Origin of the sequence: Aquimarina discodermiae (assembly GCF_040786235.1) — a bacterium.
Taxonomy (GTDB): Bacteria; Bacteroidota; Bacteroidia; order Flavobacteriales; family Flavobacteriaceae; genus Aquimarina.
The window spans coordinates 1-115,343 of sequence record NZ_JBFMKP010000017.1 but is presented as its reverse complement, the minus strand read 5'-3'; the positions used below and the strand labels follow the sequence as shown (position 1 = coordinate 115,343).

Genomic DNA, 115,343 nt, shown 5'->3' with positions numbered 1-115,343 from the left:
TACGATTAAAACTTTTGATATCATGCATTGTTTTTGTTGGTATGGCAAAACTAGTAGCACAAGAAATAGTACCGCTTTCATCACGCCAAACAAAGAACAATATTCATGGTAATTTAATCATGACAGGTAACTCGATTGTAGGGTTAGTTGATTCTGATGAAGATAATATTGACTACAATCCCAATGCGGCTTATAATGGTAATTTAAGTAATGGCGCTAGTGTTACAGCATATATCGATATTGATAATGACGATAATACGTTTAGTTCTAGTAGTGCCGATGTTAATGTACCAAGCCCAGATCATTCAAAAATTGTATATGCAGGTTTGTATTGGGGAGCCACCTATTACATAGAACGGATTAGTAAAGAGACCCCTTCTCTAAAGATAAATAACACATCTCTTGCGGGGGATTATGAAGTTAATAACAATATTTTTACACAAGGTAGTATTGCAATACCAGATGGACCTGGTATAACGACAAATTTGGTTTTAGTAAATGATGGATTAGACACTACAGAAGATGGTTGTACAGCTGTTACAAATACTACAGAACTTGATGGAAATATAGCGGTAATTCGTAGAGGATCTTGTTCATTTACTGACAAAGTAATCAACGCTCAGAATGCTGGAGCAATCGCTGTAATAGTTGTAAATACTTCTGATGATACTTTAACTATGAGTGGTGAAGATGTAAGCATTACAATTCCAGCAGTATCCATAAATAAAACAAATGGAGATGCTATTATTGCTCAGATGGAAACAGCCATGGTAAGTGTTACATTAATGACTAAAAGTGGCTCAGATGGCGATGAACAACTTTCTGATTTACCACTATTAGACGCAAGAAAAGTTGGAGATGCAGATTTTAGAAAGATAAAATTTAAAGTACCAGGAGGTTCATATAATCAGGTTACTGCACAAAATATTATTTATGATGGGTATCGAGATACGCCTACGAACCCTTCAAATGTGGCATCAGATGATGTACCGTATGTATGTTATGCAGAGGTAACAAATTTAATAGATCAAAATAATATTAATGGCACCTATACAGTAGCTAATATGAATGCTACCATAGGCAGAACTTCTGGAGCATCGGGAGCTGCAGGAGGATGGACACTGGTGGTGATTTATGAAAACCCCCTAGAAAGTGCCAAGTTTATTAGTACCAGTGATGGGTTTGTACAGATCCAAAATAGTGATCCCGATGTTAATTTTACGTATTCAGGCTTTATGACACCGCCCGCTCCATTACCCGTAAATGCCAGATATGGTATAGCGGCCTTAGAAGGAGATCGAGGACTAGGAGCCACAACTACTAGGCCTAAAGGGGATCAAGTTTTAATACAAAACACAGCAACTCCACCGGCTTTTATCCCGTTAGGTGAAAATAATTTTAATACGCCAGATAATTTTGATATCAATCCAACGGTTAATTTTTTTAATAGTTCGATTACGTTTAATAACCAATATGTTACCACTCGTAATCCAGCTTCAGAAAATACGTTAGGATTAGATATTGATCTATTTGACTTACCCAATACGGGTAATACTTTGGTAGCAAATAACCAAGATAATGCTTCATTTAGACTTTCTACAGATGCAGATACCTATAGAGTATTTTTAAATGCCTTTGCGATAGAAGTAGCAACACCAGTAAAGGCAGAATTAAAAGTAACAAAGCAAGTATATGCAGAAGACGGCGTTACGGATGTTGCCAATGAGAATATAGAATTGGGAGATGAGCTCTTTTATGATTTAAAGATTGAAAATGTAGGTACAGAAAACCTCGTAGATGGATCGATTACAATTACAGAACAAATATCAGATAACCTGAATATTATAAGTGTGGTAGATACTACCTTACCATCAGGAGTTACCTATAGTATAACACTACCAAATGCATTGGTCTTTAATATTCCTGCAACGATTGTTGAGACTACAGATGCACCTATTGCTATACGCTATAGGGTAGCAACAGTAAGTAGCTGTGAGGGATTAAGAGATGCTTGTTCAAGCGAAATTAAAGGCATAGGCACAATTGCTTATACTGGTGCTGTTTCTAATATTGCAAGAAATAATACGTTTGGGGCAGAGATCACTAATTTTTTAGTAAATATTCCTGCTTGTAGTAGTGCTATTTCTTTTTGTAGTAATGATTTGCAACTGAACGCACAAACAGGATATGATCAATATACTTGGTTGGGCCCTGGTATTGCTACTCCTATTATAACTACCACCAATGTTTTTGATGTACCCAATCCACAAAGCGGTACATATACTGTAGTAAAAGAAAATACTGCGGTAGATGGTTGTATGTCTTTAACAGAAGAATTTGTGGTAGATGGGATTAGTAATATCAACAACCCTATTCTTAATTATGTAAATGGTAACAATGTGATTTCTACCAATTGCAACGGCTTAGAAATACCACAAATTTTATTGTGCGGTAATCAGGACTTTTATTTAGAAACCAATTTCGATCCAGCAAGTTTAACAAGTATTTCATGGCAACGATTAGTACCAAGTGATGCTTGTATATTGGATAACACAGATTCTTGTTCTTTCTTATCAGAGGATTGTGCCAACACAAATTGGGTAGAAGAACCTTTAGGAAATGGTTCTGATTTTAGTGTTTTTAATGGAGGTGATTATAGAATTGTGGCCGAGTTTACAGGAGGTTGTACAATACCCTTTTATTTTAGTGTCTTTAAAAATGATTATCAACCTACATTATCTGCAACAGATATTGAGTGTGGTAATGACGGTAGTGTAACGGTTATTAATGCACCAGTTGGATATGAATTTAGTTTAACACAAGGCGGACCTTACAGCCCTACAACTACTTTTCCTATACCTGCTGGATCAGGAGGAGATGTAACGGTATATAGTATTGATACAACATTACCTACTTGCGAGTATACGGCTACAATCAATGTATTAGAGAGAAATACTTTTATAAATGTGACTACCACAGACCCTACCTGCATCAATGATGATACAGGAACTGGAACCGGTAGTATTCATATAGAAGTAACCGATGGATCACCTATTTATAGCTACACTATTTCTAGCACCACGTTAGTTCCTCCAGTAAATATTACAGTACCTAATAGTAACGATCCTAATTTTACGTTCGATAATTTAGTACCTGATACCTATGAGGTAGAAGTAATGTCAAATACTCCTAACTCAGCTCCAGGGTGCATTCATCTTGAACAAGTAACCATAAAGCCAGAAGCCGATTTTAGAGCAGAAGCAGTATTAATTGCTCCTGCAACATGTGATTCTGGACCATTAGTGCAAATTAATGTGTTAAGTGGTGCAGGTAATTATCTATATGATGATGGTTCGGGTAATTATCAGACAAATAATATTTTTGAAGTTATTGAACCAGATCCTACCAGAACCTATACGTTTTTTATAAGAGATAACAGTTTACCTGTAGATGTATCTGCTTGTATAATTAGCACAGATATAACAGGCCTCTCTTATTATGAACCTACGGTATTGGATAATGTAAGTAGTATACAACCTAGCTGTTTTGGCAATAGAGGACAAGTAGAAGTGCAGGTTTCACCAATAGTTGCAGGTAGAGTATATACCTATCAATTATTAAACACTACCGATCTAGATCCAATAAACCCGTTGTATACTGTAGTAGATGAAATCGTTACTACAGAAACAATAGCTACTTTTGTTAATGTTGCAGATTTAACTTCTTATAGAGTTCGTGTTTTACATAATGATACTTCGGTGTCAGAGGGCGATCCAATTTGCGGGGTAGAAGGGTCAGATTTTTCAATGACTTCTCCCAGCTCAATAACTGCCGATATAAATGTAGAACGAGCATTAAGCTGCACACCAGGATCAGAAAATGCCATTATTAGTATTTCTGCTATCATGGGAGGTTCTGGTGTCTATGAATGGAGTTTTGAAGATACCCAGGGGTATGCAAATATCACAACAGTACCTTTTAACATAGAAATTCCTACCGCAGGTGATTACAACATATATATTCGTAATCAAGAAACCGGAGATTGTATTTCATCATTTCTGATAACAATCGATCCATCGGGTACTATAGAAGATATTAATTTTACCCTAAGTGATTCTAATTGCGATGAGCAAACTGTATTAGTAACACCTACAGTAATTCCAGTAGGTATAGATTATACATTTGGGGTAACTCCAACACCAATTTCTGGAGATGCAGTATCTGGATTTCAGTTATCAAATGGTATTAATTATACTTTTACTGCAACACACCCTTCTAGTGGATGTATCTATAGTAAGGAGTTTACGCCTACGGTTCTTCCAGAAATAGCGGTTGCGGTTACACAAATAGATCCTGTTATTTGCTTTGGGGACGTTAATGGATCTTTTTCTTTTACTGTAGAGAATAGTACTTCTTTTGATTATGTGATATCTAATATTTCTAACACTGTAATTAGAACAGGTACCGCTACAACAGGTTCAATATTTATAGGGGATTTAATTGCAGGAACATATACTGTTGAGGTAACTGACACTAGTTTGGCAAGTGGTAATTGTACTGCTATTTCTAATGTCGTAGAAGTTACTGAACCAGATTCTCTGTTAATTTCAACTGTTACTACTATCGATGCTACAGATTGTGGAAGTAATTCAGGAGTTATAATTATAGATACGTTCGGAGGTAATGGGAATTATGAATATGAATTAAGAGATGGACTAGGAACTTTGGTTATTATTCCTTATCAAACGAGTAATATATTTACAGACCTTGCTTCTGGGGTATATACGGTTGTAACCCGTGATGGTAATTCGATTGAAGCATGTGAACATTTCGAACAAGTTATTATTAACGATACCCAAGGACCAACAATTGCTTTGACAACAGGAGGTAATGCGTGTTATGATGTGGTAAATAAAGCGTCACAATGGATTACAATTACACCAAATGCAGCGGATCTTATAAATAACACATTTATTTATAATCTTGATGATAATCCACCAGTTGTAGTAGATTTTTTGAATGGAACAGCATCTGCCAATACTTTTGAAATTTCAGAATTAACACCCGGACTACATACGGTAACTGTTATGAATTCTGAGAGTACCTGTATTTCAAATATCGTTAATTTTACAATAAGCTCTGAGATAATGGTCGATGCTCAGTTGGCAAAAGGTTTAGATTGCACAGAAGCTTCAATTATTTTTACTGCAGAAGGAGGAGAAAACTTTATTTATGATTTAGTTTTTTCTGGTACAAACACTGTGGTAAGTTCTATTATTACATCCCCTGTTACTATTGTTAATCCAGGAACCTATTCGATACGTGCTACTGATATCACCACAAATTGTTCTGCATTTTCTAACACAGTAACGGTAAATGAATATATAGAAACAGTAGCAACTACAACGACTACCGATGTAAGTTGTTCTGGAAATGACGGAACCATCGTCGTACATATTGATGGAGCTACCGATGGTAACCCACCATATAGCTACGAAATTGTAGAGGGACCTGTGACAAGGACCGCTCAGGATAATCCCGTATTTACAGGATTAGTCCCAGGTGTATATAACCTCGTCGTGATTGCAGGTAATGGTTGTCCTAGTTTTCTTGATCCAGTAAGTATTAATGGATCAAATAATATTGCTGTAGAGTATTCTCAAAAAATACATGGTTGTAATACAATTGATGAAGAAGCATTATCAGAAATCACGCTTTCTATTATAGGAGGGGTAGGCCCTTATAATGTGAGCTATGATGGTGCAGGTTCTAATGAAGAAAATAATGTCATAGATATTGATAAAGAAAAAGAAGGAGTTCAGTATAGTTTTTATGCCTTAGTGCCTGGAACATATGTTGTCTCTGTTACTGATGCCAATGGTTGTGCATCTGCACCTTTTGAAATAGAAGTGCCAGTATTTTGGATGTACGAACCTTTTATAGAAACTACACAAAATATTTCATGCCACAACCCAGAGAGTATAGATCTTTATATTCATGCAGGGATAGGGCCTTTTGATGTAGAAGAGATAAATGGAGCTGTAGCACCTCAAACAGGAATAGTTGCTAGCATACCGTACTCTTCTGCAAATTTCGAATTGTCGAGTGAAGGATCCTATACATTTAGAATAACAGATACTGCTACAGGCTGTACCAGAGACATCACGCATGAAGTTGCGCCTTTTGATACTATGGATATGGCTCTGAGAACGGTTTCTAATGTTGTAGGGTGTCATGGAGATAGAACAGGAGTGGTAGAACTAACCATTACAGGTTATGCAGGAGAATATGCATATCATTTTTCTAATAGTGATAATCCGGATTTTGTAGGAGGAATAGGAAATACATCTACAAACCCAGTTTCTATAGATGGTTTTTCAGCGGGGTCTTATACTGTGATTATTGATGCCTTAGAGGCTCCTTTCTGTCCTATACAAGGCAGTATTACAATAACAGAACCATCATTACTTAATCCTGTATTTACAGCAACAAATATAACCTGTCATGGAGATAATGATGGTACTATTCTAATTACAGTAGATCCAAATGATCTTGAAAGTATTGGTACACCACCATATTCGTATGCTATTAGTTCTATGCCAGGAATGTTTTTTAATGATGCTGCAGACGGAGTTGAGAATCAACATCTTTTTGAGGATTTAGAACCAGGAGTTTATACGGTGTTAATACAAGATGCTAATGGTTGTGATGTGACGTTTGATTATACCATGTTAGAACCACAAGCTTTACAAGTATCGGTAACAGAAATAACTCCAGAAAGCTGCCATAGTGATAACCTGGGTGCTGTAACGATTGCTATTGATGGAGGCACACCACCTTATGAAACGAACATTACAAATAACGATGCCGATTTTGTTGTCGATAAGCTTACCTATAATAACCTTCCTAGTGGTACTTCTGTAATCTATGTAAGGGATGCCAATGGTTGTAGAATAGAAATGGGAGTAAACATTCCTTACGGAATCGATTTGGATGCTTCCTTAATTTCCCGAACAGAGTGTGCTACTATTGATCCCGTAACAGGAGAGATTATAAAAGATACGCTATACTATGTTGATTTTATTGCAAATAATCAAAATCCACTGACTGGGTTAATTTATACATTACAAGGAATTAATGGAACACCAAATCCAGATGTAAATCAAAATCTAACAGGTACATTTATCGTACAACCAGGAGAATATAAAGGAAGTATCGAGTCTGGGAATTGTGAGAAATCTATAGGAGAAATTACCATACAAGAACATACTACTCCTCTAGCCGTTTCTATAACAGGTATTAACCCAACCAATCCAGGTGATACGGGTGAAATTATCGTAAAAATCGATCAGGGAGAAGGACCTTATATGCTTACTCTGGATGATGAGATAACAGTAGATAACATTGCCGGGTCATATGTATTTAATGATGTAGTTATAGGAAATCACGAGGTAAAAGTATATGATATGGCTGGTTGTGCTTCAGAGACATTAACAGTAGAGATACAAGTGGTAGATAAAAATCCAATTATACAATACGCAGATGAAATTCTACTTTGTACACTTACCAATCAAAGTTATCCGGTAATTGAAATTCAGGACAGAAATGGAGAAGAATTAAATATCCCTTTCTCGAATATTGCATCTGTTGTTTGGCAAAAACTAGATGAGATTGATTGTGACATAGAGTTACTATACAATTGCCCTACTACAAGCTCTAATTGTAGTTCTGATTGGTTTGATGTTTCTACCGATAAAAATTTTACAGTAGTTGATGATGGAAGGTATCGTGTGATTGTAACTTTTGCCAATAAGAATGAAAACAATACAAAAGTCTATTACTACAGAGTTATTAATAACTTAGAAGCGATCAATGATGAGTTGGTTGTATTTCCTAATCCAGGAAGAGAGATCGTAACGATCAATGATGAGGTAAAAAATATAAAGCTATTTAATACGATTGGTAAGTTGGTTCTTGAAACCAATAAAAACAAGTTTAATATCATAGAACTCGAAGCTGGTGTATATTTTGCACGAGTGGTAACGGCTAATGATGAAGAGAAGGTTGTTAAACTGGTAAAAAAATAAAGCAAACGTTTAATTATATAAAACACCGTAAATGTAGATCATTTTTACGGTGTTTTTATTTTTAAAAAAGCTGTAACAAAAAAGAATTCCTTGTTCTAAATAATTTAGAGAATATGAAGCCACTCTTGATAAAAGAATGGTTTTTTTATTGGTATTAAAATTACCTTAAGTTATACATTTCATAAAGTAGGTTATAGATTAAAACAAAATTTGCACTGTATCTATAGATCTGGTACATAGTACTTATCATAAATTCTAATATTTCACAAGATCTTTAGATAAGTATAAGCACGAATATATAATCTATAGCATCCATTTAATGTTCAATAACAATCGGTATTAGAGTGTTTTTTGTGAGATATCCATTTTTAAAATGATGCGAATACACGAAATTCGCGAATTAAGACTATAAAGTCGCGAATATCATATATAAACAGTTGTAATTTAGGTACTTATTGAAGTATGTTTGCACTCCTACGATCTACTAATTAGTAGAATTTTAGATAACCAATATCATACTTAATAAATTAATTTTTAAAACCTTAAATCTTAAAACCGTGAAAAAACAATTACAACTTTTAATGTTGTGCTTAACTTTTGTTGGCATGGCAAATTTGATAGCACAGGAAATAGTACCATTTTCGTCCCGAGAAACAAAGAACAATATTCATGGTAATTTAATCATGACTGGAAATGCTATTGTAGGATTAGTGGATAGCGATGAGGATAATAGTAGCTATAACCCTAATGCCTCATATGATGGAATGCTAAATAATGGAAATAGCATATCAGCGTATATAGATATAGATGGTGACCCAAGTACCTTTAGCTCTAGCAGTGCCAATATTAGCGTACCAAGCCCTTATTGTTCTACTATTGTTTATGCAGGTTTATATTGGGGAGCCACTTATTATCTCGAACGAGTATGCCATGATGGAGATGAGCAAGTATCAGATTTACCACTTGTGGATGCTAGAAAAATAGGAGATGCAGATTTTAGAAAAATTAAGTTAAGAGTGCCTGGTGGTCAATATAGTGAAGTAACTGCTCAGAATATTATTTATGATGGGTATCGCAACACGCCGACTAATCCGTCTAATGTTGCATCAGACGATGTACCATATGTATGTTATGCAGATGTAACAGGCCTAATCGATCAAAATAATATTGATGGTACTTATACTGTAGCAAATATGAACGCTACAATAGGAAGAACATCCAGTGTATCTGGCGCTGGTGGAGGTTGGACGTTGGTGGTGATTTATGAAGACCCTCTAGAAAGTGTAAAGTTTATTAGTACCAGTGATGGATTCGTTCAGGCAAATAATAGTGGACCTGATATTGATTTTACCTTTTCTGGATTTACAACGGTTTCTGCTCCATCTCCTGTAAATGTAAAATATGGCGTGGCAGCATTAGAAGGAGATCGAGGAATAGGAGCTACAGATTTAGGGCCTAACGGAGATCAATTGCTTCTGCAAAATACAGCCAACCCTCCTGCTTTCATTGCACTAGGAGAAGATAATTTAACTCCCGCAGAAAATAATGATATAAATCCGACAATTAACTTTTTTAATAGCTCTATTACACTTAATCATCAATATATAACCAATCGTTACCCAGCTTCAGAAAATACACTGGGATTAGATATTGATTTGTTTGATATTTCGAATCCTAATAACAGTCTAATTGATAATGATCAGACCAGTGCTACCTTTAGGTTTTCGACAGATGCAGATTCATATAGAGTATTTCTAAATGCTTTTGTGACAGAAATTGTAAAACCAGAATTAAGAATTGTACAAAAGGTATTAGACGCAGATGGGATTACCGATATTAATGGCGCCAATGTTTCAGCAGGAGCCACATTATGGTATAAAATAGAAATAGAAAATATTGGGAATGAGGATCTAGTGGATGGTATGATCAATGTGTCTGCAGTATTGCCGGCAAATACCAATCTTGTTGCCGTAGATGATGCAACATTACCAGCAGGGATTATCTATACTATGGTTTCAGAAAACATAATCAATTTCAATATTCCGGCTAATATTGTAGAGGTAAACGATACTTCAATATCTATTCGCTATAATGTTATGGTAGCAAGTAATTGTGAAGAGTTGACAGATACTTGTTCCAATATATTGAAAAGCAATGCAATAGCGAATTATGTGGGAGGCACTACAGGAAAAACAAGGGTAAGTTATAGTAGTACAGGTATAGGTGCCTGCGGAAATGATATCGGTGAAAGTACTACCAATATTTTAACAAACATACCCGTTTGTAGTAGTGATGTTACTTTATGTGGTGATAGTTTAACGCTTGTAGCAGGTACAGGGTTTGATATGTATACCTGGTCGGGACCTGGTATTGTTGATCCTATTGTCACTACTACTAATTTTATGAATGTGCTTAATCCACAACAGGGTACATACGTTGTGGTAAAAGAAAGTACCGATGGAAGTTGTATGTCATTGACAGAAGAGTTTGAGGTGTCTTCAAATACTTCTTCTACGTTAAACGTTGATATTACAACTATTAATCCTATAAACTCTGAAGATGATGGAACGATAATAGTAAAAATACTAGAGGATAACGGATCCTATACGATAGTACTAGACAATGACATAACGATAGAAAATGCTCACTCTACTCATGAGTTTAATAATGTAAGTATAGGAAACCATGAATTAAAGGTGTATGATATAGCTAATTGTACTTTAGAAGAAATATCGGTTGATATCGAGGGAGCAATCGAAAACCCACTTATAGAATACGCAGATGAAATTTTACTTTGTACAAATACCAATCAAAGTTATCCTGTAATTGAAATTCGAGGTAGAGAAGGAGAAGAATTAAATATTCCTTTTGCTAATATCGAGTCTGTTGTTTGGCAAAAACTAAATGAAGTCGATTGCGATATAGAATTACAATACAATTGCCCAACCACTGGTTCTAATTGTAGTTCTGATTGGTTTGATGTTTCTACCGATAAAAACTTCACTGTAGTTGATGACGGAAGGTATCGTGTTATCGTAACTTTTGCTAGTAAGAGCCAAAACAGTAGTGCCAACATCTATTATTATAAGGTTATTAATAATCTACCAGCTTCTAATGATGAGGGAGTATTATTTCCTAATCCAGGAAGAGAGGTAATTACGATCAATGATGAGGTGAAAAGTGTGAAAATATTCAATGCAGTTGGTAAATTGGTGCTTGAAACCACAAAAAATAAGTTTACAATCATAGAACTTGAATCAGGTGTTTATTTTGCACGAGTGGTCACTGGCACTAATGAAGAGAGAGTTGTTAAACTAATTAAAAACTAATAGATAACATCATAAAGAATGTAGCAAACCCCAAAGGTTTTATAAAACTTTTGGGGTTTGCTTATTTTAAAATAAATTTACATCAGAGGCCCATTTATAAATGGGCTTAAATCAGTCAATACAATTCATTCAAATCAAAAAACAGTATGAAAAAACTAGTTAGTTTACTATTGGTTGCAGGATTTTTACAATCTTGTAATACAAGTACAAAATCAAAGCCCGAAATCGTAAAAGAAGACCCTGTAAAAAAGGTTGAAGCTAGCCTGATACCAAGGGTTTATTTTGAAAGTGATTCTACCTGGACGATAGAAGAACGTATGAAACATTACGGAGTTCCGGGAGTTAGTATTGCAGTAATAAATGATTACAAAGTAGATTGGGTAAAAAGTTATGGCGTTGTAGATAAAGAAACTCAGTTACCGGTAACCCTACAAACTCTGTTTCAGGCAGGGTCTATTAGTAAGCCAGTTGCTGCCTATGGCGGGCTTAAGATGGTAGAGCAACAAAAAATAGATCTAAACGAAAATGTGAATACCTATTTACAGTCATGGACTTTGCCCGATAACGAATTTACCAAAGACAAGAAAGTTACTATAAAACATTTGATGAACCATAGCGGTGGATTAACGATTCATGGGTTTTGGGGGTATAGCCCAGATCTTCCCGTTCCTTCTTTGGTACAGGTTTTAAACGGAGAAACTCCGGCAAATTCTGAAGCTATTGTTGTGGATAAAGCCCCCGAAGAGAGCTTTCGATATTCTGGAGGAGGATATACTGTTATGCAACAGCTCATGATGGATGTAGAAAAGAAAACATTTCCTTCCTTAATGAAAGAGTTAGTGCTTCAACCTTTAGAAATGAATAATAGTACCTATGATCAGCCTCTTCAGGAAGAACAATTAAAATTTGCTGCTACCGGATATCTGCCGGACGGAACTATGACCAAAGGAAAAAGACATACCTACCCAGAAATGGCCGCAGCTGGATTATGGACAACAGCAGAAGATCTTGCTAAGTTTGCAGTTAATATACAGCAAACCTTAAAAGGAGAAAGTACTAAAGTTTTATCAAAAGAGATGACCACAACCATGCTTACTCCTTTTGTAGAAGATTTCGTTGGGTTAGGACTCTTTTTTAAAAAAATGGGTGATGATATCTATTTTGAACATGGTGGATGGGATGAAGGATTTTCGAGTGCTTTAATGGCACATAAGGATAAGGGTTATGGTGTTGTTGTTTTAATCAACTCTAACCACCCTGCATTTATCGATGAATTGATCAGAGCAGTTGCGTTGACCTACCATTGGGATAAGTATGTACCCGTGCATAAAAAACTAGAAATTAGCGCGGGGGATCGATCAAAAGTAACAGGGCGTTACCGAAAAGGAAAAGGACTGGTAGCTTATATAACTTCATCAGACAATAGGTTGTTTAAAAAATTACCAGGAAAAGAAGCTGTAGAGCTCTTTAAAATTTCTGAGGATACATACATAAGTAAAGATGATAACAGGCCTTTACAGTTTAAAACAGATGCTAATAACAAAGTTATAATAGATATTCTTAAACCAGATGATGATAGTATAGCATTTTCTTTTGAAAAAATGCAACCTACAGAAAAAGTTCCTTTCGAAATTTTAAAAGAGCAAGGGTATGAAAAAGGGCTTATAGCTTATCAGGAATTAGCAAAAACTGATCCCGAAGACTATGCTATTATAGAAAATACGCTTAATCAACTTGGGTACGATTTAATGAACATTGAAAAACTAAAATTGGCAAAAGATATTTTTAAGGTCAATATAAACCTGTACCCAGAAAGTTTTAATGTTTATGACAGTTATGCAGAAGCATGTATGAATCTGGAGGAATGGGATGAATCCATAGAGAATTATAAAAAATCTTTAGAGCTTAATCCACAAAACGAAAGAGCTAATCATCAAATAGCAGAAATAGAAAAAAGAAGAAAAGAAAGTATACAATAACATAAAGTTCTTTATTGAGTAATTTCAAATCAGAAATGATAGTACACCCCAAAGGTTTCAAAAACCTTTGGGGTGTACTTTTGATTAGAGAATGTTTTTTTTGAAGGTTTTAATTTTTTTGGGTAACAAAATACCAAAGTTTGGAACGGGGGTGTGAATCGGTTCAAAACTAGACATTGTAAAATGTCATAAAGTAAGTATTTAGTAAAACTCAAAAAATTATGAAAAACACAAAAATTAAGGTCTTGATTTTTACAATGGTATCGGTATTGATATCATGTCAAAAAACAGATTTGGATGCAACAGAGCCGTTAGATACTCAGGAGGTATCAGAAGACGTTGCCAAGATTACATTAGATAACGGAAATTCGATATATTTTCAGGAAATAAATGACGAGCACCTTACAGGAACCTTTATCATGGAAGAGAGTGATTGTGAGTCGTGCGGGACACTTAATGCACTTACTCAAGAGTTTGGAGGCGATCTTTCTGAAAGAGAAATCTTTTGGGCGCTATCAGAGCCAGGTGCAGCTATTCCCAATTTTTTAGACACACCCACAAAGCAGAAAAGTACAGAAAGTCGCTTTTCAGAACCACAAGGGTGGGCAAGAACAACAACACAAAGAACAATTAGCCCAATTTTTGTAGCGCAACCTACCGTTGCATGTAATAATAATAATTTTACAAGCTCGATTGCAGGTGGCTTTTTAGGAGCGCCTGATTTTATAAGATTAGACAAAACACCAGGCAACTATAATGCGTTTAAGAATGATTGTAGTAATGTTCCGGCATCTTATTGCGAGAATGGCACGAGATATCGTTATATAGCTCAATATAGCAATATTAAAAAATGGAGAGGTAAAATATGTAGCAAGGCTGTGCAAAGTCGCAGTAACAATCATTATTTGCCTATTGGTGGATTTTGTGCAAACCCTCCGTGCGATAGCTATAAAGGGCCAGAACTATATTTCGAATATAAGTCAAATGGAGTATGGAAATCTATGAAAAACAACAGAAGTGGTATCCTTTCTGGTTTTGAAGTTCCTGCAAATAAGACAAAAGTATATACTTATGCTTGGAACACTTCTCAGAAAACATCTTTTAGACTACGTGTAAAAAATGCTATGGCCAAAGATCAGTTTGATTTTATGATGGACAAAGCACCGCAGAATGGAGGAGGTGGTAATAATGATGGAACCATTCAGTTAGAAGATTTACCAAAAGTACCTAGCTATATTAATTTACAATCTGGATATGGTAACCATAGAATGATGGTAGATTTTACTAATAGTATAGACGGAAAACCACAAATTACAATTCCGAGATTGTATTTACCGGTAATGCCGCAAGTAGGAGAGACAGTTATTTTTCCGAATAACTTTTGCGGTTTCAAAATAAGAAAAGGATCAAGGTTTATATGGTTGGATCAACAAAACAATGCCTTGGGAGTAGATAATCTTGATAATGTATTTAATTATGTACCAGAAGATGAATCTATACTATCTCTTTTCGGAAACGAAGCCTATCTAGGAGGAATCCAGTTTACCGGACCTATAGGAGCTTGTGATAAGCCTCAGGTATATTGGAAATTTCCTTTCCCTTTTACCAAAAACGGACTACAATCAATCGATAGTCCTGTAAAATTGGTGATAGAATTTGAGCAAGGTTCTGAAGTAGAGTTTTTGAATACAGCATTGTATGATAATTCTGGACTCAACGCTAAAGAAATGTTTAAGGATATCGATTTCAACAAAATAATAGCTTATTATAACAAGCTTTTTAACCCATCAGGGTTCGAAGAGTGGGTCAATAAAGTTTGTGAAGAAAATCCTGCAGATTGCCCATTACAAGATGATTAAACACAAAAAAATTATAAAATAAAAAAAGGGTATTTGACTTATAGCAGAGTTAAATAGATTGAAAACCGGAGAGTTCAATAGCTTTCCGGTTTTTTGTAGTAGTATTTAGAAAAATATACTGGCTATTTGGCCGGTTTTGTAAATTATCTATCATCCAAAAAAAGAGGTTGTTTTTTAGACAACCTCTCTTAATCTTAAAGAAATAGTGTTATCCTACCCACGACTAATCTTTAATCCCCATTGTGTAGTTTTAATTTTCTGAAATTCGTCTGGAAATATTAAAACTGTTTTCTGCTTGATGCCTCGTGAGTTTACTACGGGACAGTTAACATATTTTCTTTGGTCTTACTCTTTTAAAATTGTTTTTCTTAACTCTCGCCCATCACTAGTAGTAAGATGCAAGAAATACATTCCTACGTTCAATGTACTTGTATCTATTTCTATAGTTGTTTTTTGAAGACTATTCTCTGATAACATTTCTTGTCCCATATTGTTTTTAATACTCCAGTTTGCAATACCTGTTTTATCTTCTAGGTACAAAACATTCGATATTGGGTTGGGATAAAAAGAAAAAGAGCTTTCTTCAATACTGTTGCTTTCAGGATTATCTTGTGCATCAAAGCTTTTTCCTTGAACATTTTCTGGCGCTGAGGACCTACTTCTTGGTTGTAGTATGTTACAGGGATTAGATTCGATTTTTAAAGTAATACTTTTGGTATTTCCTTGTGGTTTAATAGTAATATTAGATCGACCGTCTATGCTAATCTCCTTGCCAGCTAAGATATCATAATTTTGATAGATTCCTCCCTTTATTGTATTAACGATAGAAGGATAGTCTGCTGATTTGAGTTGTAAATTATAGCATGCTCCCAATGTATGAGTACTCGAACTGCTAGATGACTTTGAGGTAACCCCGTTATGATCATTAATTCTATTGGCATATAGCGATTGGTTATCAATTAGAGCATATGGGCAACCACTATATCTTTTTAATCCTTTTTGGTATCTGCAAAAATCTTCATGATCAGGTACTCCATCGCCATCAGAATCAATCTCAACGGTATTGTTTTCGTTTAAGTGGCCTTTCACAATTCGGCTACCATAGATATATCCATTATAACTACCGAATCCATATACGTCTAGCACTGTGACTTCATACGATTTTCCATTGAGAAAATCATCTGGACTTATGTTTTTTAATAAACTTTCAAAAAAGTTTTCTGCACTAGCCGATAGTGTTATTTCTGCATTAGAATCATATGATTTTGATAATCTTGAGGTTCCGTATTTTCTTTCTTTTACTCCATATTCGGTCATATAGAAACCATCTGGGGTATCAATAGTTATCCCTACAGAGGTATTCTTATCTTTACCAAAAAGATCATTAAAACTTTTTCCCAGGCTTTTTACTAATCCCTCAACTCCTTTTGCTACAAGCTTATTAATATCCTTTGGTGTAGGATCATAAGTACCCACATAAAAGTATATTTCATAGTTAAACGATGCATCGTCAAAAGGAAACTTGTCAAAAACATTATGAAGCCCTTGTATACCACTATAGGTAGTATTTCCATTAATATCAATGACCCTGTTATATCCATTATCCTTAATCAAAAAACTATTGTTAAAAACGGGAGGAAATGGATACTCTACAGGATATTTGATTACCACCGTTCTACCCATTTCCAAATATTTACAAAAGTTATCACGTTTCCATGTGGTAATGCCTAAGAATTTTTTCTTCTTTTGAGATTTAACTTTGGCATAAACAGTTGAAAATATTAAGTAATTCTGATTAGAAAATTTCGTTCTTATTCGTTTGTCATCGTTAATATAATTTATACACACTTCTGAGCTACCTGGGAGCAAGGATTCAAAAAAACCGGCATCATCAAAGTTGCAGTATTTTAAATTATAGGGTGGAGCATAAGGATCGTTTGCTGATGATCTTTGACTGCCATCAGGAACATTGTAGTCATCGTTAACATCTATAGAGTTTTTATAATCGTAGCTAAAATACCTAAGGTCATCTCCCAGATTGTACACGGTATTTCCATTAATCATTTCTTTGGGTAATGAACTTGATGATTTACTCAAATTTTTTTTGGCACTGATTTTTTGGTGGATATTACTTTGTAGATTACGGGTATAATACAATCCATCTTCTTCATATTGAAGTAATTTTCCTCCTATTACAATCTGTCTTTCGTTATTGAGTAAACAGGCCAATCGATCATCACCGATAAGTTCGTCATCTTCTAGATCTTCACCAGAAATCGCAATACCTTTACTTTGTAAATAGGCAATTCTATTTTCTACGTTTAGTAAACTTTCAAATCCCTTATTTTCTAACGAGGCAACAATTTGGTCTAATGCATCTTCAGAATCATTGGTGGTATAAAAATCAATAAAACGCTCCAGGTGATCAGTAGATGTAAATATTAATCGTTTGTTTTGTGTATCAACTTGCGGAAGGTTTACTTGAGAATGTGCTGTATAAGCTATTATTAGTACAGCAATAAAAAATGTTATATGTTTCATCCTTATGTGTTTTTTCGGTTTATATTGGTCATAGGCTATCTACCTCGAACTAGTTTCTCGAGTTATATTTTTGATAAATAGATGCTTGGGTATGGTGCTCCTGTCAAACTGAGCTTGTCGAAGTTTTTAATTTTTAAAATGTCTTTGACAAACTCAGATAGACAATGATGTTATGAACACCCTATGATAAGGATATAGGTTTATTGTTTACCTAATTGTGCTTCTAACGATTTGATGCGTTTTTCTTGCTCGATGGTATACAAGGTAAGTTCTTCTACTTTTTGAAGTAACAGGTTGGTCATTTCTTTAAGTTGTAACCCTTCTTCTCGGATTTGTGCTGCAGATGGCATGGCAGGTAAATGGTGGTTTTTCTTGGTAAATGCTTCTACTTCTTCTAGTGTGGGCATGGTATATGATGATTTTAGTTTTGAAGTACCTTCATAATACTTCTCAAACACATAATCTGCAGGTATTTTTAGGTCTACAAGAACCTCTTCGCAATGAACTCTTCCCTTAGCAGTAATATTTGCAACTCTTATATTGGTATATGGAGTGTTACTATCTGAATTCCAGAAATTTATTGTTTTTTTCTTACCATCGTAGAAAATTTTAGAAAAAGATCCATCATCATAACTAGCATTATAGGCTCTCATGGTAAAATAGCCATTGGTATGATCAAAAGAACCGTGCGCATTCCCAACTCTTATATTGGAGTATATGGTATTACTATCTGAGTTCCAGAAATTTATTGTTTTTTTATTACCGTCGTAGAAAATTTTAGAAAAAGACCCATCGTCATAACTAGCATTATAAGCTCTCATTGTAAAATAACCGTTAGTATGATTTAAAGCCCCATTTATCGGATTTTCTTGACCTTTGACTCCGAAACCAAATGCAAGTATCATTAATAGAGAGAGAACAGTTTTTTTCATTGTAATTTTTAAATTACCATTTGTGTTAAATTTATTGTCTTTTGCACTTCCAATAAAACCTTTTGTCAAAAGTGCTAGTGTAAAAATTGTTTTTTTCATGATTTACTTGATTTAATTTTTTATAAAAGTTTTTGTTATGGTTGTTGTATTGGTTTGTAATATAAGCTCATACATTCCTTGCGGTAGTGTGTTTACATCGATATTGTTATTGTTGGGTACTCCTTCCCAAATGTTAACCCCAAAAGTGTTTACGATTTTATAATGTAAGATGGGGTAGTCACTCTCGATGGTAATGGCGACCGTTGTTGGGTTAGGGTATATTTTTATGGTTGGTTCTAGATGATTTGGGTTGAGATTACCTTTTGATTCACCATTTCTACTCCCTATTCTGGTTCTGTCTCCTGGTTTAGCTGGTATAATGGGTTCTTCGAATACAAGATCAATGGGTCTTATTCTGATGGTTTGATTTTCTTTGGGCGTAATTCGAAGACTCTTATCCTTATGAAAGGTCGTAAACCCGTATATTCTAACATTAGAAGCAGTATAGGTAATGGTCACATCTTCATTACAACTCGAGTAGTCTTGTCTTACGATGATTTCAGAATCCCCAATTATCCTACTTATTGTATTGCATCCCGAGGCCTCCTGTGCCAGAATAATTTGAGCATATAACATACCCACTAGTACTATTAAATATCCCTTTGTTTTCATGTGTACAAATTTGAATGTAAATTGGCTACAAAGAAATACCATATTTATGGTATTTTTGAAGCGTAAGGATTAAAACAATGAATACATTGCGCTTTTTTATCAAGAAAATAGGATTATGTTATCTATTTTTTACGCTATCTGTGGGTGCACAAGAAACTACAGATATCATGCTGTTACATGAGCAGTATAAAAAATATGAGTTTAAAAACTTGCCGAAAGCAACTGTGTATGCCAGACAAGCAGTTTTATTTTCAGAAAAAACAGGTGATGATGATTTAATATTACAATCTAGCTATTATCTGGCAAAGGCTTTATATAGAGAACGTAAGATCCAGGAGTCTAAAGAAAAGTTTCAGGAGTGTATAAATTTGGCTAAAAAACATAATGATGTAAAACTTCTAAGTCTTTCTTATATCTCTTTAAGTAAAGTGAATAGAAGGCAGGGGAACTATACGTTAAGCTTACAAAATTTAAAGAAAGCTGAAACAATTGCGAAAGAATATAAATTTGATGAGGTATTACATAGAGGGATAAATGCAAGAGCTGTATTGTATACAAGAACACAGGACTATCGTAAATCCATTGCTTTACTAAGAAGTACACTCAAAAAATATGCGCATACCGATGCTGATCATACTTTAACAGATACCTATCGTATTTTGGGAGACTTATATGCAGGGTATCTTCCTGTTCATAACCGGGATAGCAGTGCTTATTTTTATAAAAAAGGAATCGAAATTATCGAGAAAACAGATAATGATTTTGTAAAAACTAATTTGTATTTGAATTATGGGGATTTATTGATACAATCTGAAAAATATAATAAAGCATTCCATTATTTGAGTTTGGCGGAAAAATTAGCACAGCAAACATTAGCCTATTCCCGTTTGTATTCTGTAAGCGTTAACTTAGGTACTTACTATTTTGATATAAAAAATTATCCCAAATCCATAGAAAAATTTCAAAAGGCACTACAAGAATATGGAGCGTATGCCAATGGAGATCAAAAAGCCCATACCTATTGGTTACTGGCAGATGCATATTACTATAATAAACAGTTTGAGAAAGGCTATTTGCAACAAGAAAAATTGATTTTATTAAAGGATAGCTTATTTACTATAGACAAGAATAAAACTTTCGAAAAATTACAAACCGAGTATGAGGTAGCACATAAAAACGATAAAATCTCGTTGCTCGAACAGGAAAAGAAACTAGCTACGCAGCAAAAAATAATCATTCTTGTAGTAGGGTTGTTACTATTAATTCCTTCCATGTTGTTTCTGGTGATTTATAGATACCGTATCAAAGCTCAAAAAACGATCCAAACGCAGCAATCCAAATTACACCAACAAGAAAAGGAGCAGTTACAACAAGAACAAAAGATAAAACGAATAGAAGGTTATATTGAGGGAGAAGAAAAAGAAAAAAATAGAATTGCATTAGAGTTACATGATGGTATTGCAGGGCAATTGGCAGGTATAAAACATTATGGAAATACCTTGTTAGATAGCCCAGAAAAGACAAAATTATTAAGTAACCTGACTCAAGTAACTCAAGAAGTACGTTTATTATCTCATAGTTTGAGTACCAATTATAGTACCCAGCAAACTTTGACAGACTTACTGCAGATATTGCAAGAACAGTATAAGAATCATTTTAACATAGAGATATCCATATACCCTCTAGATAATCTGGAAAGTATTACAGATCAAAAGAAACATTTTTTATATCGAGTATTGCAAGAATTAATCAGCAATATTTATAAACATGCCAAAGCCAGTACAGTTACGATTTCTTTAACCATAGCAGAGGAGTTGACATTGATTGTAGAAGATGATGGTATCGGTTTTGATATTGATATTATATCTAAGAAAGGTATAGGTTTACAAAATATAAAAGAAAGAGTTGATGCGCTGGACGGTGAATTACTAATAGATACCCATATTGATAATGGAACTACCGTAATTATAAAAATACCAAATGACTAGGTTGAAAACTTTGGGCAAAAGTATTTAACATTTATGAGTATCAAAAATAGATTGTTTAACCCCTTTTCTTAGAGTTTTGTCATTCCAGCGTAGGCTGGAATCCATTTTCAACTCCTATGTAAATTGGACTTTTATAATCAAAAAAAAGTTAGTTTTTTTAAATGCTTTTGCCTAGGCTGAAGAAGGCATTTAGTAACAAGGGTTTATGGAAAAAATTAAAATAATATTGGTAGATGATCATGTAATGTTCTTAGAAGGACTAAAAAGTTCTTTAGAAAAGTATCCCTTTATAGAGGTTCTGAGAATTTTTGATACCGTAAAAGAAGCGTTACAATTCTTGAAAATAAACACCGTTGATCTTGTTATTACAGATATGTCAATGCCAGATATGAATGGTATCGAATTTATCAAGGCTGTTAAGCAAGACTATAAAGGCCTTAAGGTATTGGCGATAAGTACGTTTAGTCCGTTACACTATGAGCCCAATTTCTATGATGGGTATTTACTCAAGGATACAGATATTGATACGGTAATAGAGGCGATAAAAACTATTATGTACCAAGGCAAGACTTATTTCTATCGGGAAATGAGTATTGCAAATGAATTGAACTTTTCTACTAACGTTCTTACCAAAAGAGAAAAGCAAATAACTGCACTAATAGCGCAAGAGTATACCGTAGACGAAATAGCCAAAACACTTTTTGTTAGCAGGCATACAGTAGAAACTCACAAAAAAAATATTTTTTTAAAATTGCAAGTAAAAAGCAACGCTGGATTGATCAAAAAAGCAATTCAACTAGGAATAGGCTTAGATCAATAGGCACTTTTAGAGTGTCACTAAAACTCTGAAGCTTGATCCAGAACTATAATCCAATCAATTTATTAGTTGAATTGGTTCCTTCTCCCTTTGGGAGAAGGTTAGGATGAGGGTTTTTCATAGTGATCACGATTACCCTCACCTCGATCCTCTCGCATAGGGATAGGAAATACACCTAGTTTTTATCGTAAGACATATTTTTATCTTATTCTTACTATGTCATCTTTAATCAATAAATTTAAATTGGATACATTTTAATTCAAATGTAATTTACATCCCTCTAAATCTCCCTTAGAAAGGAAGACTTAAAACCCCTTCCTTTGAAGGAAGGTTGGGATGGATGTTTTACAAAAACTCTAAGAAGACAAAGTAGAATTATCGAGCAACCACATACAACCCAAAAATAGCTACAATAAAATAACAAGTAATGGTCAGGGCTCCTGCGTAGTCTTTTGCAACTCTTTGTCCAAATAAGAGGAGTAATAAGGTGATACAACCCAAAAATATAGCAATAACGGCATTCTCGAGTTGATTATCTGCCAGAATACTATAAATTGCAAGTATACAATATACAGAGGTGATTATTTCTAGTACAAGAACGATTGCTAACAGTAAAGGAACCATGCCCCCCATAAACGTTTTAGAAAAATGCCCTTTTAGCCAGGCAAGATTTCCTTTCCAGTCCAATGTTTTATCCAGTCCCGATTGTAAAAAAGTAATTAAAAGAAATAGTAAAATAGTGATGGCAACTAGGTTGCTCATAAAGTGTTCCATAATGTAATTTTATAGTTAGTGTGATTTGTTTAATGGTTCTGGTTAACTACTTTTTTTATGTAGTAAACGAGTTAATTTTATCGATAAATCTGTAAGAATGATTTTTGCATTACCGTTACGTTCGATATGATATGCAGCGTCCTGTAGTTCTTTAGAAATGTCAAGAATATTACCTCCGTGTATAAAAGGAGCAAAATTCTCTAATTTAAAACCAGGATTCGTAGGTTCAAAAAACACTAAATCTTTGGCCCCATAGTTAAGGAGCAAAGCTTGCCTAAAAAAATCTAAACAGTAATTCAGAAATTTCTTTTGCGTCTCTCTTCCGGTTCCTGCTATAGACTCGCTCCATGAGATGAGGTCGCGTACAGCTGCTTTGTTCCCTTTAGCCTTAAAAGCGGTGCGTACCCACTGTATAAACCATTCTTCAAATTGATCATCGCCACCATCTTGGTGTAATAGTCGTAAAGCTTTGTTATAATCCCCATTTGCCCGATGCGCTATTTTGGTAGCTTCGTTTACAGGTATTTCTTCATTTTTTTGTAATGCTTCTTTGATCACTTGCTCTCCCAAGGGAGGAAAATGCAATACCTGACAACGAGAACGAATGGTTTGTATAATTTGTTCCTCATCTTCGGTTATAAGAATGAAAATGGTTTTTTCTGGTGGCTCTTCAATAAGTTTAAGTAACTTGTTCGAAGCAGCAATGTTCATTTTATCAGCCATCCAAATGAGCATTACTTTATGCCCTCCTTCATAGCTTTTTAGAGAAAGTTTTTTAACAATTTCCAGAGCCTCATCTACTCCTATTTGCCCTTGTTTTTTTTCAATTCCAACAGACAGATACCAATCAAAAATACTTCCGTAGGGATTTTCCTTTACAAAATTCCTCCATTCTTCTGCAAATTGATCAGAAGTTGGGTGTTTTTTTACTTTGTCATTGACCGCGACGGGATATACAAAATGTAAATCGGGATGTGCCAGATGATCAAACTTAATGTTACAAGAAGCCTCACCTGCTGTGTTTTCACCATTTTGATTATGACATAATATGTATTGTGCATAGGCAATAGCCATGGGTAGCGTACCACTTCCATTAGGCCCTGCAAAAAGCTGTGCGTGTGGTATCCTATTGCGACCTGCGCTGGTGGTCAAATAGCTTTTGAGATGTGTTAATCCTAATATTTCTGAAAAAAGCATGGACAAATATAAAAAGAAGAATTAGCCAAAAAGTATGAATCACCAATTTAATCTACATTAAGAAATTTAATTTTCAGAATTTTTATCGAATCTCATCAATCAGGAAGTGATCTACTACCCTAAAAACAAGTATTATATCGAATAGCAAGTAGTATATACTCTTCTTTTGTTAATTAAATCGTTAATTTGTCTTGGAAAAATTTTAATCAGAAATAAGATTATGGAAAACATTAGAATACTATGGGCTTTATTATTGGCTGTTACATTAGTTACATCCTGTAAAAAGGACGATGATCAAACAGATCAAATGGATCAAACAGACGAAATCGGCAATAGCTTTACATTTGAGGATACGACTTATGATATTACCTATGCAGTGGTAAAGGATTTTGATAATCATATTCAATTAACATTGGCAAATGTTGATTTTTATGGAGGGAATTATACAGGAGAGCTAGATTTCGTAGGTATATTATTTAATGCAACAGAGGTTTTACCAGAAGGTACTTTTAGTTTTAAAAATGATACCGACCCAGATTATGATAGTACACTTCATTTTTTTGATAGTGAAGCGGGAGCGGGTTTACAAATGGCCAACGGAGAGGCAGATACATCATCCAATTATTACGAAAACATTGACTCAGGTACAGTTACTATAGAAAAATCTGAAGATGAATACACAATAGAATTCAAATTGATATTCGATAAAGGAACTTTTGATGGATCGTATACAGGTAAAATTGAAAATAAAATTACTAAAGTTGAAGACAAAATAGTAGGAAGGTGGAAGCTAGTAGAATATTTTGAAAATGACGAATCTTTTACGGCAAACGAGTGTGAGCAAAAATCAATTGTAGAATTTAGAGAAGATAATACTTTTACAGATATAGCTGTAATAGACGATGAAATGGATAGTAGTTTATGCATTTATGATGGTTTTGGTATTTCCGGAAAATATACTGTCGAATCTGATGTATTGACAACAATTACCGAGGAGGTAGTAGCCATACCAGAAGATCTTAATGACCCAAGTTTTATTGAAGAGGCAAAAGGTGAGAATGAACCTCAAACTATTTCTTTTGAAGAAAATAAACTAACTCTTTTTGAATCAATTCAAGATGGAGATCAAATCTTGACATTTAAATTGATTTATGAAAAAACTACAGATGAATTTTTTGAAGAATAAAAATTATTGAAGCTACAAAATTCAAATTTGACAAATCCATACGAATGCGTCGAAAATAAGCTGTTTTTTTAGAGTAAAATAGATATAACTAATCCAAGATATATGTTTTTATCTTGGATTTTTTTTGGTATTTGTAGCTGAATTTTAGGTTTTTAGAAGCCGGTATAGCATACTTTTTTACAAAATTCATTTGTAGATTTGTACAAATAATTAATTAAGGTACAATGAAAAAAGTATATATAATTTCTAAACTAGGTTACTGGATTACCCAGATACTTACAGGATTTTACATCTTGATTGTAGTATATGCGGCCTTTGTTTTAGGTTTTAAGAATAGTGCATTAAGTATTATAGATAATGGAGAAAGGTTCCAGATTTTTTTCCCATTTACCAAACAACCATTTTTATTAGGTTTTTATAACGCTTTATACATCTTGGTACGATTCTTTTTGGTTATGATTTGTTATGGCGCATTTTTTTGGTTGCTAAGCAGAGTATTTGATGTTTTTACCAAAGAAAAATTGTTTACACAAAAAGCATATCAAAGATTAAGGAGGTTTTATATCATTAATTTATGTGCTCCTATAGTATTATTAGTACTGTTTCATTTTTTATTTTCTGTAGACAAAGGAGATACAATGATTGTATTTTTGCACATGCTATTGGGCATATTCATCTTCTTTTTGGCAGCAATATTTAAAAAAGGACTTACACTTCAAGAAAACCAGGACTTAATCATTTAATTATGGCAATTATAGTAAACATAGATATTATGCTGGCCAAACGTAAAATGAGAAGTAAAGAGCTAGCCGAAAAAATAGGAATCACCCAAGCCAATCTTTCTGTGCTTAAAACGGGAAAAGCCAAAGGGATCAGGTTCGAAACATTAGAACATATTTGTAAAATTTTAGAATGCCAACCGGGAGATATCTTAGAATATACACAAGATAGTTAGGCAAAAAATATCAATTAAAATCACGGTTTTTTTAAGGTTGTCAGAAACTTATTTCTGTATAGCACGGCCATAGCTATGCCAAAAAACTCCTTAGAAAGTAAATTAATATCAATCAAAAATCAATATTTATGAAACTATTAACAACAGTATTTTTTTTACTACTAACACAAGTAAACTTTGCACAGGATAGTGCTCAAAGAATAGACAGCTTGATTAGGGGTTTGGCCTCAGAAGGAAAATTTAATGGCAACATTTTGGTAGCCGAGCAAGGAAAAATAAGCTACCTAAAAAGTATAGGTTTTGCTAATGAGACTACCAAGGAAGAATTAGATGAACATTCCGTTTTTGATCTGGCATCAGTTTCGAAGCAATTTACAGCAATGGGGATTATGATCTTAAAGGAGCAAGATAAACTTGCATTAGAAGATAAGATTGCCCATTACCTCCCAGAGTTGTCATGTTATCCAGAGATTACCATCAAAAATTTGCTACATCATACAAGCGGACTACCGGACTACCTACGAAAACTACAACCAATTGTAGATAGAACAAAGAAAATAACTAATAAGGATATCATTAAATTATATGGTAAACATCAGTTTCCTTTGTATTTTGAGTCTGGTACAAAATATAAATATAGTAATACGGGATACGCATTTTTGGCAAGTATTATCGAGCAGATTTCTGGTAGCACCTATCGTGAGTTTCTAGATAAAATGATCTTCAAACCATTACAAATGACCAGAACATTTGTAAACCCTTCTCTATCAGAACTAGAAAAAATAGATAATTATGCATACGGGTATCTTTATGATAGAAATCATAAAAAATATGTGTTACCCAATAAGATAGAACGGGCTAGAAAAATGTTTGGTTGGGTAAATGTAGTAGGAGATGGTGCGATTCATGCTACAGTACTAGATTTATTAAAATGGGACAGAGCTTTATATACTAATACGTTGGTATCTCAAAAAAGTATCAATGAAATGTTTACCCCCTCATACAATAATGATAAAATATTGAAAAGTTATGGATATGGGTGGAGTATCAAAGAAAACATATTGGCAGGTAAGTTTGTACGACATAGTGGGGGATGGCCTGGATATATAACAGAAATCGAAAGACACATAACTTCCGATAAAACAATTATTGTATTACAAAATCATTATGACGTAGAAAAAAGCCCAGCTAAGGCAATAAGAAATATAGTATATGGGAAAGATGCTCCAAAAAAAATGATAGAATTGTACAACGAAGGAAAGAGTGTTATAGAAATCCTTTCATTATGTCAAGACCCTAATACAGCATATAGGGTAGATGGTTTTTGGGAAGATGAAATCAATCAGTTTGGATATCAACTATTAGAAAAAGAGAAAATACAAGAAGCGCTTAGTGTTTTTAAATTAAATGTTGAACTATATCCAGAAAGTGCCAATGTGTATGATAGCCTGGGCGAATGTTTCATAAAATTAGGTAAGAAATATTATAAAGAAGGTATACAGGCATATGAGCAATCGTTGGCATTAAATCCTAACAACAAAAATGCGGCTTCGGTGATAGCAGAATTAAAGAAATAAAGATTAAATCGAATTGTAGTATAAATAACCAGAGATCCTTTTTTCTATGAATTTGATAAAACTAAAAATTATAGAAATAATTGGACTAATTTTTCCCTTAGAATACAATGTTTTTGAGGAAATAGAATTATTTTCGTAACGAAAATCAATATTGCAACATGAAGACACTTAACGATTTTAATTTTGAACATAAAAAAGCATTAATTCGCGTAGATTTTAATGTTCCCTTAAACGAAAATTTTGAAGTAACCGACGATACTAGAATACAAGCTGCAAAGCCTACGATAATAAAAGTTTTAGAAGATGGCGGTAGCGCCGTATTAATGTCTCACCTGGGAAGACCTAAAGGAGTTCAGGACGAATTTTCTTTACGACACATAATCGATAAAGTTTCTGATGTACTGGGCGTACAGGTAAAACATGTAGCAAATTGTGTAGGGCAGGAAGCAGAAGATGCAGTTGCGGCTTTAAATCCGGGAGAAGTATTGTTACTAGAAAACCTAAGATTTCACCCAGAAGAAACTAGTGGTGATGCGATTTTTGCAGAACAATTATCAAAATTAGGAGATGTCTACATTAATGATGCTTTTGGTACAGCGCATAGAGCACATGCCTCAACAACTATAGTTGCACAGTTTTTTGCAGAAAATAAATGCTTCGGAAATCTGTTGGCAAAGGAAATCGAGAGTATCGATAAGGTACTAAAGAGTGGAGAAAAACCAATAACCGCTATTTTGGGTGGATCAAAAGTCTCTTCAAAAATAACGATTATAGAAAACATATTAGATGCTATAGATCACCTAATTATTGGTGGCGGAATGACATTTACCTTTATCAAAGCACGAGGCGGAAACATAGGAAACTCTATCTGCGAGGATGATAAGCAAGAACTAGCGTTAGAAATCCTTAGAAAAGCTGAAGAGAAAGGTGTACAAGTACATTTACCAGTAGATGTATTGGCGGCAGATGCTTTTGATAATAACGCCAATACACAGGTGGTACCTGTAAATGCAATACCCGACGGATGGCAAGGCCTAGATGTTGGACCCGGAACCATAAAGAATTTTTCTGAAGTTGTGCTACAATCAAAAACCATTTTATGGAACGGACCTTTAGGGGTTTTCGAATTAGAAAACTTTGCCAAAGGAACGATCGGTCTGGGACATGCTATTGAAGAAGCAACAAAAGAAGGTGCTTTTTCACTTGTAGGAGGAGGAGACTCTGTAGCAGCAGTAAAACAATTTGGCTTTGGCAATAAAGTGAGTTATGTATCTACAGGAGGTGGGGCAATGCTAGAAAGTTTAGAAGGTAAAACATTACCTGGAATAGCTGCGATTGAAGACCAAAAAATTGCACAATAATTTGTAGGAATTTTCTTTTTTGTAGGAAAAAAGCTAGAAACCAGTCATTTTAACTGGTTTTTTTGCGTTTTTAACGCATTGATTATTTGGATATTAGAAAAAAAAACACGATTTTCGCTGCTGTATTGTTGATAACATGTTAAAAACAATATCAAAGGATTAATTTAGTTATTAAAAAGTAAACATATTTATAAGATGAATACCTATCGCACATTTTTTCTTTTAATTTTATTGGTTTCAGTTACTCTAAGCGCACAAGAAACTGATACTCAAAAACAATCAAATACTAAGAAAACTCTAGAAAGCGATGCACCAGGTATTCAAAAAGAATTGGTTCAGGTAGCAGATACGACCAAAATCGTAACTACAGGCAATGAACTGCAAACTGCCACAATTACCAATACAAGTCTAAAAGATACCTTGGTCTATGTGGCAAAAGACGATCCCAAGGTAGCTCAATTAGATACATTCTGGAAAAAAGAGTTGTATAACTCTGATCTTTATGATACCATTTATAAATCGGTTACCAATCTTACCTATGAACCGGTAGAATATGTGGACTTACCAACAGATACCTTAAAAGCTAGATTGGCTGCATTAAATGCACGTACACCTTTTAATGTAGAATACAACCCATCGCTAGAGAGTGTCATAAAAAGATATCTAAAAAACCGTCATGAACAATTAAATCGTTTAATGGCGCTAAGCGAGTTTTATTTCCCGATGTTCGAACAAGAATTAGACAATCATAACATTCCTTTAGAGATGAAATACTTGGCTATTGTAGAATCTGCATTAAAACCAAGAGCAAAATCGAGAGTAGGTGCGACGGGATTATGGCAGTTTATGTTTGGAACAGGAAAAATGTTTGGATTAGAAGTAAGTTCATATGTAGATGAGCGTATGGATCCTATTATGGCTACCAAGGCAGCATGTACCTACTTAGGAAAATTACATAAGATGTTTGGAGATTGGGATCTAGCATTAGCTTCCTATAACTCAGGACCAGGAAATGTGAACAAAGCTATTAGACGCAGTGGCGGAAAAACGAATTATTGGAATATAAGACATAACTTACCTAGAGAAACGGCAGGATATGTTCCAGCATTTTTGGCAACTATGTATATTTTTGAATATGCAGATAAGCATGGGTTTGCACCAAGAAAACCAGAATTTGTATATTTTGAAACCGATACCGTACGAGTAAAACAAATGATCGCATTAGATCAAGTGTCGAAATATATGAATATGGATATCAAAGAACTACAGTTCTTAAACCCTTCTTATAAATTAGATATAATACCATTTGTTAAAGATGAAGATTACGTACTAAGATTGCCGCTGGATAAAATAGGTCCTTTTGTAGCTAATGAAGATAAGATCTATGAATTAGCCAAAGCAGAATTGGATAAACGAGAAAAACCATTACCAAAGTTCTACGAGGCAAACGATAGAATTAGATATAGAGTACGTAAAGGAGATTATTTAGGTAAAATAGCCAGAAGATATGGTGTAAGAGTGAGTCAAATCAAAAAATGGAATAGATTGCGAAGTAATAACCTAAGGGTTGGGCAAAGATTAACGATTCATTCTCGAAGAGCAATTACCAATCCTGCACGCAAAACAACTGCAAAAGTCGTTAACAAGACTTCAAAAATAGCCACCTCTTCAGAAGTGTATACCGTAAAGTCTGGTGATACCTTATGGAGTATTTCTAAAAAATTTAACGGGATATCTGTCGAGAATCTTAAAAATTGGAATGATATTAGCGGTACCGGTATAAAACCTGGTATGAAATTAAAACTTTCAAAATCATAACGCAAAATAATATCATTGTATGTAATGGGCTACAACACTTTAAGTTATTGATAATTAATAGTGTATAAGCAAATTACATCTGACAATTAAAAAGACATTAAAAAAGAACAGATGAAAAAATTAATACTTGTCATAAGCTGTCTGCTTTGCATGATTAGCTGTACAGAAGCTAAAAAAGAAAAAAACAAAAAACCACAAGGTGCAATGGCGCATTCTGTGGGGAAAATAAATGAACTTTCTGTAGTGGTAGAAAACAATCTCTGGAAAAGTAATGTGGGAGATGTTGTTAGAGAATATTTTGGAGGAGAAGTACCAGGATTACCACAAGAAGAACCGCTGTTCTCTATGAGGCAAATGCCAGAAGCTGCTTTTTATGGTATGGCCAGAAAAAACCGTACTTTTCTTTGGATCAAAAAAGACAAAACAGCAAAAAGTGGTTATAGTAAACTTACAAATAAGTTTGCAACTCCCCAGGTCGGAGCAGTTATTACCGGGGCTAATGATGAAGAAATTGTAGCACTACTTAAAAAACATAATGAAACAATCGTTTCATACTTTAAATCCATAGAAACTAAAGAGAAACAGACACGAATAAAAAAGTCTTTAGAAAAAATACCACAACTTCAGGAAAAATTAGGAATAAAAGTAACTATTCCTACAGCCTATCGCATAGCTAAAGAAGAAGATGCCTTTTTTTGGATTCGTAAAGACATTCAAAACGGTAGTATGAACCTGATGATTTATGAGTTACCTCTAGGCACTATCTCCAAAGATTCGAATACCATTTCTAGTATTGTAAAAATGAGAGACTCTATAGGTAAGGTAAAAATACCAACCTCTGCAGTAGGCAAATTTATTACAGAAGAAGCGTACGCACCTTATCTCTATGAAACCAAACTGGACAATAAGTTTACGTTCGAGACCAAAGGTACCTGGGAGATCAAAGATCGCTTTATGGCCGGGCCTTTTGTAAACTATGCTATAGAAGATGTGGACAATAACCGTTTATTGGTCTTAGAAGGTTTTGTATTTGCCCCTTCGGCAAATAAGAGGGATAATATGTTCGAACTAGAAGCGATTATAAAAAGTATAAAGTTTGATAAAAATTAGTTTTACTTATTTCTAAGTAAAGATCAAACAAGCATATAGCCCCAAAGGTTTAAAATCTTTGGGGTTTTTTATTACCCCTTATCTGTAATTGTATTGTCCGGCATGTGATATTTTATTCTAAAAATCAGTGCAATACAAAAAAAATAAGTAAATTAAAAACTTGTTTATGATGTATAATCGGGTAACTCCCCCCATACCTGATACCTCTTAATACCTATCAAACTCACAAAATTTTTAAAACCTAACAACGTATGAAAAACCAACGTAAAATTTCACTAACCATCTTATTACTGTTTTTTTCTTTAGGAATAGTAGTAGCACAAGAAAAAATGAACACAAAGGGACAACAAAAAGGAGTCGTAATTATAAAATTCTCAGTCGATCAGACTTCAACTTTAGATAGAGTCCATAAAAATACATTAGAAAAAGGAAAAATGCATTTCTCTAAAAGCGAGGGGTATGTAAAAACGGGTATAACCGCAATAGACAAGTGCAACAAAAAACTTAGAGCTACCTCGATGAAAAGAGTGTTTCGGCCCGCAGGTAAGTTTGAAGAAAAACACCGTAAATTTGGGTTACACCTATGGTATGAGATTACCTATGATAACTCAATTCCTGTAGATGAAGCTATCAGGCTCTATCAAAAATCTTATCCTGTAGAGGTAGCTCATGCCCGTCATAAAATCGAGTATGCTGATGGATATACCCATCAATCAAAGACTGTGACAATTTCTGAAAATACATTACCGAAAAAAAATACAAATTCCTCTAGTTTTAATGGTGCTCCAAACGATCCAGAGTATTCAAAACAATGGCATTATAATAATACGGGAAACACTGGTGGAACATTAGGCAGTGATATCAAACTAGAAAAAGCATGGGAAATCGAAAAAGGAGATCCTAGAGTGATTGTGGCCGTTATGGACCAACCAGTACAGGTAGATCATCCCGATTTAAAAAAGAATATGTGGGTAAATGAGAATGAAATACCTGGTAACGGTATTGATGATGATAACAATGGGTATATAGATGACATTAATGGGTATGATTATGTTAATGATACAGGAAACATAAATGGTATGGAACATGGTACTCATGTTGCAGGTACAATTGCAGCAGAAACCAATAATGGTATTGGTGTAGCAGGAGTTGCTGGGGGTACTGGCAATGGAGATGGAGTACGCATTATGACTTGCGGAATCTTAGGGTTTGGTATTGGTGGTTTTGAAGAATCATTTGTATATGCTGCAGATCATGGAGCAGTTATTTCAAACAACAGCTGGACATTTAATCTAAATTCAGATCAATCTGATATTACAGCAACAAAAGCGGGTATTAATTATTTTATTGCCAATGCAGGAGGAGTTAACAAAGCTATGACAGGTGGCCTAGTAGTCTTTGCCATGGGTAATGATGGTTTTGAGTATAGTGATTCTTTTCCAGATCGAGAAGCTTCTATTTTACATGTAGGAGCTACAGATCATAGCGATAAAAAATCCAGTTTTTCTAATTTCGGAACCTGGGGAGAGCTATTTGCACCAGGGGGATCTGGAAAAAGAGGTATACCCAAAGAAGATGTATTAAGTACATTAGATAAATCTACCTACGGCTACCTTAGTGGCACATCAATGGCTACACCTCATGTATCGGGTGTAGCAGCACTATTGGTATCTCATCATTATGGTAAACTAACTCCAGATCAGGTTAAAACATTGCTTCAAGGTGGTGCGGATCCAATAGATAACCTTAACCCTGGATATATAGATAAATTGGGTGCAGGAAGAGTAAATGCGTGGGCTTCATTGTCTGCCAGGTATGAAAATATACCGGTAAACGTTGTACTTGATGCCAGAACCGAAACCAGTATTCAAATAAAATGGAATAAAATCTCAACTGCAGATAGTTATCAAATACGATATAAGAAAGTAGGTAATCCCAATTGGATAATGGTTTCAGATATTAGTACAAACATTTACAATATACAAGGCATAACCAAAGGAACAGCATATATTTTTCAGGTGCAATCAAAGGATGCGTCAGAGACATCGCTATACTCTGAGCGAAAAGTATTTTGGAGTGACCTTAACAATCCAAAAATACCTGTAAATATTCATATTACAGAAAAAAGAAGAAGAATTGCTTCTGTAAACTGGGACATTGTAGAAGGTGTGTCAGGGTATGAAATTGCCTATAAAAAATCTGAAGAACAGAAATGGACCATATTTTTACCAAGAGGGAATAGTAAAGAAAAATTAAAAAACCTTACCGATGCCACATTATACCAAGTAAAGGTGCGAGCAGTATATGGAGATATTTACTCTAATTATTCGCCTATAGTTACGTTTACTACGGGTGCTCCTGTTTGTAGTGATTTTGACCCCTGGGATCCTAATAAAGTATATCCAAGTGCAAGTTTTTGGGTAGAAGGAAGCCTGGTTGCTCATAATAATCATATTTATGAAAACAACCACTGGACACAAAATCAAGAACCTGGCGTGAGTAGTGCCTGGAAAAAACTGTATCCCTGTAATAATGGTTCGGGTAATATCGCTCCAACGGTAACGATTGACTCACCAACTAATGGGCAGGTATTTAATCAGGAAACTCTTGTGGCCATTATGCTATCTGCAAATGCAACAGATGCAGATGGTACCATTGCAAGTATTCAGTTTGAGGTAAATGGAATTGCTTTGACTCAAGGAAATAATCTTGATTGGACACCGACATCCTTCGGAAACCAGACGATTAAAGTAACCGTTACCGATGATAAAGGCGCTACTGCAACAGATCAAATTAGTATCAGTATCAAACAAATAACAGATAATCAACCTCCGGTTGTTGTCATTGCACAACCCACAGATGGACAACAGTTCGAGCAAGAAGTATTATCAGCAATAACATTGTCTGCCAATGCTTCTGATCCAGATGGTAGCATTGCAAGTATTCAATTCGAGGTGAATGGTACTTCATTGGCAGTAGGAAGTAATATAAATTGGTTGCCTTCTGATTATGGAAATTATATCATCAAAGTAACCGCTACCGATGATAAGAATGCCAGTGCCAGTGCAGAAATTAGCATTTCTATAGAAAAACCAGTTGTAGTAGGAGATTGTAATGGTATTCCCGCTTGGAACCCAGCTACTGTTTACCCTTCATCAGGTGGTGTAAAGGTTTCACATAAAGAAAACATATACGAAAACAAATGGTGGACACAAAACAATGAACCGGGTACTGGTGGGCCCTGGGGCCCGTGGGAGTTTTTAGCACCTTGCGCTACCGCAAAAATTGATGCGTTCGAGGGATTAGAAAGTACCAAGGTGGGTCTTAATTCGATCACCAATACTATGGAGATATTATTACCACAAAAATCAAATGGGATGGTTAAGATTACCATGTACACTATTGATGGTAGATTGTCTAAAAAGTTAACCCATACATTTTTTGGCAAAGGAACACACCAGCTGTTTTTTGACGTAGTCGATATGACCCAAGGATTTTATCTTTTAAAAATTGAACGAAATGGAGGGGCTACAGAAATAAAAAAGGTGATGATGGCAAAATAAAAAAGCAGCAATCACATAAAACAAGAATATCAACTCCTATCTGATCCAAATTAGATGGGAGTTTTTTGGTTTGTTGACAATTAAAAAGATTTATAAAATAAACTTTTAATTTTGGTAGTATATTTAGCGATTCTAAAATTATACGAATATGAATGTTGTTTCTTTTATAGCAAAGCAAATACCTGTTTCAGAAAAACAAATCACAAAAACGGTGGCTCTTCTAGAAGACGGAGCTACGATACCGTTTATCTCGAGGTACCGTAAAGAAGCTACTGGTGATCTTGATGAGGTGGCTATTGGTGAGATTGTAAAGTATAAAACTGCTTTTGAAGTTTTGCAAAAAAGAAAAGAGAGTGTATTAGCTAGTATCGAAGAGCAAGGAGCCCTTACCCCAGAATTGACAAATAAAATTCGAGGAGCAGAGACTCTTACTCTTGTAGAAGATTTATACCTACCTTATAAGAAAAAGAGAAAGACTAGAGCAAGTGCCGCCAAAGAGCAAGGCTTAGAGCCGTTGGCAAAAACTATTATGGAACAAAGAGAAGAAGAAATTCTTTTTGTAGCTTCAAAATATCTAAACGATACGATTACCAGAGAAGAACTGGCATTGCAAGGGGCAAGAGATATCATTGCAGAATGGATCAACGAAGACGAAAAAATTAGAAATAGACTGAGAAGGTTGTATCAACGCAAAGCAGCGATTACTTCTACAGTAATTAAAACTAAAAAAGACGAAGAAGAGTCACAAAAATATCTACAGTACTTTGATTGGGATGAACCATTGCATAAATGCCCTTCGCACAGGTTGCTGGCTATTTTAAGAGCCGAAAATGAAAAAGTGGTGCGGGTAAAAATTTCTGTACCAGAAAATGATGCCCTTGATATTATCGATGATGTAATGATCAAAACCAATATCGAAGCTTGCACAGATCATATGTTTTTGGCTATTTCTGATGCTTATAAGCGATTATTAACCCCTGCTTTATCTACAGAGGTGCTTAATCTTGCCAAAGAAAAAGCAGATGATAAAGCGATTACAGTATTTGCTCAAAATTTGAAGCAACTGCTATTAGCTTCTCCACTGGGGCAAAAAAGGATATTGGCATTGGATCCTGGATTTAAATCGGGTTGTAAAGTAGTTTGTCTAGATCAGCAAGGAGATTTATTGCATAATGAAAATATATATCCTCATCCACCACAACGACAAACCACAGAAGCGATCAAAAAAATTAGATCGCTGGCAAATGCCTATAAAATAGAAGCAATTGCAATTGGTAACGGTACTGCAGCCAGAGAAACAGAGGCTTTTATAAAAAAGATTCCATTTGATAATGCTGTTCAAGTATTTATGGTGAACGAAAGCGGAGCTTCTGTCTATTCTGCCTCCAAAATAGCAAGGGCAGAGTTTCCCAGTTATGATGTTACAGTTCGAGGGGCCGTATCGATAGGTAGAAGATTGGCAGATCCTTTGGCAGAGTTGGTAAAAATTGATCCAAAAGCAATTGGAGTAGGGCAATACCAACACGATGTAGACCAAGGTAAACTAAAAAATGAATTGGATACTGTAGTGATGAGCTGTGTAAACAGTGTTGGGATTAATGTAAATACTGCAAGTGTTCCTTTATTGAGTTATGTTTCTGGGATTGGAGAGAAACTGGCAGAAAATATTGTAGCATATCGATCAGAAAAAGGAGGGTTAGAATCCCGAGAAGAATTAAAAAAAGTACCACGATTAGGAGGGAAAGCTTTTGAACAAGCTGCAGCCTTTTTAAGGATTACAAGCCCTAAAAACCCTTTGGATAATTCTGCGGTACACCCAGAAAGGTATCGTTTGGTTTCTAAAATGGCAAAGGAAGCAGGTGTACCTGTTAGTGAGCTGATAGGGAACAAAGAAGCGATCTCAAAAATCAAGTTGCAACAATATATTACCGATGAGGTGGGACTACCTACTTTAACAGATATTGTAAAAGAGTTAGAAAAGCCAGGAGTAGATCCTAGAAAAAAAGTAACGGTTTTTGAGTTTGATCCTAATGTAAAGACCATCGATGATATCAAAACCGGAATGAAATTACCAGGTATTGTAAACAACATTACCAATTTTGGCTGTTTTGTAGATATAGGAATCAAAGAAAGTGGTTTGGTGCATATCTCAAAACTAGCCAACGAATATATTAGCGATGTAAATGCAGTAGTACAATTGCACCAACATTTGATGGTGACTGTGATCGAGGTAGATATTGCAAGAAAACGAATTCAGTTATCCCTTATAGATTAATTGTTTGGGATAGTATCTATTATAAAGATGATTTGAAGAAGTATAAAAAAACCCAGTTCGTAAGAACTGGGTTTTTTATATGTTTTGAATCAAAAATTATTTTTTTTCGTCAATTTTTGGGTCTTCATCTTCTTTAGAAGCGTCTTTAAATTCTTTGATACCGCTACCAAGGCCTCTCATTAATTCTGGAATTTTTTTTCCTCCAAATAAAAGTAATACAATCACTACAATTAGAGCAATTTGCCAAGGGCCCATTATTCCTAAAAATATACTGGATAACATCATGATCTTTATAATTAGAGTACAAAGTTAGCAAGAAATGACGAAACACCATGATTTTAGGAGTTAAAATAACGTTTGATCAAACATTTGACTGTTAAAAACGTTCTGTTTACATATCGTTAGAATACGTATATTTGCTTTTTAACCCGCTTTAAGCATCAAGGGTTCTTATTAAAAGGCTTACAAAGGCAAAATAGTGTAGCTGTAGACTATGGCAAAAAAGAAAAAAGAACAAAAGAAAATAACCAGAAAATTACTTAATAAGTATCGTTTGGTAATTCTTAACGAAGATACTTTTGAAGAACGAATTTCGTTCAAATTAAATCGACTTAATGTATTTGTAATGGTCACCATAACTTCGATAGTATTAATTTCTGGAACCATTTTTTTAATTGCGTTTACACCTCTTAGAGAATATATACCGGGATATTCTTCTACTTCATTAAACCTTAAGGCAACGAGATTAGTGACTACTACAGATTCTTTAGAATCGGTAATTCACATAAATCAACAATACTATGCTTCTATTAGCAAAGTCCTTAAAGGAGATGTAAAAACGGTTGAGTTTGATGTAGATTCTGCAGTACAATCTCAAAAATTAAACCCAGAAGAAATAGATCTTAAACCTTCTGAAGAAGATATTCAGCTTCGGGAAGAAGTATCTAAAGAAGATAAATATAACTTATTTGAAAGTGAAAAACTAAATTCTGATTTTTCCTTATTTCCGCCGGTAAAAGGAAATATAACTTCTGAATATAATATTAATGAAAAGCATTATGGGATCGATATTGCGGTTCCTAAAGACACCCCTGTAAAAGCAGCCTCTTCTGGCACTGTAATTTTTTCTGAATGGACAGCAGAGACAGGTCATGTGATTATTCTAAAGCACAGAAATAATTTGCTTACGGTATATAAACATAATGCTTCTTTAACCAAACAACAAGGAGAACAGGTAAGAGCAGGGCAGGTAATTGCAACGGCAGGTTCTACGGGCGAGTTGTCTACGGGGCCTCATTTACATTTTGAATTGTGGAGAGATGGATATCCTACAGACCCAACAAATTTTATTGATTTTGAATAATATATTGCAATGTGTTAATAGGAAATTGACACAAATTTTCTCTAGTTTGGATACCAAAAAAACTTCGAATACGATCTTGATTAAACCAGAAATTAAATAGATGTCTCTAAAAACATTAGGTGCAAAAGTATTTGCCAAACGCATTCGTAAAAAAATTAATAAATGGGCTTCAAATCCAGTAAAAACTCAGGAACGGGTTTTTAAGAGTTTGATTAAAACGGCTCAAAATACAGTATTTGGTGAAGATCATGATTTTAGAGCTATTAAAACATTTTCTGATTTTTCTGAGCGAGTACCTATTCGAGATTACGAAGCGTTAAAAGAATATGTTACTAGAGCGGTAGCAGGCGAAAATGATATACTTTGGCCAGGAAGACCGCTATACTTTGCAAAAACTTCTGGAACCACAAGCGGGGCAAAGTACATACCACTTACCAAGGAATCTATGCCATTTCATATAAGAGCAGCACGAAATGCAATCTTGTGTTATATCGAAGAGACAGGAAAAACAGATTTTGTAGATGGTAAAATGATATTTCTACAAGGAAGCCCTGAGATGGATCAAAAAAACGGAATTCTATTAGGTCGGTTATCGGGTATTGTAGCGCATTATGTTCCTAAGTACCTTCAAAAAAATAGAATGCCAAGTTGGGAAACTAACTGTATAGAGGATTGGGAACAAAAAGTAGATGCTATTGTAGAAGAAACTGTCAATCAAAATATGACAGTAATTAGTGGGATACCTCCTTGGGTGCAGATGTATTTCGAAAAGTTACAACAAAAAACCAATAAAAATATAGGAGAGCTTTTTAAAGGGTTCGAGTTGTTTATCTATGGCGGTGTGAATTTTGAACCCTATAAAAAAACATTCGAGAAATTAATAGGCAGAAAAGTAGCAGGAATAGAATTATACCCGGCTTCTGAAGGTTTTTTTGCATTTCAAGACCAACAAAATGAAAAAGGAATGTTACTGCAATTAGATGCAGGTATTTTCTATGAATTTGTAAAGGCAGATGAATTTTTTGAAGAAAACCCAAAAAGATTAACGGTAGGTGAAATAGAAAAAGGAATTAATTATGTAATGCTAATTTCTACCAATGCAGGGCTTTGGGCTTATAATGTTGGAGATACCGTTATGTTTACAAGCACCGATCCTTATAGAATTATAGTATCAGGAAGAATAAAACATTTTATTTCGGCCTTTGGAGAACATGTGATAGGTAAAGAAGTAGATCAGGCGTTAAAAGAGGCATCAGAAGCTACAGGAATATTGATTAATGATTTTACTGTAGCACCACAGGTAAATCCAGATGATGGAGAACTACCATATCATGAATGGTTTATAGAATTTAAAGAATCTCCAGATAACCTCGAGCAATTAATAAAGGAAATAGATAATTCACTTAGGAAACAAAATTCGTATTATGACGATTTAATCGAAGGTAATATCTTGAAAACATTAAGAATAACCAGAGTGCCTAAAGACGGGTTTAAAAATTATATGAAGTCTATAGGAAAATTGGGTGGACAAAATAAATTACCCAGACTTTCTAATGACAGAAATATTGCCGATGCCCTCACCACTATGATAGACAAATAACTTATATTTGTTACAGAAATTTATGGCAAATCAAATACGACAAGGAAGAACCAGAGCACAAGAAAGTTCTAGTGCGATAGAACGCATGTACATTACCATGCGACATTTGTTTAATAGAGGCTTTTATAAACCCATGGGGGTTTCTGGAGACACATTGCGAGAAGCATTGTTAATTCTTTGTCCAGAAATTTATGGATCTGTAGCAGAAGAAAAAGTAGAGCTGAATGGTTTATTATATGTAATTGATCGTTTACCATTTGGTATAGAAGAATGTAGATATATCAATCTTACAAGTGAAGAAGGCTATAAAGATTCTCATTTCAAGGCAATTGTTCCTCCAAAAAGGCGTAGAAACTGCTACCGTATTGATGAGGAACAGATGAATATCGAGATTACTAGAGGTCGATCAGAAATATATGATATTCTTACTCATCTTACCTTCTTATTCATAGAGTCTCACAAAATCATGAATCGTGTTTTAATTAATGAACAGGGTAGTGTAACCAGAGACTGGGAAAAATTAGAAAAAGCGGTTACCTCTAAAGAAGAACTTACTAAAGCAGAAAGAGAAGTTGCGCTAACACATACCGCCAATATTCTAGGAAGAACTTTTAAAGAAGTTTCATCGGTATACAATGATTTTTCTTGTCCAGAAAATAAGGAACGGTTTTTAGATATTATTTATTGGTTGGGTAAATTGGCAATCGATGAATCTGTCCATGACAATAAGAGACTTGTCTCTTTTAGTCCGGTGTTAAGAGAAAGACTAGGACATCATATTCATGGAGAAATATGGGCCAATACGGTAAAAAGTAAACTTGAAGAACTCAAATTACTCGATCGCCCAATTCATATTATTAGTGCTAATATGCATAGTGTAATGAATACACTATATGTACCAACGGCCCTAAAAACAGAACTTAAAAATAAAAGTGTTTTTGAGATCTATGAGTTACTTAGCGAGGATAAAAATGAACGTCTAAGAGCAAAAGTGCGAAAAACAGCACAAAAGTATGGCATGACCTATATCGAAGACGAAAGTGGCGCCAATATCAATGTACAACTATTCGATACAGCAAAATACGTAGATAATATTTATAGCGATCAGATTGCAGACGTAGATGAGCGAGATAAACCAGTGATCATTGTAATGGATTATGCATTTGGAGAGCAGGCTTATGAAACGATGGATGAGCTTTTAAAACCTTATATGAATACCGTAGGTGTTAAAACCCATATCAATGTAAAATCCATTTCTATAATGGGTAAAGCAGGTATATTAGAAGGAGGAAAAGGCGACATCATGATACCGTCTGCACATGTTTTTGAAGGAACAGCAGATAATTACCCATTTGACAATCAACTTATAAAAGAAGAATTAGAAGGTAATGGTATTGATATTTATGATGGTGCTATGATCACTGTTCTTGGAACGTCATTACAAAACAGAGATATATTAAAGTTCTTTCATGATTCTACCTGGAATGTCATTGGTTTAGAAATGGAAGGTGCGCATTATCAAAAAGCAATACAATCTGCCTCTAAACTAAGAGGAAGTATAAGCCCAGATGTAAAAGTAAGATACGCATATTATGCATCTGATAATCCATTAGAAACAGGAAGCACTCTGGCTTCTGGAGGGTTAGGTACTACAGGAGTGAAACCTACATATCTTATTACCGAAAAAATAATAGAACAAATATTTAAAGAAAGATAGTTTTTTATGAGCAACGAAAATTCAAACGAAGAAATAGATTTAATGCAAGTTTTTGGTTTGGTTAAAAATGTATTTAGAAAATTCTTAAAAGGGGTAATCTCTCTTATTTCTTTTTTTATAAAAAAAGCAATTTTATTGATTATTTTAGTTGTTGTAGGAGCTTTTTCTGGATATTTTATTGATCAGAACAGGGGAATAACAGATGGTTATGTACATGAGGTTATTATAGAGCCAAAGTATGGAAGTATAAAGTATATATATGATTTTATCAAGGAGTTGGATGAAAATTTTAAAGAGGGATTTTTCTTTAAGAAGGCGCAAATAGAATGGAAAGATATTAATAATCTAGTAGAGGTTCGTATAGAACCGATGATTAAAGGAAATGATGTATTGGATTATGTAGAAAGACACTATGACAAAAAAGAGTTTTTTGAGGATGTAATGGAAGCTTATGAAGAAGGAGAACTAGAAGATAGTAAGTTTAAGGATTTCTACAGACATCACAAATTGATATTTGTTTTTAGAAATACTAGTGAAGGCACTACTAAAATTATAGATAAAACTGTAAAGTATTTAAAATCAAACTCTTATTATAGGAGTAAAATAGATTTAGTAATTGCACAAAACAAAATTAACTTAGAAAGGGATAAGAATACATTAAATTTTGTAAACGAATACTTAGATAATTTAGGTAAAAATCCTACTAAAGAAAAAAATGAAGTTGTTTTATTGGCAAATACCAAAGACGATATACCAACCGTGGTAGCATCCTTATTGCAACAAAAAAGAACCTTAATAGAATCAATTACCAAATTGGAAAGAGCTATTAAATGGGATAATGAAATTATGTCGATTGTAGATTATGGAGAGATTGTTTCGGTTAAGAAAAGACTGATATATAGATTCATTGTGATATTACCAATTGTACTTGTTGGACTTGCTTTGTTGGTGTTTTTGATTATATACGGGGCAAGAGCGGTGCTTAATTTTGTAAACGAAGAACAATAGTTTACTATTTTTAAAGATTTAATAAATAAAAGAAATGTTATACCCTTTAAAATTCCAACCCATTTTAAAAGAAAAAATTTGGGGAGGGAATAAATTAGAAACTGTACTTAATAAGCCTACATCGGGAGATGGCATTGGTGAGAGTTGGGAAATATCAACTGTGGGTAGTGATATATCTATAATTTCTAATGGAAATCTTAAAGGAGAAAAACTAGATACTCTTATAAAAGAATATCAGGCCGAAATAGTAGGAGAAAAGGTATATCAACAGTTTGGAGATCAGTTTCCTTTATTGATTAAATTCATTGATGCTAAACAGGATTTATCAGTACAATTACACCCAAATGATGAACTTGCAAAGAGGAGACATAATTCTTTCGGCAAAACGGAAATGTGGTATGTTGTACAGGCCGATACAGATGCAAGATTGATTGTTGGATTTAACAACGAAACCACCAAAGAAGAGTATGAATCATATCTGGAAAAAGGTAAAATAACAGAATTGCTAAATTTTGAAAATATATCAAAAGGAGATAGTTATTTTATAAAAGCGGGAACAATTCATGCTATAGGAGGTGGATCACTTATTGCAGAGATTCAACAAACTTCTGATATCACCTATCGAGTGTATGACTGGGACAGAAAAGATGGGCAAGGTAATCAACGAGAATTGCATACAGAACAAGCTTTGGATGCTTTGGATTATAATGCAGATAAGTCGTTTAGATTGAGCTATGACAGAACAGAAAATCAGATTAATAATATTATATCATCACCTTACTTTACTACGGGGTTTTTAGAAGTTACGGCATCTCTTGAAAGAGACTATAGCCAGCTAGACTCATTTAAAATTTTGATGTGTATCCAGGGAGAAGGTACAATAATCAATAATGATTTTTCTCTCGAAGTTGCATTTGGTGAAACCGTTTTGATTCCTGCAAAAATTAATAATATCACGATTGTCGGTGATACAGAGGGGGTGCAATTTTTAGAAGTCTATATCAAATAGTAATGCAAAAAAAAATATTAATAACTGGAGGAGCGGGATTTATAGGATCTAATTTTATAAACTATATTTCAGATAACTCTGGTTATCAAATTACTAATTTGGATAAACTAACGTATGCCGGTGATCTAGCTAATATTGATGTTGTTGATAGTCGTAACTATACTTTTATTAAAGGAGATATCTGTGATCGTGATTTACTCAAAAAAATATTTTTAGAACAAAAGATTGATACAGTTGTTCATTTTGCAGCAGAATCTCATGTGGACAATTCTATTACAGGTCCAAAAGCTTTTATTGACACCAATATCTCAGGAACTTTTAATTTGCTTCAAACAGCTTATCAAACCTGGATGAGTGCTCCAAATCAAATAAATGCTGGGTTCGAACAAGCACGTTTTTTACATATTTCTACCGATGAGGTATATGGCACATTGGGTAAAAATGGTTTGTTTACAGAGTCAACTCCTTATGCGCCTAACAGTCCTTATAGCGCCTCAAAAGCTTCTTCAGATATGCTGGTAAGAAGTTATTTTCATACGTATGGATTACCAGTTGTGACTACAAATTGCTCGAATAATTATGGTCCCAGACAACATGAAGAAAAGTTGATTCCGACAATAATAAGAAAAGCATTGGCTCAAGAGAATATACCTATATATGGAGATGGAAAAAATATACGTGACTGGTTATATGTGTTAGATCATTGCAAAGGAATAGAATTGGCACTTCAGACAGGGAAATTAGGAGAAACCTATAATATTGGAGGAAAAAACGAAAGAGAAAACATATACATAGCCAATACTATCTGCAAGATTTTGGATATCTTGGTTCCCAGAGGAAATAAAGAATCCTACCAAAATCTTATTACTTTTGTTACTGATAGACCAGGTCATGATTTTAGATATGCAATAGATGCTTCAAAGATCGAAAATGAATTGGGATGGAATGCAGAAGAAAATTTTGAATCAGGAATTAAGAAAACTATTGAATGGTATCTAAAAAAGTATGAGTATTAAGTTTTCACATTTGATTTTAAAACATGTAGTGTCAACACTAATGTTTAAAGGAATGATTTTTATATTTAGTCTTCAATTATTAAAGGTAAACCTCTGGCTTCGGTCTTCCGACTTCGGAAAAAAGAAAAAATAATGAAAGGAATCATACTAGCAGGAGGATCGGGCACAAGATTGCATCCACTTACATTGGCTATTAGTAAGCAATTGATGCCAGTGTATGATAAACCCATGATTTATTATCCACTTTCAACATTAATATCTGCAGGAATTAATGAAATCCTAATTATCTCAACTCCACAAGATTTACCTTTATTTGAAAAGCTTTTAGGCAATGGTATAAAATACGGTTGTCGGTTTGAATATGCAGTACAGGATCAACCTAACGGATTGGCAGAAGCTTTTATTATTGGAGAAGAATTTATAGGAAATGATAAGGTAGCTTTGATTTTGGGAGATAACATATTTTATGGATCTGGGTTAGAAGGCCTTTTAGAAGGAAACAATGACCCTGAAGGAGGGGTTATATATGCCTATCATGTCCAGGATCCCGAACGATATGGAGTAGTAGAATTTGATGCCGACGGAAAAGCAATTTCAATTGAAGAAAAGCCCACTGTGCCAAAATCAAATTATGCCGTACCTGGGGTTTATTTTTATGACAATGAAGTAATAGGAATTGCAAAATCTATTAAGCCAAGTAAACGCGGCGAATTAGAAATTACCGACGTCAACAATGCGTACCTTAAACAAGGAAAATTAAAGGTCAGCATTTTGGATAAAGGAACAGCCTGGTTGGATACAGGTACCTTTAATTCATTAATGCAGGCTGGGCAATTTGTACAAGTGATAGAAGAAAGGCAAGGACTTAGAATAGGTGCTATAGAAGAAGTAGCTTATAAAAAAGGGTTTATAGATAAAAACCAACTTCAGGATTTGGCAAAACCATTACTAAAAAGTGGGTACGGAGAGTATCTATTACGTTTGGACTAAATTTAGCTATTTTTACACACTTAAAAAGGAGTAAATCCATAAAAATAAATGCACACAAATTGAAAATTATACAAACCCCATTACAAGATTGTTTTAGTATTATACCTAGGGTATTTGAAGATGAAAGAGGAACATTTTTTGAAAGTTTTACTAAAAAAGCTTTTGAAGAGGTTTCGGGGTTAAAAATTCATTTTGTACAGGATAATCAATCAGCATCACGACGAGGAGTGCTTAGAGGTCTTCATTTTCAAACAGGAGAATATGCTCAGACTAAATTAGTTAGAGTTGTTCAGGGAGAAGTATTGGATGTAGTAGTAGATCTAAGACCTGGTTCCAAAACGTTTAGAAAGCATTTTTCTATTGTGTTAAATGATAAAAACAACACTCAATTATTTGTTCCAAGAGGATTTGCACATGGATATATTACATTAAGCAAAAACGCAATCTTTGCATATAAATGTGACAATTATTATCATAAAGAATCAGAATCTGGTATCAGGTATGATGATCCTAATCTTTCTATTGATTGGAAATTAGATGTTTCTGAAATTCAACTATCCTCAAAGGATAAAGAATTACCTTTTCTTAAAAATTTAAAATTATAAAATTTGCAGGCTCAACTTTTTTTGATAAGTTTGCTTCCGTTTCTGAATAGAAACATTCTACCCATTTTAGAATAAATACAAAAAATGTATTTAATTATTTGGTTATTCCTACCCTAACCAATACTAATATTTTAAAACAAGTTTAAAAGCCTTTAACAACAATTGCACTAGCACTATGCCTTTGTTTTTTGCGTTGTAGGGATTTAAATGACAGTAAAAAGGATTTAATATAGAGCATCTATCATGTTGCTCTTGAACACTAAAATTGGGTTATGGAAACAAGACAGAACACATCTGATGAGGTTGATTTAGGACAACTATTTGAACAGGTAGGAAAAGCATTAAATAAGTTTTTTCGATCTATTGAATACTTTTTCAAACGTATTTTTAATGTAATAATGTTGTTTCTTAAGTTTTTGAGAACACATTTTTTGAAATTTATTTTAGCCACTATTATTGGAGCCATATTTGGAGCTTATTTAGATAGTAAATCATTGCCAATTTATAGATCTTCAATGATTATAGAACCGAATTTTAATAGTGCCCAACAATTGTATAACAATATAGAATTCTATAATCAATTGGCTAAGCAAGAGGAGACCAAGGCTTTAGCAGAAGCTTTCATGATTAGTGATGAAGAGGCCAAACATATTAAGAATATTAGAATTGAATCATTTTCTGATCAAACACAACGCATCAAACAGTTTAGCGAATTTATTAGTGAATTAGATTCAATTTCTCAAAAGCAAGTAGATTATAAAGATTATCTAGAAAACTTTAATAACATTAATGCAAAGTTTCATAAAATAGAAATTGAAGCTTCAAATCCAGAAATTGCAAGAAAATGCCAAAAAACAATTGTAACATCTATAGAGTATAATGAATACTTTACATTACAAAAAGAAATAAACGATAGAAATATCGCCGTTAAAGATTCAATAATTATTCAACAACAAAAAGAAATTATGGGTTTACAAGAATTTTATAAAAAACTTAAGATTCTTGAAGCACAAAAACCTGATGGAAGAACAACTAGTATTAGTTTAGCTGAAAATCAAACAGAAAATGCTGTAGAAATTGAATTACTTAGACAAGCAAGAGAATTAAAAGATGAAAAAGTAGAAATTAATAATGAAAAGGCGAATACAAAAAATACCATAAATGTTATCTCAGAATTTCCTTTTAGGGGAGCACTTGTTAATGATTTCTTAAGAAAAAAAATCATAGTAATGCCCTTAGTATTGATTGTACTTTTATTTTTTATTTTAGCATTGATTGAATTAAATAAGTTTATAATAAATTACAATCATAAGAAAATAGTAATATAATTTAGTGAAGGAAGAATATAAGTTAACAAACGTTTTAGTGACCGGATCAAATGGTCAATTAGGGAAATGTATTCAAAAAATTGAAGAAGAATACCCTTCTTTAAGCTTTTGTTTTGTTGATTCTAAAGAACTTAATATAGGTCAGGAAAGCCTAGTACGAAATTTTTTTAAAGGAAAATTTTTTGATTTTGTAATTAATTGTGCCGCATATACAAATGTTGATAAAGCTGAAAAAGAAGCTGAAAAAGCTTTTTTAGTTAATGCAGAAGGAGTTAAAAATCTGGCAGAAGTTTGTAAACAAAATAACAGTACACTTATTCATATTTCTACCGATTATGTATTTGATGGTGAAAAGCAAACACCATATACAGAATGCGATCTCACCAATCCAATTAATATATATGGAAAATCGAAAAGAGATGGTGAAAAACATATTGAAGAAGTCCTAGAAAAATATTTTATAATTAGAACTTCATGGTTATACTCAGAGTTTGGTCATAATTTTTTTAAAACAATTATAAAAAAGTCAGAATCAGAGCAACAATTGTCTATCATAACCTCTGAAATAGGAACACCAACAAATGCCAATGATCTTGTTGATTTTATTATGCACTTAATAAAAAACCAGAGCAAAAAACATGGTATTTATAACTATAGTAACCTCGGAGAAGCTACCTGGTATGATTTTGCTAAGGAAATTTTACGTGTTTTCAGTAAACTTGATTCTGTACAGCTTAAAAAAACCGATAATTACATTACTTTTGCACGAAGACCGAGATATAGTGTTTTAGAAAAGGAAAAAGTAAAATCAACTTTTGACCTAACTATACCAGACTGGAAAAAATCTCTCGAGAATTTATACGCAATTATTCAATGAAAAAAAATCTTATTGTTTTTGGAACTAGACCAGAAGCTATAAAAATGGCACCTTTGGTAAAAGAATTTCAAAAGCATCCTGATACTTTTGAGACCAGAGTTTGTATTACAGCGCAACATCGAGAAATGCTGGATCAGGTGCTGTCTTTTTTTGAAATAACCCCTGATTTTGATTTAAACCTGATGAAGCCTAATCAAAACTTATATACCTTAACAGCAGATATTATTTCTGGATTAAAACCGATTCTTGAAAATTTTAAGCCAGATTATGTATATGTGCATGGGGATACTACAACTACAATGGCTTCTAGTATTGCCGCGTTTTATGCTGGAGCAAAAGTCTGTCATGTTGAAGCTGGATTGAGAACCTTTAATATGAAATCTCCATTTCCTGAAGAAATGAATCGAAGTGTAACAGGAGTTGTCTCGGATATACACTTTTCTCCAACAGAAACTTCAAAACAAAACTTAATTAATGAAAACAAAAACCCTAATACGATTCTTATTACTGGAAATACAGTGATTGATGCACTAAAGTTTAGTGTCAATAAAGTAGATACATCACAATATAAGGATGTAGAAATAGAAAGATTAAAGGGTACATTACAAAAAGATAAAAAATTAATTTTAGTAACAGGACATAGAAGAGAAAATCACGGTAAAGGTTTTATTAGTATTTGCGAAGCGCTCAAAGAGATAGCGTCAAATAACAAAGACATTCAAATTATTTACCCTGTACACCTAAATCCTAATGTTCAAAAACCGGTGTATGAATTATTGGATAAAGTTGATAACATTCATTTAATTCATCCACTTTCCTATCCTGCTTTTGTATGGTTAATGAATCAATCTTATTTAATTATTACAGATAGTGGTGGAGTACAAGAAGAAGCTCCAAGTTTGGGAAAACCTGTTTTGGTAATGAGGGACACAACAGAAAGACCAGAGGCTGTAGATGCAGGTACTGTGATTTTGGTAGGAACAGATAAAAACAAAATTGTTTTGGAAGCAGAAAAGCTGTTAAAAGATGAAAAATCGTATGAGAGTATGAGTAAACTACATAACCCATATGGAGATGGGAAAGCTTGTGAACGAATTGTAGAACATATTTCAAGAAACTAAAAATGAATACAAAACCTAGTGTAGTAATGGTCGGTTTAGGGTATATTGGACTTCCAACCGCTGCCTTAATAGCACAAAATAATACATATGTTCACGGAGTTGATATTAACCCTAATGTTGTAGAGGTTATAAATATGGGTAAAATCCATATTGTAGAACCCGAATTGGACAAAGCTGTAGAAAAATCGGTAAAAGAAGGATATTTAAAAGCGGCCACAACGCCTGTAGAAGCTGATACTTACTTAATCGTAGTTCCTACTCCTTTTAAGGGTAAAAATGAACCGGATATCTCTTTTGTAGAAGCTGCTACAAAAGAAATTATTCCCTTATTAAAAGAAAATGACTTATATATAATAGAGTCTACTTCTCCTGTAGGAACTACAGAAAAGATGATGGATTTAATTTATATAGAACGACCAGATCTTAAAGGAAAATTAAGTATAGCCTATTGCCCAGAACGAGTATTACCTGGTAATGTGATGTATGAATTAGTTCATAATGATAGAGTAATAGGAGGTATTGATGAGAAATCTACGGACAGAGCTGCACATTTTTATGCACAATTTATCAAAGGGGATTTACACAAGACAAACGCCCGAACCGCAGAGATGTGTAAATTGGTAGAAAATTCATCTAGAGATGTTCAGATCGCATTTGCAAACGAATTATCGCTAATATGTGATAAGGCAGATATTAATGTTTGGGAGCTTATTGATTTGGCAAACAAACATCCAAGAGTAAACATCCTACAACCAGGGTGTGGAGTAGGAGGTCATTGTATTGCAGTAGATCCTTATTTTATAGTAGCGGATTATCCTATGGAGTCTCAAATTATAGGAAAAGCAAGAGAGATTAATAACTACAAGTCCTTTTGGTGCGCAGAGAAAATTAAAACCGCTAAGCTCGAATTTGAACTAAAAAATGGAAGAAAACCCAGTGTTGCTCTAATGGGATTGGCTTTTAAGCCTAATATTGATGATCTCAGAGAATCTCCTGCAAAATATATCGCTCAAAAAGTATTGCAAGACGCTAATAATGATCGTCACTATATAGTTGAACCCAATATTTCTGAACACAATGTTTTTAAGCTTACGGGTTATAATGAAGCTGTCGAAAAAGCTGATATTGTAGCATTTTTAGTTGCTCATGATGAGTTTAAGAAAGTAAAAATAACATCAGAAAAAGTAATACTAGATTTTTGCGGAGTGCTAGCAAATTAAATTAATATAGAATATTATAAAAACAATACAATTGTATCTATAGTTCTGTTATACTTAATTTGAATAGAACTATTTAAGTGCTATATTATGCCGAAAAATAGAATTTTAAAAAGTTTTTTTTTCAAAAATGTACTAAAGATTTCATCGGGAACTCTTTTAGCTCAAATTCTAATGCTGATTGGAATGCCAATAATTACACGCTTATATAGTAAAGATGTTATTGGAGTTTATGCACTTTTTACATCAACAATTGGTATTGTTACCACATTTGTTACATTGGCATATGATAATGCAATTGTCCTTCCCAAAAAAAAAGAAGATGCTTCAGCTATCTTAAAAATAGTAATTTATATATCTTTAGTTTTATCTTTTCTTATAGGTGTAGTATTACTAATACCTTTGGATTTTTTTTCAGAATATAAATCGATTGCTTTTTTTATATCAACTGCTAGTTTTTTTCAGGTTTTAGTAACTTCGATGGGTTATTTTAAGGTAAGAAATAATCTTTTTAATGAATTAAGCTTTTCAAAAGTTGTAAGAAACACTGTTTTATTGATTTTTCAAATAGGTTTATATTATATAACAAATATTTACGGTCTTTTAATAGGATTTATTATTGCTTCTGTTTGTACAATTATATATTTAATTTATAGAGATGAACATCTTAAAAAAGCTATTTTAAGTAGACAGAATATACAAACTATAATGGACAATGCAAATACATATAAAGAATACCCTATGTATTTTTGTTGGTCTAACCTAATACTTGCTTTATCGGCGGGAATTCCTGTAATATTGTTTAATGAATATTTTTCGTTATCTAAAGTTGCAATTTACTCTATTGCTTTTAGTTTAATCGTTCAACCCGCAGGATTAATTTCAGCTTCTATAAGACCTGTGTTATTATCAAGATTTGCAAATGAAAAAAATAACCTAAGAAGTATAAAAAAATTATATGATAAAATTTTTTCATTTCTTATATTAGGATCAATAATTATTTCTATAATTATATTTTTCTGTTATCCAATTGTAATAACTTTTGTTTTCGGAAAGAATTGGGAAGAAAGCGGATTTTTAACTAGGTACTTAATTCCGGTTTTTATGTGGTATTTTATTTCAATACCGTCTTCCATAACATTAAAAGTATACCCTTTTCAAAAGTATGCTTTTATTTATACTATTTGCTCTTTTATAATAACTATAGGATTTATTTTATTGGGTATTAATTTTGGAATAAACTTTTATTATGTTGTTTTAGTTTTTTCTTCCAGTTCACTTATTGTTTCTTTGATTAATCATTTCGTAGTTAGAAAAAAAATAATTAATTATGAAAAAATTTCCCTTTCTTGATTATGAATATCATTAATAAACTTGTAAATAGCGTAATTTATAGATTGATGTCTCCTAACGCTTATGCAAAAAAGGTTGGCGTAAAATATGGAAAAAATTGCATCTTCAGAACGAAGTATTTTGGATCAGAACCGTATTTAATAGAAATTGGAAATAATGTAGCAACTTCATCCAATGTCCATTTCGTAACACATGACGGTAGTTTATGGGTAATAAGGAATTTATATGAAAATTATAAAAATGCCGATAGTTTTGGAAACATAGTTATTGGGGATAATGTTTTTATAGGTATTAACGTTACAATTTTACCAAAGACTAAAGTAGGAAATAATGTTATAATAGGTGCTGGTAGTATAGTGAGAGGAGAGTTGAATTCAAATAGTGTATATGCCGGTTGCCCTGTAAAGTATATTTGTTCGTTAGAACAGTACTTAGAAAAAAGTAAAGCTAATTTTCTGAATACAAATCATATGAACCCTCTCGAAAAGAAAATGTTTTTAAATAAGAAATGAAGTTAATAGTTAAGTGTGTTCATTGTTAAAACAAAAAATAAAAATCGTAAGTTTTATTTAGTATAAATGAATCAGATAAAAAATTTAAAAGTAAAAAGTGAGAGTTTTATAAATGGTATTTTATTCTTATTTAGCCCATTAATTGCTTTACCTTCTATTTTTATTGGAGTATATAACAGAAATAGATTTAGCTTCATTTTACTTTTAATTTTTGCTTCGCTAATTACATATCAATTGGTTCCTTCTGAAACTAAGGATTTATATCAATTTTATCGATTTTATAGAGATGTAAAAGATATTAGATTTGGTGAATTATTAGAGCTGCTTAAGTATCAAAAAAAACCAGATTTTGTCGTTTATTTTGGGGTTTACTTTTTTGCAAAACTAGGTATCTCGGGACAATTGTTTTTTTCTACGTGCACTTTTATAACACTTTATTTGATTTATAAGGTTTATGAGAAATTAAACAAAAACTTAAAAGTACCAAATGTATATTATTTTATAGGAATAATAAGCATTTTTATTTCGATAGAATTTTTAGGTTTATATTCAGGAATTAGAAACTTATTGGCTGTTGCTATCGCGGGATATGGTTTTTATTTTGGAATATTTGAAGATAGAAAGCTTAAGGGGTTTTTACTTCTTGTATTGGCGGTGTTAACACATTTTGGAACATTGCTTTTCTTCCCAATCTATCTATTTGGAGTAGTATATAAAATAAAATGGAAATCGATATTAACGATTTATTTAATGTCGTTTGTATTCCTTTTCTTTACAAAAAAGTATCTATACTATATAGCAATCGGTTTACCTCTTCCAGAATCGTTCGAATATAAAATAAAAGGGTATTTAAAAGGGATGGACATTATCGAAAAAGGAAATGCAAAATCCGTTATGGCTTTAGTATCTTATAAAATAAGAATATCTTGGATGTTTTTTGCACATTGTTATTTACTATTAACGTTTAATAGAAAATCGGCATATAGGAATATTGTTATTTTAATGATGTGTATGCTAAACGTTTTTAGCGTTGCTCCCGATATTCAGTTAAGATTAACATATTTGGTTGAAATAATGTTTATTTATCTCTTGTTTTACGAATATAAGAATAAAAACAATAAGCTCTTTATACAATTATTTTTTATTTGTTTAATTCCAAGCTTTATTGTTAATCTGATTATTTATCGGGATTATTTTATAGAGAGCTTAATAAGCATAAATTTTTTGACTTTAATAGGAATTCTTCTAAAAAAAGTAGAACTCATATTTTATTGGTAATAGTAAAGAATTAAGCTCAATTTAGCATTTTAACATAAGAGAAAATCAAAATGAAAATTGTATTGGTAATACCCACTTTTTTATCGGGTGGAATGGAAAGAGTGATGAGTGAATTGGCCAATCATTGGGCGCATGAAGGAGTACATGTAGATTTGATTTTTTTGGTTGATCACGAACCGTTTTATCAAATAAGTGAGAAATTGAACTCAGTCTCAATGCCTTCTTTTGGTTATAAAAAGAATGTTTTGTCAAAGTTGTTTTATAAGGTAAAACTCCTTTTTTATTTAAGAAGAAAATACAAAAATTTAAACCCTGATGTGGTTTTAAGTTTTGGTGAAGGATATAATTTGTTTGTAATTCTTAGTACATTAGGTACCAAAAAGAAAATATATGTTGCCAATAGAAGTAATCCGTTTAAGAAATTGCCTTTTATGTTAAAAATGTTTGAAAAGGTTTTATACCCAATTGCAGAAGGAATTTTTGTTCAGACTTCTTTAGCAAAAGAAGTGGTTTACAATAAGATAAAACATGAAAACATTAAGGTAATTCCAAATCCTATTAAAGTAATTCCTAAAGCTAAGGTAGAACAGAAAAATATTATTTTGAATGTTGGACGCTTGGTTCCTGAAAAGGATCAGGCAAATTTGATTAAGATTTTTTATGAAATGAATCTTAATGATTGGGAACTACATATAGTAGGAGATGGCCCATTAAGAAATAACCTCGAAAAACTAATAGAAGAATATGGTTTGCAAAGTAGAGTAAAGTTACTGGGTTCTAAAAAGGATTTAAGTCCTTATTTTTCACAGTCAAAAATATTTGCATTTTCTTCTATATCAGAGGGATACCCTAATGCACTTTGCGAAGCAATGGCATTTCCTTTGGCCTGTATAAGTTTTGATTGCGATGCAGGGCCAAGAGATATTATAAAAGATGGAATGAATGGGTTTTTGATTGAGAAAAATAATGTAGAAAATTACAAAGCCAAACTCCTTCAATTAATACACTCTGAAGAACTTCGAAATAACTTTTCGCAAGAATCTGTTAGAATTAGAGATGCTCAAAGCATAAAAGAAATTGGGCATATGATGTTTAATAGTTTTGAATCTTAATGGTCAAATCAGTAGGTAATAAATAGAAATAATAGAATTCAAAAAAGAAAAGGGTATACAAAATGAAAATATTAATAAATGCCTCTACGTTAGTTGTTGGAGGAGGTGTCCAGGTTGCTCTCAACTTAATAAAGAATACATTAAAAAATAAAAAACACGATTTTTATTATATCATTTCCAAAGAATTATTTGAGCAACTAGATTCGAGTATTGAAGAAAAAAAATACTGTGTTATTAATATATCACCGGCTAAAAGAATAAAAGGCATACCATCAAGAAAGTTGATTAAATCTATAGAAAAGGAATTCTTACCAGATATCGTATATTCTGTTGGTGCGCCTTCTTATATCTTTTTTAAGACTAAAGAAGTATTGAGACTTACCAATTCATGGTTATTTAGCGATAGTAAGCTGGCTTTTTCTACCTACCCTTTTCTGAAAAAACATAGTACGCGATTTATATTATTCATACAGCGATTTTATATCCGCAAAAAAAACTACATAATTACCCAAACCGAGGTGGCAAAAAATGACATTTCGAAAAGGTTTAACATTAAGAAGGATAAAATTTATGTTGTGCCCAATGTTTATTCTTCAATTTTTGATATCAAAATAGAAGATATCAAGAAAGTGTCTAACAAAACCAGAATATTTTGTTTTGCAGCACCGTATAACCATAAAAATATTGAAATTATACCCGAAGTTGCCAAAGAATTAGAGAATAAAGGGGTAAAGGATTTTGAGTTTTTGGTAACAATTCCACCCGACTTTAATGCAGGGTGGTCTCAGAAATTTCATCAAAAATCTAAAGGAGTTGGGGTGGATCGGTATATTAAAAACCTTGGAAAAGTTAATTTTGAAGAAGCCCCTAGGTTATATCAGGAATCAGATATTTTGTTTTTGCCTACTCTTTTCGAAACTTTTAGTGTTACTTATTTAGAGGCAATGGCTTCAGGTGTTCCAATTGTTACTACCAATTTACCTTTTGCTAAAGAAGTTTGCGGTGATGCAGCGCTCTATTTTAAGCCAAAAGACCCAAAAGAAGCTGCTAATCGTATATTTGAATTAATAATGAATAAAGATTTGCAAGAAAGTTTAATTTTGTCGGGACAAAAGAAAATAAAAACATTTGCAAAAGAAAATGAAGTGTACTCAGGACATTTAAAGGTTTTAGAACAAATACACAGTAGATAGAACTAATGAAGGAAGTAAATGATAGAAAGTATGTTTATTTTCTAACTATAAAATAAAAATTGATGAATAAAATTCAGGATCTATATCTAACACTAAAAGGGATTTTTATGTTCAAATATACGTTTGAAAAAAATCCTTATATAAAAAAAGATAAAATAGACCAATATCAGTTTGTTAAATTAAAAAAATTGCTAAAAGAGTCGTATAAAAATGTACCTTATTATACAGAGTTATTTAATCAAATTAATTTTGATCCAACTAGAGATTTTAACCAATTAGAAGATTTAGCAAAAGTTCCGGTTTTGGATAAAAAAATTGTTAGACAAAGTCCAGAACAGTTCTATAATAAAAAACTTACTAAATATTTAACCTTGTTTACATCTGGGTCAACGGGTAACCCTTTAAAAGTTAAAGTATCTTTTAATGCCTGGGTAGTTGAGCAAGCAGTGGTATGGAGACATTGGAAATGGGCAGGATACAATTTTCGAGATAAAATGGCAATAGTAAGAAGCTATGTTCCTAAGGATGGAAAGTTGGTTAAAAAGGACAAATTAAGGAATTTTATTTATTTCAGTCCTTTCCATATCAATGATAAAAACTCTGCTGATTACCTGGACTTGATGAAAAAAGAAAAGGTAAGATTCTTAAGAGGATACCCGTCTTCTATTAAGGCTTTAGCCGATTTTATTAGAAACAATGATTATGTACCACCAAAAATTAAGGGAATATTGGTCGCTTCTGAAAGGCTATCTGCAAAAGATAAGCAAATTATAGAATCTGCGTTTAATTGTAGGGTATACAATCATTATGGATTAGCAGATATATGTGTTATGATGGGTAGTTCTGAAGAAGATATAGGATTACATAATTATCAAGATTACGGATATTTAGAATTACTAGAATATGAATCTGAAGAAAAGAATATAAAAAGAATTATTGGTACAAATCTTCATAATTATGCAATGCCATTGATACGTTATAATACAGGGGATTTAGCAGAGGTAAGTGAACACTCAAAGAACTCTGTTAGAAATTTTCCGGTTATTGATAATGTTTTAGGCAGAAATGATTCTGCAATAAATACAGTAGAAGGTTATCGTATTCCTACGGTTAATTTTTATACAATGTTTGAGTATTATACCGAAATTGAACAGTGGCAAATAGTTCAAAAATCGTTAACAGAAATTATAATTAATATAAGGGCAAATGGAAATTTAACAGAATTAGAGAAAAATATTTTAAAAGATTTTCAAAAAAGGGTTCCAAAGTCAATAAATTTGCACGTTCATTTTAACTCAGGATTTGTAACAAAAAATGAAGGAAAAATACCAACTTTTATAAGCAGTAATAAATGAAAGAAAAACAAATAGCATTGTTTGATTTTGATGGAACTATTACGCATAAAGATTCAACTCAAGAATTTTATAAATTCGTTTATAAAGGGTCATTTTGGTTCGAATATTATGTTAAGAATATATACTTTTTGATTTTAATTAAATTGAATCTTAAAAGTTACAATCAATTAAAACTAAAAAGACTAAAAAGAATTATTGATTATTTAGGGTCAGATAATTTTAAAAAAAAAGCTGTAGAATTTCAAAAAATAATTTTACCTGGCATACTTAAAAAAGATGCTATGGATAAAATACATGAATTTAAAGAAAAAGAAATAGAAGTGGTTATTGTTTCTGCTTCAATGAATATATTGCTAGATGAATTTTGCAATAATTTAGGCTTAAAAATGATTACCAATGTGTTAGAATTGAATGATAAAATATATTCTGGAAATTTTATTCTTGAAAAGGATTGTAATTTTGAAGAAAAAGTTAATAGAGTTTGTATCGCTTATCCAGATATTGAAAATATGTATGTTTTCGCTTTTGGTGATACGCAGGGAGATATAGCAATGCTTAAATTTGCCGATGAATCTTTTTATAGAGTTTTTAAAAAATAAGAGCCATGTTTAGAAATAAAAGTATTAATAATCTTAAACCATATAAAGTTACTTCTCATAAAGCTTGGGAACATAAAGAAGATAAAGATGTTTTAAAACTGGATTGGAATGAAGCAACTATTTTGCCTTCTCCATTAGTTGAAAAAAGACTTCAGGATGTTATTACAAATGGAAGGTTAAATTGGTATCCAGATACCAATAATACCGATTTATTGAATAAAATTAGTAAGTACAACAATGTAGATGTGTCAAATGTACAATATTTTGCAAGTTCGGATGTGTTACATGAATATATTGTGAGATGCTTTATAGGTGAGTCTGATCGAGTTCTTATTATTGGACCAACTTATGATAATTTTAGGGCCGTAGCCGAAAGCAATGGCGCACAAATCCAAAACTATTATCTAGATTCTAATTTTGAATTAGACTATAGAAAGTTTAATGAGGATTTAAAGCTAATTCGACCAAAGGTGGTTTACATTGTTAATCCGAATAATCCTACAGGAACGTTACATCCTAAAGAAGAATTAATAAATTTAATACAACAAAACACGGATACCTTTTTTATTGTTGATGAGGCGTATTATGAATTTTCAGGAATTACCCTTTCTCAAGACGTAGAAAAATATAAAAATGTATTAATTTCTAGAACTTTTTCTAAAGCATTTGCATTAGCAAGTTTTAGAATAGGGTATACTATTTCACATGAAAATAATATTGAAATTTTAAATTCAATTAGGAACCCTAAAAATGTATCATTATTTGCTCAAGAAGCCGCGCTTGCCGCACTTAGTGATATAGAATACACAAAAAGTTATGTTGATGATGTTTTAGATACTAAGACAAACTTTAGTAGAGCGCTTCAAAAGTTTGAATGGATTGATACAGTATATGAAGGTACTGGAAACTTTGTGTTTTTTTCCTTCAAAGAAGCGATAAAGAAAAAAGAACTTCTTAGTTATTTTAACAAAAACAAAATTTTTATTCGGGATTATGGTCACATTGATTTAACAAGTAAGTTCGTAAGAATAACTGTAGGTAAATCAATAGAAATGAGTAAAGTTTTAAAAGTACTTAATACCTTTAATAATGAATTTGTTGGTAGTGAATATAAACAAGATTGAGATAAGAAATAGCCCAGTTTTTTTTCTCTATTTATTATTTTTTTCTATACCAATTGGGGGAAAACTTCTTCCTCCGTTAATAGTTTTTTTGGTTATAAGTGGAATGATTTTTTTAAAGAAAAAGAATTGGTGGAAGAATTTTAATTTTGGAAAAGTTTACTACTTACCACTATTAAGTCTTTTTTTATTATATGTGTGTGGAATTTTGTGGTCAAATAACATTCCAAATGCATTCAAGAAACTAGAGCATGCATTGTCTTTTGTGATTTTTCCAATACTACTACCGTTATTTAGTTTACCCTCAAAAAAAATTTTTAAGCTATTCTCAGTATTTGCTTTAAGTTGTTCTTTAGTTATAATAATTTCATTTGTTGATTTTTTCTTTGTTAGCATTACAAAAGATGAATATATAATTCTTGGTGAAATAGCTGCAGGAGATAGACCAGGTACTGTTTATGAATATTTAAGTAAGCATTTGCTGATAGTGGATATACATCGCACTTATTTTTCTGCCTACATACTTATTGCTATTGGGATTATTATCACATATTTTGAAGAATATTGCTTCAAGTTTTTTAAAAAAATAAAATGGTTAGGTTTTATAAATGTATTAATCCTTACTGCCGGACTTATTTGTTTACAATCTAAAGCAAGTATAGCTATTTTAATTATGGGATCCATTTTCTTTTTGATTGTAAAGTTTAAAAAATCAGCCAAATTTATGCTAATAAGCTTTTTTACTTTCTTAGGAATGATATTACTTTTAAAGAACGTTATTGTCAACCGGCTGGACCCAATGATTGAAGAGTTACAATATGTAATGGCACCTGGAGATGAAAAAGAAAAGGATTTTGCTAAATACTTACATCCTGGTAGTACGGAAATCAGATATATGTTATATAAATCATCATTACAGCTAATTTTTAAATCTCCTTTTTTCGGTTATGGAACAGGGGATGTTAAAGATATTTTAAAAGAACAAAATATTGAGAACGATTTTGTCAGTATAGCTCATTTGAATTATGGACCCCATAGTCAAGTGTTATATATGTTGGTTGGATTTGGAGTGTTAGGCCTTCTAGTTTTTTTCAGCGTGTTTATTTTTCCATTCTATGAAAGTTTTAAATTTAAAGAAAGGTTTACAATATTGGTTCTTGTTATTTTGTTTTTAAATTGCTTAACAGAATCCTTTTTGGCAAGACAAGAAGGGATAATACCTACGGCATTATTTATTACAGTTCTATCTTATATAACAATTAATAAGCAATCAAGTAAAAATAATTTGATAGTTAAATGAAACAAATCATACAAGACCTTAAAAACGGAGAAACCATATTAGAAGAAGTACCAGTACCTAGAGTAAAATCGGGACATGTACTTATCAAAACCACCAAGACATTGGTTTCGTTAGGGACAGAACGAATGTTGGTAGAATTTGGTAAAGCAAATTTTATTCAAAAAGCACGTCAGCAACCAGATAAAGTAAAGATGGTTTTGGATAAAGTAAAAACAGACGGTTTAAAACCAACAATGGATGCCGTTTTTAATAAGTTGAATCAACCACTTCCTTTAGGATATTGTAATGTAGGAGAAGTAGTAGCAGTGGGTAGAGGAGTGACAGAGTTTAAGGTTGGTGATAGAGTTGCATCAAATGGCAACCATGCAGAATATGTAAATATCCCAAAAAACTTGGTTGCAAAAATTCCTGATAATGTAACAGATCAAGAGGCAGCTTTTACTGTAATTGGTTCAATAGGTTTACAAGGAATAAGACTGTTAAACCCAACTTTTGGAGAAACTATTGTAGTTGTGGGATTGGGACTAATAGGCTTAGTTACTGCAGAGTTGTTGTTAGCGAATGGATGTAATGTAATAGGCTTTGATTTTGATCCAGAAAAAGTTAGAATAGCAAAAGAAAAAGGGATTATAGCAATTAATCCTGCAGAGGGTACAGATCAGGTAAAATTTGTAGAATCCTATACCAATGGTGTGGGTGCAGATGGAGTAATTATTACCGCATCTAATAAGAGTAATGAGATTATATCGCAGTCTGCCAATATGTGTAGAAAAAGAGGTAGAGTGGTATTGGTAGGAGTGATCGGTTTAGATATTAGTAGAGCCGATTTTTATGAAAAAGAGATTTCTTTTCAAGTATCTTGTTCTTATGGTCCTGGAAGATATGATGAAGAATATGAACAAAAAGGGAATGATTACCCGATTGGATATGTTCGTTGGACAGAGAAAAGAAATTTTGAGGCGATATTAAATGCGATTTCGAAAGGAACACTGGATGTAAAACCTTTGATTACAGAAAGAATACCCTTAGAAGATTACCAAAATATTTATGGAGATATGAAAAATTCGAGATCGATAGCCTCGATCCTTGAATATAATAATACCCAAGAAATAACATCAACCGTTGCTATTTCCCAAAAATCTTTTGAAGGTAAAAAAGGAGTTATAGGAGTGGTAGGAGCAGGAAACTTTACAAGTTCTACTATACTGCCAAAACTTAAAAAACTAAATGCTGATGTAAAGTATATTGCAAGCTCTGGTGGATTGTCATCTACCATTATGGCCAAACGTCATGGGATTGCTAATTCGACTTCTGATTACAAAGAAATACTAAAGGATAACAACGTAGATCTGGTTTTTATCACCACACAGCATAATATGCATGCTGCGATGGTACTAGAATGCATTAAGGCAGAGAAAAGTGTTTTTGTAGAGAAACCTTTAGCATTAACAAGTGAAGAACTAGAAGCTATTGTTTCAGAATACAACGTTCAAAACGTAAACGTATCTGTTGGGTTTAATAGACGTTTTGCTCCTTTGGCAAAAAAAATGAAGAAACTTTTAGGTAATGATAATACTCCTATGAATATTGTTGCTACTATGAATGCAGGATTTATTCCAGCAGATGTTTGGGTACATGATATGGAAGTGGGAGGAGGAAGAATTATAGGTGAGGCTTGCCATTATATAGATTTATGTACTTATTTTGCGGGAAGTAGAGTTAAAGCTGTATGTATGAGTGCTATGGGAACAAATCCAGAAGAAAATACAGACAATGCAAGTATTCTATTAAAATATGAGAATGGCACCAATGCTGTTATCAATTACTTTGCAAACGGTAGTAAAGCATATTCAAAAGAGAGAGTTGAGGTATATTCGCAGGAGCGTACTTTGATTATGGATAACTGGAGAAAATTAAAAACGTTTGGTTTTAAAGGAGGAAATACCTCTTCAAAACAAGATAAAGGCCATTATAATCAATTTAAAGAGTTGATAAAACAACAGCAAAAAGGAGGAGAGCCTATTATTCCTTTTGATGAGATTGTAAATACTACACAAGCATCTTTTGCAGCAATCGAATCTCTTAAACAAGGAAAATGGATAGTGGTAAATTAACACTTGTTTTACGAACAGTAAAGCATCTTAAAATTAAACAGTTATATTATCAGGTATACTATTTGATAAGAAATAAGTTTTTTAAGAAAGAATATCATAAACTTTTATCAAAAGACATAAGCCCTTTGCGATGGGAGGATACTATTTCGTATCAAAATAGCTATTCTAAAACAAACAGATTCTCTTTTCTAAATATTACTCATCAATTTGAGGATAAAATAGATTGGAACTATCCAAAGTATGGTAAGCTGTGGGCGTATAATTTAAATTATTTTGATTTTTTACATCAAGAGCATATTAGTGTTGATGAAGGTTTGGCACTGATAGAAAATTATGTGTTAAATGATGCAGTATTAAGAGATGGTAAAGAGCCCTACCCAATTTCATTAAGAGGAATCAATTGGATTAAGTTTTTATCACGAAACACTATTACAGATAGTAATATTAATCAAGCGCTCTATAATCATTACGAAACATTACTTCATAACTTAGAATATCATTTGTTGGGTAATCACTTGTTAGAAAATGGGTATTCACTATTATTTGGGGCCTACTATTTTAAAGATGACCGGATTTATAAAAGGGCAAAGCATATTTTGCAACGAGAGCTAAAAGAACAAATAGTATATGACGGAGGTCATTTTGAGCTTTCTCCTATGTATCATCAGATCTTGTTACATCGATTGTTAGATTGCATTAATTTGGTAGAATCAAATAGTTGGAAAAATGATGATTTGCATCTTTTTATGAAAGAGAAAGCCCAAAAAATGCTATCATGGCTTCAGCAGATAACCTATCAAAATGGTAATATCCCTATGGTGAATGATAGTGCGTATAATATTGCACTTTCATCTCAGGAACTATTCGAATATGCAAGTTTTTTGAAAATTGAGTATCCAAAGAGCATCCTATCCGATTCTGGTTACAGAATGTTTAGCAATAAAGCATTCGAACTTTTTACAGATGTGGGGCAAGTAGGACCTAGTTATCAACCAGGGCATGCACATTCTGATACATTTAACTTTGAGTTGTATGTAAAACAACAACCAATTATTGTAGATGTAGGTACATCAACCTACGAAAAAAATGAACTTCGCTTGCAAGAAAGACAAACGGCAAGTCATAATACAGTAAAAATTGGTAATATCGAACAAACAGAGGTTTGGGATGGTTTTAGAGTGGCAAGAAGGGCTAAAGTTATTTCTCTTGAAGAAAGTGATAACCATCTGGAAGCAACTCATAATGGATATAAAACACAAGGAGTACTGCATACCAGAAGCTTCTCTGTTGAGGATGCAAGGATCACAATTCATGATGTAATCTCTAAAGTAATAGAAAAAGAACAAGTAGCTTTTTTTCACTTTCATCCCGATGTAAAAGATATTCAAATTTCGAACACATCAGTATATTTGCCTAACCAAAATGTTGGTATAAATTTTGAGAAAGGAATTCTTAAAATTGAGGAGGAAAATTACAATTACGCCATTGGATTTAATAAAAGAGAACGTGCAAAAAAGCTTGCGGTTTACTTTAAGAAAGCTTTAATTACTACAATAAATGTGTAAAAAATGAAGGTACTATTTCTAACAGATAACTTTCCGCCAGAGGTAAATGCTCCAGCAACTAGAACCTATGAACATTGTAAAGAATGGGTAAAGGACGGTATAGAGGTTACTGTGATCACCTGTGCTCCAAATTTTCCTAAAGGAAAGGTTTTTGAAGGGTATAAAAATAAATTGTATCAGACAGAAGATGTTGATGGTATTAAAGTAATACGTGTTTGGACTTATATTTCGGCAAATAAAGGGTTTGCAAAAAGGATTTTGGATTATATGAGTTTTATGATGAGTTCCTTTATTATAGGACTTTTTATAAAAACAGATATTATCATTGCTACATCACCACAGTTTTTTACCGCAATCTCGGGTAGATGGCTATCTTTTTGGAAACGAAAAAAATGGATTATGGAAGTAAGAGATTTATGGCCAGAATCTATAAAAGCAGTAGGAGCTATGGATACAAATCCAGTAATACGTTTTTTTGAGTTTTTAGAAAAAAAAATGTACAAAAGTGCCTCAAAAATAGTAGTTGTAACCGATTCTTTTAAAGAAATTCTTGTAAAAAACCATTCGATTTCGAGAAATAAAATAGAAGTGATTAAAAACGGCGCAAATACAGCGTTGTTTTCACCCATAGATAAGAATGCTGATTTATTAAAGAAATTAAATTTGGAGAATAAAATAGTAATTGGCTATATCGGTACACATGGTATGGCTCATGCTCTGGATTTTGTTATAAAATCAGCAAAAAAAATACAGAATAAGCAAGTACATTTTCTTTTTTTAGGAGATGGTGCAAAAAAAGAAGAATTGTTGCAACTAAAGGATTCATTAAACTTGGATAATGTTAGTATGCTACCTTCGGTAAACAAACAAGAAGTGGTAAAGTATATTTCAATTCTTGATATCGCGCTGGTGAACCTAAAAAAGTCTGATACGTTTAAACATGTGATTCCTTCGAAGATTTTTGAATTATGCGCAATGCATAAACCTATTTTACTAGGGGTAGAAGGAGAGAGTAAAAAATTAATCGAAGAGTATGGTATAGGAGAAACCTTTGAGCCCGAAAATGAAAAAGATTTTCTTGAAAAAGTGGACATTATGGTGCAACAAGACATGAACAAATATGATTATGATCGATTGGTTCATGATTTTGATAGAAAGAGTTTAGCTAAAAAAATGATGATGTTTGTTAAAGATTAAATTTTAATCTAAAAACTTTCTCTACTTTTACGATATTTCAAAATTTATATTCAATTGAATTTTTTAGAAACAGCAGTATTAATATTTATAGGGTCATTTTTATTGACATACCTAACGATACCTAAAATTATAGGCGTTGTTTCATATAAAAGATTGATGGATGCACCCAACGAGAGAAGCTCTCATAAAATACAGACCCCAAGCTTAGGAGGAGTAGCTTTTTATTATACCTTAATCATAGGCTTATTTTTTATTAATAGTTGGGACACCAATGGAGAAATAATTCACATTATCCCTGGGTTGACGATCTTATTTATTATTGGTCTTAAAGATGATTTGGTGGTTTTATCACCTGGATCTAAACTAATAGCTCAATTTGCTGCGGTAGCTTTTGTAGTGGCTAATAGTGGTTTTACAATACATTCTTTAAATGGATTTTTTAATATACAAGAAATCCCTTACTATATTTACTTCATTATCGCCGTATTTATAATGGTTACCATCATAAATTCGTATAATCTTATTGATGGTATTGATGGATTAGCTTCGATTGTTGGAATTGTTATCCTAATTATATATACAACGATTTTTTATCTAACCAAAGAATATTTTTATGCGCTTATAACGATAAGTTTAAATGCATGTTTATTAGCTTTTTTTGGATATAATGTATCCTCGAATAAGAAAATATTTATGGGGGACACAGGTTCTTTAATCGTGGGGTTTATTATTAGCGTAATGACCTTAAAATTTTTAGCTTTAAAGCCTTCTTCTTCAAACGAGTTGCCTTTTTTTCTTGAAAATATTCCATTAATCGCAATCAGTATTTTAATTGTTCCTCTTTTTGATACCGCAAGAGTTTTTACAATTAGAATAGCGAATAAAAAAAGCCCTTTTTCTCCAGATAGAAATCATACCCATCATGTATTGATCGATTATTGGGGTTTATCTCATAAGCAAGCTAGTTATTTAATTGGTGGATTTAATTTAATTTTTGTGGTGTTGTTTATTGTTTTGGGAAGCACTACAAAAAATTTGTTATTATTTGTTGCCTTATTGGTTAGCGTTATAATTTTAAGTTTTATTTTTTTTAGGTTTAACTATAATTTTACAACGTTAAAACAAAAAATTCTGTTTAAAAGAAAGGTGAAGAATATTAAAGAAAACTTGAAACCTAAATCAAAAAAGAATAAAGCAAAGGATACATGAAAATATCAGTAATAGGAACGGGGTATGTAGGTTTGGTTACAGGAACCTGTCTGGCAGAAACCGGTAATGAAGTGGTATGTGTAGATATCAATGAAGACAAAGTTCAGAAAATGCGTAATGGAGAAGTTCCTATTTATGAGCCACACTTAGACGTACTTTTTGACAGAAATATCAAAGCAAAGAGATTATCATTTTCTACTTCCTTGCAAGAAGGGTTAACACATGGTGATATTGTGTTTTTGGCATTACCAACACCAGAAGATGAAGATGGTTCTGCAGACCTTTCTTATGTATTAGGAGTGGCAGAACAAATAGGACACCTAATCACCGATTATAAAGTCATAGTAGATAAAAGTACGGTACCAGTAGGCACTGCAAAAAAGGTGTATGATGCTATTGCAAAAAATGCAAAATGTGAGTTTGATGTAGTCTCGAACCCAGAGTTTCTTAGAGAAGGTTTTGCAGTCGATGATTTTTTAAAGCCAGAACGAATAGTTGTAGGATCTAGTTCAGAAAGAGCAACAGCAATGATGCAATCTTTATATAAGCCTTTTGTACGATCTGGTAATCCAATTATTGTGATGGATGAAAAATCTGCAGAACTCACAAAATATGCCGCAAATTCTTTTTTGGCAGCCAAAATCACGTTTATGAACGAGATTGCTAACTATTGTGAAAAAGTGGGTGCAGATGTAGATCAGGTGAGAAGAGGAATGGGTACAGACTCTAGAATTGGGAAACGATTTTTATTTCCTGGGATAGGATATGGTGGTTCATGTTTTCCAAAAGATGTAAAAGCACTTCATAAATCTGGAAAAGAAGTTGCCTATGATTTTAAAATTCTAGATGCAGTAATAGAAGTCAATAGAAAACAAAAAATTGCCCTATTGCCAAAAATTGAAAACTATTTTAAAAGAGATATAAAAGATAAGACTTTTGCCATTTGGGGCTTGGCGTTTAAGCCAGAGACAGATGATATAAGAGAAGCGCCTTCACTATATTTAATCGATGAACTTTTGAACGCGGGAGCAAAGATAAAAGCTTTTGACCCAGAGGCAATGAACAATGTTGCAAGAAAGTATGGCAATAAAATAGAATTTTCTAAAGGAATGTACGATACTCTAAACGAAGCAGATGCCCTTATTATCTGTACCGAGTGGAGTATCTTTAGAACTCCCAATTTCACAAAAATTAAAGATCTTCTCAAACAACATGTTATTTTTGATGGACGCAATTTGTATGATATAGCCGACATACAAAAAGAAGAAATATCTTATTTCTCTATTGGTAGAAAAGATTTAATGTTTGATAACTAAAATACCAGGGTTACTTCGTTTTTAAATTTGAGGTAAAATCAAGTAGTTTTTTGTTTTTATAATGACTGCATGTCTCTAGTAATTGTTATTTTTGAAAAAAATATCTTTTGAAGAAAATACTAATTACAGGAGCGGCAGGTTTTTTAGGGTCACATCTTTGCGATCGATTTGTTAAAGAAGGTTTTCATGTAATAGCGATGGATAATCTTATTACCGGAGACCTAAAAAATATCGAGCATCTTTTTAAACTCGAAAATTTTGAGTTTTACCATCATGATGTTACCAAATTTGTACATGTTCCGGGTAAATTAGATTATATACTTCATTTTGCTTCACCTGCGAGTCCAATAGATTATTTAAAGATTCCTATTCAGACATTAAAGGTGGGATCCTTAGGAACACATAACCTTTTAGGATTAGCAAAAGAAAAAAAAGCCAGGATTTTGATTGCGTCCACCAGCGAGGTATATGGTGACCCTTTAGTACATCCGCAAAATGAAGAGTATTATGGTAATGTAAATACCATTGGGCCTAGAGGTGTATATGATGAGGCAAAGCGTTTTCAGGAATCTATCACTATGGCATATCATACCTATCATGGGGTAGAAACAAGAATTGTGCGTATTTTTAATACCTATGGTCCTAGAATGAGGTTAAACGATGGGCGTGTAGTACCTGCTTTTATTGGTCAGGCATTAAGAGGTGAGGATTTGACAATATTTGGTGATGGATTACAAACTCGTTCTTTTTGTTATGTAGACGATCAGGTAGAAGGCATTTATAGACTATTATTTAGTGATTATATATACCCCGTAAATATTGGTAACCCAGATGAAATTACCATTAAAGATTTTGCAGAGGAAATTGTAAAACTAACAGGAACACATCAAAAAGTTATATATAAACCATTACCTACAGATGACCCTCTACAACGTCAGCCAGATATTTCTAAAGCAAAAGAGATTTTGGATTGGGAACCTAGGTTTGATAGGTCAGAAGGAATGAAATTAACATTAGACTATTTTAAAGGTTTTTCTGAAGAAGAATTACAAAAGAGCGAGCATAGAGATTTTTCGTAACAATTTTCTATATAGAGCTATAAACCTATATACATACACTATACTTCAATAAAAAACGTTAACAATCCCATATCATAGAATTTATTAGGTGCAATTAGAAGAAATTATAGTAAAGATTAATAACATGTTTTATAAGGAAGATGATTGGATTGTCATGACCTTTTGGAACAGTCTTTTTATAGCCTTTTTTCTGCTACCACTGGGTATTAATTTGCCTTCTCCATTTTTTATTGCCTCGATGATTTTTGGACTGATAATGATGTTTAAGTTTCGTAAAAAATTTGTTTTAGAGAAATCAGCGCTTCTTTTTCCAATGTATTTTGTAATGCTTGCGTTTGGGTTATTGTATTCAGAAAACCTCTCTGGAGGACTGGATTTAGTACAGCGATCGATATCATTGTTGCTGTTTCCCGTTATTTTTATGTTTGTAAAAGAAGATTCGGCTTCAGTACGTAGGTTGTTTGATTTCCTACTCATTGGACTGATCGTTTCATTTATTGCTAATGTCGTAATGGCTTCACAGTCACTAATTGCATATGTATGCAAAAATGAAGAGATCAATGGTTTTTTTTCTTTTTTAGAAGTTGTCACTCGGGATTGGAGTTACTTTTTTATTGGGTCTTCGTTTTCGGGATCTGTTAATTCTAATTATATTTCAATCTATATACTGCTTGTTCTTGGGTATTATCTTAAGAATGAACTAGAGTCCAGAATACAGTTTGTTGTTGTAGGTGTTTTATTTATATATCTATTTTTATTAGCTTCTATCGGAGCCTATATCATTTTGGCTATGATGTCAGTGCTTTTGATCTTTAATGTAACAGATAAGAGTAAAAAGTACCTGTTGATCATAATCTTTGCCATGGGAGTAGTATTGTTTTTGCACAATCCCAGAGTAGCTACTTTTTATCATCAAATGAAGAGTTATAGCTCGGTTTTAGAGAAGGTTGGTGTTTCTTCAGAGAAGTCTAGATTATTGTCATGGAATGCAAGTACCTTACTTATCAAAGATGCCCCATTATTTGGTTATGGTTCGGGAGATGCCAATAATGTATTATTTAAGAAATATGAAGAATTGGGATATTTTCATAACCTAAAGCATAGGTATAATGCGCACAATCAGTATTTGCAATCTTATTTGCAAACAGGATTTATTGGCTTCGCAATTTTGATAAGTATTTTTATAGTGCTTGCAATGAGACTAAAACGAAGTAGGAATGAGTTTTCTGTCTTTTTGATTCTTTTTGTGTCACTCTTGTTCGAATCGATGCTTGTTCGTTTTAACGGAATTGTTTTTTTCTCTATAATAACACCGTTATTACTAAAAAGAAGAAGCATTTTGAGCAGTAGAATTATCAGAAATTAATTTGACTATTTGTTTGATTTTGAAATAACTGCAAAAAAAGTACTTTTTTAAGTACTTTTTTGTATTTTTGCATTATGGAAACAGTTAATTATACAGATTTTCGTTCGAACTTAAAACATTGGTTAGACAAAGTAGTTGATGATGTGAGTGATCTTGTAATCAAGAGAAAAGGAGGAAAAGATTTGGTTGTAATATCTTTAGATGAATATAACTCATTAAAAGAGACTACCTATTTACTAACTGGAAAAAATAGAGAGGTTTTACTTAGTTCTATTGAAGAATTAGAAAAAGGGAAGGGAGAACAAAGAGATATCATTGAAGAATGAAATTGGTTTGGTCTTCTTCTTCTTGGAATGATTATTTGTACTGGCAAAAGTCGGATAAGAAAATAGTTAAAAGAATAAACGAGTTATTAAAAAGTTGTTGGAGAACACCTTTTGAAGGTATTGGGAAACCGGAAGCGTTAAAAGGAGACTTGCAGGGTTATTGGTCTAGACGAATAACTTCAGAACATCGTTTAGTTTATAAATATACCGAAGAAGAATTATTAATCGCATCTTGTCGCTATCATTATAATAAATGATTATTTCACTCTTACCTCGCTTTTTTATAATAGCGATTAGCTAAGGTAATGGATTTTAAAAATGTATATATTATACCATTTCTCAAATGATATTACCTACTAAAATTGTTTCTTTTTGCTCCATATTTCAAAATAAAATACATCGATAGCGATGCTATCCCTGAATTTTCTTTCTCATCTAAATCAAAAACAATTCAATTCAGTTAACGGTAAAATCATTTGAGAACTGGTATTGCATAAGTTTTTCTTGTAAAGAATTAGCAATAAAACGGGGAATAGACTATTTTTGACCTCTTAAAATTCAAGCCAAATAAAATCATGAATATTTTAGTACTCGGATCAGGAGGTAGAGAACATACTTTTGCGTATAAAATCGTTCAAAGTCCACTTTGTGAGACACTTTTTGTTGCACCAGGAAATGCAGGCACAGCAGCAATAGCAACCAACGTTTCTATTTCGGTTACCGACTTTGATGCAATTAAAAAATTAGTGCTAAAAGAAGATATTGGTATGGTAGTGGTTGGGCCAGAAGATCCATTGGTAAGAGGAATTAGTGACTATTTTTCTGAAGATAAAGACCTACAGGATATTATTGTTATTGGCCCGTCTAAAGAAGGTGCTAAACTGGAAGGGAGTAAAGAATATGCCAAAGAGTTTTTGATAAGACATAACATCCCTACGGCAGCATATCAAAGTTTTACTGCTACTACAGTAGAAGAAGGAAAACAATTTCTGGAAACATTAAACCCTCCTTATGTACTTAAAGCAGATGGACTTGCTGCAGGAAAAGGGGTGTTGATTCTTCAGGATATAGAAGAAGCAAAATCAGAACTCGAAAATATGTTGACCAACAAGAAGTTTGGTGCAGCTAGTGAAAAAGTAGTGATCGAAGAATTTCTGGATGGTATAGAGCTAAGCGTATTTGTGCTTACAGATGGTAGAAATTATGTAACGCTACCAACTGCAAAGGACTATAAAAGAATAGGAGAAGGAGATACAGGTCTTAATACAGGAGGAATGGGTGCCATCTCACCAGTTCCATTTGTAGATGATACATTAATGACCAAGATCGAGAATCAAATTATCAAACCAACAGTAGATGGTTTGGCAAAAGAAAAAATAGATTATAAAGGTTTTATTTTTATAGGATTGATCAAGGTAGGAGATGACCCAAAGGTTATCGAATATAATGTGCGTATGGGTGATCCAGAGACAGAGGTAGTATTGCCAAGAGTAAAAACTGATTTGGTACAATTGTTTCAAAGTGTAGGAAATCAATCTCTAAACACTATAGACCTTGAACTAGATGAAAGGACAGCTACAACTGTAATGACCGTTTCTGGAGGATATCCAGAAGCTTATGAAAAAGAAAAAGAGATTACAGGTTTAGATCAGATCGAAGATTCGATTGTCTTTCATGCAGGCACAAAACTAGACGGAGATAAAGTAGTTACCAGTGGGGGTAGAGTAATTGCAATTACCTCTTTTGACGAAGATTTTACCAAAGCTCTTAAAAAGTCCTATCAAAATGTAGAAAAACTTCATTTTGATAAGATGTACTATAGAAAAGATTTAGGGTTTGATTTGATTTCCTAATCCATTACAGGGATTTTGTTTTGAAAATGTACTTTAAAGACACACAATGGATATATCATTTTTAAAGAAAGGTTATATAGCGGTAGGTATTCTGTTACTACTTGTAATTCTTTTTACTTTTAGTGGCTGTACTCAGATGTCAGGCCCTTCATTAGACGACTTAAAAGTGCAGAACTTTAATGGAGACAGAATTAGCCTAACTAGTTATTTAGGTAAACCTGTCGTAGTAAACTTTTGGGAAACAGGATGTGCACCCTGTATAATAGGATTTCCAGAATTTGAGAAAGTAAAGCAACATTACAAAGACGAAGTTATTTTTGTGATGATTTCTGATGAAGATAGAGTACTAATAGGTTCATTCGCCAGTAGTCGCCCTTTTACATTTAGTTATGTAAAAAGTGAAAAAGAGCTTTCTGCATATGGAGTTCATGTAAAACCAACAACTTGGTTGTTTGATTCTGAAGGTGCTTTGGTAGCTAAAAAATCTGAAGAGTTAAGTGCTAAAGAGCTGATAACACTTATAGAAGAAATTAAATAACCCTTTTTTGTCCTCTTAATTAAAAATGAAGATGAAATTTTTAGAATTTTATTCTTCAAGAAGACCAAACAATAATAGTAGTATATATTCATGGCCAGAGATGAAAAACTAAAAGAACGCTGGGAGACCCTGGTTTCAAAATTATCAGACCAGTTTGCAGAGGGAGAAGATTTGGATCTGGACGGGATTATTTATTTAATTGGTGTTCAGGAACTTGGTCAATTGCATCGTACATTTAAAAAAGATGAAAAGTTAGATTTGATGCATATCGCTATTTGTAGACTTTTAGAGCCTTATGGATATTATGAGTTTGATTATTATGATGATGATGGGTGGCCACATTATCAGGTAAAAGAGCAACTACCCAGTTTAAAACCAGGGGAACAATCTGTTTTGATGAAAGAAGCCATTGTTAATTATTTTCTTATAAGTCAATACATACTGTAATTGACATAAAAATTATATAACAAATAGATATAGGTACGCATGGTACCTATTAAAAACTTTCTGTAATTAACTCTCAGGGTCGACCAAATGAGAGTTAACCCCAAGTATACAATGAAATTTTATAATGAGGTTTGAGGTACCATAAATACAATAATTTTGTATTTGCAGTAGACCACAGATGAAATAGAATTCTAAGGTATATTAAGGGTTTAACCAAAATTGTAAAAACTAGCTCAGAATCTATAACACGATTTGTCGAAATTACGTAAATTTGCCGTTCTATCAAGAAAACAGCGATGATTGACAAGATAAAAGAGTATATAGAAGAGGTAGATGCATTTACTGCAAAAACCAAAGAAGACGTTGAAGCATTTCGAATTAAGTTTTCTGGCAAAAAAGGGCTTATTAATGAGTTTTTTGCAGAATTCAGAAATATCGCCAATGATCAGAAAAAAGAGTTTGGCCAAGCAATAAATGCCCTTAAAATAGCAGCAGAAGACAAAGTAAAGTCCTTGAAGGACGAATTTGAAACTAAGGATGAAGAGAAAGGAAGTTTTGGGGATTTAACGAGACCGTCAGAACCAATCGCATTGGGATCAAGGCACCCTATTTCTTTGGTAAAGAATCAAATTATTGATATTTTTTCACGTATTGGATTTAACGTTAGCGAAGGACCCGAAATCGAAGATGATTGGCATAACTTTACGGCGTTAAATTTACCAGAGTATCATCCTGCCAGAGATATGCAGGATACTTTTTTTATTCAAACAGATCCAGATATATTACTACGCACACATACTTCTTCTGTGCAGGTTAGGTATATGGAAAACAATAAGCCTCCCATTAGAACAATTTCTCCGGGACGAGTATATCGTAATGAAGCTATTTCAGCAAGATCTCACTGCTTTTTCCATCAGGTAGAAGGTTTGTATATTGATAAAGATGTATCTTTTGCAGATTTAAAACAAACACTACAATATTTTACCAAAGAAATGTTTGGTAAGTCAAAGATTCGACTGCGACCTTCGTACTTTCCTTTTACAGAGCCAAGTGCAGAAGTAGATGTTTATTGGGGATTAGAAACAGAAACCGATTATAAAATGACCAAAGGAACCGGTTGGTTAGAAATTATGGGTTGTGGAATGGTTGATCCAAATGTTCTTAAAAATTGCAATATCGACCCAGAGGAGTACAGCGGTTTTGCTTTTGGGATGGGTATCGACCGTATTGCTCTTTTATTATATGGGATTTCTGATATTAGAATGCTAAGTGAAAATGATGTGCGTTTCTTAGAGCAGTTTAAGTCTGCCTTGTAAATTTGAAAATATACAATTGTCATAGTTAGGTTGTAAGTAACCCGAAGGTATGACGATGAACCCTGTCTAATACCAGTTCTGATTTCAATTTGTTCATAAGATAAGTTCAAATCAGAAAATGGTATAACTAGTATAAGACAATAAATAAGTTTAGATGAAAGAAGATATTGAAATACCTGAAGTAAAAGGGGTATATGTGGCTGTTGTTAAAGAGTGGAATGAAGAGTTTTTGGCGCAGGATTGGAATTCTTATATCATCAATGATCTAGATACTGCTATAGAAATGGTTTTGGTGGTAACAAAAGGGTATGACGAAGAAAGAAAAACATCGTTATTACGCCATGGAATAGGAAAAATAGAGGCCAAATCTTTTGCCAAGATAGAAATGTTACAAGAAGAATTATTGGCGATGAATAATGAATTTTCTGTAACCTTTTTTGCAGATAACAAATTGTATGATAAGAAGTATATTTTCGAAAAACATACCATAACAGAAAATGCTTTTAAAGATATACCTGTTATGAATCAACAAGGAGTATATCTTCAATAAGAAGTGTCGTCTAAGATATAAAAAGGAGCCCCGATGTTCACAACATCGGGGCTCTTTTATTATACTATATTAGAAAGACCTGTTAATTCAAAAATGAATGTGCTTTTGGGTCTCTATTTTCTTCATCGTTATCATTAAACTTTTTCAACTCTTTCATCCAATATAAAAAAGCAACAAAACCAATTAGGATAAATAACCAGTTAATTACATTGGCAGCAGTCCAATTTTCTAGCTCTAAAGCTCTAAGCTTATCTAGAGGAAGAAATAATAAATCAACAAAAAGGCTTGCTATAGCTTCCCAAAATTCTTTCATAACGTATTTTATCTTTTTTGTACAAAGTTTAAAGCGTAAACTAAAAACTTTTTATAAATTAGTTTAATGATCTATCAGAGAGTATCAATCATACAATCTGGTGCAAAAATATAAAAAATAGTAGTGTTATCAAGCTTTTTTAGTAAATCAAAACCTATTAATTACATAATAGTTGCATTGTATATGACACTGTTATATAGTATCGCCCATTTTAATAAGGGTTCAGACATGAGTCTTAACTATTTTTTTTATGCGCTAATAGGGGTCTTATTGTATGTTTTGTTGATGTTAGGCATCAATTTTTTTGCAAAAAAAAATGAATTGACCAATAAAGGGTCTTTTACAGTATTCTTGTTTGCTTTTATTACTGCAGTTTTGCCTAATTCGCTTGTCAATTTTCCTATTTTACTATCGAATGTATTTGTTTTGTTGGCGATTCAAAATGTGCTACACCTACGCAATGAGAAGCAAATAAAAGCCAAAATTTTTAATGCATCTATGTGTGTAGCCATTGCTTCATTAGCCTATTTTTGGAGCATTTCTTTTATCATCATGGTGTATATAGGAGTATTGTATTTTACTCCTAAAGATTATAGAAATTGGTTAATACCTATATTGGGATTGGGAGTAGTATTTCTATTTGCAACCTGTTTTACACTGTATGTAAAGGATACATTTTTTAGTTTTTCAGAGTATATAGATCCAGTTTCGTTCTCTTTTAAGAGCTATTTGGTAAAGGATCAACTTTTTTCTGTAGGAATCCTTTGTATATGTTTATTCTTTTTTCTTTCTGTTTATCTAATCACTTTTAGGCGTAAAGCAGCAAATACCAAACCCTTATTACGTATTATTCTGGCTTATTTAATGGTCACCATTATTGTAGCAGTGATAGCTCCTTTTAAAAATACCTCAGAATTATTTTTTATAACAATACCACTAGCATTGATAGGTACTACCTACTTCGAACTAAAATTTAGTTCATTGGCCAAAGAAATTAATATGTGGGTGTGTGTGCTTATTCCGTTTACCCTTGTATTACTGTAATCTGTATTATCGATGCATAGGATGTTTATACTATGATAAAATATAATACCTTTGCATTTATCAGAAAAATGAGGCATATTCTTTTTGATTTAAGTACTATTTCAAAAATAAGAGCATCAAAAAAATAATTCACATTTAGAAAAATAATTCAATAGATGTTTACCGATAAAGCAAATTCCATTTTTAAAGAAGTAATAGAAAAATATCATGTGATCAATACTGTTGATCAAGAATTTTCTAATCCTTATGATAGCGCAGCACAAACAATAGAACATCTGTTATATCGAAAATGTTGGATTGACACGGTACAATGGCATTATGAAGATATTATTCGAGATCCAGAAATTGAACCAGTTGCAGCGCTAAAGCTAAAAAGACAAATCGATGCTTCTAATCAAGATCGAACAGATATGGTAGAGTATATCGATAGTTATTTTTTAGAACAGTATAAAGGTGTTTCTACAAAATCTGATGCTACAATTAATACAGAAAGCCCTGCATGGGGAGTAGATAGATTGTCTATTTTGGCGTTAAAAGTATATCATATGCATGAAGAAGCAACAAGAAAAGATGCTACAGATACACATAGAGCTGCTTGTCAGAAAAAATTAGATGTATTGTTAGAACAGCGAGTAGATCTATCGACAGCTATAGACACGTTGTTAACAGATATAGAAAAAGGAGATAAGTATATGAAAGTCTATAAGCAGATGAAAATGTACAACGATGAAGAGTTAAACCCGGTATTGCGTGGTGAAAAGTAATGATTTCTCTAAGATAGAAAAAGCACATATTCTTGTTATTAGACTTTCTGCAATGGGAGATGTCGCAATGACAGTTCCTGTTTTGCGAGTTTTTAGAGCGAGATATCCCGATGTAAAATTAACGGTGCTTACCCGTAAATTTTTCGAACCCTTATTTTCTGATATTGCGAATCTGAATGTACATCATGCAGATGTAAACGGGGTACATAAAGGTGTTTTTGGTCTTAACAAGTTGGCCAAAGAACTTGTTGCATTAAAGATTACTGCTGTAGCAGATTTACATAATGTTTTAAGGTCTAATGTCCTTAAAACATTCTTTTTTTTGAAAGGGATTCCGGTAATTCAAATCGATAAAGGAAGAGCAGAGAAAAAAGCACTAACCAGAGCAAAGAATAAAGAGTTTAAACAGTTAACAACTACCCATCAAAGATATGCTGATGTCTTTTCAAAACTTGGGTTTCCTATTGACCTTGCTACCCATGTTTTTCCTAAAAAAAAATCACTAACACCCGATATTATTTCTATTACACAATACTCTACCAAAAAATGGTTAGGGATAGCACCCTTTGCGCAATATGAGAGTAAGACATATCCTCTGGAGCTTATGGTAACGGTAATCGAAAATCTGAATAGCAGTAATGCTTATGAAATTTTCTTATTTGGTGGTGGTAAAAAAGAACAAGATATTCTTAATAATATCGCAAGCAAATATGATAATGTTACTAATATAATTGGTAAATTATCTTTTGATGAAGAATTGAGATTAATCGGTAATCTCGATAAAATGTTATCGATGGATAGTGGTAATGCCCATATAGCAGCAATGTATGGTGTAACTACAATAACGATTTGGGGGGTTACACACCCTTTTGCCGGTTTTATGCCATTTGGACAACCTATAGAACGTGCCATTCTACCAAATTTGGCTAAATATGATCAGATTCCGACATCGATCTACGGAAACAAGGTTCCGCTTGGATATGAAAAAGTAATGCATACCATTTCTCCAGATATGGTGATAGATGCATTAAAAAACTTATGAAAACAAGTAAAATATTAATTTTTGACTATTCAACAAGTCTAGCCTTATACTCATCTTTTTTATGATCAAGAGTTAAATAAGTAAAATTGAGGTTTTTTAATTCACAATATTTTAAAACCAATATATGCCCACTTATAGGATAATACTTATTGCTATTATCTTTCCTTTTACCATTTTTCGAGATTTCACTATCATCGCTTAATTTCCTTCTTTGAGCATTTGTGATACTAATTGTTTCGAGTCCTCCTTCATTACTTAGCTCGTAATCAACTAGAATTCCATCATATATAAAAGATTCTCCGTTTATTTCAGTTATAGCATCTATAAAAACAAACTCAATATCTTCTACAGTATCTTTCTCAAGAACCATGTCGGCTCTTGGGAAGTCAAAAAACTCTCCTTTTAATATGTAATGCCATGAATTTTGAAACCTGAAAAATTTAAATGTTCTATCTAACTTATATTTTCTGACTCCTTTTTTAATTAAATAACCACTTAAACCTGATGTAATAAACATGGTTAAATTGTAAATTAAAATTTTAAAAGAATTACATTGGATATTATCGAAAGATGATTCAGAAGGTTGCTGTGATACAATATTTCCGAAGATGAACAGGTCAACTTGCTGATTAAATAGTTTTACAAGAAAAAACCATAAAAAATGAAAAAAAAGACTAGGTAAAATGGTTGAAATGAAAACTCCGAAAAAGGTTTCTTTAAAATATTCTCTAGAAAATTCTTCAGAAAAATAAAATCGTCTAAATATAATTCCAGGAATTAGTAGAAAAAATAAAACAAGTGTAGATAAAGCTATACTCACTGTTACATTAAGCGTTTTCTAGTTTCTTAATCTCCTGTTCGATTTTATCTTTGGTGATTTGAGTTAATTTGAAAGAAGAATTTCCTTCATGTCGTAATGCTCTTACAGCACTAGCAAGTTTGGCAGAATCTGTGCGATTGCTAAGAATGATACTTACACGTTTACTTGTTAGAGGAGAATCAGAGTGTTTAAAGGTGATTATTCTCTTGTTAATTTGTTCCTTTCTTTGTGACATACTCAAATATACTAAAAATGTATTTGCAAAAAAAGTGTTTTAAATCTAATAAATACATTTACACGTCATCAAAATCGATTTTAATAGAACCAGAAGTGGGATGTGCTTGACAAGCCAATACTAATCCTTCGGCAATTTCACCATCGGTCAGGATGCTGTTTTTTTCCATTACAGCGCTTCCTTCTGTTACTTTACATATACATGAACTACAAACCCCTCCCTGGCATGAATATGGAGCATCGATATCCTCTTCTAGGGCAGCATCCAGTATTGTTTTTTTCTGATCCATTACAAACGTAAACTCTTCATCATCTACAAGAACTGTGATATTTGATTTTCCGTCCAGAGCTTCATCAATGTCTGCCTCGGCTGCACTACTGGTAAATAACTCAAAATGAATGGTATCTTTTTGGATGCCATTTTCTACCAAATTATCTGTAACTGTAGTGATCATTTCTTCTGGACCACACAGATAAAATGCTTTAAAGTTAGTGTCTTTAAACTTGTTCTTTAGAACATAGTTGACTGTCGATTTTTCAATTCTACCAAACAATGCATTATCTTCCTGACTTCTGCTATAAACAAACTCAATAAACAAACGATCTTTATGATTTGCTTGTAATGCTACTAATTCTTCATGAAAAATAGTTTCCTGTCGAGTTTTATTACCATAAACCAATACAAAACGGCTATTTGGCTCTTCTTCTAAAATAGTTCTTACCATACTCAATACTGGTGTAATACCACTACCCGCAACAAATGCAGCATAAGTGTTATTTGCAGTAGCATTTGGAGGTAGTATAAAATTACCTTCTGGCGTATGTACAGCAAGTGTATCACCTATTTTTAACGAAGTGTTTGCAATAACAGAAAAAGTACCATTTTCGACTTCTTTTACAGCTACTTTAAGAATGTCGCTTTTAGGAGTACTACAAATAGAATATGCTCTTCGAATCTCTTTTCCAGAAACAGTTGTTTTTATAGTTATATACTGTCCCGGAATAAATGAATACACGTTTTTTAATTCTGAAGGAACATTGAATTCTATAGAAACCGCTTTAGGAGTTTCACGAATTATATTTTTTATAGCTAGGGTATTAAAATCTGACATTACAATTATAATAAATTCTGATCTGTACTATTTCTAAAATAGGACATTAGATGTTATGCGAATTTTGATATTTGGTCAAAATTCATTTAAAATTTTTGCAAAAGTAAGAAATGAATGTAAAGCAGTACTATTTTATGTAAAAATTATATCTATAGAGCTGGCAAAAGGGAATAATTTGTAACAAAAAAGATGTTTTAGGTACTAAATAAAGTACTAACATTCTTTATGATATGATGTTTAAGCACTTTCTAACATTACAATGGAAATCATTTTGGCGATCGGCCGCTTTAACCTCAAGCTTGTTTATGAAGCTGTTTATGGGTTTTTGGGTAGTATGGTTTGTTACAATGACTGCTTTTGCAGGAGTAGGTTCATTCTTTTTTATCAAAGATAAATTGTGCCTGGATCCTTTTGTGATGATTAATAAACTTTTGATCTATTGGTGGGTGGCAGATTTGGTATTTAGATATGCATTACAAAAAATGCCAGTTATCAATATTAAGCCACTGCTAACACTCCCTTTTAATAAAAGTAAAATCGTCTTTTTTGCTTTTGGAAAAACGGTGTTTTCATTTTTTAATATTATACATGCTTTCTTTTTTATTCCTTTTTCTATGGTGTTGATTAGTAATGGCTATTTGCCAGCTAATGTAATAGTATGGCATATTGGTTTGATTGCTCTTGTATATGGCAATAACTTTTTAAACATTCTTTTAAATAAAAAGGACAACCTTATTTTTATCATTGCAGGTATTGTACTTGTTTTAGGAGGATTACACTATTTTGGATATTATGACATCACGGTATATACAGCACCTTTCTTCAAAGGAATGTATGATACACCTGTTTTAATTACAATACCAATCGCAATAACTCTGATTTTGATTTTGTGGGCTTTTCGATCTTTTGTTGGGGATTTATATTTGGATGCAGGATTAAGTGTTAAGACCAAAAACATCACCACAGAAAATCTGGAATGGCTGGATAGATTTGGGAAAAGTGCAGCATTCCTAAAGAATGATATCAAACTTATTAAGAGAAATAAAAGGCCAAGGTCTACGGTTCTGGTAAGTTGCCTATTTCTGTTTTATGGATTATTATTTTTTACAGGCACAGTAGAGGCATATGAAGGACCTGTTTGGAGGATTTTTGCGGCTATTTTTGTTACTGGTGGTTTTTTGCTAAGTTTTGGCCAGTTTGTACCAAGCTGGGATAGTTCTTATTATCCCTTAATGATGAGCCAGAATATACGATATAAAGAATATTTGTCTTCAAAATGGTGGCTTATGGTGGTGGCAACTTTGATTTCTACTATACTGGCGTCTGGATATTTATACTATGGATGGGATGTGTATCTCGCTATACTTGTAGCAGCAGTATATAATATTGGTGTGAACTCACATATCGTATTATGGGCAGGTGCTTATGTAAAAAGCCCGATTGATCTTACCAGTAATAAAAATGCATTTGGCGACAAACAAGCTTTTAATATAAAAACCATGATGTTGGCGCTGCCCAAAATGGCATTACCGATGATCTTGTATGCAATTGGACATTATGCCTATAATATGTATGCGGGATATGCTTTGGTGACTATAGCAGGTATCTCGGGCTTTATGTTTAAGAACATTGTTTTTGATAAAATTGAAAAAATTTATAAAGCAGAAAAGTACAAAACGATTCATGCTTATAAACAAAAAAAGTAGGACTATGATTAGAATACAAAATCTTTCCAAAACGTATGCAGCAAGTAAGGTGCTTTCTATTGATCACCTGGAGATTGAAAAAGGGACTAGCTTTGGGTTGGTAGGCAATAACGGAGCAGGAAAAACAACCCTATTTAGCGCATTATTAGACCTTATCCAACCCACCACAGGATATATAGAAAATAGTGGTATTAGAGTAGATGAAAGTGAAGAATGGAAATCTATTACTTCTGCTTTTATCGATGAGAGTTTTTTGATTGGATATTTAACAGCAGAAGAGTATTTTTATTTTATAGGAGATCTTAGAGGACAAAGTAAAGAAGAAGTAGATGCTTTGATTTTAAATTTCGAAGATTTTTTTCATGGTGAAATCCTGGGTCAGAAAAAATACCTTAGAGATCTTTCAAAAGGAAACCAAAAAAAGGTAGGAATAGTAGCTGCACTTATTGGTAATCCAGAGGTTATTATTCTCGACGAACCTTTTGCGAATTTGGATCCCACAACACAGATTCGTTTAAAAAACATAATTAAAGAATTATCGGCAAACTCTGAAGTTACCATCTTGGTATCCAGTCATGATTTGATGCATGTTACAGAAGTTTGCGATCGAATAGTGGTATTGGATAAAGGAGAAGTCGTTAAAGACTTATCAACTTCGGAAGAAACATTAAAAGAACTTGAAGAGCATTTTAGCTAGAAGAAATCGGTGTGGTTTTTTTATGAAAAAATTGATTGGTTAAGTAACCAGCTCTGTTAGTGAATTATAAAAATTTAGCTTTTTATAAATAGTTATGCGGTAAAATATATTCTTACTTATGAAAGGATCATAAATTTACTTGCGATACATAAGAATATTTCTTAAAAAGTGTATTCTTAAAGAGAAAAGTAGAGTAACCGCCTCTTTTTTAATGAAAGAAATGTATTTTTACCACGTACATTATATTTTTGTACTTGATTAACACACTAAAACGCAAGTTTTTTAGTTATCACACTTATAAATTTTATCTGATTTGGGGAAAAAAATATCACAAATCGCCTTGGTGCTACTTTTGATTGTTGTAGGGTTTGCTTGTTCACGTAAAAAAGACAAGTTTGTAAATCGTGCATGGCATGATATTACCACAAAAAACAATACACTTTACAATGGTAGATTAGCTTTTGATTTAGGTAAAGAAGATATTGTTCAAAACTACAAGGACAATTTTTGGGAATTGCTGCCAATAGAAAGAATGATTGTAAGTGAAGATGTTAGACTTCCTAATGAAGTACTTAATGCTAATTTTGATAAAGCAGAAGAGAAAGCGATAAAAGCTATTCAAAAACATACTATGCTAATCGATGGTAGAGAGCGCAATCCAAAAATTGATGAAGCCTTTTTGTTATTGGGTAAAGCAAGATATTTTGAGCAACGTTTTATTCCCGCTTTAGAAGCTTTTAACTATATACTTTACAAATATCCTACTAGTAATACAATTAATCATGCCAAGGTTTGGAAAGCCAAAACCAATATGCGTCTAGATTATAATGAAAAGGCAATAGCTGATCTTAACCGCATGATTGAGCAAGAGTATATGGACCCGCAGGATTATGCAGATGCTTCTGCAATGATTGCACAAGCTTATGTTAATCTAAAACAAAAAGATTCGGCAATTAGTTATATCTCAAGAGCGGCTATTCATACCAGAAAAAACGAAGAAAAAGGAAGGTATCTTTATATAAAGGGGCAATTGCTAAATGAGCTTGGTCTTAAAGATAGTGCTAATTATGTTTTTGATCAGGTGATCGATTTAAACAGAAGAGCTCCAAGAAGGTATATGATGAATGCCTATATGGCCAAAGCCAGAAACTTTGATTATGAAACCGATAATAAGGAAGAGTTTCTGGAATTATTAACAGACCTTGAAGAGAATAGAGAAAACAGACCCTTTTTAGATAAAATATACAATCAAAAAGCAGAGTATTTCAAAACTCTGGATTCTATTGATCTGGCAGTAGCTTATTATAAAAAGTCACTTAGAACAGACTCTGAAGACACCTATCTGCAATCACTTAATTACTATACTCTGGGAGATATTAGTTTTGATAGAAAAGAGTATACCATTTCTGGTGCTTACTACGATAGTACATTAGAAAAAATGATTGTAGACTCTAAAAGATATAGAGTACTAAAGAAAAAAAGAGATAACCTCGATGATGTGATTTTATATGAGGGTATCTCGAAAGTTAATGATAGTATTCTTAATGTGGCAGCTATGTCGCCACAAGAAAGGTTAGCGTATTATCAAGAGTATACCAATGCGCTAAAAGAAGAAGCAATACAAAGAGAGAAAGCCGCAGAGATAGAGCGAATGAAAGAAGCACTTCCTGCAGAGAAAAGATTTAATCAGCCAAAAGTAGGAGGAGTAAGGCCAACAACAGGTGATAAAGAAGGAGGTACGTTTTATTTTTATAATCAAACCACTGTGGCCTATGGTAAAACTGCTTTTAAGAGAACATACGGTAACAGAGAGTTACAAGATAACTGGAGAATATCTAGTATTTCGAATCCAAAAGAATTTGTAGAAAAAGAAGACGCTCCAGAAAGAGAAGAGTATTCGATAGACACAGATCCAGCTTTTGATCCTCAGACATATATAACACAATTGCCAACAGATCCAGCAATACTGGATAGCTTAAAAACCGGCCGTAATTTTGCATACTATCAGCTGGGAGTTATTTATAAAGAGAAGTTTCAAGAATACGATTTGGCAATTGGTAAGTTAGAGGGGGTATTACAAAATGACCCAGAAGAACGATTGATAGTTCCTTCAAAATATAATTTACATAAAATATATCAGGTTCAAGGAAATGCTCCAAAGGCTAATGAGTATATGAGGGATATTATTAATAATCATCCTGAATCTCGTTATGCAAAAATTCTTCAGAATCCGGATGAAGAGTTACAGGATGATAGTAATAGTCCAAAATCAAGATATAATAGATTATATAGTGATTTTCAGAATCAAAAGTATGCTTCTGTTATAAAAGAAAGCGATGAATTAATTACTAAGTTTGGAGATGATGATGATTTTTTACCGAAGTTTGAATTGTTAAAAGCACAGGCGATTGGTCGTTATAGAGGGTTTGAAGCTTATAAAGAAGCACTCAATTATGTAGCACTTAATTATCCACAAAGTCCAGAGGGTAAAAAAGCGCAAATGGTATATAGAAATACCATTCCGCAGATAGAAAGTAAAGTGTTTTTAGAGAATACCGATGATCAGGAAAATCATAAATTAATGTATACGTTTTCGATTTATGGAGAGAACCAGGCACAGGACCTTAAAGAGCTGGTAGAAACCATTGTCAAAGAACTTAAATATGATAAAATGAAGGTTTCTTTAGATGCGTATACTAAAGACCAACAATTTGTAGTTATACATACTAGAAGTAACAGATTGGCAGCAGAAGGATTAGGAGAATTACTATCTTTAGGAAAGATAGAGGATACCAGAGGAGTCGATCTTACCAAATGGAATAGAAAAAAGAAGTATTTTGCTAAGGTAGAGGCAACTTATTTTACTATTTCATCACCTAACTATCGAGTGCTTCAGATTCATAAGAATCTAGAGAATTATAATCAAGAAGGTCCCAAAATAGAAGAAGAAGAAACAGAATAATCATTTTAAATCCCCCTTTATACTATGTTTTCAGACAATAAAAAAGGAAGAGACCAGGGCAGCATGACCGATTTCTCACGCAATCAAAATAAAATTTCTGAAGGAACTAAAATCGTTGGCGATATTATTTCTGAAGGAGGTTTTAGAATAGAAGGTATTATCGAAGGTACATTTAAAACCACAGGTAAAGTTGTGGTAGGTAAATCAGGGTTTATTCAGGGTACCTTAGAGTGTTCTGATGCCGATTTTGAAGGTAAGTTTTCGGGTAACCTAATTGTTTCAAATACGTTATCATTAAAACCGACTGCGCAAATAGAAGGTGAAGTATCTGTAGGTAAATTGGCAGTAGAGCCAGGAGCAAACTTTAATGCATCATGTTCTATGAAAGGCGGTGTTAAGTCGTTAAGTAAGCCTTCTTCTGGTGCACAAAAACCTGAACCTGCAGGAGCGGGTCAAGGAAAATCTGCATAGTCAGAAATAACTTTTTTTACGTATCTTTAGTGAAAGAGCTTTAGAACAATGGCATTATAATATTTCATAAAGGATTGTATTATCCCATGATTATTTGGTTAATGTTTTAAAAGTAAAAATCAGGTTATTTTTAGATGTTCTAAGAAATAAGATAGTTACAAAGTCTGACGTTAGTATATCGTTGTTTTTGTTGGCTATTCAATTTCTTGATACTGAAGATATCTTGATGTAGATTCTTAACTAAAGAAAAACGTTTTGAAAGATAAAAATCGCGACAAAAAATCCTTAAATAAATATATTGCCCTCACAGGAATAGCATTTCAGATGGGGGCTACCATTTTTCTGGCAGCCTATGCCGGTAAAAAGTTAGATGCTCACTATCAATATGAAAAACAATGGTTTACTATGGTTTTTGTTATTTTGGGAGTTGTTGTCTCACTGTACATGGTAATAAAACAACTCGATAGAATTAATAGACCAAACAAATGATTAATCGGTTGTTTTTTGTAAATAATCTTCTCAATCTATGGGTAAAAACCTATACCGCCTTTTAATTCTTTTTATTGTAGTAGTTATAAGTAGTTATTTGATTCAAATAGGAATTATTAATGCTTTCTTTCTTGATAGGGATATACCGCTTATTCAGTTGTCCTATATTTTTAATAGTTTGTTTGCTATTCTATTTATTATTGCAATGACTCTTTTAAGCAAAAAATATAATGATCAATTGGGCTTTGTTTTTATGGCAGGTAGTTTGATAAAGATCGGTATCTTTATGGCTATCTGTAAAATAGGAGATATAGAGGTTAATAAAAACACCTTTGTAGATTTCTTTATTGCTTATGTTATCTGCTTGATCTTTGAGGTGATCTGTATTTCTAAAATCCTGAATAATCACAAATAATTGATTTTCAGTATTTTAATGTAAATCAAAGATAATTCAACTTATTTAGTCAAAATAGTTTAAGAATCTAACATAATTATGTACATTTGCACCGAAATTTAGGAACCGAAATTTTACGCGTGATGCAAAAAAGTACTGTAGTTAAGATTTTATTGATTTTTATACTGATTTTTACCTCTTCGAATTTGTTCGCAAAAGAAACCGAAAAGGAAGGGAAAGGAGATTTGAAGTCAGAGATCAAAGAGTTTATAAACCATCACCTTCAGGACTCACATGATTTTACATTGTTTTCTGATAAAGAAGCAAATTCGCATGTTGGATTTCCGTTACCAGTAATTCTTTGGGATAACGGATTAAAAGTTTTTTCTTCTTCAAAGTTTCATCACGGTGAAACAGTGGCAGAAGTAGATGGTAATTTCTACAAGCTATACCATAGTAAAATTTATAAGACAGATGCAGCGGGTACTATTACATATGATGAAGAGCATCATGCAACCAATGCAAAACCATTAGACTTTTCTATTACAAAAAATGTAGTAAGTATGTTGTTGATTGGTCTTCTTATGTTTTTTATGTTTAGAGGTCTTGCAAAGTCGTACAAAAAGAATAATAGTATTCCTACGGGAGTGGGTCGTTTCTTAGAGCCTTTAGTGTTATTTGTAAGAGATGAAATAGCAATCCCTAATATTGGAGAAAAGAAATATAAAAAGTACATGAGCTTTTTGCTTACCGTGTTCTTTTTTATCTGGTTTTTAAATCTTTTAGGAATGACTCCACTAGGAGTAAATGTTACAGGTAATATTGCTGTGACTTTTGCCTTGGCGTTATTAACTTTTCTGATTACAAACCTTACTGCTAATAAGAACTACTGGGGACATATTTTCTGGATGCCTGGTGTGCCAACTTTTATGAAGGTTGTGTTAGCGCCTATCGAATTATTAGGGGTGTTTATCAAGCCATTTTCATTAATGATACGTTTGTATGCCAACATGACTGCTGGTCACGTGGTATTAATGAGTATTATAGGAATGATTTTCTTATTTAAGAGTTGGATTGGAAGCCCACTATCATTTGGATTAGCATTTGCACTGTCAATACTAGAGTTATTAGTGGCGGCATTACAAGCATATATATTTACGATGTTGTCTGCGCTGTATTTTGGTATGGCAAATGAAGAGGCACATCATTAAGATTTGAAAGTTTAATTTTTAATTATAATAGTTATGACAATTCCAAACATTGTAGGAGCAGGTTTAATCGTTATCGGTGCTGGTTTAGGTATCGGTAGAATCGGTGGTCAAGCGATGGAAGCTATCGCTCGTCAGCCAGAAGCTTCTGGTAAAATTCAAACTGCTATGCTTATTGCAGCAGCACTTATCGAAGGTATTGGATTTGCTGCCTTATTTGCAGCGTAATTTACAAGCAATAGCTATAACGGTTGGTTATAGCTATTGTTCTAATTTTAAAATTAAACATTAAAAAACATAACATAATTAATCATGGAGAAGTTAATTAATGATTTTTCGTTCGGTCTGTTTTTCTGGCAAATTTTAATTTTTGTAGGATTACTATTATTACTTAGAAAATTTGCATGGAAACCTATTTTGGATGCGGTTAATAATCGCGAAGAAGGTATTAAAAATGCATTAGAGTCTGCAGAAGAGGCAAAGAAAGAGATGCAAAACCTTCAGGCAGATAACGAGCGTATCTTAAATGAGGCAAGAGCAGAACGCGATGGGATGCTTAAGGAGGCTAGACAGCTTAAAGAGAATATGATTGCAGATGCAAAGACAGAAGCGCAAACAGAAGCTGATAAGATAGTTGCTCAGGCACAGGCTACAATTGCTAGTGAGAAGAAAGCAGCAATTGCAGACTTAAAAAATCAAGTAGCAGGATTATCTGTAGAGATAGCAGAAAAAATGCTTAAGAAAGAATTATCTGGCAATGACAAACAATTAGAATTGGTTGAGTCAATGCTAGAAGATGTTACTTTAAACTAAAAATTAGATGAGTAGAGCAGCAATACGTTATGCAAAAGCAGTTTTGAGCTTAGCTCAGGATAAAAACGCTACACAAGATGTTCAGGCAGATATGCAAGACATCATCAAAACTGTTGATGGTAGTGCAGAGCTTAGAATGGTACTAAATAGCCCATTAATTAAAAATGAGGTTAAGCTAGCTTCTTTAAAAGAAGTCTTTAAAAGTTCTGGTGAGGTAACACAAAAGCTTTTTGATGTGTTGATAGAAAACAAAAGAGTAGATTTGTTGGCAGATGTTGCAAAGCAATATATTGTTTTGTTTGATCAACTAAACAACATTCAAGCAGCAAAAGTGACAACTGCAGTGCCTTTAAATGAAGCATTGACCAAGGTAGTATTGGCAAAAGTAAAAGAGTTAACAGGTAATGATGCAACTCTAGAGAATGTGGTCGATGAGAGTATTATCGGTGGATTTATATTAAGAGTAGGTGATTTACAGTATAACGCTAGCATTGCAAATAAGCTTACAACTTTAAAAAGAGAATTAAGCAATTAATAAAGTAATTGCACTTTAAAATATTAATTTAATAATAATAGGATAAGTGTTTTGCTTATTCTTTTAAACTATTATAAAATGGCAGAAGTGAATCCTGCTGAAGTATCAGCAATATTAAAACAACAGTTATCTGGATTTGAAGCGTCGGCTTCATTAGAGGAAGTAGGTACCGTACTACAAGTAGGTGATGGTATCGCTCGTGTATACGGATTGTCTAATGCTCAATACGGAGAGTTAGTGCAGTTCGAATCTGGGTTAGAAGGTATCGTACTTAACCTTGAAGAAGATAATGTTGGGGTAGTACTTTTAGGTTCTTCAACAGAAATTAAAGAAGGAGCAACGGTAAAGCGTACACAGCGTATTGCATCTATCAACGTTGGTGAGGGTATCGTAGGTCGTGTTGTTGACACACTAGGTAACCCAATCGATGGTAAAGGAGCAATAGAAGGTGAAACTTTCGAAATGCCATTAGAACGTAAAGCTCCAGGTGTAGTTTTTCGTCAGCCAGTAAACGAGCCACTTCAAACAGGTATCAAATCTATCGATGCGATGGTACCAATCGGAAGAGGACAACGTGAATTGGTAATTGGTGACCGTCAAACTGGAAAAACAACAGTTTGTATCGATACCATTCTTAATCAAAAAGAATTTTATGATGCTGGAGAGCCAGTATACTGTATTTATGTTGCTATCGGGCAAAAAGCATCTACAGTTGCAGGTATCGCAAAAGTATTAGAAGATAAAGGTGCTTTAGCATATACTACAATTGTAGCGGCTAATGCTTCTGATCCTGCTCCTATGCAGGTATATGCTCCATTTGCAGGTGCTGCGATCGGAGAATATTTTAGAGATACAGGTCGTCCTGCTTTAATCATTTATGATGATTTATCTAAACAAGCAGTGGCATACCGTGAGGTATCTTTATTATTACGTCGTCCACCAGGTCGTGAGGCGTATCCTGGAGACGTTTTCTATCTTCACTCTAGATTATTAGAGCGTTCTGCAAAAGTAATTGCAGATGATACGATTGCAAAAGATATGAATGACCTTCCTGATTCTTTAAAGTCTAAGGTAAAAGGAGGCGGATCATTAACAGCACTTCCTATTATTGAAACACAAGCAGGTGATGTATCTGCATATATCCCAACCAACGTAATTTCGATTACAGATGGTCAGATATTCTTAACTTCAGACTTATTTAACTCTGGTGTTCGTCCTGCAATTAACGTAGGTATTTCTGTATCACGTGTAGGTGGATCGGCACAGATTAAGTCAATGAAAAAGGTAGCAGGTACCTTAAAACTTGATCAGGCTCAGTTCCGTGAATTAGAAGCGTTTGCTAAATTTGGTTCTGACCTTGATGCAGCTACTTTAAATGTAATTGAAAAAGGAAAGAGAAACGTAGAGATCTTAAAACAAGCTCAAAACGATCCTTATACAGTAGAAGATCAGATTGCAATTATCTATGCAGGTTCTAAGAATTTATTAAGAGATGTTCCTGTAAATAAGGTAAAAGAATTTGAAGGAGATTTTATAGAATATCTTAATGCTAAGCATAGAGATACACTAGATACATTAAAAGCAGGAAAACTTACAGACGAGGTGATCGATGTATTGACTTCTGCTTCGAAAGAGATTTCGGCAAAATATAATTAATTCAGAATTCAAAATTCAGAATTGATTTATGGCTTACAAAAAAAGAAATAATGTAATTGTAGATAAAAGCTTTTATTTCGGTTGCGATATAGTAAATTTTTGTAAAACCTTAAAGCAGAAACATGAATATGAAATCGCTGGTCAACTTATAAGAAGTGGTACTAGTATAGGCGCTAATGTTAGAGAATCGCAAAGAGGAGTTAGCGTTAAAGATTTTAAGAATAAATTGAGTATTGCACTGAAGGAAGCAGATGAAACGTTATTTTGGCTTGACCTTATAGAGGAAACAACAATGGAGATTCCAAATAAGTTAAGTGAAAAATGCGAAGAGCTAATAAAACTTTTGGTGAGTATAATTAAAAATTCATAATTCTGAATTCAGAATTCATAATTATAAGAAATGGCAAACTTAAAAGAATTACGTAGTAGAATAACCTCTGTATCTTCAACGATGCAAATTACCAGTGCTATGAAAATGGTATCTGCAGCAAAGTTGAATAAGGCACAGATGGCTATTACAGCAATGCGTCCTTATGCAGATAAATTAACAGAGTTATTGCAAAGTCTAAGTGCTTCTCTAGAAGGAGATAGCGCGAGTACTTATGCAGAACAACGTGACATAAATAAGGTATTGGTGGTTGCAATTGCTTCTAACCGTGGTTTGGCTGGGGCTTTTAATACCAATATCATTAAGGGTGCAAGAGAATTGTATGAGAACGTATATGCAGGTAAACAAGTAGACTTTGTTACTATTGGTAAGAAAGTAAATGATGTGGTGTCAAAAACGCATACAGTGATAGCGAATAAGAGCGAAGTTTTTGATGATCTTACTTTTGCTAACGTTGCTGTAATTGCAGAGGAGTTGATGCAGTTGTTTACCGACGGTTCTTATGATAAGATTGTTGTAGTATATAATAAGTTTAAGAATGCTGCTACGCAAGTGGTGACTACAGAGCAGTTTTTGCCAATAGTTCCTGTAGCTAATGAAACTGCTAGTGCAAACTTAGATTATATCTTCGAACCTTCTAAAGAGGAAATTGTAGAGGAGTTAATCCCAAAGTCACTTAAGACGCAGTTGTATAAAGCCATTAGAGACTCATTTGCTTCAGAACATGGAGCACGTATGACAGCAATGCATAAAGCGACCGATAATGCTACAGAGCTTAGAGATGCGCTTAAATTATCTTATAACAAAGCAAGACAAGCTTCTATTACCAATGAGATCTTAGAGATCGTTGGTGGAGCAGAAGCATTGAATAACTAGAGATAGTTATTTTATAATATAAACCCTCATAAGAGTTTTCTTATGAGGTTTTTTTGTTGCTACTGTTATGCTTGAAAAACAATTGGTTTCATATAAGGAACCATATAGGTTTATGTCAGGCTATTTTTCTATATCAAAAAAACAAAACCAATATAGTATCTTTGGTATCAATTTTGTTTTTAATACGTTTAAACAATGAAAATGATATATTTAAAAAGACTAGGTGCTGCGCTAAGTGTGGTAGCACTTTTTGCGATATTTACACAGTGTGCTTCTGCTCAAAATAAAGAAGGTAATCTCCCAAAAGAACAAGTAATGGATAAAGAAGCTCCAATAACCACAGATAATGTGTACTACCTGATGCGTTATGAAGGCGGAACCAAATCAAAAGGATTTACGGTGTATATACCCGTAGATAAAAAACCAGATGTAGAATTAGAATATATCTATTTTAAAGGAAAAAAAGTTGCTTTACAATATGATGATAAGAATACAATGTATGTTGCCGAGCATGTTTTTTCAGATAAACCTGATTTGATAATGAGCGATGATCCTAAAGAAGAGTTTAAAAACCAATTACCTGCAGTAAAAGAAAAAATTCCTTTCGAAATTAAAGAAAATGAAGGTGTGGTTGGATACACAAAAAGTGGAAAAAAAGGGCATTTCAAAATTGTAGACATACCTAATAAAACAAGGTAATTCTGACAAACGTGGTATAGGTCATAAAAAAATGTATTTTTATAGCTTTAAGCAATAGATCAATTGAGCATTTTTCAGAAACTTTTTAAGCAAACTTTTATTTATGGACTAGCGACTGTACTGCCACGTATGTTGTCTTTTTTATTGGTTCCTTTATATACGAATCTTTTACCAACAGATGAGTACGGTAAAGTGTCTATCATATTTTCGTATTTTGTTCTTTTTAATGTGATATTGGCTTATGGGATGGAGACCGCCTTTTTTAGATTTTATAATAAAGAGTCTAATAAAGATATGGTAGTAAGTACCTCGACGATTTCTTTGCTATTATCATCAGTGGTCTTTTTTATTGCAGCATTACTATGCAGAGATCAAATAGCAGCATTAATAGATATTCGAGTAGATTATATTGTACTAGTTATTTGGATATTACTGTTGGATGCGTTAGTAATTATTCCTTTTGCATGGCTACGAGCAAATGAACGGCCCATTCGATACTCCATTATTAAAATTAGTAATGTTGCTATTAATTTAGGGCTAAATGTTTTTCTATTGGTGTATCTGGTAAAACTTACAGACACCATTACTATTCTAGATATTCTTTATATCGATGATTTCGAGATCAATTATATTTTTATTTCGAATCTGGTAGCCAGTGGATTTACTTTGTTATTGCTTGTACCATTTTACACAAAAATTACATATCGTTTTGACAAAGAACTATGGAAAAAAATGATGAAGTATGCTTTTCCTGTTCTTATTGCGGGAGTTGCTTATTCGATTAACGAAACTTTTGATAGGATTTTATTAAGCCACTTGTTACCAGAAGATGTAGCAGAACATATGGTAGGTGTATACTCGGCTTGTTATAAAATAGCGTTATTTATGACACTTTTTGCAACTGGATTTAGATTGGGGATAGAGCCGTTTTTTTTCAACTATTCTAATAATAAAAATGCTCCCGAAACCTATGCAAGAATTACAAAGTACTTTGTGGCTTTTGGTACGTTTATTTTGTTGGCGGTAATTGTCCTTGTACATCCTTTAAAACAATTAATTATACGAGATGAATCCTATTGGGTGGCTATAAAGATTGTGCCAATGATACTACTAGCTAATCTTTGTCTAGGGATTTATCATAATTTGTCGGTTTGGTATAAGATTACCGATAGAACCAGGTTTGGAGCGTATATTTCTGTCGTAGGGGCTATAATTACCTTGATTTTAAACTTTTTATTAATCCCAAAGTATACCTATTTGGGATCTGCTATAGCAACTTTGGGAGCCTATGGGTCCATGATGATCCTATCTTGGTATTTTGGGCGTAAATACTATCCAATACCTTACGACTTAAAAAAAATAGGAGCATATCTAGTGGTGTCTATCATTTTTTCTGTCTTGTCATTTTACGTTTTTGAGAGTAATTATATGATTTCGATCCCATTGTTATGTGGGTTTTTAGTAATTTTGTACGCTTTCGAAAGAAAAGAATTAAAACAAATTTTAAAAAAATAAATACTCTTTATCACAGCGTATATGGATATTAAAATAATTAACCGATCATCTCATGAGTTGCCAAATTATGAAACAGTTGCATCGGCAGGGATGGATTTGAGAGCTAATATTGAGTCGCCGATAACTCTAAAACCTTTGGAACGTGCCATTGTGAAAACAGGGTTGTTTATAGAATTACCTGTTGGGTATGAAGCGCAAGTGAGACCACGTAGTGGATTAGCAGCAAAAAAAGGAGTTACTGTACTTAATGCTCCAGGAACGATAGATGCAGATTACAGAGGTGAAATAGGGGTGATATTAGTAAATCTTTCTAATGAAGACTTTGTGGTAGAAAATGGAGAAAGAGTAGCGCAATTGGTCATCGCAAAACATGAACGAGCAACGTGGATTGAGGTTAAAGAGCTTTCTGAAACTTCAAGAGGAGAAGGAGGATTTGGAAGTACAGGAGTAAAATAATTTGATACACCAATTCGGTTATATGTGAATTGGGTTTATAGGGAAAACAACAAACAACAATCAAACAAAAAACACATGAAAATTATTGTACCAATGGCAGGAAGGGGTTCAAGATTAAGGCCTCATACACTTACTGTTCCAAAACCATTAATTCCTGTAGCAGGAAAACCAATTGTACACCGACTAGTATCTGATATTGCCAAGGTTTTAGGAGAACCCATCGAAGAGATAGCTTTTGTACTAGGAGATCCGGCCTTTTTTGGGGATGATGTAGTGGCGAGTTTAACAGAGCTTGCAGAAGGTTTAGGAGCCAAAGCTTCTATATACAGACAAGACCAGCCGTTGGGTACCGGTCATGCTATTATGTGTGCCAAAGAATCACTTTCTGGACCTGCAGTAATAGCCTATGCAGATACACTGATACGAGCAGATTTCAATTTGGATAAAGAAGCAGATTCGGTCATTTGGGTAAAGCAGGTTGATCAACCAGAGGCCTATGGAGTTGTAAAATTAAATGAGAAAAAAGAAATAGTCGAGTTGGTAGAGAAACCAAAGGAGTTTGTATCTGATCTGGCAGTAATAGGGATATACTATTTTAAGGATGTAGCCGTTCTTAAAAATGAACTTCAATATGTCCTGGATAATAATATTATACATGGAGGCGAATACCAAATTAATGATGGTATCAAGAGGATGATGAGTAACGGAAAAGTGTTTGTAACAGGGCAAGTAGAAGAGTGGATGGATTGCGGAAATAAAAATGTTACTGTAGAAACCAACACAAGAATGCTTGGTTTTTTAAGAAATGATGGAGAACATTTGATTAGCGATTCTATAACACAAGAAAATTCTACGGTAATAGAGCCTTGTTACCTGGGAGAAGGTGTAGTGCTTAAGAATGCAACCGTTGGACCAAATGTATCTATCGGAAATGGAAGCGTAGTAGAAAACACCACCATTAAAAATAGCTTAGTACAGACGAAAACTATCATAAAAAATGCTAACTTAGACAACGCTATGATAGGAAACAATGCCGTGTATGATGGAAACTTTACTACAATAAGCATTGGAGACTATTCGGTTTTAGAATAATTTATGAATTGTTTTTGGAAACATATCTATGTATTTTGTCTGTTTTTAGGAATGGGACAGAGTCTTGTGATTGCTCAGGAAATTGAACCTAAACAAGAGGTAAATATTGATGACCTGGGGGATGTTTCTGATAAGTTTCAGGAGTTTTTTTTTGAAGCTCTAAAACAAAAGGCAATTACTAATTATGACAAAGCAATAGTGGCTCTTAATAAGTGCGTTGAAATCGATCCACAAGCTAATTTTTTATATTCAGAATTGGCAAAAAACTATCTGGAACTTAAACTTTATCAACAGGCAGAAGATAACTTTAAAAAGGTTTTAACCAATAACCCAAACGATAGATACGTACTCGAACTATTGTTTGAATGTTATTTTAAACAGAATAAGTTAGATGAGTCTATTGAGGTAGTAGAAAAATTGGTGATTTTTAATCCAATGTTCAAAGAACAACTGGCCAATTTGTACTATCATCAAAAACGATATGATGAAGCATTAACAGCTCTGGACGAATTGGATAATGAATTTGGGGCGGATGCGTATAGGAATCGTTTACGCAAAACGATTTCGGCAAAAATCATCAATCCAAACAATCAAATTAAGAGCCTAGAGGATAAAATAAAAAAACATCCTAAAGTAGAACAGCATTATCTTAACCTGATTTATCATTATAGTAAGGATAACAGAAAACAAAAGGCCTATCAAACAGCTCAGGCGCTCTTGAAAGAAAAGCCAAAATCAGAATTGGTTCATATGGCTTTGTATAAGTTTTATCTTGATGATAATAAAATAGATGAAGCGATCAGCTCAATGAAAATTACCCTTAAGAGTAGAAAAATAGATGCCGAATCCAAATATAAAGTAATTACTGATTTCTTAAACTTTACAGAGAAAAATCCTCAGTTCGAAGAAAGACTAAAAGAAATTGTGAGTCTATTATCGAGCGAGCAAAATAATGTAAAGGTATTTACAGAGCTAGGACATTATTATTACAAAAAAAACTATAAAGAACAGGCTCTTAATTATTATGAACGAGGAATACAAAGCAATGTAAACGATTTTACTCTTCTAAAAAAAATATTGCTTTTGCAAATAGATTTAAAACGATTTGATAAGGCAGAGGCAGGTAGTGAACTGGCATTAGAGCTATACCCTGCACAACCAATTTTTTATTGGGTAAATGGTTTTTCACTAATTCATCTTGAGAAAGCTCAACAAGCCATAGAAATTCTAACAATTGGGATAGACTATGTTATAGATGATATAAAAATGGAATCAGATTTTTACAAACAGATAAGCCAAGCCTATCAGCAGTTAGGAGATACAGAGAATGCCTCTAAGTATCAGCAAAAAGTAGAACAACTTCAGAAAAAATCATAAGTGGTGAATAAAGTACTTTATTTTGTATGTTTTTTGAGCATAATGCTTACATCATGTAAAGGAACCAAAACAATAAGCGAGTCTAGGGTAAAAAAACTTAATGCAGAGAAAGTAATCTCTCATCATTATGATCAGTCATTTAAGTTCAAAACTATTAATGCGCGCATCAAAGTAAAATATGATGATGGTAAACAATCTTTCAGTCCTAGTGCATCTCTAAGAATCGAAAAAGACAAGACCATATGGGTAAGTGTAAAAATGTTGGGTATTACCTTGGCTAAGGCGTTAATAACTCCGCAAAAAGTGAGTTATTATGAAAAAATAGATAACACTTATTTTGAAGGCGATTTTAAGCTATTAAGTGATTGGTTGGGTACCGAGTTAGATTTTGAAAAAGTACAACAAATGTTATTAGGACAATCCCTTTTTGACCTAAGAAAAGATAAGTACAGGTCGGCTGTTGTAGAAAAAAAGTATCAATTAGAACCAAAAACACAATTAGAATTATTTAGTAGATTGTTTTTTATACACCCCGATAGTTATAAAATGGCTTCGCAACGATTGATGCAACCCAAAGAAAAGAAAGGGATTGTGATTGATTATCAAAGCTATCAAAAAGTAGAAAATCAGGACTTCCCTAAAGAAATACGTATCGAAGCGCATGAGGAAGAAGAAAAAACTGTACTACAAATCGATTATAAAGCAGTGGATTATAATCCAAGAGTAAGTTTTCCGTTTAAAATACCATCAGGATATAAGCAAGTTACTATTCAATGAGATGTACACAGATCATATATTTTATAGCTTTTTTATGGGTAAGTATACCTTCTTTTTCTCAGAGTGCTAAGCAACAGCAATTAGAAGAAGAGCGACAACGTCTTCGGCAAGAGATCGAGCAAATGAAGCAATTGCGAGCCGATAATAAACTTAAAGAACGTTCTGTGTTGGATGAAGTAGAGACTCTTAGTTCGCAGATTAATACAAGGCAAAATCTTATAAAGGTAACCAATCAACAAGCTAATTTATTAACTCGGGAGATCAATACTAATTTTAAGAAGATTGATGCTTATCGCAAAGAACTTTCTTTATTAAAAGAAGACTACGCAAAAATGATTTCCAAATCGTATAAAAGTAAATCACATCAAAGTAAAATTATGTTTTTGCTTTCTTCTTCAGATTTTGCGCAGGCCTATAAGCGCCTTCAATATATGAAACAGTATAACGAGCATCGTAAAGAGCAAGCTATAAAAATAGAAGGGAGTACAAAAGAACTTCAGGTACTTAATACAAAGCTTAGTGGACAAAAAGAGGATAAGCAGAAGTTAATCGATGAAAACCGAGAGGCGCAAGAAAACCTCAAAAAAGAAAAAAAAGAACAACAGGTGTTGATGGCTTCGATTCGAAAGAAACGAGGAGTGTATACCAAACAGATTAAGAAAAAGGAACAACAAGCAAGTGCTATCGATAAAGCGATAGAAAAATTGATTCGTGAGGCAATTGCCAAAGCAAATAAAAAAGCTGGTAAAAAAGTAACCAAAAAAGGATCTGCTACCACTTTTGCTTTAACAGCAGAAGCAAAAAAATTAGCAGATAATTTTACATCAAATAAAGGACGATTGCCTTGGCCTGTTGGTACGGGTAAGGTGACCAAAAAATTTGGAAGGCAACCCCATCCAACCTTACCTAATATCCAAATTAATAGTAGTGGAGTAGAAATAGAAACCCGAGTAGGTGAACGGGCAAGGGCAATTTTTGAGGGAGAAGTAATTGCGATTCAAAAATTAAAAGGCGCGAGTCGTTTGGTACAAATACGACATGGTAATTATATTACTACCTACTATAATATCGAGAATATATCTGTCAAAGAAGGCGAGAAAGTAGGGACTAAGCAGGCAATAGGAGAGGTACGAACCAATCCTACTACAGGAAGAGCGGTTATGAAATTCTTGATTTACCAGAATGCCAAAAGACTTAATCCGCAAAGCTGGATCTATAAAATGTAGTGAGGGTAGTTTAGACTCTTATTTTAGAAAGCTATGTTTTTGTAAAAATAAAACTGTGTTAATAATTTTAAATGAAGTGCTTAGGAACTAATGTTTGATGTTAGTTTGCTATGATTTTTATAATAAAAGCCTTTTGTAAGTTTCTTTATAATGATAAAAATTATTAATGCATTATGCTAAAATATAACGGTAAGCTTATACCTACCGTTATATAAAAATTTAAATACTGTTCCTCGCTCATTAGTCGTGAGGGTAATTATCTTCTATCTAGTACATAAACTCGAATAGATGATATGTGCATCTTTTTTCCATTTGGTCAAATATGATGCCGTTGGATCATCTACTTGAATACAGCTGAAATTGGGGTTATCCTGACCTTGTAACTCTGACCGTACTAACCTTTCATTAGTTCCATTCTTTATATTTAAGTACATAAGTCTGTTATTACTACATTTTAAATAGCGTAGATTATTGTTCTTTGCCAAATACAATGTAGTTATTTTGTTGTTATGACAATACAGCCCTTGTAACGCTGTATTTTTACTAACATTAAGTAGTGCCAATTGATTACGGTCACAATGAATATTTCTTAAAGCAGTATTTTTGGTTACGTCTAGAGTAGTTAGATTGTTTGCAGAACAAGAAAATAATCCTAACGCTGTATTTTTGCTTACATCTATGGTGTTTAATGGATTGTAAGAAGAAATTAAGTAAGTCAAATTAGTATTTTTAGTTAGATTAATTGTAGAAATATTGTTTCTAGAAAAATTAAGGTGTCTAAGCCTGAGAAATCTACTTACATCTAGGGCAGTTATCTTGTTATTCTGACAGTACAAGTTCGTTAGTTCTGTATTTCTACCAACATTAAGAAAAGATAGTCTATTGTAACTACAATCTAAAAATTTTAAGGATAGATTTTCACTTAGATTCAAAGAGGCTATATTATTTCCTTTACAGGATATGCTGGTTAATTTGGTATTATTACTTACATTAGGAGAAGATATTCTGTTATAATCAAAATTTAGATCTTTTAAATCCAAATTTTTACTTACATCCAAGGTAGTTACATTATTGCTTTGAAATGATAGTTTAGTTAATTTTGTATTCTCACATACATGTAAAGTCCTGAGCTGGTTGCCATCACAAATAAGAGTGTGTATGTTTGTAAAATATTCGATTCCGGATAGATTAGAGATTCCTTTATACGATAAGTAAAGACTAGTTACATTTTTGGCTTCTTCTAAAGAAATTTCATTATCTCCATTCAGATCTATTTTGGTAAAACTCTCTAGTAGTGCTTTTTTAAAATATGGATCAGGGAATACAATATTATCACCATCAATTGTTGCGCTTGATTTTTGTACTATTTCTACATTTTTTGTTTCAAATTCGCTTTCGAAAGTTTCATCTTCATGTGAGCATGAGATGATCATAACGCTTATACAAAGAGTAATAAAAATTCTTAGGTTTTTCATGAATTTTGATTTTGTGTGATTGTTTATATTTATTTAATTTTTACCATAAATGGTATGGGAACAAATATAAATTGGGCATAAGATCATGAACACCCGGAAAACAGTGAATTTGAAATACGGATAAAAGGGTATTTTAATCTGAAATAAAGAAAAGCAATAGCAAAACAAGGCTATTGCATTTTCTTTTTAAACAAATTCAAAGTAGGAAGTATCAATAATAATGTGATAAAAGGAACCAAACCATGAGGTAACCTATATAATACTCCGTACAAGTTTTGATGAATAGATTGCCAGGGGAAATCAATATAGAAATTGGCAACAATTCTGGCAAATGCGGTTAGTAATCCCCAGATAATAGCATACCACAATGCAAATTTTGAGACTTTAGGAATAAAAATAAGAACAGCTATTATAAAATCTAAAATGCCCGCGATGTATAGAAATGATATGGCGGTAGTTTCAGAACATCCAAAAATATGAATAACCATATCGATGAATTTTCCGGGTACTGGATAAAACCCGAAGGCATATAACCCGTGAGAGACAAAGGTAACTGCAATAAGAACTTTTAAAGTAGTTACTATAGTTTTGTAAGTTGCTTTTTTCTTAAAACTATAGAGTAAAACAAAAGGAAGTCCAAACTGAATGCTATGCTCAAAAAATTGAGCGATATGATAGAACTTTTCTTTGGTCATTAATAACGAAAGGATAATTAAGCTAAGTCCTCCCAAGAATATAGGGTATTGTACCCATTTTCTGTTTTTTTGATGTATAAATAGGGTGGCAATTGCTGCAATAAGATATATAAAACCATTTATTCGAATACTACTTTGTATATACCAATCTGTGCGTTCGCTGGTTACGTATTCATACCATGTGGTATTAAAAAGCCCCTCTACGATGGTTTGTAGTAATGCTTCATCCCAGAAAAAAGATCGATAAGGAGCATCCCAAAAAAGATGTTGCCACGCACGACCAATAAATATTAGACAGACAGATATTTTTAGCAAGATTTTTAGATGTGATCGTTTCATAGAGATAAAGATCAGGTTCTCTTGTTAAGAAAATGAAAATTAAAAGATAAGTCTATAATATCCTTGGGTTAAGAAGATTAAATGTTGATTAAAAAAAAATGTTGCCATTATTTTAACATAACATGATAGTAGATTTGTGGTAGGATGTCTTTGAAATAATTGTAACAAACACATATTAATCAAACCTACCTCTAATGAAAAAACTTATTGTATTGATTGTAATCCTAACGGGGTTACATGCGTATTCTTCAAATGACAAATATCGTCTTACCTTAAGAGGAAATCCGTCAACCTCTATGGTAGTAGGGTGGAATCAAATTTCTGGTAGTAACCCTACCGTTTATTACGGAACTACCGATTTTGGAACTAACTATGCAAGTTATCCCAATTCAAAAACACCAGATCGTACCGTTTCTTATAAGGGAATGACCAATACCTTTGCAAGATTAACAGGTTTACAACCTGACACTGCGTATTATTTTGTGATTAGGGATAGCCAAGGAACAAGTCAACGTTTTTGGTTTAAAACTGCACCTGCCGATAATAGTCGTTTGTCTTTTATTGCAGGCGGAGACTCTAGAAACAATCGTACACCAAGACAAAATGCAAATCGTCTGGTAGCCAAGTTAAAACCTCATGCTATTTTATTTGGAGGCGATATGACCAATGGCGACTCTAGTAGAGAGTGGCAAAATTGGTTTAACGATTGGCAGCTAACGATTGCTTCTGATAACAGAATGTTTCCTATAGTAGCTGCTCGAGGAAACCATGAGGATAGTAATAATAGTATTTACAATTTATTTGATACTCCTTCTTCGAGTGTTTACTATGCATTGACTTTTGGAAATAATCTAATTAGAGCCTATACCTTAAATAGTGAAATATCTATTTCTGGAAGCCAAACAAACTGGCTGCAAAGTGATTTGAATGCAAATAGTGGAGTTATCTGGAAAATGGCACAATATCATAAGCCTATGAGACCTCACGTTTCTTCAAAATCCGAAGGAAATAGTGAATATAGTAACTGGGCTCAATTATTTTATGATAAAGGTGTTAAGTTTGTTATGGAATGTGATTCTCATACTGTAAAAACTACATGGCCCGTGCGCCCTTCTACTGGATCTGGCAGTGATGAAGGATTTGTTAGAGACGATCAAAACGGAACGGTATATGCAGGAGAAGGATGCTGGGGAGCACCGTTACGAAGTAATAATGATAGTAAGAACTGGACTCGTAACTCTGGTAGATTTAATCAGTTTAAGTGGATTTTTATAGATGAAAATAAAATTGAAATAAGGACCATAAGAGTTGATAATGCATCCCAAGTAAGTTCGGTATCTAATAATAATGTTTTTCAAATCCCTTCTGGTATAGATATCTGGAACCCTTCTAACGGAAGTGTGGTTACGATTAACAATACCAATGTTGTAGATAATCAAGCTCCGACTATTCCAGCAAATTTAGTGGCATCCAATCCAACAGCTAGTACAGTTTCTCTAAACTGGAATGCTTCTTCTGATAATATTGGGGTAACTGGTTATGATATTTATCGGGTAAATACCAATAGTATTGTTGCAAGTGTAACAGGAACCTCATATACAGCAACTGGTTTAAGTCCTAATACATCTTATTCTTTTAGAGTAAGAGCAAAGGATGCTGCCGGAAACACTTCGGGATATGGTAATACTGCTTCTGCAACTACATTAGATGGTTCTGCCCAGTTATATACTTTGGGTATTACTACTGTTGGTACAAGTAATGCTACACACTCTACAAGAAGAGCAATGCCTTATACTATTAACGAAAATGGTACTTTACAAAGTCTTGCTGTGCATATTGAAGGAGGTTCTGGAAGTGTGCAATTGGGAGTATATGCAGATAATAATGGGGTGCCTGGTAACAGATTAGGTCAAACACCGATCACCGCTATAAGATCTACAAGAGGTTGGCAAACAATTTCTTTGCAAAGCCCGGTGACTGTTGCAAATGGAGCCCAAGTATGGTTAGCATGGATATTTTCTAATAATCCTGGTATTGCTTATGTAAGTGGTAGTCCAGGTAGATATCAAGCCACTGGATCCAGTTGGTCAAGTAGTGGTAACAATATGCCATCAAGTTATGGTTCAGGTTCACAAAGCAATTATAGGTATTCTATTTATGCTAATTATACAAGATCCACAACTTCTACAACATATACCCTAACCACCAATACTACAGGGCAAGGTTCTGTAAGTGGTGGAGGTATTTATAATAGTGGTAGTACCGCTACGGTTACGGCATCTCCAGCATCGGGTTGGAAATTTGATAGTTGGAGCGGATCACTTTCTGGAACAAACAGTCCAAATACTATTGTCATGAACGCTAATAAGAGTGTTACTGCTAATTTTAGTGAGATAACAGGAGGACAAACAGGAAGAGTAGAAGTAGCCATTACCAGCGGGAGTGACGATGTTGAAGAAAGTCAAAATGGTGCTATCTACTCCAATAGTAGTGATCTTGAAATGGTATATGATAGTTATAATAGTAATGGGTATCAAACAATAGGATTGCGTTTTAGATCGGTTACAATACCCAAAAATGCAACGATCACAAATGCCTATATCCAGTTTAATGCAGATGAAAGTAACAGTGCAAGTGCATCTTTGGAGATATCATTACATAACGATTCAAATTCGCCAGCGTTTTCTGGTACTAATAATGTGTCCAGTAGAACTACTTTTTCTAATAAAGTTATCTGGAGCCCTGGGGCCTGGTCTAGCAACCAAAACGGTAGTGCACAGCGTACACCAGATCTTAAAGCAATGGTGCAAAGTTTGGTGAATCTGGGTAGCTGGTCATCGGGAAACAATGCTGGATTTATAATTAGAGGAACAGGAAATAGTTTGACAAGTACTTCTGCAAAAAGGGTGGCAGATTCTTATGAAGGAGGAGCGAGTAAAGCTGCTAAGTTGATTGTAGAATATGTAACATCGTCCAGTAAGTCCGAAAGAATTTCAACTATCAAAAACCAGCAATTGGTAGTATTTCCAAATCCTTTTACAAGAGATGTAACAATCGATACCTCGTGGCTTAGAGAAGGAGAAGGTTATACAGTGGTAATGTATAATGTTAATGGAACGGTCGTGTTTAGTAAAAATATAGTTGCCATAAAAGATAAGGTATTAACAATACACCCTGAAGTTAAACATTCTGGGATCTATTTCTTATCCATCAATGATCAAAATGATAACTCTTTGTATACGCAAAGGTTGATTAGAAAGTAAATAATTTTAAGTGTTGATTCTATCAAAAAACCATGAATTCTGATTGTTGAGAATTCATGGTTTTTTTATCTACCAATGCTACGGGATATATTCTGCATAGGTCTTACTCTTATTGCAAAACAATATTGAGCTTTTAAATACATAATTAATTAAAACAATCGTTTCAATTAAAAAATATCCAATAGTATAATGTTTTTAGTAGGTTGATTATAAGTGTTATATAAACAATGCTTTTAATTCTGTAGCTTCACTGGGTTTCATTTTTCCGGCCAGGACTAAGCTTAATTGCTTGCGTCTTAGTGCAGCATCATATCGTTGCTTTTCTTCTTCTGTTTCTGGTACGATAGGAGGAATCGATACAGGAATTCCACTTTCATTTACCGCAACAAAGGTGTATATGGCTTCATTTGCTTTGCTTCTATCACCACTTTGTCGATCTTCTACCCAAACATCAATAACAACCTCCATAGAGGTCTTAAAAGCTCTAGAAACCTTTGCTTCGACCGTTACAACACTTCCTAAAGGAATAGCTCTGTTAAAAGCTACGTGATTTACCGATGCGGTTACAACAATTCTTCTAGAATGTCTGCCTGCAGATATACTTGCTGCTCGATCCATTCTGGCGAGTAATTCTCCTCCAAAAAGATTGTTTAGTGGGTTTGTTTCGCTTGGTAAAACAAGGTCGGTAAGAATAGCAACCGATGCAGAAGGTGATTTAGCTTCCATACAATTCAAATTTTGGCAAAGATAGGATATACTATAAAAATACAATGATGACTATTTGTTTTTAAGTCTTAGTGTATGATTATGGTAACGAATGATGGAGTTATTTGAAAATTTAAATAGAAAACAGCTACTTTGTTCTTTATTTATCAACAAAGTAGCTGAGTTTTTCTTCACTTATATCAAAGATATAAGTTGTCTTTTAAGAATTGGTTTAAACTTTTTTCAATGTGAGAAGTTGATTGTTTTACTTATCAGTTGGTATTCTTTCATCGATGTATTGAAGTGGCATATCTCCTGATAAATCAAACATGTCCAAAATATCTTTGATCGTCTCTTCTTCTTCAAGTTGTTCTTCTACAAACCACATTAAGAAGTTTTCAGAACCAAAGTCATTCACCGCTCTACATTTTGCAACAATTTTATAGATAGACTGTGTGATAGCTATTTCATGTTGTAGTGCAGTTTCATAAATTTCTCTTAAAGAAGAAAACTCATGTGTGATATCAGAAACATTAGGAGAATATGCTGATCCTCCAGTATCATTGATGAATTTAAAAATTTTCATCATATGTTCTCTTTCTTCTTCTGCTTGTTTATAAAAAAAAGTTGCGCTATTTACTAATGTTCTTTGATCACACCAAGATGCCATTGCCAAATATAAGGATGACGCCTTTTGTTCCTTTTCAATTTGCTGATTAAGCATATCCATTACCTCCAGATTAATGCTTATTTCTTGTCTTGTTAGATTTTCCATGCCCGGGTATTTTTAATAAAAATATGGAAAATCTCACGTTAAAACCTGATCGGTCCTCAATTTATACTAAGTCTAATTCTATGGCAGTTGTTAGGAGGTAAGTACAGCGTTTAGTTCTAACATAGCAAAGGTACCTTTCATAAGATCTATAAAGTCCAAAACCATTAGTGTATCCAGCAGGATCATATGCTGTTTATCGCATAAAGATAATAGTACTGTGTCGTTATGATTTAACAATTGATCTAGGTACTCATAAGAAGACATTTGCTTGGCTTTATATCGTAAACTAAGCAACTGACAAAAGGAAACCTTAACGGTTTTGTGTCCAAAATCAATGTAAAAACAACGTTCTACAGAGGATTGATAGGAGGTGTAATATTTTGAAGAAAAAACTAATTCCATAATTAAGGGCACGAAAATACCTTTTATTTAGATTTAATCAAAATAAAATACTTATAAATTTTGTAGGTTACCAATAGGTTCTATGCAGATAATATCTTGACACTATTGAATATACGTTGCATGTACTGTTGCGGACTACATTTCTACTTTAATATCGTTCCTTGAATCATAATAGCCGATTCGATGGATTCTTCTTTAAGATGAAGAAACTTTTTGCGTTCTTCATCTAATTTAAAGTTGTCAAAATCTTCTTGAGTATCAAATTCAACTAAATGAATTTCGTAAGGAACTTCGATGTTATTTTCGATAATAGAAGTTTTATTAGGTCTAACCCGTAAAGTTAGACGCCCATTGTATTTAAGAATAGTGGGAATTGCTATTTCTTCGAATTCATGAAATACTTCTTCCTTTCCATCCTTTATATAGATTAATTGTGTTATGTGAATCATTGCTTATCAGACTTTTAGTAAGTAGTCGATTTAATCACCTTTCTATTTCTGAAAAAAGATCTCCAAAACATTTTATATTCTTTTTGAAGATTTAGAACTTAAGTCATGTTTAATAACTAACTTCATTTCCGTTTTTTTTGCTTGTAGTTAACAAAACTGAAAAGAATACAATACAAATACTATAAAAAATACTTTAGGATGAAGTAGGTTTAATTACGAATCAATAGCCAGGCAGAACCATTTTGTTCATTTTTGATTTTTGCCAATGCTTGTCTTGCCTCTAATCGGTCTTGATAGTTCTCATAAGCAACTTGATGAAGCCCATATTTATTCACTCCAATAACATGTGCATTGGTAAATCCAGCGGCCTTTAGCTTTTGTACTTTTTTATTTGCGTTATCGGCAATTCTATAAGCTCCTGCTACAATAAAAAACTTTCCTTCTTCAAGGGTTGTTTGGGTGTTACTAGTTATGTCCTCCTCTTTGGTAAGTGTAAGGTCAATAGCAGGAAGTGGATTAGAAATTTCGAAAGTAGCTTCCTGAATTTTACTTTCGATCTCTTCATTCGCCTTTTTTAATTCGCTATTGTTATAAGAAATGGTATTGTTACTTACTTTTTGAAGTCCTAAATATCCAAACATTCCAAAAACAATAGCGGCTGCAGCTGCATATTGTAAATAAGGCTTAGCGTTACGTTTTTCTGGTGTAAATGTAAGTGGAGTAGACTCCTCAAGTGCTTCGACTTCTTCCTTAAGAACTTCTCTTGTAATCACAGGAGAAGAAAAAGAACTTAAGCCAAACGCTTCTGTAAGATAATTTTCGTCTTGTAAAGGCTCAAACTGAAGTGTATTTTCTACCGAAGTATAAAAAATGCCGATCTTATCTAATTCAATACGTTGCCCAGAAGATATTTTCTCATTAAGAGATAATACATAACGTTGTATTTTGGCCAAAGCGTCTGTGTACGAAATATTTTCTGCAGAAGCAATGTAATTTGCCAAAAGACCGTCGTTATTCTGAAGCTGTTTGTTAAAAGAAATTAACTTTTTAGGAGGGTAAAATGTAGCGCTACTTTCTTGGATGGTAGCTGGTTGACGCCTTGTTAAAAATGCTCCAAATCCCGGTAGTATTACACATTCATAACGATATAATAATTCACATATATATTTGGCGGTATTGTTCATTTTTCCCCTTTATAATTATTTGGTTAGTTACCTGTAAAATAGTGTTTTAACTAAAAATATTGGTAATTAACAGATGATTTGTTTGGATAATCAAAGGTATGAAAAAATCCAAGGGTTTTTTAAACTTGACTTTTGATTTTATTAACAGTTTCTATTTTTTTTGTTTCTTGCACTGACTTACAAATTATTACATGACGATCAAAAATTTTTTGGCACTATTAGCACTTAAAAAAGTAGTGCACCTGGGGGACAGTTCTATTAAAAAACTAATAGGAGTTGTTGGAAGTGCAGAAGCTGTCTTAAACGAAAAAAAGAGTAATCTATTAAAAATTGATGGGATTGGTGCAGCAAAAGTGAAGGATATTCATAATCCAGAACATTTCAAAGCAGCAGAAAAAGAACTGTTATTTATAGAGCAAAACAATATCAAATATGATGTATTTGATGAAAAAGGATATCCAGAAAAATTAAAACATTGCTTGGATAGTCCGGTAGTACTATTTAGTAAAGGAAATATAGATCTTAGAAATAAGAAGATAATCAGTATTGTAGGGACTCGACAAATTACAAGTTATGGACAACGATTTTGTCAGGAACTCATAGAAACCCTAGCTCCTTTAGACCCTGTAATTGTTTCTGGTTTTGCCTATGGCGTTGATATTACCGCACATTTGGGTGCGATCAAGCATAATTTACAAACGATTGGTTGCCTAGCGCATGGTTTTGATCAGATATACCCCAAAGTACACAAAAAATATGTTGCACAAGTAGAAGAAAACGGAGGTTTTTTTACAGATTTCTGGAGTACCGATACTTTTGATCGTAAAAATTTTCTGGGACGTAACAGAATTATTGCGGGACTTAGTGAAGCCACTGTAGTGATCGAAAGTGCAGGTAAAGGAGGTTCTTTGGTTACAGCAGATATTGCCAATTCTTATAACAGAGATGTTTTTGCAGTCCCTGGTCGTGCAGATGATCCCCTTAGTGAAGGTTGCAATATGCTTATTAAAACACAGCAGGCACACATGCTTACCAATGCATCGGATCTGATTTATATGCTAAATTGGAGTCTTGATGAAGAAAAAAAGAAAAAACCAGTACAAAAGAAGTTATTTGTAGAGTTGGACGAGCAAGAAAAGAAGATCTATACTTTTTTAAATAAAAACGGAAAAGAATTGTTGGATGTTATTGCTCTGCAATGCCAAATACCTACTTATAAAGTAGCTGCAGTTTTGCTTACTATGGAGCTAAAAGGAGTGATTAAACCTTTACCGGGCAAATTGTTTGAGGCAGTATAGAATTTAACATACTATCTTTAAACGGTTAAGTGTAATTTTTGTTAGGGGATTATAAACTTATTAGTACTTCTTGATTGAAGTATTTGTAAACAGTACAGGGTTGAGGAACTAAAAGCTAGTTCTAAATTTTTTTTGAATAACTAGTTCTAATTTAGCAAATTATCATCTAAAATTATGGGCCTATATTATCATCCTCTAAACTCCAATTCAGATAATTATGTGATTAGAAGTTTAGAGAATTTTTTAAAACTTAGACCCTTCAATTTCAACAAAATATGCCTCTAGTCGGTTATGGGGGTAAATTTTTCGATCGCTACAGATCCTACCGAAGCACCCTTACTCTTAATAATTACTTTTTGTTGAGTTGTTTTGTTAGTTCCTTTCAACCTTAGAGTATAAATTGCCTCTATGGTAGCTTGTTGCGGGGTAAGAGTCATAACAGCTCTTGCTATATTTTTAGGAGGAATATTTATGTTTAGTCCTTTGGATATGGTAATCGTTTTAGTCTTAGATTCTTCTTCTCCAAAAGTAAAGGTATTCTCAAAGGTAGTGGTAATGGTTTGCTCAACACTAGCACTCAAAGGACCAAGTTCTACCCCAACGTTAGAAGTTGTACTTATTTCAAGTCCGAAAAGCGTAGAATTACTAAACGATCTTGTAAAGGTCTCTTCGTAAGCTGTTTCTAAGGTAAGATTGACCTGCTGTTCTAAATCCGAACCGTTTTGTGCAACACTATCTATTAGTATAGGTTCTCCATCTTTGGTTACCCGGCTGATATATTCTATGTTGGTTACTTCTAGATTATTCTGTATAATTTGAAGGCTAGAGATGACATCATTAAATCCAAAAATACTCAAGTTAGGATAGTCTCCAGGCTCCAAAGTAAGAGAAGGACCTTGCTGAAATTGATCTCTAAACAAAGTCACTGTGACTCCTTTTGGGACCTTCACTGATGAAAAGATATCATGTCGTAAAAAAGGGGAATCAAAGTTGGTAACCTGTCCCGTTCCTGCTAAATTCTGCTGAAATTTTGTAAAATTATTTCCTTCATAGAATTCGATTATCGGAAATATTGTTTTATCATGATTAAATACCTTAATAGCATCGATTCTATCATTTTGCTTACCAAAGTGTGGGTATTCACCCTCGAAAAGAATAAAGGATCCGTCTCTGAATCCTTGCGTAATGAAGAATTCGGCATAAGTTCCAGGTTCTACTTTTGCAGAGCTTAGTTTATCAATACCTATAGAAGGAATACTATCTGTGCCGTGAATAATAGGACGAATAGTGGGGTTTGGGTTGAGTGTGGGATACTCTCCCGTCTCAAGATTATCATTTTTGCCTTTGAACTGTGCCTGATCATAAATTGTAATAGCCATATTTATTTAGTGTTTAATGGTATAGGAAGAAAATAGACTGTTGTAGTTGTTTTATCTGATCCTTACTGTTATGATGGTTTACTACTAGGAATAGCGACACGTGGCTTATTTGTAAACAACAATACATAAAAAAGAGAATCAATAGAATATTTTTTTACCAATACGTTGTTAAAAAATGTTTTTGTTGATGCAAAGATCTCAAGAATATAGCGGTAGGACCTATATCAAACCCGTCAAATGATTATATATTCCCGACAAAAAAACATAACAGTACCAATGTTCTGGTAAATATCCGACATGCATAGAAATATGGGTTTTCATGATCAATTGGCCAAATAAATAATGAAAAGTGTTTTTAAGCCCTTGGATTTGCATCTGTTAAAGTGATTAGACGAGTTCACTAACTAATACTTGTAAACATCGTCCTGTCGTAAAATTTATTGGATTTGTCGTTTTTGTAATAGTAAAGACAGGAGAAGCAAAATACCTTTGAAAAATAAATAATCTAAAATTACTAAACATGAAAAATAAATACTCATACAGCATTATGCTTTGCTTAATCCTTTGTATGTGTAGTTGCGCAAGTTACGGGCCAAAAAATAAAGATCTTACAGGTGTATTATCAAATACGCAACAAACAATTACAAATCTAACAGAAAAAATACAAACGACGGGTGATAAAATGCTTATAAAAACAGGTCAAAAATTAGAAAGTAAGTATCGAGAATTGGCACCTGTATTAGAAAGTTGTAATGAAAAATATACACTTACTACAGAATACATGACAACCTTGCAAGAAGCACAAAGAGCATTACAAAGAGTAGACAAAGATTTTAACAGAATATCTGATAAAGCATTTATTTTAGACGCAATTTATCTCGATTACAACGCGAAGTTAACATCTATTAAAAGTAATTCTAAAAGTGATGCTAATTCAAAAATTAAAGTAACTGTAAACTCTAATGAGGGTGAAGGTTTTTTTGTTTTCGGAAAATTATCTTATGAACAAAGTTTAAATATCAAACGATTTCGGTTTAACAAACCGACTCAGAATGCTTCTCAGGATTTTGTACCAGGGTATTATTTATTCTGGTTAGAAAAAGATGAACGTATCGGTGAACCAGAATTACACCTTATTGTTAGTAATGGGGCTGAAGAAGTAAAACAACTAGTATTAAAAACCCCCAAATAAACTCAAAATGTTGGTAAACAAATTAAAAGAGGTCTGGAAAGAAATTACATTGCTTAGCACCTGGATTGCTTCGGTTGCAGGAGCTTTTATCATCCCACTACCTTCTTGGTATGCGTCTGATGATAATACTTCTTTTTTGATGAAGTTTGGAGTCTTTATTGCTACTGCACTAGCAGGTTTTTTGATTTTGTATTCTTTAAAAAATAAAATGATAAGAGTATGGATGCGGTTATCTGTCAATTTTATTTTGATTTTGATCGGAACCTTTATAACATATCATTTTATAAGAGAAGCCAAAACATTACCCTATCTGGAAAAAGATATTGTAATCGGTAATGAATTTGTAGATACCAATCCCTTTGAAGCGTTTAAAGCTTCTAACGGGTTCCTGCCGGCACGAAATGAGCAAATGATGATCTTACTAGGTGATCCTGAGAAGGCTTGGACCAAAGAAAGTATTATGAGTAATAGAATACAACTTATGGGGTTACTATTTTTATGCTATTTGTTTTCTGCAGGTTTTATTATTTCCTTTTGTAATCTGATGATTTTGTATAAGGAAAAGTATACTATAAAGATCGAGAAAAAAAATGTTGAAATACAAGAAAGCGATACAAGGCACTAATGTAAACTCTAGTTTTCTCAGTTCAGAAGCATTTATACCACATATTATTTACTCTTATAGCTGTAAAAGAGGCGTCACTTACTTGTTACAAAGTTCCTTCAACAAAACTTCCCAATCGTGTTGCTTTAAAATATTGACGATTTGTAGCTCACTATTTACTTTTTTAGGCTAAGTTCTAAGATAAATATGTGTTATCTTTGAACTATTAAATTTCAGCTATGATCCCAGAAGATTTTAAAGATTATTTTGTGAATTGCGTTCACACAGAGCAGCAATCGATTATTTCA

At 33.1% G+C, this 115,343-nt stretch carries 95 protein-coding genes (1 of these 95 running past the window's edge); 77 read left to right on the top strand and 18 right to left on the bottom strand.

Going from position 1 to position 115,343, the window contains the following annotated elements; translation table 11 throughout:
• The 4 genes from ABW636_RS12625 to ABW636_RS12610 all read left to right on the top strand — a co-directional run.
• Nucleotides 1-8,087, top strand: partial view of a PA domain-containing protein gene (locus ABW636_RS12625; protein WP_367590383.1) — the 3' portion only. It extends 13 nt beyond the left edge of the window; the window shows 8,087 of its 8,100 coding nt (coding positions 14-8,100); its start codon lies beyond the left edge, outside the window; the stop codon is at nucleotides 8,085-8,087.
• Between the two features lie 605 nt (nucleotides 8,088-8,692).
• The gene (locus tag ABW636_RS12620) at nucleotides 8,693-11,416 is read left to right on the top strand and encodes a T9SS type A sorting domain-containing protein (RefSeq protein WP_367590382.1); all 2,724 of its coding nucleotides are present in this window, start codon (nucleotides 8,693-8,695) and stop codon (nucleotides 11,414-11,416) included.
• Nucleotides 11,417-11,562: 146 nt separating this feature from the next.
• Nucleotides 11,563-13,395, top strand: a complete 1,833-nt coding sequence (locus ABW636_RS12615; protein ID WP_367590381.1) for a serine hydrolase — start codon at nucleotides 11,563-11,565, stop codon at nucleotides 13,393-13,395.
• Between the two features lie 221 nt (nucleotides 13,396-13,616).
• Nucleotides 13,617-15,254, top strand: a complete 1,638-nt coding sequence (locus ABW636_RS12610; RefSeq protein WP_367590380.1) for a hypothetical protein — start codon at nucleotides 13,617-13,619, stop codon at nucleotides 15,252-15,254.
• Between the two features lie 345 nt (nucleotides 15,255-15,599).
• Here ABW636_RS12610 and ABW636_RS12605 read toward each other — a convergent pair whose 3' ends face one another.
• The 3 genes from ABW636_RS12605 to ABW636_RS12595 all read right to left on the bottom strand — a co-directional run bounded on the left by ABW636_RS12605 (nucleotide 15,600) and on the right by ABW636_RS12595 (nucleotide 19,438).
• A complete protein-coding gene (locus ABW636_RS12605; RefSeq protein WP_367590379.1) occupies nucleotides 15,600-17,795 on the bottom strand; it encodes a T9SS type A sorting domain-containing protein in 2,196 nt (731 codons plus the stop codon).
• 200 nt (nucleotides 17,796-17,995) lie between these two features.
• Entirely contained in the window at nucleotides 17,996-18,826 is an 831-nt protein-coding gene (locus tag ABW636_RS12600; protein WP_367590378.1) for a hypothetical protein, read from the bottom strand.
• A gap of 12 nt (nucleotides 18,827-18,838) precedes the next feature.
• Entirely contained in the window at nucleotides 18,839-19,438 is a 600-nt protein-coding gene (locus ABW636_RS12595; protein ID WP_367590377.1) for a T9SS type A sorting domain-containing protein, read from the bottom strand.
• Nucleotides 19,439-19,515: 77 nt separating this feature from the next.
• Here ABW636_RS12595 and ABW636_RS12590 point away from each other — a divergent pair, with 77 nt between their 5' ends.
• On the top strand, nucleotides 19,516-21,426 hold the full coding sequence (locus ABW636_RS12590) for a tetratricopeptide repeat-containing sensor histidine kinase (protein ID WP_367590376.1): 1,911 nt from the start codon (nucleotides 19,516-19,518) through the stop codon (nucleotides 21,424-21,426).
• A 205-nt stretch (nucleotides 21,427-21,631) separates the two neighbouring features.
• Complete coding sequence (locus tag ABW636_RS12585) at nucleotides 21,632-22,246, top strand: response regulator transcription factor (RefSeq protein ID WP_367590375.1); 615 nt, start codon at nucleotides 21,632-21,634, stop codon at nucleotides 22,244-22,246.
• 372 nt (nucleotides 22,247-22,618) lie between these two features.
• Here ABW636_RS12585 and ABW636_RS12580 read toward each other — a convergent pair whose 3' ends face one another.
• Together ABW636_RS12580 and ABW636_RS12575 are read right to left on the bottom strand one after the other, a co-directional pair.
• Nucleotides 22,619-23,017, bottom strand: a complete 399-nt coding sequence (locus ABW636_RS12580; RefSeq protein ID WP_367590374.1) for a DoxX family protein — start codon at nucleotides 23,015-23,017, stop codon at nucleotides 22,619-22,621.
• Between the two features lie 42 nt (nucleotides 23,018-23,059).
• The gene (locus ABW636_RS12575; RefSeq protein ID WP_367590373.1) at nucleotides 23,060-24,214 is read right to left on the bottom strand and encodes a DNA polymerase III subunit; all 1,155 of its coding nucleotides are present in this window, start codon (nucleotides 24,212-24,214) and stop codon (nucleotides 23,060-23,062) included.
• Nucleotides 24,215-24,434: 220 nt separating this feature from the next.
• On the opposite strand from ABW636_RS12575, the gene ABW636_RS12570 reads away from it, so the two are divergent.
• The 9 genes from ABW636_RS12570 (at nucleotide 24,435) to ABW636_RS12530 (ending at nucleotide 38,059) form a co-directional block, all read left to right on the top strand.
• A complete protein-coding gene (locus ABW636_RS12570; RefSeq protein WP_367590372.1) occupies nucleotides 24,435-25,400 on the top strand; it encodes a lipocalin family protein in 966 nt (321 codons plus the stop codon).
• A gap of 224 nt (nucleotides 25,401-25,624) precedes the next feature.
• Nucleotides 25,625-26,143: a DUF2975 domain-containing protein gene (locus tag ABW636_RS12565; protein WP_367590371.1), complete on the top strand. Its 519-nt coding sequence runs from the start codon at nucleotides 25,625-25,627 to the stop codon at nucleotides 26,141-26,143.
• A 2-nt stretch (nucleotides 26,144-26,145) separates the two neighbouring features.
• A complete protein-coding gene (locus ABW636_RS12560; RefSeq protein WP_367590370.1) occupies nucleotides 26,146-26,355 on the top strand; it encodes a helix-turn-helix domain-containing protein in 210 nt (69 codons plus the stop codon).
• Nucleotides 26,356-26,483: 128 nt separating this feature from the next.
• On the top strand, nucleotides 26,484-27,932 hold the full coding sequence (locus tag ABW636_RS12555) for a serine hydrolase (protein ID WP_367590369.1): 1,449 nt from the start codon (nucleotides 26,484-26,486) through the stop codon (nucleotides 27,930-27,932).
• A gap of 158 nt (nucleotides 27,933-28,090) precedes the next feature.
• The gene (locus ABW636_RS12550; RefSeq protein WP_367590368.1) at nucleotides 28,091-29,293 is read left to right on the top strand and encodes a phosphoglycerate kinase; all 1,203 of its coding nucleotides are present in this window, start codon (nucleotides 28,091-28,093) and stop codon (nucleotides 29,291-29,293) included.
• 195 nt (nucleotides 29,294-29,488) lie between these two features.
• A complete protein-coding gene (locus ABW636_RS12545; protein ID WP_367590367.1) occupies nucleotides 29,489-31,111 on the top strand; it encodes a LysM peptidoglycan-binding domain-containing protein in 1,623 nt (540 codons plus the stop codon).
• Between the two features lie 111 nt (nucleotides 31,112-31,222).
• Nucleotides 31,223-32,221 (top strand): DUF4837 family protein, encoded by a 999-nt coding sequence (locus ABW636_RS12540; protein ID WP_367590366.1) that lies wholly within the window; start codon nucleotides 31,223-31,225, stop codon nucleotides 32,219-32,221.
• A 251-nt stretch (nucleotides 32,222-32,472) separates the two neighbouring features.
• Nucleotides 32,473-35,784, top strand: coding sequence for a S8 family serine peptidase (locus ABW636_RS12535; protein WP_367590365.1), 3,312 nt, complete (start codon nucleotides 32,473-32,475; stop codon nucleotides 35,782-35,784).
• A 148-nt stretch (nucleotides 35,785-35,932) separates the two neighbouring features.
• Complete coding sequence (locus ABW636_RS12530; RefSeq protein WP_367590364.1) at nucleotides 35,933-38,059, top strand: Tex family protein; 2,127 nt, start codon at nucleotides 35,933-35,935, stop codon at nucleotides 38,057-38,059.
• A 96-nt stretch (nucleotides 38,060-38,155) separates the two neighbouring features.
• On the opposite strand, the gene ABW636_RS12525 is transcribed toward ABW636_RS12530, so the two are convergent.
• Nucleotides 38,156-38,344, bottom strand: a complete 189-nt coding sequence (locus tag ABW636_RS12525; RefSeq protein ID WP_367590363.1) for a twin-arginine translocase TatA/TatE family subunit — start codon at nucleotides 38,342-38,344, stop codon at nucleotides 38,156-38,158.
• Nucleotides 38,345-38,552: 208 nt separating this feature from the next.
• Here ABW636_RS12525 and ABW636_RS12520 point away from each other — a divergent pair, with 208 nt between their 5' ends.
• The 35 genes from ABW636_RS12520 to ABW636_RS12350 all read left to right on the top strand — a co-directional run bounded on the left by ABW636_RS12520 (nucleotide 38,553) and on the right by ABW636_RS12350 (nucleotide 76,609).
• A complete protein-coding gene (locus ABW636_RS12520; RefSeq protein ID WP_367590362.1) occupies nucleotides 38,553-39,422 on the top strand; it encodes a M23 family metallopeptidase in 870 nt (289 codons plus the stop codon).
• Between the two features lie 100 nt (nucleotides 39,423-39,522).
• On the top strand, nucleotides 39,523-41,022 hold the full coding sequence (locus ABW636_RS12515; RefSeq protein ID WP_367590361.1) for a GH3 auxin-responsive promoter family protein: 1,500 nt from the start codon (nucleotides 39,523-39,525) through the stop codon (nucleotides 41,020-41,022).
• Nucleotides 41,023-41,044: 22 nt separating this feature from the next.
• Entirely contained in the window at nucleotides 41,045-42,739 is a 1,695-nt protein-coding gene (locus tag ABW636_RS12510; RefSeq protein ID WP_367590360.1) for a DUF6909 family protein, read from the top strand.
• A gap of 6 nt (nucleotides 42,740-42,745) precedes the next feature.
• Entirely contained in the window at nucleotides 42,746-43,747 is a 1,002-nt protein-coding gene (locus tag ABW636_RS12505; RefSeq protein WP_367590358.1) for a hypothetical protein, read from the top strand.
• 34 nt (nucleotides 43,748-43,781) lie between these two features.
• Nucleotides 43,782-44,756, top strand: a complete 975-nt coding sequence (locus ABW636_RS12500) for a type I phosphomannose isomerase catalytic subunit (protein WP_367590357.1) — start codon at nucleotides 43,782-43,784, stop codon at nucleotides 44,754-44,756.
• A gap of 2 nt (nucleotides 44,757-44,758) precedes the next feature.
• Nucleotides 44,759-45,772, top strand: coding sequence for a dTDP-glucose 4,6-dehydratase (gene rfbB / locus ABW636_RS12495; RefSeq protein WP_367590356.1), 1,014 nt, complete (start codon nucleotides 44,759-44,761; stop codon nucleotides 45,770-45,772).
• Between the two features lie 132 nt (nucleotides 45,773-45,904).
• Entirely contained in the window at nucleotides 45,905-46,762 is an 858-nt protein-coding gene (rfbA, locus tag ABW636_RS12490; protein ID WP_367590355.1) for a glucose-1-phosphate thymidylyltransferase RfbA, read from the top strand.
• 59 nt (nucleotides 46,763-46,821) lie between these two features.
• Nucleotides 46,822-47,367, top strand: coding sequence for a dTDP-4-dehydrorhamnose 3,5-epimerase (gene rfbC, locus ABW636_RS12485; RefSeq protein WP_367590354.1), 546 nt, complete (start codon nucleotides 46,822-46,824; stop codon nucleotides 47,365-47,367).
• Nucleotides 47,368-47,639: 272 nt separating this feature from the next.
• Nucleotides 47,640-48,695, top strand: a complete 1,056-nt coding sequence (locus tag ABW636_RS12480; protein WP_367590353.1) for a hypothetical protein — start codon at nucleotides 47,640-47,642, stop codon at nucleotides 48,693-48,695.
• A gap of 37 nt (nucleotides 48,696-48,732) precedes the next feature.
• Nucleotides 48,733-49,572, top strand: coding sequence for a dTDP-4-dehydrorhamnose reductase (gene rfbD / locus ABW636_RS12475; protein WP_367590352.1), 840 nt, complete (start codon nucleotides 48,733-48,735; stop codon nucleotides 49,570-49,572).
• On the top strand, nucleotides 49,569-50,693 hold the full coding sequence (gene wecB / locus ABW636_RS12470; RefSeq protein WP_367590351.1) for a non-hydrolyzing UDP-N-acetylglucosamine 2-epimerase: 1,125 nt from the start codon (nucleotides 49,569-49,571) through the stop codon (nucleotides 50,691-50,693). The genes rfbD and wecB overlap by 4 nt, the downstream gene beginning before the upstream one ends.
• A gap of 2 nt (nucleotides 50,694-50,695) precedes the next feature.
• The gene (gene wecC, locus ABW636_RS12465; RefSeq protein ID WP_367590350.1) at nucleotides 50,696-51,913 is read left to right on the top strand and encodes a UDP-N-acetyl-D-mannosamine dehydrogenase; all 1,218 of its coding nucleotides are present in this window, start codon (nucleotides 50,696-50,698) and stop codon (nucleotides 51,911-51,913) included.
• 87 nt (nucleotides 51,914-52,000) lie between these two features.
• Nucleotides 52,001-53,263: an oligosaccharide flippase family protein gene (locus tag ABW636_RS12460; protein WP_367590349.1), complete on the top strand. Its 1,263-nt coding sequence runs from the start codon at nucleotides 52,001-52,003 to the stop codon at nucleotides 53,261-53,263.
• A 2-nt stretch (nucleotides 53,264-53,265) separates the two neighbouring features.
• Nucleotides 53,266-53,775 (top strand): acyltransferase, encoded by a 510-nt coding sequence (locus ABW636_RS12455; RefSeq protein WP_367590348.1) that lies wholly within the window; start codon nucleotides 53,266-53,268, stop codon nucleotides 53,773-53,775.
• A gap of 66 nt (nucleotides 53,776-53,841) precedes the next feature.
• On the top strand, nucleotides 53,842-55,053 hold the full coding sequence (locus ABW636_RS12450; protein ID WP_367590347.1) for an EpsG family protein: 1,212 nt from the start codon (nucleotides 53,842-53,844) through the stop codon (nucleotides 55,051-55,053).
• 50 nt (nucleotides 55,054-55,103) lie between these two features.
• Nucleotides 55,104-56,165, top strand: coding sequence for a glycosyltransferase (locus ABW636_RS12445; RefSeq protein ID WP_367590346.1), 1,062 nt, complete (start codon nucleotides 55,104-55,106; stop codon nucleotides 56,163-56,165).
• A 62-nt stretch (nucleotides 56,166-56,227) separates the two neighbouring features.
• Nucleotides 56,228-57,358 (top strand): glycosyltransferase family 4 protein, encoded by a 1,131-nt coding sequence (locus ABW636_RS12440; protein WP_367590345.1) that lies wholly within the window; start codon nucleotides 56,228-56,230, stop codon nucleotides 57,356-57,358.
• A gap of 62 nt (nucleotides 57,359-57,420) precedes the next feature.
• Nucleotides 57,421-58,713, top strand: a complete 1,293-nt coding sequence (locus ABW636_RS12435) for a phenylacetate--CoA ligase family protein (protein ID WP_367590344.1) — start codon at nucleotides 57,421-57,423, stop codon at nucleotides 58,711-58,713.
• The gene (locus tag ABW636_RS12430; RefSeq protein WP_367590343.1) at nucleotides 58,710-59,312 is read left to right on the top strand and encodes an HAD family hydrolase; all 603 of its coding nucleotides are present in this window, start codon (nucleotides 58,710-58,712) and stop codon (nucleotides 59,310-59,312) included. Before ABW636_RS12435 ends, ABW636_RS12430 begins: the two co-directional genes overlap by 4 nt.
• 5 nt (nucleotides 59,313-59,317) lie before the next feature.
• On the top strand, nucleotides 59,318-60,436 hold the full coding sequence (locus ABW636_RS12425) for a pyridoxal phosphate-dependent aminotransferase (protein ID WP_367590341.1): 1,119 nt from the start codon (nucleotides 59,318-59,320) through the stop codon (nucleotides 60,434-60,436).
• Nucleotides 60,402-61,733: an O-antigen ligase family protein gene (locus tag ABW636_RS12420; protein ID WP_367590339.1), complete on the top strand. Its 1,332-nt coding sequence runs from the start codon at nucleotides 60,402-60,404 to the stop codon at nucleotides 61,731-61,733. The genes ABW636_RS12425 and ABW636_RS12420 overlap by 35 nt, the downstream gene beginning before the upstream one ends.
• Nucleotides 61,730-63,847 (top strand): bi-domain-containing oxidoreductase, encoded by a 2,118-nt coding sequence (locus ABW636_RS12415; protein ID WP_367590338.1) that lies wholly within the window; start codon nucleotides 61,730-61,732, stop codon nucleotides 63,845-63,847. Before ABW636_RS12420 ends, ABW636_RS12415 begins: the two co-directional genes overlap by 4 nt.
• Nucleotides 63,829-65,412, top strand: a complete 1,584-nt coding sequence (locus tag ABW636_RS12410) for a heparinase II/III domain-containing protein (protein WP_367590337.1) — start codon at nucleotides 63,829-63,831, stop codon at nucleotides 65,410-65,412. Before ABW636_RS12415 ends, ABW636_RS12410 begins: the two co-directional genes overlap by 19 nt.
• A 3-nt stretch (nucleotides 65,413-65,415) precedes the next feature.
• A complete protein-coding gene (locus ABW636_RS12405) occupies nucleotides 65,416-66,609 on the top strand; it encodes a glycosyltransferase family 4 protein (protein ID WP_367590336.1) in 1,194 nt (397 codons plus the stop codon).
• Nucleotides 66,610-66,663: 54 nt separating this feature from the next.
• Complete coding sequence (locus tag ABW636_RS12400) at nucleotides 66,664-67,818, top strand: MraY family glycosyltransferase (RefSeq protein WP_367590335.1); 1,155 nt, start codon at nucleotides 66,664-66,666, stop codon at nucleotides 67,816-67,818.
• A complete protein-coding gene (locus tag ABW636_RS12395; RefSeq protein ID WP_367590334.1) occupies nucleotides 67,815-69,134 on the top strand; it encodes a UDP-glucose dehydrogenase family protein in 1,320 nt (439 codons plus the stop codon). The genes ABW636_RS12400 and ABW636_RS12395 overlap by 4 nt, the downstream gene beginning before the upstream one ends.
• 107 nt (nucleotides 69,135-69,241) lie before the next feature.
• The gene (locus ABW636_RS12390) at nucleotides 69,242-70,213 is read left to right on the top strand and encodes a UDP-glucuronic acid decarboxylase family protein (protein WP_367590333.1); all 972 of its coding nucleotides are present in this window, start codon (nucleotides 69,242-69,244) and stop codon (nucleotides 70,211-70,213) included.
• Between the two features lie 124 nt (nucleotides 70,214-70,337).
• A complete protein-coding gene (locus tag ABW636_RS12385; protein WP_367590332.1) occupies nucleotides 70,338-71,579 on the top strand; it encodes an O-antigen ligase family protein in 1,242 nt (413 codons plus the stop codon).
• Between the two features lie 74 nt (nucleotides 71,580-71,653).
• A complete protein-coding gene (locus ABW636_RS12380) occupies nucleotides 71,654-71,905 on the top strand; it encodes a type II toxin-antitoxin system Phd/YefM family antitoxin (protein ID WP_367590331.1) in 252 nt (83 codons plus the stop codon).
• A complete protein-coding gene (locus ABW636_RS12375; protein WP_367590330.1) occupies nucleotides 71,902-72,162 on the top strand; it encodes a Txe/YoeB family addiction module toxin in 261 nt (86 codons plus the stop codon). Before ABW636_RS12380 ends, ABW636_RS12375 begins: the two co-directional genes overlap by 4 nt.
• Before the next feature lie 318 nt (nucleotides 72,163-72,480).
• Nucleotides 72,481-73,758 carry a phosphoribosylamine--glycine ligase gene (gene purD, locus ABW636_RS12370; RefSeq protein WP_367590329.1) on the top strand — a complete coding sequence of 426 codons (1,278 nt, stop codon included), beginning with the start codon at nucleotides 72,481-72,483 and terminating at the stop codon, nucleotides 73,756-73,758.
• Between the two features lie 46 nt (nucleotides 73,759-73,804).
• Complete coding sequence (locus tag ABW636_RS12365; RefSeq protein WP_367590328.1) at nucleotides 73,805-74,296, top strand: TlpA family protein disulfide reductase; 492 nt, start codon at nucleotides 73,805-73,807, stop codon at nucleotides 74,294-74,296.
• A gap of 90 nt (nucleotides 74,297-74,386) precedes the next feature.
• Nucleotides 74,387-74,743 carry a hypothetical protein gene (locus ABW636_RS12360; protein WP_367590326.1) on the top strand — a complete coding sequence of 119 codons (357 nt, stop codon included), beginning with the start codon at nucleotides 74,387-74,389 and terminating at the stop codon, nucleotides 74,741-74,743.
• A 296-nt stretch (nucleotides 74,744-75,039) separates the two neighbouring features.
• Nucleotides 75,040-76,059, top strand: coding sequence for a phenylalanine--tRNA ligase subunit alpha (pheS, locus tag ABW636_RS12355; RefSeq protein WP_367590325.1), 1,020 nt, complete (start codon nucleotides 75,040-75,042; stop codon nucleotides 76,057-76,059).
• Between the two features lie 154 nt (nucleotides 76,060-76,213).
• Nucleotides 76,214-76,609, top strand: coding sequence for a hypothetical protein (locus tag ABW636_RS12350; RefSeq protein ID WP_367590324.1), 396 nt, complete (start codon nucleotides 76,214-76,216; stop codon nucleotides 76,607-76,609).
• Between the two features lie 82 nt (nucleotides 76,610-76,691).
• Here ABW636_RS12350 and ABW636_RS12345 read toward each other — a convergent pair whose 3' ends face one another.
• Nucleotides 76,692-76,922, bottom strand: a complete 231-nt coding sequence (locus ABW636_RS12345; RefSeq protein ID WP_367590323.1) for a DUF6341 family protein — start codon at nucleotides 76,920-76,922, stop codon at nucleotides 76,692-76,694.
• A 123-nt stretch (nucleotides 76,923-77,045) separates the two neighbouring features.
• Between ABW636_RS12345 and ABW636_RS12340 the strand changes: the two genes are divergently transcribed.
• From ABW636_RS12340 to ABW636_RS12330, 3 genes are all read left to right on the top strand, one after another.
• Complete coding sequence (locus tag ABW636_RS12340) at nucleotides 77,046-77,966, top strand: DUF6427 family protein (protein ID WP_367590322.1); 921 nt, start codon at nucleotides 77,046-77,048, stop codon at nucleotides 77,964-77,966.
• Between the two features lie 155 nt (nucleotides 77,967-78,121).
• A complete protein-coding gene (locus ABW636_RS12335) occupies nucleotides 78,122-78,730 on the top strand; it encodes a DUF4254 domain-containing protein (RefSeq protein WP_367590321.1) in 609 nt (202 codons plus the stop codon).
• Complete coding sequence (locus ABW636_RS12330; protein WP_367590320.1) at nucleotides 78,717-79,772, top strand: glycosyltransferase family 9 protein; 1,056 nt, start codon at nucleotides 78,717-78,719, stop codon at nucleotides 79,770-79,772. Before ABW636_RS12335 ends, ABW636_RS12330 begins: the two co-directional genes overlap by 14 nt.
• Before the next feature lie 25 nt (nucleotides 79,773-79,797).
• Here ABW636_RS12330 and ABW636_RS12325 read toward each other — a convergent pair whose 3' ends face one another.
• From ABW636_RS12325 to ABW636_RS12315, 3 genes are all read right to left on the bottom strand, one after another.
• The gene (locus tag ABW636_RS12325) at nucleotides 79,798-80,289 is read right to left on the bottom strand and encodes a hypothetical protein (protein WP_367590319.1); all 492 of its coding nucleotides are present in this window, start codon (nucleotides 80,287-80,289) and stop codon (nucleotides 79,798-79,800) included.
• Nucleotides 80,290-80,599: 310 nt separating this feature from the next.
• Nucleotides 80,600-80,827: a hypothetical protein gene (locus ABW636_RS12320; protein WP_367590318.1), complete on the bottom strand. Its 228-nt coding sequence runs from the start codon at nucleotides 80,825-80,827 to the stop codon at nucleotides 80,600-80,602.
• A 58-nt stretch (nucleotides 80,828-80,885) separates the two neighbouring features.
• Nucleotides 80,886-81,938 carry a 2Fe-2S iron-sulfur cluster-binding protein gene (locus tag ABW636_RS12315; protein ID WP_367590317.1) on the bottom strand — a complete coding sequence of 351 codons (1,053 nt, stop codon included), beginning with the start codon at nucleotides 81,936-81,938 and terminating at the stop codon, nucleotides 80,886-80,888.
• A 230-nt stretch (nucleotides 81,939-82,168) separates the two neighbouring features.
• Here ABW636_RS12315 and ABW636_RS12310 point away from each other — a divergent pair, with 230 nt between their 5' ends.
• The 20 genes from ABW636_RS12310 (at nucleotide 82,169) to ABW636_RS12215 (ending at nucleotide 101,275) form a co-directional block, all read left to right on the top strand.
• Nucleotides 82,169-83,644, top strand: a complete 1,476-nt coding sequence (locus ABW636_RS12310; RefSeq protein WP_367590316.1) for a DUF5687 family protein — start codon at nucleotides 82,169-82,171, stop codon at nucleotides 83,642-83,644.
• A gap of 4 nt (nucleotides 83,645-83,648) precedes the next feature.
• Entirely contained in the window at nucleotides 83,649-84,341 is a 693-nt protein-coding gene (locus tag ABW636_RS12305; RefSeq protein WP_367590315.1) for an ABC transporter ATP-binding protein, read from the top strand.
• 313 nt (nucleotides 84,342-84,654) lie between these two features.
• A complete protein-coding gene (porW, locus tag ABW636_RS12300; RefSeq protein ID WP_367590314.1) occupies nucleotides 84,655-87,303 on the top strand; it encodes a type IX secretion system periplasmic lipoprotein PorW/SprE in 2,649 nt (882 codons plus the stop codon).
• 24 nt (nucleotides 87,304-87,327) lie between these two features.
• Nucleotides 87,328-87,774, top strand: coding sequence for a bactofilin family protein (locus tag ABW636_RS12295; protein ID WP_367590313.1), 447 nt, complete (start codon nucleotides 87,328-87,330; stop codon nucleotides 87,772-87,774).
• Between the two features lie 255 nt (nucleotides 87,775-88,029).
• A complete protein-coding gene (locus tag ABW636_RS12290; RefSeq protein ID WP_367590312.1) occupies nucleotides 88,030-88,263 on the top strand; it encodes an AtpZ/AtpI family protein in 234 nt (77 codons plus the stop codon).
• A gap of 37 nt (nucleotides 88,264-88,300) precedes the next feature.
• On the top strand, nucleotides 88,301-88,678 hold the full coding sequence (locus ABW636_RS12285; RefSeq protein ID WP_367590311.1) for a hypothetical protein: 378 nt from the start codon (nucleotides 88,301-88,303) through the stop codon (nucleotides 88,676-88,678).
• A 122-nt stretch (nucleotides 88,679-88,800) separates the two neighbouring features.
• On the top strand, nucleotides 88,801-89,868 hold the full coding sequence (gene atpB, locus ABW636_RS12280) for a F0F1 ATP synthase subunit A (RefSeq protein WP_367590310.1): 1,068 nt from the start codon (nucleotides 88,801-88,803) through the stop codon (nucleotides 89,866-89,868).
• A 33-nt stretch (nucleotides 89,869-89,901) separates the two neighbouring features.
• Complete coding sequence (atpE, locus tag ABW636_RS12275) at nucleotides 89,902-90,093, top strand: ATP synthase F0 subunit C (RefSeq protein ID WP_053970734.1); 192 nt, start codon at nucleotides 89,902-89,904, stop codon at nucleotides 90,091-90,093.
• Between the two features lie 84 nt (nucleotides 90,094-90,177).
• The gene (locus ABW636_RS12270; protein WP_367590309.1) at nucleotides 90,178-90,678 is read left to right on the top strand and encodes a F0F1 ATP synthase subunit B; all 501 of its coding nucleotides are present in this window, start codon (nucleotides 90,178-90,180) and stop codon (nucleotides 90,676-90,678) included.
• 7 nt (nucleotides 90,679-90,685) lie between these two features.
• The gene (atpH, locus tag ABW636_RS12265; RefSeq protein WP_367590308.1) at nucleotides 90,686-91,213 is read left to right on the top strand and encodes an ATP synthase F1 subunit delta; all 528 of its coding nucleotides are present in this window, start codon (nucleotides 90,686-90,688) and stop codon (nucleotides 91,211-91,213) included.
• A gap of 78 nt (nucleotides 91,214-91,291) precedes the next feature.
• On the top strand, nucleotides 91,292-92,869 hold the full coding sequence (gene atpA / locus ABW636_RS12260) for a F0F1 ATP synthase subunit alpha (RefSeq protein ID WP_367590307.1): 1,578 nt from the start codon (nucleotides 91,292-91,294) through the stop codon (nucleotides 92,867-92,869).
• A gap of 28 nt (nucleotides 92,870-92,897) precedes the next feature.
• Complete coding sequence (locus ABW636_RS12255; RefSeq protein WP_367590306.1) at nucleotides 92,898-93,239, top strand: four helix bundle protein; 342 nt, start codon at nucleotides 92,898-92,900, stop codon at nucleotides 93,237-93,239.
• A 30-nt stretch (nucleotides 93,240-93,269) separates the two neighbouring features.
• Nucleotides 93,270-94,133, top strand: a complete 864-nt coding sequence (gene atpG / locus ABW636_RS12250; protein WP_367590305.1) for an ATP synthase F1 subunit gamma — start codon at nucleotides 93,270-93,272, stop codon at nucleotides 94,131-94,133.
• 201 nt (nucleotides 94,134-94,334) lie between these two features.
• Nucleotides 94,335-94,832: a hypothetical protein gene (locus ABW636_RS12245; RefSeq protein ID WP_367590304.1), complete on the top strand. Its 498-nt coding sequence runs from the start codon at nucleotides 94,335-94,337 to the stop codon at nucleotides 94,830-94,832.
• 63 nt (nucleotides 94,833-94,895) lie between these two features.
• Nucleotides 94,896-96,347 carry an oligosaccharide flippase family protein gene (locus ABW636_RS12240; protein ID WP_367590303.1) on the top strand — a complete coding sequence of 484 codons (1,452 nt, stop codon included), beginning with the start codon at nucleotides 94,896-94,898 and terminating at the stop codon, nucleotides 96,345-96,347.
• A gap of 21 nt (nucleotides 96,348-96,368) precedes the next feature.
• A complete protein-coding gene (gene dut / locus ABW636_RS12235; RefSeq protein WP_367590302.1) occupies nucleotides 96,369-96,803 on the top strand; it encodes a dUTP diphosphatase in 435 nt (144 codons plus the stop codon).
• Nucleotides 96,804-96,878: 75 nt separating this feature from the next.
• Entirely contained in the window at nucleotides 96,879-97,895 is a 1,017-nt protein-coding gene (locus tag ABW636_RS12230) for a sugar phosphate nucleotidyltransferase (RefSeq protein WP_367590301.1), read from the top strand.
• A gap of 3 nt (nucleotides 97,896-97,898) precedes the next feature.
• The gene (locus ABW636_RS12225) at nucleotides 97,899-99,272 is read left to right on the top strand and encodes a tetratricopeptide repeat protein (RefSeq protein ID WP_367590300.1); all 1,374 of its coding nucleotides are present in this window, start codon (nucleotides 97,899-97,901) and stop codon (nucleotides 99,270-99,272) included.
• A 3-nt stretch (nucleotides 99,273-99,275) separates the two neighbouring features.
• Nucleotides 99,276-100,049: a lipoprotein insertase outer membrane protein LolB1 gene (lolB1, locus tag ABW636_RS12220; RefSeq protein ID WP_367590299.1), complete on the top strand. Its 774-nt coding sequence runs from the start codon at nucleotides 99,276-99,278 to the stop codon at nucleotides 100,047-100,049.
• Nucleotides 100,046-101,275, top strand: a complete 1,230-nt coding sequence (locus ABW636_RS12215; protein WP_367590298.1) for a murein hydrolase activator EnvC family protein — start codon at nucleotides 100,046-100,048, stop codon at nucleotides 101,273-101,275. Before lolB1 ends, ABW636_RS12215 begins: the two co-directional genes overlap by 4 nt.
• A gap of 263 nt (nucleotides 101,276-101,538) precedes the next feature.
• Here the strand turns inward: ABW636_RS12215 and ABW636_RS12210 are convergent, their stop codons facing one another.
• Nucleotides 101,539-102,750, bottom strand: a complete 1,212-nt coding sequence (locus ABW636_RS12210; RefSeq protein WP_367590297.1) for a leucine-rich repeat domain-containing protein — start codon at nucleotides 102,748-102,750, stop codon at nucleotides 101,539-101,541.
• A 170-nt stretch (nucleotides 102,751-102,920) separates the two neighbouring features.
• On the bottom strand, nucleotides 102,921-103,784 hold the full coding sequence (locus tag ABW636_RS12205) for a DoxX-like family protein (protein WP_367590296.1): 864 nt from the start codon (nucleotides 103,782-103,784) through the stop codon (nucleotides 102,921-102,923).
• A gap of 194 nt (nucleotides 103,785-103,978) precedes the next feature.
• On the opposite strand from ABW636_RS12205, the gene ABW636_RS12200 reads away from it, so the two are divergent.
• Nucleotides 103,979-107,047, top strand: a complete 3,069-nt coding sequence (locus ABW636_RS12200) for an InlB B-repeat-containing protein (protein WP_367590295.1) — start codon at nucleotides 103,979-103,981, stop codon at nucleotides 107,045-107,047.
• A 216-nt stretch (nucleotides 107,048-107,263) separates the two neighbouring features.
• Here ABW636_RS12200 and ABW636_RS12195 read toward each other — a convergent pair whose 3' ends face one another.
• From ABW636_RS12195 to ABW636_RS12175, 5 genes are all read right to left on the bottom strand, one after another.
• The gene (locus ABW636_RS12195; RefSeq protein WP_367590294.1) at nucleotides 107,264-107,773 is read right to left on the bottom strand and encodes an acyl-CoA thioesterase; all 510 of its coding nucleotides are present in this window, start codon (nucleotides 107,771-107,773) and stop codon (nucleotides 107,264-107,266) included.
• A gap of 244 nt (nucleotides 107,774-108,017) precedes the next feature.
• The gene (locus tag ABW636_RS12190) at nucleotides 108,018-108,527 is read right to left on the bottom strand and encodes a ferritin (RefSeq protein ID WP_367590293.1); all 510 of its coding nucleotides are present in this window, start codon (nucleotides 108,525-108,527) and stop codon (nucleotides 108,018-108,020) included.
• Nucleotides 108,528-108,617: 90 nt separating this feature from the next.
• Nucleotides 108,618-108,929, bottom strand: coding sequence for a hypothetical protein (locus ABW636_RS12185; protein ID WP_367590291.1), 312 nt, complete (start codon nucleotides 108,927-108,929; stop codon nucleotides 108,618-108,620).
• Nucleotides 108,930-109,072: 143 nt separating this feature from the next.
• Nucleotides 109,073-109,378 (bottom strand): hypothetical protein, encoded by a 306-nt coding sequence (locus tag ABW636_RS12180; protein WP_367590290.1) that lies wholly within the window; start codon nucleotides 109,376-109,378, stop codon nucleotides 109,073-109,075.
• 209 nt (nucleotides 109,379-109,587) lie between these two features.
• On the bottom strand, nucleotides 109,588-110,562 hold the full coding sequence (locus ABW636_RS12175) for an HU domain-containing protein (protein WP_367590289.1): 975 nt from the start codon (nucleotides 110,560-110,562) through the stop codon (nucleotides 109,588-109,590).
• Nucleotides 110,563-110,753: 191 nt separating this feature from the next.
• Between ABW636_RS12175 and dprA the strand changes: the two genes are divergently transcribed.
• Nucleotides 110,754-111,860, top strand: coding sequence for a DNA-processing protein DprA (gene dprA, locus ABW636_RS12170; protein WP_367590288.1), 1,107 nt, complete (start codon nucleotides 110,754-110,756; stop codon nucleotides 111,858-111,860).
• 281 nt (nucleotides 111,861-112,141) lie between these two features.
• Here dprA and ABW636_RS12165 read toward each other — a convergent pair whose 3' ends face one another.
• On the bottom strand, nucleotides 112,142-113,239 hold the full coding sequence (locus tag ABW636_RS12165) for a hypothetical protein (protein WP_367590287.1): 1,098 nt from the start codon (nucleotides 113,237-113,239) through the stop codon (nucleotides 112,142-112,144).
• 520 nt (nucleotides 113,240-113,759) lie between these two features.
• On the opposite strand from ABW636_RS12165, the gene ABW636_RS12160 reads away from it, so the two are divergent.
• Both ABW636_RS12160 and ABW636_RS12155 read left to right on the top strand, forming a co-directional pair.
• A complete protein-coding gene (locus ABW636_RS12160; protein WP_367590286.1) occupies nucleotides 113,760-114,431 on the top strand; it encodes a hypothetical protein in 672 nt (223 codons plus the stop codon).
• A 7-nt stretch (nucleotides 114,432-114,438) separates the two neighbouring features.
• A complete protein-coding gene (locus ABW636_RS12155) occupies nucleotides 114,439-115,056 on the top strand; it encodes a hypothetical protein (protein WP_367590285.1) in 618 nt (205 codons plus the stop codon).
• Nucleotides 115,057-115,343: the final 287 nt, after the last annotated feature.

Coding starts and splice junctions, on each gene's coding strand:
- ABW636_RS12225 (WP_367590300.1), top strand. CDS start 97,899: ATGAATTGTTTTTGGAAACATATCTATGTATTTTGTCTGTTTTTAGGA.
- ABW636_RS12540 (WP_367590366.1), top strand. CDS start 31,223: ATGAAAAAATTAATACTTGTCATAAGCTGTCTGCTTTGCATGATTAGC.
- ABW636_RS12620 (WP_367590382.1), top strand. CDS start 8,693: ATGGCAAATTTGATAGCACAGGAAATAGTACCATTTTCGTCCCGAGAA.
- purD (WP_367590329.1), top strand. CDS start 72,481: ATGAATATTTTAGTACTCGGATCAGGAGGTAGAGAACATACTTTTGCG.
- ABW636_RS12395 (WP_367590334.1), top strand. CDS start 67,815: ATGAAAATATCAGTAATAGGAACGGGGTATGTAGGTTTGGTTACAGGA.
- ABW636_RS12190 (WP_367590293.1), bottom strand. CDS start 108,527: ATGGAAAATCTAACAAGACAAGAAATAAGCATTAATCTGGAGGTAATG.
- ABW636_RS12210 (WP_367590297.1), bottom strand. CDS start 102,750: ATGAAAAACCTAAGAATTTTTATTACTCTTTGTATAAGCGTTATGATC.
- ABW636_RS12345 (WP_367590323.1), bottom strand. CDS start 76,922: ATGAAAGAATTTTGGGAAGCTATAGCAAGCCTTTTTGTTGATTTATTA.
- ABW636_RS12365 (WP_367590328.1), top strand. CDS start 73,805: ATGGATATATCATTTTTAAAGAAAGGTTATATAGCGGTAGGTATTCTG.
- ABW636_RS12385 (WP_367590332.1), top strand. CDS start 70,338: ATGTTTTATAAGGAAGATGATTGGATTGTCATGACCTTTTGGAACAGT.
- ABW636_RS12560 (WP_367590370.1), top strand. CDS start 26,146: ATGGCAATTATAGTAAACATAGATATTATGCTGGCCAAACGTAAAATG.
- ABW636_RS12415 (WP_367590338.1), top strand. CDS start 61,730: ATGAAACAAATCATACAAGACCTTAAAAACGGAGAAACCATATTAGAA.
- ABW636_RS12405 (WP_367590336.1), top strand. CDS start 65,416: ATGAAGGTACTATTTCTAACAGATAACTTTCCGCCAGAGGTAAATGCT.
- ABW636_RS12525 (WP_367590363.1), bottom strand. CDS start 38,344: ATGATGTTATCCAGTATATTTTTAGGAATAATGGGCCCTTGGCAAATT.
- wecC (WP_367590350.1), top strand. CDS start 50,696: ATGAATACAAAACCTAGTGTAGTAATGGTCGGTTTAGGGTATATTGGA.
- ABW636_RS12155 (WP_367590285.1), top strand. CDS start 114,439: ATGTTGGTAAACAAATTAAAAGAGGTCTGGAAAGAAATTACATTGCTT.
- rfbA (WP_367590355.1), top strand. CDS start 45,905: ATGAAAGGAATCATACTAGCAGGAGGATCGGGCACAAGATTGCATCCA.
- ABW636_RS12425 (WP_367590341.1), top strand. CDS start 59,318: ATGTTTAGAAATAAAAGTATTAATAATCTTAAACCATATAAAGTTACT.
- ABW636_RS12305 (WP_367590315.1), top strand. CDS start 83,649: ATGATTAGAATACAAAATCTTTCCAAAACGTATGCAGCAAGTAAGGTG.
- ABW636_RS12610 (WP_367590380.1), top strand. CDS start 13,617: ATGAAAAACACAAAAATTAAGGTCTTGATTTTTACAATGGTATCGGTA.
- ABW636_RS12520 (WP_367590362.1), top strand. CDS start 38,553: ATGGCAAAAAAGAAAAAAGAACAAAAGAAAATAACCAGAAAATTACTT.
- ABW636_RS12360 (WP_367590326.1), top strand. CDS start 74,387: ATGGCCAGAGATGAAAAACTAAAAGAACGCTGGGAGACCCTGGTTTCA.
- ABW636_RS12445 (WP_367590346.1), top strand. CDS start 55,104: ATGAAAATTGTATTGGTAATACCCACTTTTTTATCGGGTGGAATGGAA.
- ABW636_RS12335 (WP_367590321.1), top strand. CDS start 78,122: ATGTTTACCGATAAAGCAAATTCCATTTTTAAAGAAGTAATAGAAAAA.
- ABW636_RS12310 (WP_367590316.1), top strand. CDS start 82,169: ATGATGTTTAAGCACTTTCTAACATTACAATGGAAATCATTTTGGCGA.
- ABW636_RS12600 (WP_367590378.1), bottom strand. CDS start 18,826: ATGAAAAAAACAATTTTTACACTAGCACTTTTGACAAAAGGTTTTATT.
- ABW636_RS12515 (WP_367590361.1), top strand. CDS start 39,523: ATGTCTCTAAAAACATTAGGTGCAAAAGTATTTGCCAAACGCATTCGT.
- ABW636_RS12605 (WP_367590379.1), bottom strand. CDS start 17,795: ATGAAACATATAACATTTTTTATTGCTGTACTAATAATAGCTTATACA.
- ABW636_RS12435 (WP_367590344.1), top strand. CDS start 57,421: ATGAATAAAATTCAGGATCTATATCTAACACTAAAAGGGATTTTTATG.
- ABW636_RS12595 (WP_367590377.1), bottom strand. CDS start 19,438: ATGAAAACAAAGGGATATTTAATAGTACTAGTGGGTATGTTATATGCT.
- ABW636_RS12550 (WP_367590368.1), top strand. CDS start 28,091: ATGAAGACACTTAACGATTTTAATTTTGAACATAAAAAAGCATTAATT.
- ABW636_RS12450 (WP_367590347.1), top strand. CDS start 53,842: ATGAATCAGATAAAAAATTTAAAAGTAAAAAGTGAGAGTTTTATAAAT.
- ABW636_RS12590 (WP_367590376.1), top strand. CDS start 19,516: ATGAATACATTGCGCTTTTTTATCAAGAAAATAGGATTATGTTATCTA.
- ABW636_RS12350 (WP_367590324.1), top strand. CDS start 76,214: ATGAAAGAAGATATTGAAATACCTGAAGTAAAAGGGGTATATGTGGCT.
- ABW636_RS12375 (WP_367590330.1), top strand. CDS start 71,902: ATGAAATTGGTTTGGTCTTCTTCTTCTTGGAATGATTATTTGTACTGG.
- ABW636_RS12500 (WP_367590357.1), top strand. CDS start 43,782: ATGTTATACCCTTTAAAATTCCAACCCATTTTAAAAGAAAAAATTTGG.
- atpH (WP_367590308.1), top strand. CDS start 90,686: ATGAGTAGAGCAGCAATACGTTATGCAAAAGCAGTTTTGAGCTTAGCT.
- ABW636_RS12410 (WP_367590337.1), top strand. CDS start 63,829: ATGGATAGTGGTAAATTAACACTTGTTTTACGAACAGTAAAGCATCTT.
- ABW636_RS12325 (WP_367590319.1), bottom strand. CDS start 80,289: ATGTTTATTACATCAGGTTTAAGTGGTTATTTAATTAAAAAAGGAGTC.
- ABW636_RS12195 (WP_367590294.1), bottom strand. CDS start 107,773: ATGGAAGCTAAATCACCTTCTGCATCGGTTGCTATTCTTACCGACCTT.
- ABW636_RS12535 (WP_367590365.1), top strand. CDS start 32,473: ATGAAAAACCAACGTAAAATTTCACTAACCATCTTATTACTGTTTTTT.
- ABW636_RS12545 (WP_367590367.1), top strand. CDS start 29,489: ATGAATACCTATCGCACATTTTTTCTTTTAATTTTATTGGTTTCAGTT.
- ABW636_RS12480 (WP_367590353.1), top strand. CDS start 47,640: ATGGAAACAAGACAGAACACATCTGATGAGGTTGATTTAGGACAACTA.
- atpB (WP_367590310.1), top strand. CDS start 88,801: ATGCAAAAAAGTACTGTAGTTAAGATTTTATTGATTTTTATACTGATT.
- ABW636_RS12585 (WP_367590375.1), top strand. CDS start 21,632: ATGGAAAAAATTAAAATAATATTGGTAGATGATCATGTAATGTTCTTA.
- ABW636_RS12205 (WP_367590296.1), bottom strand. CDS start 103,784: ATGAAACGATCACATCTAAAAATCTTGCTAAAAATATCTGTCTGTCTA.
- pheS (WP_367590325.1), top strand. CDS start 75,040: ATGATTGACAAGATAAAAGAGTATATAGAAGAGGTAGATGCATTTACT.
- ABW636_RS12530 (WP_367590364.1), top strand. CDS start 35,933: ATGAATGTTGTTTCTTTTATAGCAAAGCAAATACCTGTTTCAGAAAAA.
- ABW636_RS12160 (WP_367590286.1), top strand. CDS start 113,760: ATGAAAAATAAATACTCATACAGCATTATGCTTTGCTTAATCCTTTGT.
- ABW636_RS12180 (WP_367590290.1), bottom strand. CDS start 109,378: ATGATTCACATAACACAATTAATCTATATAAAGGATGGAAAGGAAGAA.
- atpG (WP_367590305.1), top strand. CDS start 93,270: ATGGCAAACTTAAAAGAATTACGTAGTAGAATAACCTCTGTATCTTCA.
- ABW636_RS12295 (WP_367590313.1), top strand. CDS start 87,328: ATGTTTTCAGACAATAAAAAAGGAAGAGACCAGGGCAGCATGACCGAT.
- ABW636_RS12185 (WP_367590291.1), bottom strand. CDS start 108,929: ATGGAATTAGTTTTTTCTTCAAAATATTACACCTCCTATCAATCCTCT.
- ABW636_RS12455 (WP_367590348.1), top strand. CDS start 53,266: ATGAATATCATTAATAAACTTGTAAATAGCGTAATTTATAGATTGATG.
- ABW636_RS12555 (WP_367590369.1), top strand. CDS start 26,484: ATGAAACTATTAACAACAGTATTTTTTTTACTACTAACACAAGTAAAC.
- dprA (WP_367590288.1), top strand. CDS start 110,754: ATGACGATCAAAAATTTTTTGGCACTATTAGCACTTAAAAAAGTAGTG.
- ABW636_RS12255 (WP_367590306.1), top strand. CDS start 92,898: ATGGCTTACAAAAAAAGAAATAATGTAATTGTAGATAAAAGCTTTTAT.
- ABW636_RS12200 (WP_367590295.1), top strand. CDS start 103,979: ATGAAAAAACTTATTGTATTGATTGTAATCCTAACGGGGTTACATGCG.
- wecB (WP_367590351.1), top strand. CDS start 49,569: ATGAAAAAAAATCTTATTGTTTTTGGAACTAGACCAGAAGCTATAAAA.
- ABW636_RS12575 (WP_367590373.1), bottom strand. CDS start 24,214: ATGCTTTTTTCAGAAATATTAGGATTAACACATCTCAAAAGCTATTTG.
- atpE (WP_053970734.1), top strand. CDS start 89,902: ATGACAATTCCAAACATTGTAGGAGCAGGTTTAATCGTTATCGGTGCT.
- ABW636_RS12315 (WP_367590317.1), bottom strand. CDS start 81,938: ATGTCAGATTTTAATACCCTAGCTATAAAAAATATAATTCGTGAAACT.
- ABW636_RS12420 (WP_367590339.1), top strand. CDS start 60,402: ATGAATTTGTTGGTAGTGAATATAAACAAGATTGAGATAAGAAATAGC.
- ABW636_RS12175 (WP_367590289.1), bottom strand. CDS start 110,562: ATGAACAATACCGCCAAATATATATGTGAATTATTATATCGTTATGAA.
- ABW636_RS12320 (WP_367590318.1), bottom strand. CDS start 80,827: ATGTCACAAAGAAAGGAACAAATTAACAAGAGAATAATCACCTTTAAA.
- ABW636_RS12230 (WP_367590301.1), top strand. CDS start 96,879: ATGAAAATTATTGTACCAATGGCAGGAAGGGGTTCAAGATTAAGGCCT.
- ABW636_RS12505 (WP_367590358.1), top strand. CDS start 42,746: ATGAGCAACGAAAATTCAAACGAAGAAATAGATTTAATGCAAGTTTTT.
- ABW636_RS12380 (WP_367590331.1), top strand. CDS start 71,654: ATGGAAACAGTTAATTATACAGATTTTCGTTCGAACTTAAAACATTGG.
- ABW636_RS12580 (WP_367590374.1), bottom strand. CDS start 23,017: ATGGAACACTTTATGAGCAACCTAGTTGCCATCACTATTTTACTATTT.
- ABW636_RS12440 (WP_367590345.1), top strand. CDS start 56,228: ATGAAAATATTAATAAATGCCTCTACGTTAGTTGTTGGAGGAGGTGTC.
- dut (WP_367590302.1), top strand. CDS start 96,369: ATGGATATTAAAATAATTAACCGATCATCTCATGAGTTGCCAAATTAT.
- rfbB (WP_367590356.1), top strand. CDS start 44,759: ATGCAAAAAAAAATATTAATAACTGGAGGAGCGGGATTTATAGGATCT.
- ABW636_RS12565 (WP_367590371.1), top strand. CDS start 25,625: ATGAAAAAAGTATATATAATTTCTAAACTAGGTTACTGGATTACCCAG.
- ABW636_RS12460 (WP_367590349.1), top strand. CDS start 52,001: ATGCCGAAAAATAGAATTTTAAAAAGTTTTTTTTTCAAAAATGTACTA.
- ABW636_RS12165 (WP_367590287.1), bottom strand. CDS start 113,239: ATGGCTATTACAATTTATGATCAGGCACAGTTCAAAGGCAAAAATGAT.
- atpA (WP_367590307.1), top strand. CDS start 91,292: ATGGCAGAAGTGAATCCTGCTGAAGTATCAGCAATATTAAAACAACAG.
- ABW636_RS12245 (WP_367590304.1), top strand. CDS start 94,335: ATGATATATTTAAAAAGACTAGGTGCTGCGCTAAGTGTGGTAGCACTT.
- ABW636_RS12270 (WP_367590309.1), top strand. CDS start 90,178: ATGGAGAAGTTAATTAATGATTTTTCGTTCGGTCTGTTTTTCTGGCAA.
- ABW636_RS12215 (WP_367590298.1), top strand. CDS start 100,046: ATGAGATGTACACAGATCATATATTTTATAGCTTTTTTATGGGTAAGT.
- ABW636_RS12570 (WP_367590372.1), top strand. CDS start 24,435: ATGGAAAACATTAGAATACTATGGGCTTTATTATTGGCTGTTACATTA.
- ABW636_RS12510 (WP_367590360.1), top strand. CDS start 41,045: ATGGCAAATCAAATACGACAAGGAAGAACCAGAGCACAAGAAAGTTCT.
- ABW636_RS12430 (WP_367590343.1), top strand. CDS start 58,710: ATGAAAGAAAAACAAATAGCATTGTTTGATTTTGATGGAACTATTACG.
- ABW636_RS12615 (WP_367590381.1), top strand. CDS start 11,563: ATGAAAAAACTAGTTAGTTTACTATTGGTTGCAGGATTTTTACAATCT.
- ABW636_RS12285 (WP_367590311.1), top strand. CDS start 88,301: ATGGGTAAAAACCTATACCGCCTTTTAATTCTTTTTATTGTAGTAGTT.